107 protein-coding genes and 1 tRNA gene (2 of these 108 cut by a window edge) are annotated in these 111,943 nt (G+C 69.0%); 65 read left to right on the top strand and 43 right to left on the bottom strand.

The features are described from left to right. From AC4GYY_RS00800 to AC4GYY_RS00770, 7 genes are all read left to right on the top strand, one after another. Positions 1 to 720, top strand: the 3' portion of a protein-coding gene (locus AC4GYY_RS00800; RefSeq protein ID WP_491117881.1) for an FkbM family methyltransferase. Its footprint begins 105 nt before the window's first position; only the last 720 of its 825 coding nucleotides appear in the window; its start codon lies off the left edge, out of view; the stop codon is at positions 718 to 720. Positions 721 to 728: 8 nt separating this feature from the next. After that, positions 729 to 2,144 (top strand): right-handed parallel beta-helix repeat-containing protein, encoded by a 1,416-nt coding sequence (locus AC4GYY_RS00795; protein ID WP_491117879.1) that lies wholly within the window; start codon positions 729 to 731, stop codon positions 2,142 to 2,144. 29 nt (positions 2,145 to 2,173) lie between these two features. Continuing rightward, positions 2,174 to 3,538, top strand: a complete 1,365-nt coding sequence (locus AC4GYY_RS00790) for an O-antigen ligase family protein (protein ID WP_491117877.1) — start codon at positions 2,174 to 2,176, stop codon at positions 3,536 to 3,538. Between the two features lie 61 nt (positions 3,539 to 3,599). Further along, entirely contained in the window at positions 3,600 to 4,313 is a 714-nt protein-coding gene (locus tag AC4GYY_RS00785) for a polysaccharide biosynthesis/export family protein (RefSeq protein ID WP_491117875.1), read from the top strand. A 24-nt stretch (positions 4,314 to 4,337) separates the two neighbouring features. Further along, entirely contained in the window at positions 4,338 to 6,545 is a 2,208-nt protein-coding gene (locus tag AC4GYY_RS00780) for a GumC family protein (RefSeq protein WP_491117873.1), read from the top strand. Between the two features lie 14 nt (positions 6,546 to 6,559). After that, complete coding sequence (locus AC4GYY_RS00775; RefSeq protein ID WP_491117871.1) at positions 6,560 to 7,696, top strand: hypothetical protein; 1,137 nt, start codon at positions 6,560 to 6,562, stop codon at positions 7,694 to 7,696. Positions 7,697 to 7,884: 188 nt separating this feature from the next. Continuing rightward, positions 7,885 to 9,231, top strand: coding sequence for an exopolysaccharide biosynthesis polyprenyl glycosylphosphotransferase (locus AC4GYY_RS00770; RefSeq protein WP_491117869.1), 1,347 nt, complete (start codon positions 7,885 to 7,887; stop codon positions 9,229 to 9,231). Positions 9,232 to 9,247: 16 nt separating this feature from the next. Here the strand turns inward: AC4GYY_RS00770 and AC4GYY_RS00765 are convergent, their stop codons facing one another. Next, a complete protein-coding gene (locus AC4GYY_RS00765; protein WP_491117867.1) occupies positions 9,248 to 9,781 on the bottom strand; it encodes a DUF3617 domain-containing protein in 534 nt (177 codons plus the stop codon). A gap of 105 nt (positions 9,782 to 9,886) precedes the next feature. Between AC4GYY_RS00765 and uvrB the strand changes: the two genes are divergently transcribed. Continuing rightward, on the top strand, positions 9,887 to 12,079 hold the full coding sequence (gene uvrB / locus AC4GYY_RS00760) for an excinuclease ABC subunit UvrB (RefSeq protein WP_491117865.1): 2,193 nt from the start codon (positions 9,887 to 9,889) through the stop codon (positions 12,077 to 12,079). Between the two features lie 169 nt (positions 12,080 to 12,248). Next, positions 12,249 to 12,977: an energy transducer TonB gene (locus tag AC4GYY_RS00755; RefSeq protein ID WP_491117863.1), complete on the top strand. Its 729-nt coding sequence runs from the start codon at positions 12,249 to 12,251 to the stop codon at positions 12,975 to 12,977. Between the two features lie 3 nt (positions 12,978 to 12,980). Here the strand turns inward: AC4GYY_RS00755 and AC4GYY_RS00750 are convergent, their stop codons facing one another. The 3 genes from AC4GYY_RS00750 to AC4GYY_RS00740 are packed head-to-tail and all read right to left on the bottom strand — an operon-like array spanning position 12,981 to position 13,964. Further along, a complete protein-coding gene (locus AC4GYY_RS00750; RefSeq protein WP_491117861.1) occupies positions 12,981 to 13,121 on the bottom strand; it encodes a hypothetical protein in 141 nt (46 codons plus the stop codon). Between the two features lie 5 nt (positions 13,122 to 13,126). Then, a complete protein-coding gene (locus AC4GYY_RS00745) occupies positions 13,127 to 13,573 on the bottom strand; it encodes a DUF3597 domain-containing protein (RefSeq protein ID WP_491117859.1) in 447 nt (148 codons plus the stop codon). Between the two features lie 22 nt (positions 13,574 to 13,595). Further along, positions 13,596 to 13,964: a PRC-barrel domain-containing protein gene (locus AC4GYY_RS00740; protein ID WP_491117857.1), complete on the bottom strand. Its 369-nt coding sequence runs from the start codon at positions 13,962 to 13,964 to the stop codon at positions 13,596 to 13,598. 93 nt (positions 13,965 to 14,057) lie between these two features. Between AC4GYY_RS00740 and AC4GYY_RS00735 the strand changes: the two genes are divergently transcribed. Then, entirely contained in the window at positions 14,058 to 14,582 is a 525-nt protein-coding gene (locus AC4GYY_RS00735; RefSeq protein ID WP_491117855.1) for a hypothetical protein, read from the top strand. Between the two features lie 432 nt (positions 14,583 to 15,014). Then, positions 15,015 to 16,148, top strand: coding sequence for a 2OG-Fe(II) oxygenase (locus AC4GYY_RS00730; RefSeq protein ID WP_491117853.1), 1,134 nt, complete (start codon positions 15,015 to 15,017; stop codon positions 16,146 to 16,148). 174 nt (positions 16,149 to 16,322) lie between these two features. Here the strand turns inward: AC4GYY_RS00730 and AC4GYY_RS00725 are convergent, their stop codons facing one another. Both AC4GYY_RS00725 and AC4GYY_RS00720 read right to left on the bottom strand, forming a co-directional pair. Then, positions 16,323 to 17,609, bottom strand: a complete 1,287-nt coding sequence (locus AC4GYY_RS00725) for a homoserine dehydrogenase (RefSeq protein ID WP_491117851.1) — start codon at positions 17,607 to 17,609, stop codon at positions 16,323 to 16,325. Between the two features lie 54 nt (positions 17,610 to 17,663). Then, positions 17,664 to 17,948: a PspC domain-containing protein gene (locus AC4GYY_RS00720; protein WP_491117849.1), complete on the bottom strand. Its 285-nt coding sequence runs from the start codon at positions 17,946 to 17,948 to the stop codon at positions 17,664 to 17,666. 304 nt (positions 17,949 to 18,252) lie between these two features. Between AC4GYY_RS00720 and AC4GYY_RS00715 the strand changes: the two genes are divergently transcribed. After that, positions 18,253 to 20,208 carry an OPT family oligopeptide transporter gene (locus AC4GYY_RS00715; protein ID WP_491117847.1) on the top strand — a complete coding sequence of 652 codons (1,956 nt, stop codon included), beginning with the start codon at positions 18,253 to 18,255 and terminating at the stop codon, positions 20,206 to 20,208. Between the two features lie 8 nt (positions 20,209 to 20,216). Here the strand turns inward: AC4GYY_RS00715 and AC4GYY_RS00710 are convergent, their stop codons facing one another. From AC4GYY_RS00710 to queF, 3 genes are all read right to left on the bottom strand, one after another. After that, the gene (locus AC4GYY_RS00710) at positions 20,217 to 21,491 is read right to left on the bottom strand and encodes a glycoside hydrolase family 130 protein (protein ID WP_491117845.1); all 1,275 of its coding nucleotides are present in this window, start codon (positions 21,489 to 21,491) and stop codon (positions 20,217 to 20,219) included. A gap of 51 nt (positions 21,492 to 21,542) precedes the next feature. Beyond that, positions 21,543 to 23,813: a glycosyltransferase family 4 protein gene (locus AC4GYY_RS00705; RefSeq protein ID WP_491117843.1), complete on the bottom strand. Its 2,271-nt coding sequence runs from the start codon at positions 23,811 to 23,813 to the stop codon at positions 21,543 to 21,545. A 115-nt stretch (positions 23,814 to 23,928) separates the two neighbouring features. Beyond that, the gene (queF, locus tag AC4GYY_RS00700) at positions 23,929 to 24,372 is read right to left on the bottom strand and encodes a preQ(1) synthase (RefSeq protein ID WP_491117841.1); all 444 of its coding nucleotides are present in this window, start codon (positions 24,370 to 24,372) and stop codon (positions 23,929 to 23,931) included. A gap of 101 nt (positions 24,373 to 24,473) precedes the next feature. On the opposite strand from queF, the gene AC4GYY_RS00695 reads away from it, so the two are divergent. The 5 genes from AC4GYY_RS00695 (at position 24,474) to AC4GYY_RS00675 (ending at position 29,629) form a co-directional block, all read left to right on the top strand. Continuing rightward, complete coding sequence (locus tag AC4GYY_RS00695; protein WP_491117839.1) at positions 24,474 to 25,061, top strand: hypothetical protein; 588 nt, start codon at positions 24,474 to 24,476, stop codon at positions 25,059 to 25,061. Next, positions 25,058 to 26,608 carry a cryptochrome/photolyase family protein gene (locus AC4GYY_RS00690; protein WP_491117837.1) on the top strand — a complete coding sequence of 517 codons (1,551 nt, stop codon included), beginning with the start codon at positions 25,058 to 25,060 and terminating at the stop codon, positions 26,606 to 26,608. Before AC4GYY_RS00695 ends, AC4GYY_RS00690 begins: the two co-directional genes overlap by 4 nt. A gap of 9 nt (positions 26,609 to 26,617) precedes the next feature. Beyond that, positions 26,618 to 27,457, top strand: a complete 840-nt coding sequence (locus tag AC4GYY_RS00685) for a sulfurtransferase (protein WP_491117835.1) — start codon at positions 26,618 to 26,620, stop codon at positions 27,455 to 27,457. After that, a complete protein-coding gene (gene metC, locus AC4GYY_RS00680; RefSeq protein WP_491117833.1) occupies positions 27,454 to 28,638 on the top strand; it encodes a cystathionine beta-lyase in 1,185 nt (394 codons plus the stop codon). The genes AC4GYY_RS00685 and metC overlap by 4 nt, the downstream gene beginning before the upstream one ends. A 199-nt stretch (positions 28,639 to 28,837) precedes the next feature. After that, entirely contained in the window at positions 28,838 to 29,629 is a 792-nt protein-coding gene (locus AC4GYY_RS00675) for a TorF family putative porin (protein WP_491117831.1), read from the top strand. Positions 29,630 to 29,719: 90 nt separating this feature from the next. Here the strand turns inward: AC4GYY_RS00675 and AC4GYY_RS00670 are convergent, their stop codons facing one another. The 7 genes from AC4GYY_RS00670 to AC4GYY_RS00640 form a co-directional block, all read right to left on the bottom strand. Continuing rightward, positions 29,720 to 30,127 (bottom strand): DUF3035 domain-containing protein, encoded by a 408-nt coding sequence (locus tag AC4GYY_RS00670; protein WP_491117829.1) that lies wholly within the window; start codon positions 30,125 to 30,127, stop codon positions 29,720 to 29,722. Next, positions 30,120 to 30,632 (bottom strand): signal peptidase II, encoded by a 513-nt coding sequence (lspA, locus tag AC4GYY_RS00665; protein ID WP_491117827.1) that lies wholly within the window; start codon positions 30,630 to 30,632, stop codon positions 30,120 to 30,122. Before lspA ends, AC4GYY_RS00670 begins: the two co-directional genes overlap by 8 nt. Beyond that, positions 30,629 to 33,532, bottom strand: a complete 2,904-nt coding sequence (ileS, locus tag AC4GYY_RS00660; protein WP_491117825.1) for an isoleucine--tRNA ligase — start codon at positions 33,530 to 33,532, stop codon at positions 30,629 to 30,631. Before ileS ends, lspA begins: the two co-directional genes overlap by 4 nt. A gap of 254 nt (positions 33,533 to 33,786) precedes the next feature. Further along, positions 33,787 to 34,716 carry a bifunctional riboflavin kinase/FAD synthetase gene (locus AC4GYY_RS00655; protein WP_491117823.1) on the bottom strand — a complete coding sequence of 310 codons (930 nt, stop codon included), beginning with the start codon at positions 34,714 to 34,716 and terminating at the stop codon, positions 33,787 to 33,789. 39 nt (positions 34,717 to 34,755) lie between these two features. Continuing rightward, complete coding sequence (locus AC4GYY_RS00650) at positions 34,756 to 35,220, bottom strand: dihydrofolate reductase (RefSeq protein ID WP_491117821.1); 465 nt, start codon at positions 35,218 to 35,220, stop codon at positions 34,756 to 34,758. Between the two features lie 119 nt (positions 35,221 to 35,339). After that, entirely contained in the window at positions 35,340 to 35,882 is a 543-nt protein-coding gene (locus AC4GYY_RS00645) for a hemerythrin domain-containing protein (RefSeq protein WP_491117819.1), read from the bottom strand. Between the two features lie 316 nt (positions 35,883 to 36,198). Continuing rightward, positions 36,199 to 36,993 carry a thymidylate synthase gene (locus AC4GYY_RS00640; RefSeq protein ID WP_491117817.1) on the bottom strand — a complete coding sequence of 265 codons (795 nt, stop codon included), beginning with the start codon at positions 36,991 to 36,993 and terminating at the stop codon, positions 36,199 to 36,201. A gap of 62 nt (positions 36,994 to 37,055) precedes the next feature. Between AC4GYY_RS00640 and AC4GYY_RS00635 the strand changes: the two genes are divergently transcribed. From AC4GYY_RS00635 to AC4GYY_RS00615, 5 genes are all read left to right on the top strand, one after another. Further along, entirely contained in the window at positions 37,056 to 39,110 is a 2,055-nt protein-coding gene (locus AC4GYY_RS00635; protein ID WP_491117815.1) for an NAD(+) synthase, read from the top strand. A 121-nt stretch (positions 39,111 to 39,231) separates the two neighbouring features. Beyond that, entirely contained in the window at positions 39,232 to 39,402 is a 171-nt protein-coding gene (locus tag AC4GYY_RS00630; RefSeq protein ID WP_491117813.1) for a hypothetical protein, read from the top strand. Continuing rightward, complete coding sequence (locus tag AC4GYY_RS00625; RefSeq protein ID WP_491117811.1) at positions 39,392 to 39,706, top strand: hypothetical protein; 315 nt, start codon at positions 39,392 to 39,394, stop codon at positions 39,704 to 39,706. Before AC4GYY_RS00630 ends, AC4GYY_RS00625 begins: the two co-directional genes overlap by 11 nt. Beyond that, the gene (locus AC4GYY_RS00620) at positions 39,703 to 39,948 is read left to right on the top strand and encodes a hypothetical protein (RefSeq protein WP_491117810.1); all 246 of its coding nucleotides are present in this window, start codon (positions 39,703 to 39,705) and stop codon (positions 39,946 to 39,948) included. The genes AC4GYY_RS00625 and AC4GYY_RS00620 overlap by 4 nt, the downstream gene beginning before the upstream one ends. A gap of 250 nt (positions 39,949 to 40,198) precedes the next feature. Beyond that, positions 40,199 to 41,824 (top strand): long-chain-fatty-acid--CoA ligase, encoded by a 1,626-nt coding sequence (locus AC4GYY_RS00615; RefSeq protein ID WP_491117808.1) that lies wholly within the window; start codon positions 40,199 to 40,201, stop codon positions 41,822 to 41,824. On the opposite strand, the gene AC4GYY_RS00610 is transcribed toward AC4GYY_RS00615, so the two are convergent. The 4 genes from AC4GYY_RS00610 to AC4GYY_RS00595 all read right to left on the bottom strand — a co-directional run bounded on the left by AC4GYY_RS00610 (position 41,821) and on the right by AC4GYY_RS00595 (position 44,248). Continuing rightward, positions 41,821 to 42,021, bottom strand: a complete 201-nt coding sequence (locus AC4GYY_RS00610) for a hypothetical protein (protein ID WP_491117806.1) — start codon at positions 42,019 to 42,021, stop codon at positions 41,821 to 41,823. The genes AC4GYY_RS00615 and AC4GYY_RS00610 overlap by 4 nt on opposite strands. Beyond that, the gene (locus AC4GYY_RS00605) at positions 42,018 to 42,233 is read right to left on the bottom strand and encodes a hypothetical protein (protein WP_491117804.1); all 216 of its coding nucleotides are present in this window, start codon (positions 42,231 to 42,233) and stop codon (positions 42,018 to 42,020) included. Before AC4GYY_RS00605 ends, AC4GYY_RS00610 begins: the two co-directional genes overlap by 4 nt. Before the next feature lie 41 nt (positions 42,234 to 42,274). Beyond that, entirely contained in the window at positions 42,275 to 43,663 is a 1,389-nt protein-coding gene (fumC, locus tag AC4GYY_RS00600; RefSeq protein WP_491117802.1) for a class II fumarate hydratase, read from the bottom strand. A 99-nt stretch (positions 43,664 to 43,762) separates the two neighbouring features. Further along, positions 43,763 to 44,248, bottom strand: a complete 486-nt coding sequence (locus tag AC4GYY_RS00595; protein WP_491117800.1) for an SspB family protein — start codon at positions 44,246 to 44,248, stop codon at positions 43,763 to 43,765. Between the two features lie 72 nt (positions 44,249 to 44,320). Between AC4GYY_RS00595 and hisB the strand changes: the two genes are divergently transcribed. The 8 genes from hisB to AC4GYY_RS00555 all read left to right on the top strand — a co-directional run bounded on the left by hisB (position 44,321) and on the right by AC4GYY_RS00555 (position 49,982). After that, the gene (gene hisB / locus AC4GYY_RS00590) at positions 44,321 to 44,908 is read left to right on the top strand and encodes an imidazoleglycerol-phosphate dehydratase HisB (RefSeq protein ID WP_491117798.1); all 588 of its coding nucleotides are present in this window, start codon (positions 44,321 to 44,323) and stop codon (positions 44,906 to 44,908) included. Beyond that, positions 44,905 to 45,570 (top strand): imidazole glycerol phosphate synthase subunit HisH, encoded by a 666-nt coding sequence (locus tag AC4GYY_RS00585; protein WP_491117796.1) that lies wholly within the window; start codon positions 44,905 to 44,907, stop codon positions 45,568 to 45,570. The genes hisB and AC4GYY_RS00585 overlap by 4 nt, the downstream gene beginning before the upstream one ends. A 136-nt stretch (positions 45,571 to 45,706) precedes the next feature. Further along, positions 45,707 to 46,441 (top strand): 1-(5-phosphoribosyl)-5-[(5-phosphoribosylamino)methylideneamino]imidazole-4-carboxamide isomerase, encoded by a 735-nt coding sequence (hisA, locus tag AC4GYY_RS00580; RefSeq protein ID WP_491117794.1) that lies wholly within the window; start codon positions 45,707 to 45,709, stop codon positions 46,439 to 46,441. A 145-nt stretch (positions 46,442 to 46,586) separates the two neighbouring features. Next, positions 46,587 to 47,348, top strand: a complete 762-nt coding sequence (gene hisF, locus AC4GYY_RS00575; protein ID WP_491117792.1) for an imidazole glycerol phosphate synthase subunit HisF — start codon at positions 46,587 to 46,589, stop codon at positions 47,346 to 47,348. A gap of 35 nt (positions 47,349 to 47,383) precedes the next feature. Beyond that, positions 47,384 to 47,557, top strand: coding sequence for a hypothetical protein (locus tag AC4GYY_RS00570; protein WP_491117790.1), 174 nt, complete (start codon positions 47,384 to 47,386; stop codon positions 47,555 to 47,557). Positions 47,558 to 47,589: 32 nt separating this feature from the next. Continuing rightward, complete coding sequence (locus tag AC4GYY_RS00565) at positions 47,590 to 47,925, top strand: phosphoribosyl-ATP diphosphatase (protein ID WP_491117788.1); 336 nt, start codon at positions 47,590 to 47,592, stop codon at positions 47,923 to 47,925. A gap of 3 nt (positions 47,926 to 47,928) precedes the next feature. Then, the gene (locus AC4GYY_RS00560; RefSeq protein ID WP_491117786.1) at positions 47,929 to 48,321 is read left to right on the top strand and encodes a histidine triad nucleotide-binding protein; all 393 of its coding nucleotides are present in this window, start codon (positions 47,929 to 47,931) and stop codon (positions 48,319 to 48,321) included. A 116-nt stretch (positions 48,322 to 48,437) separates the two neighbouring features. After that, a complete protein-coding gene (locus AC4GYY_RS00555) occupies positions 48,438 to 49,982 on the top strand; it encodes an amino acid permease (RefSeq protein ID WP_491117784.1) in 1,545 nt (514 codons plus the stop codon). A gap of 89 nt (positions 49,983 to 50,071) precedes the next feature. On the opposite strand, the gene AC4GYY_RS00550 is transcribed toward AC4GYY_RS00555, so the two are convergent. Further along, positions 50,072 to 51,055 carry an adenosine kinase gene (locus AC4GYY_RS00550; RefSeq protein WP_491117782.1) on the bottom strand — a complete coding sequence of 328 codons (984 nt, stop codon included), beginning with the start codon at positions 51,053 to 51,055 and terminating at the stop codon, positions 50,072 to 50,074. An 82-nt stretch (positions 51,056 to 51,137) separates the two neighbouring features. Between AC4GYY_RS00550 and AC4GYY_RS00545 the strand changes: the two genes are divergently transcribed. Both AC4GYY_RS00545 and AC4GYY_RS00540 read left to right on the top strand, forming a co-directional pair. Then, a complete protein-coding gene (locus AC4GYY_RS00545; RefSeq protein WP_491117780.1) occupies positions 51,138 to 51,812 on the top strand; it encodes an EI24 domain-containing protein in 675 nt (224 codons plus the stop codon). Next, entirely contained in the window at positions 51,809 to 52,174 is a 366-nt protein-coding gene (locus tag AC4GYY_RS00540) for a hypothetical protein (RefSeq protein WP_491117778.1), read from the top strand. Before AC4GYY_RS00545 ends, AC4GYY_RS00540 begins: the two co-directional genes overlap by 4 nt. A gap of 109 nt (positions 52,175 to 52,283) precedes the next feature. Here AC4GYY_RS00540 and queG read toward each other — a convergent pair whose 3' ends face one another. Next, on the bottom strand, positions 52,284 to 53,348 hold the full coding sequence (queG, locus tag AC4GYY_RS00535) for a tRNA epoxyqueuosine(34) reductase QueG (protein WP_491119260.1): 1,065 nt from the start codon (positions 53,346 to 53,348) through the stop codon (positions 52,284 to 52,286). 132 nt (positions 53,349 to 53,480) lie between these two features. On the opposite strand from queG, the gene AC4GYY_RS00530 reads away from it, so the two are divergent. Genes AC4GYY_RS00530 through AC4GYY_RS00515 form a run of 4 tightly spaced genes read left to right on the top strand, consistent with a single transcriptional unit; the run spans position 53,481 to position 58,050 of the window. Continuing rightward, the gene (locus tag AC4GYY_RS00530; protein WP_491117776.1) at positions 53,481 to 54,392 is read left to right on the top strand and encodes an ABC transporter ATP-binding protein; all 912 of its coding nucleotides are present in this window, start codon (positions 53,481 to 53,483) and stop codon (positions 54,390 to 54,392) included. Beyond that, positions 54,389 to 55,627 (top strand): ABC transporter permease, encoded by a 1,239-nt coding sequence (locus AC4GYY_RS00525; protein ID WP_491117775.1) that lies wholly within the window; start codon positions 54,389 to 54,391, stop codon positions 55,625 to 55,627. The genes AC4GYY_RS00530 and AC4GYY_RS00525 overlap by 4 nt, the downstream gene beginning before the upstream one ends. A 29-nt stretch (positions 55,628 to 55,656) precedes the next feature. Further along, complete coding sequence (locus AC4GYY_RS00520; protein ID WP_491117773.1) at positions 55,657 to 56,901, top strand: cytochrome P450; 1,245 nt, start codon at positions 55,657 to 55,659, stop codon at positions 56,899 to 56,901. A 45-nt stretch (positions 56,902 to 56,946) separates the two neighbouring features. Continuing rightward, positions 56,947 to 58,050: a DUF3667 domain-containing protein gene (locus tag AC4GYY_RS00515; RefSeq protein WP_491117771.1), complete on the top strand. Its 1,104-nt coding sequence runs from the start codon at positions 56,947 to 56,949 to the stop codon at positions 58,048 to 58,050. 117 nt (positions 58,051 to 58,167) lie between these two features. Here AC4GYY_RS00515 and ppdK read toward each other — a convergent pair whose 3' ends face one another. The 3 genes from ppdK to AC4GYY_RS00500 all read right to left on the bottom strand — a co-directional run bounded on the left by ppdK (position 58,168) and on the right by AC4GYY_RS00500 (position 64,594). Continuing rightward, positions 58,168 to 60,852: a pyruvate, phosphate dikinase gene (gene ppdK, locus AC4GYY_RS00510; RefSeq protein WP_491117769.1), complete on the bottom strand. Its 2,685-nt coding sequence runs from the start codon at positions 60,850 to 60,852 to the stop codon at positions 58,168 to 58,170. Positions 60,853 to 60,984: 132 nt separating this feature from the next. Next, a complete protein-coding gene (gene glyS, locus AC4GYY_RS00505) occupies positions 60,985 to 63,495 on the bottom strand; it encodes a glycine--tRNA ligase subunit beta (protein ID WP_491117767.1) in 2,511 nt (836 codons plus the stop codon). 232 nt (positions 63,496 to 63,727) lie between these two features. After that, entirely contained in the window at positions 63,728 to 64,594 is an 867-nt protein-coding gene (locus tag AC4GYY_RS00500; protein WP_491117765.1) for a glycine--tRNA ligase subunit alpha, read from the bottom strand. A 67-nt stretch (positions 64,595 to 64,661) separates the two neighbouring features. Between AC4GYY_RS00500 and AC4GYY_RS00495 the strand changes: the two genes are divergently transcribed. From AC4GYY_RS00495 to pth, 3 genes are all read left to right on the top strand, one after another. Beyond that, the gene (locus AC4GYY_RS00495) at positions 64,662 to 65,555 is read left to right on the top strand and encodes a TraB/GumN family protein (protein WP_491117763.1); all 894 of its coding nucleotides are present in this window, start codon (positions 64,662 to 64,664) and stop codon (positions 65,553 to 65,555) included. A gap of 113 nt (positions 65,556 to 65,668) precedes the next feature. Beyond that, the gene (locus AC4GYY_RS00490) at positions 65,669 to 66,313 is read left to right on the top strand and encodes a 50S ribosomal protein L25/general stress protein Ctc (protein WP_491117761.1); all 645 of its coding nucleotides are present in this window, start codon (positions 65,669 to 65,671) and stop codon (positions 66,311 to 66,313) included. Between the two features lie 45 nt (positions 66,314 to 66,358). Beyond that, positions 66,359 to 66,931, top strand: a complete 573-nt coding sequence (gene pth / locus AC4GYY_RS00485) for an aminoacyl-tRNA hydrolase (RefSeq protein ID WP_491117759.1) — start codon at positions 66,359 to 66,361, stop codon at positions 66,929 to 66,931. 127 nt (positions 66,932 to 67,058) lie between these two features. On the opposite strand, the gene AC4GYY_RS00480 is transcribed toward pth, so the two are convergent. Beyond that, the gene (locus AC4GYY_RS00480; protein WP_491117757.1) at positions 67,059 to 69,320 is read right to left on the bottom strand and encodes a GH92 family glycosyl hydrolase; all 2,262 of its coding nucleotides are present in this window, start codon (positions 69,318 to 69,320) and stop codon (positions 67,059 to 67,061) included. Between the two features lie 222 nt (positions 69,321 to 69,542). On the opposite strand from AC4GYY_RS00480, the gene AC4GYY_RS00475 reads away from it, so the two are divergent. From AC4GYY_RS00475 to ychF, 3 genes are all read left to right on the top strand, one after another. Beyond that, complete coding sequence (locus tag AC4GYY_RS00475) at positions 69,543 to 70,121, top strand: TIGR02466 family protein (protein WP_491117755.1); 579 nt, start codon at positions 69,543 to 69,545, stop codon at positions 70,119 to 70,121. Positions 70,122 to 70,261: 140 nt separating this feature from the next. Next, positions 70,262 to 71,938: a hypothetical protein gene (locus tag AC4GYY_RS00470; RefSeq protein WP_491117753.1), complete on the top strand. Its 1,677-nt coding sequence runs from the start codon at positions 70,262 to 70,264 to the stop codon at positions 71,936 to 71,938. Between the two features lie 70 nt (positions 71,939 to 72,008). Then, positions 72,009 to 73,106, top strand: coding sequence for a redox-regulated ATPase YchF (gene ychF, locus AC4GYY_RS00465; protein ID WP_491117751.1), 1,098 nt, complete (start codon positions 72,009 to 72,011; stop codon positions 73,104 to 73,106). Positions 73,107 to 73,169: 63 nt separating this feature from the next. On the opposite strand, the gene AC4GYY_RS00460 is transcribed toward ychF, so the two are convergent. Further along, complete coding sequence (locus AC4GYY_RS00460) at positions 73,170 to 75,080, bottom strand: substrate-binding domain-containing protein (protein WP_491117749.1); 1,911 nt, start codon at positions 75,078 to 75,080, stop codon at positions 73,170 to 73,172. Positions 75,081 to 75,490: 410 nt separating this feature from the next. Continuing rightward, on the bottom strand, positions 75,491 to 75,742 hold the full coding sequence (locus AC4GYY_RS00455; RefSeq protein WP_491117747.1) for a hypothetical protein: 252 nt from the start codon (positions 75,740 to 75,742) through the stop codon (positions 75,491 to 75,493). A 72-nt stretch (positions 75,743 to 75,814) separates the two neighbouring features. Between AC4GYY_RS00455 and AC4GYY_RS00450 the strand changes: the two genes are divergently transcribed. Further along, on the top strand, positions 75,815 to 77,125 hold the full coding sequence (locus AC4GYY_RS00450; protein ID WP_491117745.1) for an alkaline phosphatase family protein: 1,311 nt from the start codon (positions 75,815 to 75,817) through the stop codon (positions 77,123 to 77,125). A 9-nt stretch (positions 77,126 to 77,134) separates the two neighbouring features. Continuing rightward, on the top strand, positions 77,135 to 77,584 hold the full coding sequence (locus AC4GYY_RS00445) for a MaoC family dehydratase (RefSeq protein ID WP_491117743.1): 450 nt from the start codon (positions 77,135 to 77,137) through the stop codon (positions 77,582 to 77,584). On the opposite strand, the gene AC4GYY_RS00440 is transcribed toward AC4GYY_RS00445, so the two are convergent. From AC4GYY_RS00440 to petA, 5 genes are all read right to left on the bottom strand, one after another. After that, positions 77,581 to 78,246 (bottom strand): peptidase, encoded by a 666-nt coding sequence (locus AC4GYY_RS00440; protein ID WP_491117741.1) that lies wholly within the window; start codon positions 78,244 to 78,246, stop codon positions 77,581 to 77,583. The genes AC4GYY_RS00445 and AC4GYY_RS00440 overlap by 4 nt on opposite strands. Positions 78,247 to 78,420: 174 nt before the next feature. Continuing rightward, complete coding sequence (locus AC4GYY_RS00435) at positions 78,421 to 78,951, bottom strand: adenine phosphoribosyltransferase (RefSeq protein ID WP_491117739.1); 531 nt, start codon at positions 78,949 to 78,951, stop codon at positions 78,421 to 78,423. A 40-nt stretch (positions 78,952 to 78,991) separates the two neighbouring features. Beyond that, positions 78,992 to 79,855, bottom strand: coding sequence for a cytochrome c1 (locus AC4GYY_RS00430; protein ID WP_491117737.1), 864 nt, complete (start codon positions 79,853 to 79,855; stop codon positions 78,992 to 78,994). A gap of 25 nt (positions 79,856 to 79,880) precedes the next feature. Beyond that, the gene (locus AC4GYY_RS00425; RefSeq protein ID WP_491117735.1) at positions 79,881 to 81,170 is read right to left on the bottom strand and encodes a cytochrome b; all 1,290 of its coding nucleotides are present in this window, start codon (positions 81,168 to 81,170) and stop codon (positions 79,881 to 79,883) included. A 13-nt stretch (positions 81,171 to 81,183) separates the two neighbouring features. Continuing rightward, a complete protein-coding gene (petA, locus tag AC4GYY_RS00420; protein WP_491117733.1) occupies positions 81,184 to 81,768 on the bottom strand; it encodes a ubiquinol-cytochrome c reductase iron-sulfur subunit in 585 nt (194 codons plus the stop codon). A gap of 230 nt (positions 81,769 to 81,998) precedes the next feature. Here petA and AC4GYY_RS00415 point away from each other — a divergent pair, with 230 nt between their 5' ends. Further along, the gene (locus tag AC4GYY_RS00415; protein ID WP_491117731.1) at positions 81,999 to 83,120 is read left to right on the top strand and encodes a CaiB/BaiF CoA transferase family protein; all 1,122 of its coding nucleotides are present in this window, start codon (positions 81,999 to 82,001) and stop codon (positions 83,118 to 83,120) included. A gap of 144 nt (positions 83,121 to 83,264) precedes the next feature. On the opposite strand, the gene AC4GYY_RS00410 is transcribed toward AC4GYY_RS00415, so the two are convergent. Beyond that, on the bottom strand, positions 83,265 to 83,474 hold the full coding sequence (locus AC4GYY_RS00410; protein WP_491117729.1) for a CsbD family protein: 210 nt from the start codon (positions 83,472 to 83,474) through the stop codon (positions 83,265 to 83,267). Positions 83,475 to 83,534: 60 nt separating this feature from the next. After that, the gene (gene thiS / locus AC4GYY_RS00405) at positions 83,535 to 84,542 is read right to left on the bottom strand and encodes a sulfur carrier protein ThiS (protein WP_491117727.1); all 1,008 of its coding nucleotides are present in this window, start codon (positions 84,540 to 84,542) and stop codon (positions 83,535 to 83,537) included. 164 nt (positions 84,543 to 84,706) lie between these two features. Between thiS and aroQ the strand changes: the two genes are divergently transcribed. From aroQ to AC4GYY_RS00350, 11 genes are all read left to right on the top strand, one after another. Beyond that, positions 84,707 to 85,156: a type II 3-dehydroquinate dehydratase gene (aroQ, locus tag AC4GYY_RS00400; protein ID WP_491117724.1), complete on the top strand. Its 450-nt coding sequence runs from the start codon at positions 84,707 to 84,709 to the stop codon at positions 85,154 to 85,156. A gap of 35 nt (positions 85,157 to 85,191) precedes the next feature. Beyond that, positions 85,192 to 85,677 (top strand): acetyl-CoA carboxylase biotin carboxyl carrier protein, encoded by a 486-nt coding sequence (gene accB / locus AC4GYY_RS00395; protein ID WP_491117722.1) that lies wholly within the window; start codon positions 85,192 to 85,194, stop codon positions 85,675 to 85,677. A 2-nt stretch (positions 85,678 to 85,679) separates the two neighbouring features. Further along, positions 85,680 to 87,032: an acetyl-CoA carboxylase biotin carboxylase subunit gene (gene accC, locus AC4GYY_RS00390; protein WP_491117720.1), complete on the top strand. Its 1,353-nt coding sequence runs from the start codon at positions 85,680 to 85,682 to the stop codon at positions 87,030 to 87,032. A 46-nt stretch (positions 87,033 to 87,078) separates the two neighbouring features. Continuing rightward, positions 87,079 to 87,768: a hypothetical protein gene (locus tag AC4GYY_RS00385; RefSeq protein WP_491117718.1), complete on the top strand. Its 690-nt coding sequence runs from the start codon at positions 87,079 to 87,081 to the stop codon at positions 87,766 to 87,768. Between the two features lie 52 nt (positions 87,769 to 87,820). Further along, positions 87,821 to 89,473 carry a calcium-binding protein gene (locus tag AC4GYY_RS00380; RefSeq protein WP_491117716.1) on the top strand — a complete coding sequence of 551 codons (1,653 nt, stop codon included), beginning with the start codon at positions 87,821 to 87,823 and terminating at the stop codon, positions 89,471 to 89,473. Positions 89,474 to 89,587: 114 nt separating this feature from the next. Next, positions 89,588 to 90,565 (top strand): M10 family metallopeptidase C-terminal domain-containing protein, encoded by a 978-nt coding sequence (locus AC4GYY_RS00375; RefSeq protein ID WP_491117714.1) that lies wholly within the window; start codon positions 89,588 to 89,590, stop codon positions 90,563 to 90,565. A 51-nt stretch (positions 90,566 to 90,616) separates the two neighbouring features. Further along, the gene (gene purL, locus AC4GYY_RS00370; protein WP_491117712.1) at positions 90,617 to 92,836 is read left to right on the top strand and encodes a phosphoribosylformylglycinamidine synthase subunit PurL; all 2,220 of its coding nucleotides are present in this window, start codon (positions 90,617 to 90,619) and stop codon (positions 92,834 to 92,836) included. 27 nt (positions 92,837 to 92,863) lie between these two features. Continuing rightward, positions 92,864 to 93,664 (top strand): enoyl-CoA hydratase/isomerase family protein, encoded by an 801-nt coding sequence (locus tag AC4GYY_RS00365; protein WP_491117710.1) that lies wholly within the window; start codon positions 92,864 to 92,866, stop codon positions 93,662 to 93,664. After that, the gene (locus AC4GYY_RS00360) at positions 93,661 to 94,890 is read left to right on the top strand and encodes a DUF418 domain-containing protein (RefSeq protein WP_491117708.1); all 1,230 of its coding nucleotides are present in this window, start codon (positions 93,661 to 93,663) and stop codon (positions 94,888 to 94,890) included. Before AC4GYY_RS00365 ends, AC4GYY_RS00360 begins: the two co-directional genes overlap by 4 nt. A 31-nt stretch (positions 94,891 to 94,921) precedes the next feature. Then, positions 94,922 to 96,286, top strand: a complete 1,365-nt coding sequence (gene der, locus AC4GYY_RS00355) for a ribosome biogenesis GTPase Der (protein WP_491117706.1) — start codon at positions 94,922 to 94,924, stop codon at positions 96,284 to 96,286. A gap of 90 nt (positions 96,287 to 96,376) precedes the next feature. Further along, positions 96,377 to 96,805 (top strand): Hpt domain-containing protein, encoded by a 429-nt coding sequence (locus AC4GYY_RS00350; protein WP_491117704.1) that lies wholly within the window; start codon positions 96,377 to 96,379, stop codon positions 96,803 to 96,805. Between the two features lie 12 nt (positions 96,806 to 96,817). On the opposite strand, the gene AC4GYY_RS00345 is transcribed toward AC4GYY_RS00350, so the two are convergent. Together AC4GYY_RS00345 and AC4GYY_RS00340 are read right to left on the bottom strand one after the other, a co-directional pair. Next, positions 96,818 to 97,264: a cupin domain-containing protein gene (locus tag AC4GYY_RS00345; protein ID WP_491117702.1), complete on the bottom strand. Its 447-nt coding sequence runs from the start codon at positions 97,262 to 97,264 to the stop codon at positions 96,818 to 96,820. A 2-nt stretch (positions 97,265 to 97,266) separates the two neighbouring features. After that, entirely contained in the window at positions 97,267 to 98,757 is a 1,491-nt protein-coding gene (locus AC4GYY_RS00340; protein ID WP_491117700.1) for a replicative DNA helicase, read from the bottom strand. Between the two features lie 106 nt (positions 98,758 to 98,863). Between AC4GYY_RS00340 and AC4GYY_RS00335 the strand changes: the two genes are divergently transcribed. Together AC4GYY_RS00335 and AC4GYY_RS00330 are read left to right on the top strand one after the other, a co-directional pair. Next, complete coding sequence (locus AC4GYY_RS00335) at positions 98,864 to 99,346, top strand: UPF0262 family protein (protein WP_491117698.1); 483 nt, start codon at positions 98,864 to 98,866, stop codon at positions 99,344 to 99,346. 1 nt (position 99,347) lies between these two features. Further along, the gene (locus AC4GYY_RS00330) at positions 99,348 to 99,785 is read left to right on the top strand and encodes a cytidine deaminase (protein ID WP_491117696.1); all 438 of its coding nucleotides are present in this window, start codon (positions 99,348 to 99,350) and stop codon (positions 99,783 to 99,785) included. Here the strand turns inward: AC4GYY_RS00330 and AC4GYY_RS00325 are convergent. From AC4GYY_RS00325 to AC4GYY_RS00315, 3 genes are read right to left on the bottom strand one after another with little or no spacing between them, the layout of a single operon-like run. Then, complete coding sequence (locus AC4GYY_RS00325) at positions 99,782 to 100,519, bottom strand: Crp/Fnr family transcriptional regulator (protein WP_491117694.1); 738 nt, start codon at positions 100,517 to 100,519, stop codon at positions 99,782 to 99,784. The genes AC4GYY_RS00330 and AC4GYY_RS00325 overlap by 4 nt on opposite strands. Then, positions 100,516 to 101,304, bottom strand: coding sequence for an SDR family oxidoreductase (locus tag AC4GYY_RS00320; protein WP_491117692.1), 789 nt, complete (start codon positions 101,302 to 101,304; stop codon positions 100,516 to 100,518). Before AC4GYY_RS00320 ends, AC4GYY_RS00325 begins: the two co-directional genes overlap by 4 nt. A gap of 59 nt (positions 101,305 to 101,363) precedes the next feature. Next, positions 101,364 to 102,905: a hypothetical protein gene (locus AC4GYY_RS00315; protein WP_491117690.1), complete on the bottom strand. Its 1,542-nt coding sequence runs from the start codon at positions 102,903 to 102,905 to the stop codon at positions 101,364 to 101,366. A 109-nt stretch (positions 102,906 to 103,014) separates the two neighbouring features. Here AC4GYY_RS00315 and AC4GYY_RS00310 point away from each other — a divergent pair, with 109 nt between their 5' ends. Beyond that, positions 103,015 to 104,439 (top strand): phospholipase D-like domain-containing protein, encoded by a 1,425-nt coding sequence (locus tag AC4GYY_RS00310; protein ID WP_491117688.1) that lies wholly within the window; start codon positions 103,015 to 103,017, stop codon positions 104,437 to 104,439. Positions 104,440 to 104,443: 4 nt separating this feature from the next. Here AC4GYY_RS00310 and AC4GYY_RS00305 read toward each other — a convergent pair. The 3 genes from AC4GYY_RS00305 to AC4GYY_RS00295 form a co-directional block, all read right to left on the bottom strand. Further along, positions 104,444 to 104,528, bottom strand: a tRNA-Leu gene (locus tag AC4GYY_RS00305). Between the two features lie 13 nt (positions 104,529 to 104,541). After that, positions 104,542 to 105,609 carry an NAD(P)/FAD-dependent oxidoreductase gene (locus AC4GYY_RS00300; protein WP_491117686.1) on the bottom strand — a complete coding sequence of 356 codons (1,068 nt, stop codon included), beginning with the start codon at positions 105,607 to 105,609 and terminating at the stop codon, positions 104,542 to 104,544. Continuing rightward, positions 105,609 to 106,547: an alpha/beta fold hydrolase gene (locus AC4GYY_RS00295; RefSeq protein WP_491117684.1), complete on the bottom strand. Its 939-nt coding sequence runs from the start codon at positions 106,545 to 106,547 to the stop codon at positions 105,609 to 105,611. The genes AC4GYY_RS00300 and AC4GYY_RS00295 overlap by 1 nt, the downstream gene beginning before the upstream one ends. A 52-nt stretch (positions 106,548 to 106,599) precedes the next feature. Here AC4GYY_RS00295 and AC4GYY_RS00290 point away from each other — a divergent pair, with 52 nt between their 5' ends. The 6 genes in view from AC4GYY_RS00290 to AC4GYY_RS00265 are tightly spaced (at most 53 nt apart) and all read left to right on the top strand, a layout consistent with a single transcriptional unit that may run on beyond the window. Beyond that, positions 106,600 to 107,064: an A24 family peptidase gene (locus tag AC4GYY_RS00290; protein WP_491117682.1), complete on the top strand. Its 465-nt coding sequence runs from the start codon at positions 106,600 to 106,602 to the stop codon at positions 107,062 to 107,064. A gap of 53 nt (positions 107,065 to 107,117) precedes the next feature. Further along, entirely contained in the window at positions 107,118 to 108,098 is a 981-nt protein-coding gene (gene cpaB / locus AC4GYY_RS00285) for a Flp pilus assembly protein CpaB (protein WP_491117680.1), read from the top strand. Positions 108,099 to 108,100: 2 nt separating this feature from the next. Beyond that, positions 108,101 to 109,645, top strand: a complete 1,545-nt coding sequence (locus AC4GYY_RS00280; RefSeq protein WP_491117678.1) for a type II and III secretion system protein family protein — start codon at positions 108,101 to 108,103, stop codon at positions 109,643 to 109,645. A 32-nt stretch (positions 109,646 to 109,677) separates the two neighbouring features. Further along, positions 109,678 to 110,328 carry a CpaD family pilus assembly lipoprotein gene (locus tag AC4GYY_RS00275; protein ID WP_491117676.1) on the top strand — a complete coding sequence of 217 codons (651 nt, stop codon included), beginning with the start codon at positions 109,678 to 109,680 and terminating at the stop codon, positions 110,326 to 110,328. 1 nt (position 110,329) lies between these two features. After that, the gene (locus tag AC4GYY_RS00270) at positions 110,330 to 111,619 is read left to right on the top strand and encodes a CpaE/TadZ family protein (protein ID WP_491117674.1); all 1,290 of its coding nucleotides are present in this window, start codon (positions 110,330 to 110,332) and stop codon (positions 111,617 to 111,619) included. Between the two features lie 44 nt (positions 111,620 to 111,663). Beyond that, a protein-coding gene (locus AC4GYY_RS00265; protein ID WP_491117672.1) for a type II secretion system F family protein crosses the window boundary here: on the top strand, positions 111,664 to 111,943 show its 5' portion. It continues 695 nt past the right edge of the window; 280 of the gene's 975 nt are visible here — the first part of the coding sequence; its start codon is at positions 111,664 to 111,666; its stop codon lies beyond the right edge, outside the window.

Raw genomic sequence — 111,943 nt, 5'->3', positions numbered from 1 at the left:
GTCTTCTCGATCGCCGCCTCGGATACCGCGCTCGCCAACGTCCTGCGCCGCAGCATCGCCTGGGGCGAGGACGAGGTGGCGCAGATCCGGTCGGTGACCGACGCCGCGTCGCGCGTCCTGTTCGTGGGCGCGCATGTCGGGACGCTCGTCATCCCGGTCGCCCGCCATGTCGCCCAGGTCACCGCGATCGAGGCGAATCCCGACACCTACCGCTTTCTCGCCGCCAACCTCGCCTTCAACGACAGCCAGAACGTCACCCTCCACCGCTTCGCCGCGGGGGAGTCGGACGGCGAGATCGAGTTCATGCTCAGCACCCGCAACTCGGGCGGGGCGAAGCGTCGGCCGGTCGTCGCCGATCCCCGCTATACCTACGATCGTCCGGCGGTCGTCCGCGTCCCGATGCGTCGCCTGGACGATGCGCTCGACGGCGTGTTCGAGACGATCGTCATGGATATCGAGGGGTCAGAGGCGTTCGCGCTCCGCGGGATGCCGCGCCTGTTGGCCGGCGCGCGGCACCTGTTTGTCGAGTTCCTCCCCCATCACCTACGCAACGTCGCCGGGATCGACGCCGACGCCTTTTGCGACCTGATCCTGCCTCACCTGCCGCACCTGAGCATCGGCGAGGCGCGGTTCACCGGCGGCGCGGCGCGCGCCGAGCTCAACCGGATGTTCGCGACCGACGAGGAGCAGGACCTGATCCGCTTCTCGCGCGCGCTCTGAGGGCCGACGTGGACGATCTCGCCAGCCGCCGCGCCGTTCTGGGGGCGATAGGCCTGACCGGCGCGGCGAGCGCGTTCGTCGCGGGCCGGAGCACCGCTCAGATCGTCCCGCCTCCGGCCGTGCCGCCAGCCGGTACCGTGAATCCGCGCACCTTCGGCGCGAAGGTCGATGGCGAGACCGACGATTCGGCCGCGCTGATCGCGGCCGCAGGATCCGGACGCGCGATCCTGATCGAGGGCGGGCTGAAGATCGACCGGATCGTCGATCTTCCGCCCCAGACCGCCCTGCTCGGTGTCGGTCCCCAACGCTCGGCCATCATCCTGGGCCCCCGCGGCAAGCTCCGCATCGCGGGCGCCTCGTTCGAGCAGCGCGGCGGCGGCGGCACGATCCGCGACCTGACGATCCGTCCGGTCGGCCGCGCCAATCCGGCGCCGGGGCTGGAGCTTCGCCACGTCGAGCACATGGTGTTCGACAACGTCACGTTCGCGCGGATCGGAGTCGTACTCGACGAGCATCATTTCCTGTCGTTTCGCGACTGTCGGTTCACCGGCGACGCGGATCGCACCGCGGTCGAGTCGGTCTGCGATTCGCAGCCGGGCGGCTGGAACGCGATCAGCGAGGTGCCGCGCTTCACCGGCTGCTTCTTCGCCTTCTCCCCGGTGCTGATGCAGGACACGGTCGACGCGCGCTTCACCGACTGCACCTTCCTCAACGGCCCCGTCGGCATCCGCAGCATCCGCCGGCTGTCGCGCGGCAGCGCGGCGCAGCCGTTCTTCATGGGCCCCTCGGTCAGCGGCTGCATCTTCGATTATCTCGACGGTCCGGCGATCGAGATCGAAGGCGGCGGCACTGACTGCCGGATCACCGGCTCCTTCGTCAGCAGCGGCCGGGTCGATCACAAGCCCGGCGTCCAGTTGACGGAGTGTTCGGCGGTGGAACTCGTCGGCAACCGCTTCGAATGGTGCGGCTCGGCCGGACTGGCGCTGGAAAGCTGCGAGCGCATCGGGGTCGTCGGCAACAGCTTCGGCAACCAGGCGGCGGGCGCCGCCATCCTGGCGCGCGGCAGCCGCGAGACGCGGGTGATCGGCAACGCCTTCGAGAACCGGTCGCGCTGGGGCGGCTCGGCCGAGGGCCAGACGACGCTTGCCATCGACGCCGACCCGCGCTGCACCGGTTGGGTGGTGACGGCGAATACCGCCTTCGGGCTGCGCGATCCCCGGGTGTCGACGCTCACCGACGGGCTGATCGAGGCGAACGCCGGCTGGCCGGCCGCGACCGAGCGGGGCTGGCCCGCGGGGCCCAGCTCGGCGCGCCCCCCCGGCGTCGCCGACGGCTATCGCTGGTACGATCAGACGCTCGGACGCTGGCTCCACTGGCACCGCGCGAGCGGGCGGTGGCGCGACGCGGCCGGCGCCGCGGTCTGACGCCGCGTCCTGACCTCTACGGAACCGCCATGGCCCGCCCCACCCTCCCCCGATCGCTCGACCGACCCGGCCTCGCCACCGGGCTGCTGATGGCGCTGGTCGTGCTCGCCGCGCTGACCGGCGGGGCCTCGGCCGCCGACGCGCTCGGCCAGCCGCTCGTCCGCATCGGCGCGGCGGTGCTGGCGGCGACGGCGATCGGCGCGGGCCTGCGTTTCGACGGCACGCGGTACCGCGCGCCCGCGCTGTGGCTTGCCGCCGCCGCGCTGCTGACCGCGGTCCAGCTGGTTCCGCTCCCGCCGGGGCTCTGGCGCAGTCTGCCCGGCCGCGCGCCGTTCGACATCTCGACCCTCGTGCCCGAACTGGCGAGCGCGTGGCGTCCCGCGGCGATCGTGCCCGACGCCGCCTGGAACGCGCTGTTCTCGCTGACCGTCCCGGCGGCGGCGCTGCTCCTGCTCGCGGCCACCCCGCGCGCGCAGCTGCGCTGGACCCCGCCGCTACTGGTCGCGGTGGCGGCGCTCTCCGGGGTGTTCGCAGCGGTCCAGTTCGCCGGCGTCGCCCCCGACGATCCGCTGATCAACGAGCGGCTCGGCTTCGCCAGCGGGCTGTTCGCCAATCGCAATCACCAGGCGCTGTTCCTCGCCATCGGCGTGGCGGCGGCGTGCCAATGGGGCGCGACCCGGCCGCTGGCGCCGGTGCGCGCCGCGGTCGCCGGGGTGTCCGCCGCGTGGTTCCTCCTGATGCTCCTCGCGACCGGATCGCGCGCCGGACTGGTGCTGGGCCTGCTCGCGCTCGCCGGCGGCGCGACCCTCGTCGTCGGCGCGGTCCGGCGCGAGCGGCTCCACCTGCCCCGCCGCCTGCTGACGAGCCTCGGCCTGGGCGGCGCGCTGGCGCTCGCCGGGCTGATCGCGCTCAGCGTCTATGCCGGCCGCTCGGAATCGATCAGCCGCCTGAACGACGCCGCGATCGGCGAGGACATGCGGGTGCGCGCGCTCCCCGTGGTGCTCGATCTGGCGCGGACCTACGGATCGACCGGGGCCGGCCAGGGCGCCTTCGCGACGCTGTTCAAGGCGGCGGAACCCGACGCGCTGCTCAAACCGACCTATTTCAACCACGCGCACGACGACTATCTGGAGTTGGTCATCGACGCGGGCCTGCCCGGCGTGCTGCTGCTCGCCGTCGCGCTCGTCTGGCTCGCGCGGTTGATCTGGCGGGCGTGGCGCGCGCCGCCGTCGGGCGAGGTCCAGCGCGCGCGGCTCGGCGGGATCGTGGTTCTGCTGACGCTGCTCGCCAGCGCCACCGATTATCCCGCGCGCACTCCGCTGGTGATGGTGGTGCTGGTGCTGGCGGTCGGCTGGCTCAGCGTCGATCGGGCCGAGAGCGGCTTTACCGCGTGACGACGCGAACCTATACGCCCCTGCGGCCCGTTCCGAGGGCCAGGAGCGCCGTTTCTTCACAATGCGTAACAGTCTGACGTTGCTGGCGGTGTCCGGCGTTCTTCTTGCCGGCTGCGGCGGCCGGGAGCCGCTGCGCAGCTCCGCCGACCTGACCGTGATGAACGCGCAGCAGGTGATGCCGGCGCCGTCGCGCGCCGATCTCGTCGCCTCCGACCGGCTGAGCCTGATCGGCCCGCTCGACACGATCAACGTCGATGTGTTCGGCATTCCGGAGCTGACGCGCGACGTCCAGGTCGACGCGAGCGGGCGGATTGCGATGCCTCTGGTCGGCACGATCGACGCGGGCGGGAAGACCGCGCAGGAACTGTCCGCCAGCCTCACCGACGCGCTGCGCCGCGCCCACGTCCGCAACCCCGACGTCACCGTCAACATCCGCGAATCGGTCAGCCAGGTCGTCACTGTCGACGGGCAGGTCGCGGCGCCCGGCCTGTACCCGGTCACCAACCAGATGACGCTGATGCGCGCGATCGCCTCCGCAAAGGGGCTGACGGAGTTCGGCAAGCAGGACGACGTCGTCATCCTCCGGACCGTCGGCGGCAAGCGCGTCGCCGGGCTCTACAGTCTGGAAGCGATCCGCCGCGGCAATTACGCCGATCCGGAAATCTACGCCAACGACGTGATCGTCGTCGGCGACAGCCCGGCGCGCCGCCTGTTCAAGGACGTGGTCTCCATCGCGCCGTTGCTTGCCGCGCCGCTCATCGCCATCGTGAACTGACCGATGAACGAAACGTCCCCCACGATGCGAGCCCGTGCGACCGGCCCGCTCACGCCCGTGCGCGGCCCCGGCGTGGACCAGGTCCCCGCGATCCGCCGCTATCTGCGCATCCTTAACCGCCGCAAGTGGGTGATCGCGGGCGCGATCCTGATCTGCCTGATCCTGGGGCTGATCGCCACCCTGCTGGCGACGCCCAAATACACCGCCAAGACCACGATCGAGATTTCGCGCGAATCGAACAACATCGCCCCCGTCCAGGGTGTCGAGCGCGAGACCGGAGCGGCGGACCAGGAGTTCTATCAGACGCAATACGGTCTGCTCCGCTCGCGCGTCCTCGCGGAGCGCGTCGCCGCCGAGCTGCGCCTGATCGACGACCCGAAGTTCTACGAGATGTTCCGCTACAGCAGCGAGCGTCCGGCGTTCCAGCGGACGGGCGGGCGCTATCCGGCGGCGTGGCGCAGCGATCGCCAACGGGTCGCGGGCGAAATCCTGCTGGATCACATCTCGGTCACGCCGACCCGGCTGTCGCGGCTGGTCGACATCGCCTTCGTCAGCCCGGACGCGGGATTCTCGGCGCGCGTGGTCAACACCTGGACCACCAACTTCATCCGCATCTCGCTCGAGCGCCGCTACCAGGCGACGTCCTATGCCCGGAACTTCCTCGAGACGCGGCTCGAACAGCTTCGCCAGCGGCTCGAGTTCTCGGAGCGTCAGCTGGTCCGCTATGCCCAGCAGCAGAAGCTGATCAACCTGCCCGCGGTCCAGTCCGCCGCCGGCAGCCAGACCGCCGAGCGCTCGATCGTCGCGGACGATCTCGCCGCGCTGAACGGCGCGCTGTCCCAGGCGAAGGCGGATCGGATCGGCGCCGAAGCCAAGCTCCAGCAATCGGGCGGCGGCACTGCGGCCGAGAGCCTGCGCAACGATGCGATCAACACGCTGCGCGCGCGTCGTGCCGAGCTCGCCGCCAACTACCAGAAGCTCCTGGTCCAGTTCGATCCCGAATATCCGGCCGCGCGCGCGATCCAGTCGCAGATCGCACAGCTGGATCGCGGCATCTCGCGCGAGGAACAGCGCGTGTCCGGCTCGATCCAAGGCGAGTACCGTCAGGCGACCGAACGCGAGCAGCTGCTGGCCCGCCGGGTCGAAGGGCTGAAGTCCAGCTTCCTCGACCAGCGCCGGCGCGCGATCCAGTACAACATCTATCAGCGCGAGGTCGACACGAACCGCGAACTCTACGACGGCCTGCTCCAGCGCTACAAGGAGATCGGCGTCGCCGGCGGCGTCGGCATCAACAACGTCGCGGTGGTCGACCCCGCCGATCCGCCCATCAAGCCGTCCAGTCCGCGGCTGTTGCTCAACCTGGCGCTGGCGCTGGCCGCCGGCGTGGCGATCGGCGCACTCGCCGCACTGCTGCTCGAACAGGCGGACGAAGCGATCGCCGACCCCAGCGAGATGCAGGAGCTGCTCGGGCTCCCGCTGCTCGGGACGGTCCCCAAGGTCGCCGACCGGGCGCCGCGCGACGCGATCCTCGATCGCAAGTCGGAGCTGGTGGACGCTTATCTGGCGATCCAGGCGAACCTCCAGTTCACCACCGAGCACGGCGTCCCGCGATCGCTCGCGGTGACGAGCACCCGTCCGGCGGAGGGCAAGTCGACCACCGCGCTGGCGCTCGCGACCGTGCTCGCACGCGGGCGGCGGCGGGTGGTGCTGGTCGACGGCGACATGCGCTCGCCCTCGGTCCATCAGCTGATCGGCATCGGTCACGAGCTCGGGCTCAGCAACTATCTGGCGGGCTCGGACGAGATCGAGCCGTTGCTCAACCCGTCCGAGGAGTTCGGCTTCTCGGTCATCACCTCCGGTCCGATCCCGCCCAACGCCGCCGAGTTGCTGACCAGCGGGCGCCTTCAGCGGCTCGTCGCCGAGCTGCTCGAGCGCTTCGATCATGTCGTGGTCGACAGCCCGCCGGTCATGGGCCTCGCCGATGCGCCGCTGATCGCCAGCCGGATGCAGGGTGTGGTCTATGCGGTCGAATCGCACGGCATCCGCGCCAGCCTGGTGGCGACCGGGATCAACCGGCTGGTCAGCGCCAACGCCCACATCATCGGCGGCGTACTGACCAAGTTCGAGCCGCGCCGTTCGATGAGCGGCCATGGCTACGATTACGGCTATAAATACGGGCGCGGCGACGCCGAGGATGGGGCGAAGCGCGGGATCGCCGGACTGGTAGGATGAGCCGGCGCCGCAGGATGCGGCTCGCTCCGGGGCGGATCGCGCTCGCGATCGTCGTCGCGGCGCTCGGGCTGTGGATCGGCGCGCAGGGGTTTGTCGCGCCCACTGCCGACGCCGCGGCACTGGGCGAGCGTTCACGCCAGGCGCTCGGCAGCGGCGATCTCGCCGGCGCATCCGCTCTCGCCCGCCAGGCGCTGCGCCGCGACCCGACCGTCGTCGCGGCGGTTCAGACGCTAGGGCTGGCAGCGCAGGCGAAGAATGATGCCGCTCACGCGGGCCGGCTGCTCGCTTATGCCGATCGCCTGTCGCGCCGCGACCTCCAGACACACCTTTGGGCGATCGAACGCGAGGCGGCGGCCGGCGATCTCGACGGCGCCTTGCGCGACTATGATCTGGCGCTCCGCACCTCGGACGCCGCGCGCGATCTGCTCTTCCCGGTGCTCGCCGGTGCGGTCGCCGATCCCGCGGTGGCGCAGGCGCTGATCCGCCGCTGGCGCACCGAGCCGGCGTGGCGGCCGGACTTCCTGTCCTATCTGGCGGGCGATCCCAAGGTCGATCCGGCGCTCGCCGTGCGCGTCCTGCAATCGGCCACCGCCCTCCGGCCGGCGAAGGGCGACATCGCGACCTTGATCGCGCGCGCGGTGGCGGCCGGGAATTTCGCGACCGCCTGGCGCGCCTACCGTCTGGTCCATCCCCGTGCCGATCCGCGCCAGGTCCGCGATCCGACCTTCGCCAGCCTGCCCGACGGCCCGACGGCGTTCGACTGGTCGCCGTCGACCACCGGCGGGATCGCGGCGCAACCGGTGGGGGAGAACGGCGCCGCCGGCCTCGTGGTCGATGCGGAGCCCGGGACCGCCGGAACCGCGATCGAACAGCTCCAGCTGCTTCCGACCGGTCGCTACCGCCTCACCGTGGCCGCCGGACCGGTCTCCGGCAGCGGCACGTTCGTCTGGTCGCTGACTTGCAGCGGCGGTCCTGAACTCGCACGCATCACCATGTCCAGCGGCGATGCGCGCGGTTATGCATCGCCGATCTTCGCGCTGCCGGCGGGCTGCGCCGTGCAGCGGCTGGCGCTCGCCGTCGATGCGAGCGCCAGCCCCGACGCGCTTCACGCGGAGATCAGGCGGACCGCGGTGACGCCCGGGCCTCGCTGACCAAGGACGAAAGCGGACAAACCGTTCTCGAAACGGGGCCGATTGGCGAGCATGGGAGGCCGTGAGGGGATTGGCCCGCACACCGCTGACCCGCTAGAGTCGTCCCTCGTGGGGGACACTCGAACGTGCTTGCTACGGAGTCGAGGGACACCGAGCTGGGGCAGCTCATCTCGGCGACGGGGCCGGCCGTGAAGCGCCGGCATTGGCGGCCGCGCAACGCGGTGCTGCGCGCGCGCGTGTTCCTGCTGCTCGTCGCGAGCGACACGATCTCCATCGTCGCCGGGTTCGTGGCGGTGGCGGCGCTACGCGGCATGCTCCTCGCCGACGACAATTGGCTGGTTCTGCTGCTGGCGCTCGTTCCGGTCTATCTCGGCATCGCCGTCAGCAGTCACGCTTATGCCTCGGGGAACCTGCAGGACCCGTTCCGCGCGATGGCGAAGGCCGCCCAGTCCTTCGTCATCGCCGTCGGCGGGATCATCCTCGCCGCCTTCTACCTGCAGACCAGCGCCAGCCTGCCGCGGTTGACGATCGCCACCGGATCGCTGCTGTCGATCTCGACGCTGGCGCTCTGCCGATCGGTCATCGTGCGCCACATGCCCCGGCTGGTCGGCGGCAATCCGTTCAGCGTCGTCGTGATCTGCGACGGGGTCCATGTCAGCCCGCGCGGGGCCACGACGGTGATGTTCGCCTCCGATGCGCAGATCGACCCCGACCGGCACGATCCGGCGATGTACGATCGCCTGGCGACCGCACTCCAGGCCGCGGACCGCGTCGTCGTGGCCTGTCAGGCCGATCGCCGCCGCGCCTGGGCGCACCTGCTCAAGGGCGCGAACGTCCAGAGCGAGATCATCGTCCCCGAGCTGGTCGAGTTCGCCCCGCTCGGGATCGGGGTCCATGCCGGCGAGCCGACGCTCGTGGTCGCGAACGGTCCCCTCGGCCTGTTCGATCGGGTGATCAAGCGCCTGTTCGACCTGTCGGTCGCGGCGTTCGGACTGGTCCTGCTCAGCCCGCTGCTGCTGGTGACGGCGATCGCGGTGAAGCTCGACAGCGACGGCCCGATCCTGTTTCGCCAGGTCCGGATCGGGCGTGGCAACCAGCTGTTCGAGATGCTGAAGTTCCGCAGCATGCGCACCGGCGATCAGGCAGGGCACCGATCCACCGCGCGGGACGACGATCGCATCACCCGCGTCGGCCGCATCATCCGCAAGACCAGCGTCGACGAATTGCCCCAGCTGCTGAACGTCCTCGGCGGGTCGATGAGCATCGTCGGCCCCCGCCCGCACGCGCTCGGCAGCCGCGCCGAAGAAAAGCTGTTCTGGGATATCGACCATCGTTACTGGCACCGCCACGCGACCAAACCCGGGCTGACCGGACTGGCGCAGGTGCGCGGCTACCGCGGCGCGACGATGTTCGAGGACGATCTGCGCAACCGGTTGCAGGCCGATCTCGAATATCTCGAGGACTGGTCGATCTGGCGCGACGTCAAGATCATCTTCGCGACCGTCCGGGTCGTCCTCCACCGCAACGCTTACTGAACGAGGGCCGCTCTCCTCACCTCGCCGCGGGACAGTCGCCGATCCGCTTCGCTTCGGTGTGGACCTTCTGCGACATCGCCATCGGTCCGGTCATGCTGACCTCGGCGTCGGTGGTCATGCTGGTCGGCGTGTAGCGGCCGGTGGTCTTGCTGTGCATCTCTCCCGCGCCCCCGCCCGGCATCTTGCACGTCATCTCGGCCGCGATCGTGCCGCCGGCGAAGCTGGAGGTGGTCGCCGTGCAGTCGAGCTTCGCCTGCTTGATGAAGTCGCCCGGCCCCTTCGAGGCCTGCTCCGGGGTGATGCAGGTCTTGCTGGTCATCGCGGGCGGGGCAGAGGGGGCGCCGGCGATCTCCGCCATCTTCAGGTCGCTGATCTGGACCTTGACCTCCCACTCGCCGGGCGTGAGCTTCAGCGGCTGCGCGCCCGCGCCGGTCCCGCTCGTGGTCACTTCCCCCGTCTGCGAATTGGTGGTGATCGTGGTCGAGCCGGTCTTCTGGTTGCACGCGGCCAGCGCGCAGGCAGCGCCGGCGATCAGGATGGCGGAACGCATCGGTCGTGTCTCCCCGGTTGAGGGATGCGGTGTCGCCCGAACCGCGCGCCTTGGCAATGCCGCTCCGCCCTTTGCGCCGTTCTCCTTATGCCCCATATCGGGCGCATGGCGATCCACATCCGCACCACGCTCGACGAGCCGGAGACCGACTCCGCATTCGTCCCTCACCGCCCGAACCGGCCGGAGAAGGCCGAGGGCGGCCGTCGCTTCAACCTCGTCAGCGACTATCGGCCGGCGGGCGACCAGCCGACCGCAATCGCCGAATTGGTCGAGAGCGCGAAGGGCGGCGAGCGCGACCAGGTGCTGCTCGGCGTCACCGGCTCGGGCAAGACCTTCACCATGGCAAGCGTGATCCAGGAGCTCCAGCGCCCCGCGCTGATCCTCGCGCCGAACAAGATCCTCGCCGCCCAGCTCTACGGCGAGATGAAGTCCTTCTTTCCCGAGAACGCGGTCGAGTATTTCGTCAGTTACTACGATTACTACCAGCCCGAGGCCTATGTCCCGCGCTCGGACACGTACATCGAGAAGGAAAGCTCGGTGAATGAATCGATCGACCGGATGCGCCACTCGGCGACCCGGGCACTGCTGGAGCGCGACGACGTCATCATCGTCGCGTCCGTGTCCTGCCTCTACGGCATTGGCTCGGTCGAGACCTATTCGGCGATGATCTTCGACCTCAAGAAGGGCCAGACGGTCGACCAGACCGAGATCGTGCGCAAGCTCGTCGCGCTCCAGTACAAGCGCAACGACATGGGCTTCCAGCGCGGCAACTTCCGGGTCAAGGGCGACACGCTGGAGATCTTCCCGTCGCACTATGAAGACAGCGCCTGGCGCGTCACCTTCTTCGGCGACGAGATCGAGGAGATCGTCGAGTTCGATCCGCTGACCGGGAAGAAGTCGGTCTCGCACAACTCGATCCGCGTCTACGCCAACTCGCACTACGTGACTCCCGGCCCGACGATGAAGCAGGCGGTCGAGGCGATCCGCTTCGAGCTGACCGAGCGGCTCAAGGAGCTGGTGATCGAGGGCAAGTTGCTCGAGGCGCAGCGGCTCGAACAGCGCACCAACTTCGACCTCGAGATGATCGCCGCGACCGGCGCGTGCAACGGCATCGAGAATTACAGCCGCTTCCTCACCGGCCGCATGCCCGGCGAGCCGCCGCCAACGCTGTTCGAATATCTGCCCGAGAACGCGCTCCTGTTCGTCGACGAGAGCCACGTCACGATCGGCCAGATCAACGGCATGTCGCGCGGCGACCACCGCCGCAAGCTGACGCTCGCCGAATACGGCTTCCGCCTGCCCTCGGCGATCGACAACCGACCGCTCCGGTTCAACGAATGGGAGGCAATGCGTCCGCAGACGACCTATGTCTCGGCGACCCCGGGGACGTGGGAGATGGAGCAGACCGGCGGCGTCTTCGCCGAACAGGTGATCCGTCCGACCGGGCTCATCGACCCGCCCGTCGAGATCAAGCCGGTGGAGGAGCAGGTCCAAGACTGCATCGTCGAATGCCGCAAGACCGCGGAGGCCGGTTACCGCACCCTCGTCACCACGCTGACCAAGCGCATGGCCGAGGACCTGACCGAATACATGCACGAGGCCGGGCTCCGCGTCCGCTACATGCACTCCGACGTCGAGACGCTGGAGCGGATCGAGCTGATCCGCGATCTGCGGATGGGCGTCTACGACGTGCTGGTCGGGATCAACCTGCTGCGCGAAGGACTCGACATCCCCGAATGCGGGCTGGTCTGCATCATGGACGCCGACAAGGAGGGTTTCCTCCGCTCCGAAACCTCGTTGATCCAGACGATCGGCCGCGCAGCGCGCAACGTCGACGGTCGCGTGATCCTCTACGCCGACCGCATGACCGGCAGCATGGAGCGCGCGCTCAACGAGACCAACCGCCGCCGCGAGAAGCAGCTCGCCTACAACGCCGAGCACGGCATCACCCCGCAGACGATCCGCCGCAACATCGGCGACATCATCGCCGACGTCTCGAACCGCGACGGCGTGCTGATCGAGATCGAGGAGGGCGGGCCGAAGCACATGGTCGGCCACAACCTGCGCGCCTACATCGAGGACCTGGAGAAGGCGATGCGCAAGGCCGCCGCGGACCTCGAGTTCGAGGAGGCCGGTCGCCTCCGCGACGAGATCCGCAAGCTTGAGCAGGAGGAGCTCGGCCTGCCGGTCGAGGAGCACCGCGCCCCGGTCATGGGCCGCAGCAACGAGGGCAAGCCGGGCACGCGCAAGACGCGGTACGGGAAGCAGCAGCAGGTGAGGATGGGGAAGCGACGGTAAGTTTTATGTTACCGCGTTACCGCTGTTACCGCTCGACAAACAGCAGAGCGAACAAACCGACCACGATCTTGAAGAAGCGCGCGACGCGCTTCGGGACGCGCTGCCGCAGATCGTCCGCCGCGCCGCCTGACCCCGGAACCGCCCCGCCCTCACGCGGGTTCGCGCGGGCGTGACTTCGCGTGAACGGTTCGCAGGCGCCGCCGCTGCGCTCGGCGTGCAGGCGCTGCTCGGGTGGGCGCTGATCTCCGGGCTCACCGTGTCCTGGCGTCGCCTCCCGGAGCAGGCGCTCGCGGTGTTCCGGATCGCGCCGCCGCCTCCTCCGCCGCCACCCGCGGTCGAGCCGCCGCCGCAGCCGCACAGCCTGCGCCCCAAGGACGCCCCCGCTCCGCCGAACCTCACGTCACGCGCCACGCCCGTCGTTGCGCCGCCGCCCGTGCTGCGCCAGCGTGTGCCACCCCCCGTCGTCGCGGCGCTCACACCCGCGACAGGCTTCCAGCCGACCTCGGGCGCGGCACTCGTCGCCGGGCCGGGCACGGGCGCCGGCGGATCGGGCGACGGGTTCGGCGGCGGCGGTAACGGAGAGGGCGACGGCGCCCCGCCGCGCTGGAAGCGCGGTCGCCTCAAAGATCAGGATTACCCGAAGGACGCCGCGCTCGCCGGCACCACGGGCGTCGTCGGCGTCCGCTTCCGCGTCGACACCGACGGCCATGTCGGCGAATGCGTGGTCGCGAAGTCGAGCGGCTCAGCCGAACTCGATGCGACCACCTGCCGCCTGATCCAGCAGCGCTTTCGCTACGATCCCGCGCGCGACGAGCGCGGCCGCAAGGTCCCGGCATGGCTGGTCGAGAACCACGAATGGGTCATCGAGCGGCCACCGCCGCCGGTCACCACACCCTGACGATCAGCGCGCGTCCTTGTCCGGCGCGCTCGGCTCGGCGTCGATCGTCTGCGGCGTGTGGCCGTCATCCTTGTCCGGGGAATCGGGATCCTCGAACAGCTCCTCGACGGCTTCCTCGACATTCGTCTTCTTGCCCTCGGTCATCGCGATCAGCCCTTCGTCTCGTCGAGGCGGTCCATCACCGCCTTGTGCAGCCAGATGTTCATCTCGGCCGATCCGTCCTTGGGGCCGGTATAGCCGAGCTCGGTCGCCAGCTCCTTGCGGTTCTCCAGGCTGGGGTCGAGGTCGAGGAGCTTCATCAGGTCGACAATGGAGGTCTTGTAGTTGAGGTTCGGATTGCCCTTCGACGCGGACAGCGCGCTCAGCCGGGCATCCACATCGACCGGCTGGGCCGCCGCGGGCGCGGCCTGAGCCGCAGCCGCAGCCGGAGCCTGCACCGGCGCGGCCGAGACCGCGGGCGCCGCGGTCGGTGCGGCGGATGGCTGCGGCTGAGGCGCGGGCGCGGCCGGCGCCGCCTCCTTGTGCCCGCTGAACTGGCCGCCCAGCGGCCCATGCTCGCCGAAGATGGCGGACTTGATCTTGCCGAAGATGCTCATCGTCGTCTCTCCTAGTCGGGGGTCAGGCGGCCACGTCTTCGGCGCGTACGCCGTAATAACTGGCGACGCGGTCGGCATAGGCCTGGTCGAACACGGGGGCGTTGTTGGCCCAGCTGGGCCCGCCCTCGAGCACGCGCCGGTCGATCGTCACGACATAGCGGTCGCGGACGGGATCGAAGCTCAGCAGCTCGAACGGCAGCGGATAATAGCTCTTGCCCATCCCCAGGAACCCGCCGAGCGCGAGCACCGCATGGGTCACCCGACCCGTGCCCTTGTGGACCATGAAGGCATGGACCGTGCCCAGCGCATCGCCGTCGCGGCTGTCGAGCTTCATCGAGCCCGAGATCGTCGATTCGATCAGCAGCAGGGTTGGGGCATTCGGTTCGGCCATCGCTCTCTCCACGGCGTCGTTCCGGGGCTGAACCGATGTCGGCGCGCGACGGTTCCGGTTGAGGCGATGCGCGTCCTCCCGCATAGCCCGACGATGCGCCGCTTCCTCTCGCTCGCCCTTCTCGCCACGGTCGCCGGATGCGTCGCTCCGCCGCCGCCCGCGCGCGAGCCGCCGCCCCGCCCGCATCCGCTGCCCGCGCCACCCACGCCGACATCGCTCCCCACGAGCACGGATTGGCGGGATTGGCCGCTGACCTCGGGAAGCTGGACCTATCGGCGTGACGACCGGGGAAGCCGCGCGCTGTTCGGCACGATCGGAATGGATGCGCTGCTGGTCCTGCGGTGCGATCTCGCCGCGCGACGGGTGTTCGTGTCGCGCTCCGGCGCCGCGACGACGCCGCTGACGATCCGCACGACCAGCGCCACCCGCGCGCTCGCGGTCCAGCCGACCGGCGGCACGCCGCCGTACGTCGCGGCCGCGCTCGATCCTGCGGACCCGCTGCTCGACGCGATGGCGTTCAGCCGTGGCAAGGTCGTGGTCGAACAGCCAGGCGTGCCTCGCCTGGTGCTCCCCGCTTGGGCCGAGATCGGTCGCGTGATCGAGGATTGCCGCGGCTGAGGCGCCACGCGGCAAGGGGACGAACACTCGCCGACTCTCCGGTGAAAAACAAGGCTTGTTTCGCCGGAGATCGCCCGCCAAATAGGTGCCGTGGCCACGCTGGCCACGCCGTTATCAACCAGCGAAAGGAGGTGATCCGATGTCTCATGGTTCAGCAATGGGGTCGGTTCAGTTCGTTCGGGGGACGCGCTTCTAAGGAACCGTCGATCCACTCCGGGGGGTATTCTCCCCCAAGCAACGGAGTGGTGAGGTTCGTATAGAGGTCCGCATGGTCTCCCGGGCTGGAGCTCTCCGGCCGCTGACCATGTTTAGGGGTTGTCGGGTGTCCGTTCGCGGACATCCGGCAACCTCTTCTCATATCTGGAACAGGCGCTTTGCGATCGGCGCGGCCCGGCCGATGATCGCGCCGCCGACATATGGCGCGAGGATGCGATGGCACACCCTGTCCTGATCCTGCCGGGCGATCCCGCGCCCATGTTCAACGCCCGCGCGATCGCCAATCCGCGTTACGTCTTCAGCTCGGCGGCTGGACGCTATCTCGTCCTCTGCTTCTACGGCAGCGCCGCCGATCCGCACGGCCGCGCCGCGATCGACGCGGCGCAAGCGCGGGGCGATCTGTTCGACGACGCCCACGCCTCGTTCTTCGGGATCGGCGTCGATCCCGCCGACGAAGCGCAGCAGCGCGTGTCGGACCGCTATCCAGGCTACCGCTATCTCTGGGATTTCGATCTCGCGATTGACAAGCTCTACGGCGTCGTCGCGTCCGATGCGTCGACCGCCGGAGGGCTGCGGATGCGACGAACGTGGGTCATCGTCGATCCGACGCTGCGCGTGCTCTACGTCGAGCCGTTCCGCGAGGATCGAAGCGACATCGCCGCGGTGCTCGGCCGGTTGGCGGAACTCCCCCCGCCCGATCGCTTCGCGGGAGTCGAGCTTCAAGCGCCGATCATCCTGCTCCCCAACGTCTTCGAGCCCGGCTTCTGCCGCAAGCTGATCGATCTGTACCAGTCGCAGGGCGGGCAGGAATCGGGCTTCATGCGCGAGGAGAACGGCCGGACGGTCCTCGTCAACGATCCCGCGCACAAGCGCCGCCGCGACGTCGAGGTCACCGACAAGGGGCTGATCGGCGAGCTTCAGGCGCGCATCCTACGCCGGATCGTCCCCGAGATCGCCAAGGTCCACCAGTTTCAGGTCACGCGGATGGAGCGTTACCTCGTCGCCTGCTATTCGGCGGCCGAGGGCGGCCATTTCCGCGCGCACCGCGACAACACGACGAAGGGCACCGCGCACCGCCGCTTCGCCGTCTCGATCAACTTGAACGAGGAGTTCGAGGGCGGCGAGGTCAGCTTCCCGGAATACGGCCCCCGCGGCTTCAAGCCGCCGCCGGGCGGCGCGGTGGTCTTCTCCTGCTCGCTCCTCCACCAGGTCTCGAAGGTCACCGCGGGCGAACGCTACGCCTTCCTGCCGTTTCTCTACGACGACGCGGCGGCGAAGATCCGGGAGGCGAACATCGGTTACCTCGGTGACGGCACGACGAAATACGTCGCGGAAGCGAAGGCGGGGTGACGCCCAGGTGAAAGAAGGAGGAGTTTCGCGCGAAGGACGCGAAGCGTTTTCCGAGGTTTTCCGCGAAGCGGAGTGCGAGACGAGCGCATGGCGCTTCGCGGCTCGCTGCGAACCACGTCGCCCTCCTTCTTCTTCGCGTCCTTCGCGTGAACCACGTTCTTCTCTTTGCTCAGCTCACCCCAGGATGTGCATCCACATCGGCTGCCCCACCACGCTCTGCGACCCGCGCAGCCGCTCCAGCGCCGCGGCGACGCTCCGCTCCGGCCCTTCGTGGGTCACGATCGCGACCAGCACGCTCCCGTCCGGATTCGCCCCGCGCTGGATCAGGCTTTCGATCGACACCCCGGCGTCGCGCATCGCCGCCGCGATCTCGGCGAGAACGCCGACCCGGTCGGCGACGGTGAAGCGCAGATACGCCCGCCCCCGCCGCGCGCCGCTGTCGGCCGCCGGCGCCGGGTCGAGCAAAGCCACCGGCATCGCATAGGGCGGGCCATATTCGCCCCGCGCGATGTCGATGAGGTCGGCGACGACCGCGCTCGCGGTCGGCCCGTCGCCGGCACCGGCGCCCTGGAACAACAGCCGCCCGACGAAATTGCCCTCGGCGACGACCGCATTGGTCGATCCGGTGACGTGCGCCAGCGGATGGTTCTCCGGCACGAGATGGGCGTGGACCCGCTGGAACAGCCCGTCGCTCCCCGCCTCCGCGACGCCCAGCAGCCGGATGCGGTAGCCGAGCGCCTTCGCCTCCGCGATATCCGCGGCGATGACATGGCGGATGCCGCTCGCCTCGACCCGCGCGAACGCGGGTCGGGTTCCGAAGGCGAGGCTGGCGAGGATCGACAATTTGTGCGCGGCGTCGACGCCGTCGATGTCGAAGGTCGGATCCGCCTCCGCGTAGCCCAGCGCCTGCGCCTCGCCGAGCACCTCGGCGAAGTCGCGGCCTTCCGCCTCCATTTTCGAAAGGATGAAGTTGCAGGTGCCGTTGAGGATGCCCGAGACCCGCGCGATCGCGTTCGCCGCCGCACCCTCGCGCAGCCCCTTGATGACGGGCACCCCGCCCGCGACCGCCGCCTCGAACTTCAGCGGCACGCCGGCCCGTTCGGCCGCTTCGGCGAGTTCCAGGCCATGATGCGCCAGCATCGCCTTGTTCGCGGTGACCAGCCCCTTGCCCGCCGCCAGCGTCCGCCGCGCGAGCGTCAGCGCGGGGCCGTCCGCGCCGCCGATCAATTCGACGACGACATCGGCGTCATGCTCGGCGAGCGCGGCGGTGTCGTCGATCCAGGCGAAGCGCGCGACGTCCACGCCGCGATCCTTGCTCCGGTCACGCGCCGAGACCGCGACCACCTCGATCGGTCTGCCGGCCCGCCGGGCGATCAGCTCGCGGTTGACGTCGAGCACGCGGATCACCCCGCCCCCGACGGTGCCCAATCCCGCCAGCGCCACCCTCAACACGTCCGCCATCGCGATCCCCTTCGTCCGGGCGCGCCTAGCGGCGGGGCCCGGACGAGTCGAGGATCAGGCGGCACGCGCCAGTTCGACCCGCTCTTCCTGCGGCGCGGGCGCGAAGGCGACCACCTCCGCACTCTCCGGCGCCGGGCGCGGCCGCGGAAAGATCAGGCGGGCGGTCAGGATGAACGCGCCCAGCGCGAAGTAGCTGGCGATCACCACCACGGGATCGAAGATGAACGTGCTGGCGAACACCAACCGCAGCCAGAGCGGATTGACGCCGAGGTCCTCGCCCACCGCGTTGCAGATGCCGAAGAGGTTGTCGTTGGCGACGTGGGAAGCGGTGTCGGTCATGCCCTTGAACTCCGTAGGCGGCGGCGTCGTGCCGGTCTGCCCGGAGCTTCGCAGGTTGCGTGCCAAGTGCAGGACCGTGACTTTACAGAGGCTTAAGGTGCGGGGGCATGAAGAGGATGGGCGTGGCGCGCCAGATGGTGGCGTAAAATCCAGATCTTCTCCGCGTACCGAAAGGGGCGAGCGCGGCGAGATGAAGAGGGCTCTCCTCCTTACGTAATTCGAGGAGAGCGCTTCGGTCAGTCCTCGACTGCGCCCGACGGGGGAGGATCGACGACGCGATCCCGATCTGCCACCACGCGCATCCATGGCCACCTCGCCCGCTCCCGCCGAACTCACCATCCGCGGCGTCGTGCTCGGCGCGCTGATCACGCTCGTGTTCACCGCCGCGAACGCTTATCTTGGGCTCAAGGTCGGCCTCACCTTCGCGACCTCGATCCCCGCGGCGGTGATCTCGATGGCGGTGCTGCGGCTGCTGCCGCACTCGAGCATTCTGGAGAACAATATCGTCCAGACGATCGCCTCGGCCGCGGGAACGCTCGCGGCGATCGTCTTCGTGCTGCCGGGGCTGGTGATGATCGGCTGGTGGCACGGCTTTCCCTTCGTCACCACCGCCGCGATCACGATGACCGGCGGCGTGCTCGGCGTGATGTTCTCGGTTCCGCTCCGCCGCGCGCTCGTGGTCGGCGGCGACCTCCCCTATCCCGAAGGCCGCGCCGCCGCCGAAGTGCTGGTCGCGGGCTCGCGCGCCGGCGCGGGGACGGAGAACGCCGCGGGTCTGCGCGTCCTCGTCCTCGGTTCGGTCGTCTCGGCGGTGTTCGCGCTGCTGACCCAGCTGAAGCTCGCCGTCGCCGAGGCCTCGGTCTGGTTCCGCGTCGGCGCTGGGGCGACCGGGGTCGCGGGCGGGCTGTCGTTCGCGCTGTTCGGGATCGGCCACCTCGTCGGGCTGTCGGTCGGCATCGCGCAGCTGGTCGGGCTCGCGACCGGCTGGTTCCTGCTGTTGCCGTACCTGACCGCGCATCAGCCGATGACGGGAGAGGTCGCCGACTGGGCGGCGAGCGTGTTCTCGAAGGAAGTCCGCTTCTTCGGCGCCGGCGTGATCGGGGTCGCCGCGATCTGGACGCTGCTCCGCATCGCCGCCCCCGTCCTCGGCGGCATCCGCTCGGCGCTGGCCGCCAGCCGCGCCCGCGCGGGGGGCGAGACGCTGGCGATCGAGGAGCAGGACATCCCGATCGGCTTCGTCACCATCGGTGCGGCGGCGATGCTGGTGCCAATCGGCTGGCTTCTCTGGAGCACGCTCGCCAGCGGTCCTCTCGCCGCCAGCGCCGCGCTGCTCGTCGCCGGGGCGCTCGTCTTCGTCGCCGTGGTCGGCCTCGCGATCGCCGCCGTGACCGGCTACATGGCGGGGCTGATCGGCGCGTCCAACTCGCCGGTCTCCGGCATCGGCATCTTGGCGGTGCTGGGCGCGTCGCTGATGCTGCTCGGGCTGATCGGCACGCCGCAGGGTGACGCGACCGCGGCGAGCGTGGCGTATGCGCTGATGGTCACCGGCATCGTCTTCGGCATCGCCACGATCGCCAACGACAACCTCCAGGACTTGAAGACCGGCCAGCTGCTCGGCGCGACGCCGTGGAAGCAACAGGTGGCGCTGATCATCGGCGTGGTGTTCGGCTCACTGGTGATTCCACCGGTCCTCGACCTGCTCGACACCGCCTTCGGCTTCGCCGGCGCGCCGGGTGCGGGACCGAACGCGCTCGCCGCGCCGCAGGCGGGGCTGATCTCCGCGCTCGCCAAGGGGATGCTGGGCGGCGGGCTCAACACCGCGATGATCGGCTGGGGCGCGGTCGCGGGCGCGATCTTCGTGCTCCTCGACGAGGCGCTCGGGCGCATGGGCCGCCTCCGCCTGCCCCCGCTCGCGGTCGGGATCGGCATCTACCTGCCGATGTCGGCCATCCTCCCCGTCGTGATCGGCGCGGTGATCGGCCATCTCTACGACCGGCGCGCCGAAAGTCTGCGCGATCCCGAACTCGCCAAACGCCTGGGCGTCCTCGCCGCCACCGGCATGATCGTCGGCGAGAGCCTGTGGCAGGTCGTCTTCGCCGGCATCGTCGCCGCGACCGGCGCCGATAGCCCGCTGGCGATTGTCGGCGACGGCTTCGCCCATGTCGCGCTGATCGGCGGGACGATGCTGTTCGCGGTCCTGCTCGGCTGGCTCTACCGTGCGACCTGGGTGACGGCGAAGCGCGTTTCGCGTCCCGCCTGACCTCCCACTCACCGCATCGCGGCGAGCAATTCACCGATGTCCACGAACGCGAATCCGACCGAGCTGTCGGCGATGCCGTAGGGCATGAACAGCCGGTCGCCGATCCGCATCGCGCCGCAGGTATAGACGACGTTGGGCACATAGCCCTCACGGTCCTGGTCGACCGCGGCCAGGATCGGCTCGGGTGTCCGCCCCAGCACCTTCGACGGGTCGTCCTTGTCGAGCAAAGCCGCCCCGATCGAATATTTGCGCATCGCGCCGACGCCGTGCGTCAGCAGCAGCCAGCCCTCGTCGGTCTCGATCGGCGGGCCGCAATTGCCGATCTGGACGAACTCCCAGGGCGCCTGGGGCTTCAGGATCAGGCCGCCGTCCTCCCAATGGTCCAGCCGGTCGGAGCGGAGCAGATACAGGTTCTCGCCGTCCTGCCGCCCGATCGAGAGATAGTCGCCGCCCACCTTGCGCGGGAACAGCGCGATCCCCTTGTTGCGCGCCGCGCTTCCGGTCATCGGCACGAGGTCGAACGCGCGGAAATCGCGGGTCCGCATCAGCTCGGACTGGATCGTCGCGCCGTTATAGGCGGTATAAGTCCCCAGCCACTCGACCGAACCGTCGTCATGCTCGAACCGGACGAGCCGCAGATCCTCCAGCCCCTTCGATTGCGCCTCGGTGATCGGGAAGATCACCGTTCCCGAGAGGTTCGAATCGCGGTGGCGGTAGACGGTGATCGGGCCTTCGGGCGGCTCCGCCTCGCTGGTCCCGACCGCATCGGTCGCGGTCGCGAACGGCGGCTCGGGCGCGAGCTTGAGCTGGTTCTGCGACGTCACGATTCCCTCGCGGAACGCGACGGAGGAGATATGGCCTTCGCCCACCGAGCGCAGCGACATCAGGATCCGGACCGACCCCTCCGGCATCCCGGTCTGGTCGAAATGCGGCACCACGCTGGGGTTCATCAGCGCCGCGGCGGCATAGCTGTATTCGTGGCAGAAATACGCGCCGATCAGCTGCCGCTTCGTGTCCCCGATCGCATGGCCGTCGAGGGCGTGCGACGCGGCGACCGCGTCGTACCGGGTCATGAACACGCGCCGGGTCTGCCAATGCCGCGCCTCGAAGTCCTTCAGCACGGTCTCGAGCTGCTCCAGCGCCTCGACCTCGTTCATCGCCAGCACTTCGCCGATGATCCGCTCGGACCGCTTCGGGCCGGTCCCGCTCCAGCCGAGGTGGAAAGGCCGCACCACCACGCGCGACGGATCGGCGTGCAGGCGCAGCGGGTGTTCGAAGAGCATCAGGCAGCCTCGTCGCGGTTCGTCGCGTGAATGCGGCGACGCGAGACGAGGCTACGCGGCGGCGCGCGGTCGCCCTGCCACGGCAGCGCCCGCCTTTGAAAGCCCCGAAATGGCGCAGGAGGCGAGTTGCAGCGCCAGGATCGATTCCGCACCTTGATTCCGGTTGAGCCCGGTCGGCATCAGCCCGTCGAAACAGCCGCCGTCGCCCTTGCTCGCCAGCGGCAGATCGAGGTCGTTCATGCCGAGGAACCATCCGTAGGCGCGCTCGCCTTCGGTCACCCAGCGGAGATCGCCGGTCGCGTCGAACGCGGCGCGGCACGCCTCGATCATTCCCTGCGCCTCGAGCGGCTGCTGATCGAACGGCAGCGGATCGGCGTAGGGTCGCCCGAAACTCTCGGACCCGACCGCGCGGAAGAACCCGGCGGGGGCTGTCTGCTTGGCGACGATCCAGTCGAGCGTCACGATGCCGCAGTCGATCAGGTCCTGTCGGCCCAGCAGCTTGCCCGCGCGCAGCAGCGCCTCCGGCAGGCGGGCGTTGTCATAGGCGAGGACGATCTCGAACCATTCCCACTCCGGGCGCCGCGCCTCGCAGAGCAAGGCGTAATGATCGTCCGGGAAACGCTCGAGGATCGAGCGCGCCAGCTGGTGCCCGGCATGGGCCTCCAGCACCGCCGCCGCGCCCAGCATCGCGAACGCCTGCGCGCGCGGCGACTCCAGCTCGAAGGCGAGGCTCGCGGTCGCATCCCACATCGCGATCGCCCATTCACGGTGCGCCCGCGTCCGCGCGTCCCGTGACGCGACGCCGAGCGCCCAGAGCGTACGGCCGTTCGAGTCCTCGGAGCCGACGTCCTCGCACCACGTCCGGTCGTAATTCATGAAGTTGCGGAATCGCCGCCGCTCGGGGTTCCACGCATATTGGACGAACGAGGCGTACGTCGACATCCACTTCTCACGCTTCGCCTCGTCGATCCCCTCGGCCTCGCACATCAGGATCAGGGCGCGGGCGTTGTCGTCGATGCAGTAACCGTGGCGTCGGTCGGGCACCGAATAGATCGCGTGCTGGAGCATCCCGGTCGCGTCGCTCATCCGCTCGACCGCGGTCAGATCGACGTCAAGCGCCTGGATGGGCAGGGGGCTCGAGGGAAGCCGCCGCGGTTGGGCGGCGACGATCCTCGCGATCTCGGTCACCGCACGCTCCGCGAGCTTGGACCAGACCATGGTCCGGCCGCGCGCATACGCCCTCGCCGACAGGGCCTGACGGTTGCGGTCGCTGCCGAGCAGCGCGCCGATCTCGCGCGCGAACGCCGCGCTGTCGCCGAAATTGACCAATACCCCATGCCCCTCACCGAGGATCTCGGTCGCGTGGACGTAAGGTGTCGAGACGACCGGCTTGCCGACCCCGACCGCATAGGACAGCGCGCCGCTCGTGATCTGCGCAGGATTGTTGTACGGAGTCGCATAGACGTCCGCGGCTTGAAGATAGTCGAGCAGATCGTCGTAATCGACGAACGCATCGATGAAGGCGACGTTGTCCGCGATGCCCAGCGACGCGGCGAGCGCCTTCAGCCGGTCGCGATACTTCTCGCCCTCATGCGCGACGAGATTGGGGTGCGTCGCGCCCAAGACGACGTAAACCGCCGTCGGATGCTCGGCGATGATCGCCGGCATCGCCTCGATCATCGTCTCGATACCCTTGTTGGGGGCGAGCAGACCGAAGGTCAGGATGGTCTGGTGTCCGGCCCAGCCGAACCTCGGCTTGAACGCCTCGGGGTCGGCCAGCGCGCGGTCCGGCACACCGTGCGGAATGGTCACCACCGCCTGTGCGGTCGCGCCATAGACGCGGATCAGGATCTCGCGGCCACGCTCGGCCATCACGATCACGCGGGCGGCGCGGCGAAGAAGCTCCTCCATCACCCGCCGCTCGTCCGCGCTCGGCTTCTCGAGAACCGTATGGAGCGTCACGATCAGCGGCAGCGTCGTGCGATCGAGCAACGCCAGGATGTGATCTCCCGCCGCACCGCCGAAGATGCCGTATTCGTGCTGGAGCCAGATCGCCTGCGATCCGCTGTCCTCGATCGTGCGCGCGGCGGCGAGATAGTCGCCGCGGTCGTGCTGGGCGATCGTGCCGGTGACCTGGGGCGGATAAGCGTAGCGGCCGGGATGGTCGTCCATCGCCCAGACATCGACCGCAAGCTCCGGAAACCGGGCCTGGAGCGCGGCGTAGGTGTCGGTCGTGTAGGTGGCGATCCCGCATTTGCGCGGAAGGAAGTTGCCGATCAGCGTGATCCGCTCGATCCCAGCTGGTGTCGACGTGCTCGTCATCCTCGTCTGTGCTCCGGGGCACGTCGGCGCCCGGGCGACGTGCTCGGGGATTAACTCAGATTGGCGCGGTTGGTTGCAGCTATGCTGCGATGCGTCATCCGCGACGCTCCGGCCGTCACCCGCGCCCGCGATAGGTCGGCACCCCCTGATCGGGCAGCCAAACCTCGGCCGGCGGCGCGCCCGTCTGCCAGAACACGTCGATCGGGATGCCTCCCCGGGGATACCAATAGCCGCCGATCCGGAGCCAGCGCGGCTGCATCTCCGCGACGAGCCGTTCTCCGATTCCGACGGTGCAATCCTCGTGAAAGGCCGCATGGTTCCGGAAGCTGCCGAGGAACAGCTTGAGCGACTTCGACTCCACGATCGTCTCGTCGGGCACATAGTCGATCACGAGGTGCGCGAAGTCGGGCTGGCCCGTGACGGGGCAGAGCGAGGTGAACTCGGGCACGGTGAAGCGGATCAGATAGGCACGGCCCGGCCGCGGGTTCGGGACATAGTCAAGCACCGCATCCGACGGCGAGGCGGGGAGCGGCGCGTGCTGGCCGAGTTGAAGCGTCATGCGCGTGCAGATAGGGATAGTGGCGTTGGCACGCCAGCGATGAGGGTCGTCGCGCTGGCGCAAGAGTCAGCGGATCGCTCGCGTCGAGCGCCAGGGGGGCCATGGAGCAGTTCAACTATGCGGTCACCCTTCTCTCGATCATCACCGGTCTGGGCCTGTCGGATTATGCGACCAGTCTTCACCGTCTGCTGAAACACCGGCGGACGGTCCGCTGGGACCCGATGGTTGTCGCGCTGGCGACCTACCTCAGCTTCGCGACGATCCGCTTGTGGTATCAGCAATGGTCGCTCAGGACCATGCCGGTCGCGACCCACCTGCCGGTGGTCACCGCGCTCACCGCCAGCCTGCTCCTGCTGGTGCTCGCACTGGTGGCCGCCCTGCCCGATGAGAATGACTTGAAAGACGGACGCATCGATCTTCGCGCCTATTACGCAGAGCATGAGCATTACATCTGGGTGGTCATGCTGGTCTATGAGATCAGCTGGGTTGCGCTCGGCCTGTTCTTCTTGACCAGATCGTTCACGGACGCGGACCTGCTCCGCCGGGCATGGCCCTGGATCTACTTCGTCCCCCCGCTGGTGCTCATCGCCGTCGCGGCGCACTCGCGGTCTCGGCGCGTGCACGCCGTCGTGCTCGCACTCGTCGCCGCGCACGATCTCGGGACGAATTGGGGGTTCTACCTGCAATGACCGCCGTCCAGCGTTTGGTGCCCGTTCTCGGGGACCAGCTCACTCCCGCCATCTCGTCGCTGCAAGGCGCGGACCCCGCCCACACGCGCATCCTGATGATGGAGGTCGCCGAGGAGACCATTTACGTCCGGCACCACAAGCAGAAGATCGCCTACATCCTCTCCGCGATGCGCCACCACGCCGCCGCGCTTCGCAAGGCGGGGTGGCAAGTCGACTATGTCGCGCTCGACGATCCGGATGGCACCGGCAGCTTCACCGGCGAGGTCGCGCGCGCCGTCGAGCGCCACGCGCCCGACCGCATCGTCGTCACCGAGGCGGGCGAGTTCCGCGTCCAGGCGATGCTGGAGAGCTGGGAGACGCTGTTCGGCCTGCCCGTTGAGATCCGCCCCGACACCCGCTTCCTCGCCGGCCACGCCGAGTTCGACACCTGGGCGAACGCGCGCAAGCAGCTGACGATGGAGTTCTTCTACCGCGACATGCGCCGCAAGACCGGTCTGCTGATGAACGGCAAGGACCCGGTCGGCGATCGGTGGAACTTCGACAAGGAGAACCGCAAGCCCGCGCTGGCCGATCTGCTGATGCCCCGCCCGCTCGCCTTCGCGCCCGACGCGATCACGCAGGAGGTGCTTGCCCTCGTCGTCGCCCGCTTCCCCGATCATCCCGGCAGCCTCGACGGCTTCGACTACGCCGTCACCGCCGAGGACGCCTCCGCCCAGGCCGACGCCTTCTTCGCCCATGCGCTGCCGCAGTTCGGCGATTACGAGGATGCGATGCTCGTCGGCGAGCGCTTCCTATGGCACTCGATCCTGTCGCCCTATCTCAATTCCGGGCTGCTCGACCCGCTCGACCTGTGCCGCCGGGCCGAGGCCGAATATCACGCGGGCCGCGCGCCGCTGAACTCGGTGGAGGGTTACATCCGCCAGATCATCGGCTGGCGCGAATATATGCGCGGCATCTACTGGCGAGAGGGCCCGACCTATGTCGACCGCAACTTCTTCGGTAACGCCCGCCCGCTTCCCGGCTGGTATTGGACCGGTGCGACGGACATGCGCTGCCTCGCCGAGTCGCTCGGCCAGACGCTCGCCACCGCGCACGCGCACCACATCCAGCGGCTGATGGTCACCGGCAATTTCGCGCTGCTGATCGGCGCCGACCCCAAACAGGTCCACCTCTGGTATCTGGAGGTCTATATCGACGCCTATGAATGGGTCGAGCTTCCGAACACCCTCGGCATGAGCCAGTTCGGCGACGGCGGGCTGCTGGGTTCGAAGCCCTATGCCGGCTCGGGCGCATACATCAACCGGATGAGCGATTACTGCCGCCATTGCCGCTACGACGTGACGAAGCGCGTGGGCGAGGACGCCTGCCCGTTCAACGCGCTCTACTGGGACTTTCTGGTCCGCAACCGCGACAAGCTCGGACGCAACCAGCGGCTCGCCATGCCCTATCGCACCTGGGACAAGATGGCGCCCAAGGCGCAAGAGGAGACGCGCGCGCAGGCCGCCACCTTCCTCGCCGGCCTCGACGCGAGCGGACCGCCTTACTAGACCGGGCGCATGGACGCGCTCGTCTCGACCCCATGGCTCGCCGATCAGCTCGGCGCCCGCGATCTCCGCATCGCGGACTGCACCTGGTTCCTCCCCGGCGACGGCCGGGATGCGCACGCCGAGTACGAGGGAGCGCACATCCCCGGCGCGGTCTTCCTCGACCTCGCCGAGATCGTCGACGACGCGAACCCCGCACCGATGATGATGCCGCCGTCGCCGAAGTTCGCCTCGCGGCTGTCGAAGCTGGGCGTTGGCGACGGCTGCCGCATCGTCCTCTACGACGCCTCCCCGCACCACACCGCCGCGCGCGCCTGGGCGATGTTCCGCAGCTTCGGCATCCTCGATGTCGCGATCCTTGACGGCGGCCTCGCCAAGTGGCGTGCCGAGGGTCGCCCGGTCGAGAGCGGCGCGCCGATGCCCAAGACTCGCCACCTGACGCCGCGCGAGCGCGGGGTCGGGATCGCCTCGCTTGCCGAGGTTCGCAAGGCGCTGGACGACGGCATCCAGATCGTCGACGCCCGCTCCCCGTCGCGCTTCGCCGGCGAGGAGCCCGAGCCGCGCCCCGGCGTCGTCCCAGGCCACATGCCCGGCGCGACCAACCTCCACTATGCGCGCCTGATCAACGCGGATGGCACCTACAAGCAGGGCGATGCCCTCCGGGCCGTCCTCGCCGAGGCGGGGATCGACCCCGACCGCCCCGTCATCACCACCTGCGGTTCGGGAGTCACCGCCAGCATCGTCGCCTTCGCGCTACACCTCTTGGGCAAGGACGTCGCCGTGTACGACGGCAGCTGGGCCGAATGGGGCGCCGATCCGACCACACCCAAGATCACGACGGGACGCGCATGAGCGAAGAAAAGCCGGCCACCAAGGTCGTCGCCGCCGGCCGCCGTCCCGAATGGACGCAAGGAATCGTCAATCCTCCGGTCTGGCGCGCCTCGACTCACCTCTATGACACCGTCGCCGATCTGCGCGCCGCCGGGGGGCGCGACACTCACCACCGGCTGTTCTACGGCCGCCGCGGCGGCCCGACGCAGTGGAGCCTGGCCGACGCGCTGACCGAGCTCGAGCCCGGCGCGGAGGCGACCTTCCTCTATCCCTCGGGCGTCGCCGCCATCGCGGCCGCGCTGCTGAGCGTCCTGTCTCCGGGCGACGAGCTGCTGTGCGTCGACTCGGCCTACGATCCGACCCGCTCGCTCGCGACCGGGCTCCTCAAGCGCTTCGGCATCGCCACACGCTTCTATGATCCGCTGATCGGCGCGGGCATCGCCGACCTGTTCGCGCCGAACACCCGCGCCGTCCTCATGGAGAGCCCCGGCAGCCTCACCTTCGAGGTGCAGGACGTGCCCGCGATCTGCGCCGCCGCGAAGGCGCGCGGGATCGTCACGTTGATGGACAACACCTGGGCGACGCCGCTGTTCTTCCCCGCGATCGCCAACGGCGTCGACCTGTCGATCCTCGCCTGCACCAAATACGTCGTCGGCCATTCGGACGTGATGCTCGGCAGCGTCACCGCCGCGCCCGGACGGTTCGCGAAGCTCCGCGACACCAGCTTCCAGCTCGGCCAGGTCGCCAGCCCGGACGACGCCTGGCTCGCCAGCCGCGGGCTGCGCACGATGGCGGTCCGACTGAAGCAGCACGAATCCTCGGCGCTCCAGATCGCCCGCTGGCTCGAGACCCGCCCCGAGGTCGCCCGCGTCCTGCACCCCGCGCTGCCCGGTTGTCCGGGCCACGACGTGTTCGCGCGCGACTTCGCGGGCTCCTCGGGCCTGTTCTCCTTCGTCCTGAACGGCGGCGACGAGCCGAGCAGGGCCGCCCTGATCGACGGGCTGCGTCACTTCGGCATCGGCTATTCCTGGGGCGGGTTCGAGAGCCTCGCGATCCCCGTCGATCCCGCGCGCCACCGTACCGCCACGACCTGCGCCTTCGCGGGTCCTTTGGTCCGTCTCCAGATCGGCCTGGAGGACCCGGCCGACCTCATCGCCGATCTCGCCGCCGGGCTCGATCGCTTCAGCTCCGTTGGAGGATAAGGTCCGAACTGTTGCTGTCGCGCAACGGCGCGTCGCGCAATCGTAAACGAATGTGTCCTGGGTGCTTGTGCGGCGCAGCGGATGGTGCGCAGATGAGGCTCGCCGACAGGCACCCGCGCGCCCGGCAACGGAACAGACGCGGGGCTGGCGGTGTGCAGGCGGGAACATCGACCTTCTTCGAAGATCCGAAAGGGATACGATGCGTTTCTCGACGACCCTCCTCGGCGGCCTGGCGATGATCGCCGTCGCCGCCCCGCTCGCCGCCGCCGCCCAGGATGCTCCCGCCGACGCACCGACCGCGCCGCCGCCCGCCTTTACGGTCACCGGCGGCGCCACGATCGTGTCGGACTACCGCTTCCGCGGCATCTCGCAGACCGACAAGAAGATCGCGGTTCAGGGCACCGCCACCGTCACCCACTCGTCGGGGTTCTACGCCTCGTTCTGGGGGTCTTCGATCGACGAGTACGTCGCCAACGGGTCGGACCAGGAGCTCGATCTGATCGCCGGCTACAGCCACACCTTCGCGAGCGGCGTGAAGCTCGATGGCGGCTTGCTCTATTATTATTACCCGGGCGGCGGCAACGCGAACACCGACTTCTTCGAGCCTTATGCCGACATCTCGGCGACCTACGGCCCGGTGACCGGCAAGGTCACGGTCAATTACGCCTGGAGCCAGAAGGCGCTTTCGCTCGGGCTGCCGGGCCGCGACAAGGAAGACAACGTCTATCTCGCGGGCGATCTCACGGCGGGCATCCCCAAGACCCCGATCAGCCTGACCGGGCACCTCGGCCATACCTTCGGCCAGAGCTACATCTCGGTCGACGACGGCTACACCGATTGGAACCTGGGCGCCGCGGTGACCTGGAACCACATCACCGCCGGCATCAGCTACGTCGACACCGACAAGACCGTGTTCATCACCGACAGCCACGCGAAGACGCGCAACATCACCAGCTCGGGCGTGGTCGCCTCGCTGGGCGTGAGCTTCTGATCGTCCCTTCGTCACTCCGGCCCTGAGCCGGGGTGACGCCTCTTCAAAGCAGGAGCATCACCCCGAGTCCCGCCAAGGGTGACGACCGACTCACTGCGGCGTGGAGGTCTTCGCGTCCTGCCCGTCGCCTTCGGGCGCGGCGACGACGTCGCGGGTGGTCGAGCCCTTGTCGACCACGGTCGTCCCGGGATCGCCCACGCCGCTGCGGATGCCCGGATCGGCCGCGCCGGCCCCGGCCTCGTCCAGCGTCGCCGTTTCAGCCGGGCTGCGCGCGGTGTTGCCGCCGAACAGCGCCTGGAGCGTCTGGTCCTGCCCCGTGTTGGTCTGCACGCGCGCCGCGCCCGGCTGCGGCGGCACCAGCGCGAAGTCGGGCGGAATCGCGAGCGGCGGCTGGCGCGCGACCGCGAACTCGTCGGGGCGGACCCGGTCGAACCCGGTCTGGCGGGCGCAGCCGGCGAACGCGAGCGCCACCCCTGCGATGAGCACGATCTTACGCATTCACATTCTCCGCTTGCGGGTCCGGCGCGTCGCGCGTCAGCAACGCGCGCGCCAGCAGGATCAGGACGCCGACCGTAATCGCCGCGTCCGCCATGTTGAAGACCAGAAATGGCCGCCACTCGCCGAAATGCAGGTCGGCATAGTCGACGACATAGCCCAGCCGGATGCGATCGAGGATGTTGCCGAGCGCGCCGCCCAGCACCAGCCCCAGCGCCGCCTGGTCCCCCTTCGCCGGTTCGCGCCATAGCCACACCAGCACGCCGACCGCGATCGCCCCGGTGACCAGCACCAGCAGCCACCGCCCGAGCGGGCTTCCGGCCGCGAACAGCCCCAGGCTGATCCCGATGTTGGGGACGAAGCGCAGGTCGAAGATCGGCGCGATCGTCCGCACGTCGCCCAGGTTCGCGATCCCGAGCGGCCCGGTGACGAGCCACTTCACCAGCTGATCGAGCGCGAACAGGACGACGGCCACGCTCAGCCCGAGCTTCGGAAGCTGCCGCGTCACGCCGCCATCTCCACCACGCTCGCGCACCGGTCGCACAGCCCGCCGTCGACCACCTCGGGCAGGCAGCGCCAGCAGCGCCCGCATTTGTCGTACTCGGTCCGCGTCACGCTCACCTCGGGCGCCACCTCGACCTTGGCGACGATGAACACCTCGGTCAGATCGTGCGGCGGCAGCGGCGTCTCGGGGACCGTCACCTCCGCCTCCAGGCTGGAGCGCACCGTCTTCTCGCGGCGCAGCGGCTCGATCGCCTCGGTCACACGCTCGCGCAGCTTACGGACTTCGAGCCAGCGCTGTGACACATCCTCCGCGGCTTCATCGGGCAGCTCGGGCCAATCGAGGAAGTGGACCGACGTCTCCTCACCCGGGAACCGATCCTGCCATACCTCCTCGGCAGTGAAGACCAGCACCGGCGCCGCCCAGCGCGTCATCGCGTGGAACAGCAGGTCGAGCATCGTCCGATACGCGCGCCGCTTCGGATCGGTCAGCGCGTCGCAGTAGAGCGAATCCTTGCGGATGTCGAAGAAAAAGGCCGACAGATCCTCGTTGGCGAACTCGGTGAGCATCCGGACGTAGCCATTGAAGTCAAAGGCCTGGATGGCACTCCGCAGGTTTCGGTCAAGGGCATGGGTCAGATGGAGCATGTAGCGCTCCAGCTCGGGCCATTCGGCGACCGGCAGCGCCTCTTCCTCGCCCCAGCCATCAAGAGCACCGAGCAAGTAGCGGAAGGTATTGCGCAATTTCCGATATTGATCGCCAACCCCGGCCAGGATCTCCTTGCCGATCCGGTGGTCCTCGGTGAAGTCGACAGAGAGCGCCCACAGCCGCAGGATGTCCGCACCGTAATCGCGCATCAGGTCGAGCGGGTTGATCGTGTTGCCGAGCGACTTGGACATCTTCATGCCCTTGGCATCCATCGTGAAGCCGTGCGTCAGCACCGCATCGTACGGCGCGCGCCCCCGCGTCCCGCAGCTCTCCAGCAGCGACGACTGGAACCAGCCGCGATGCTGGTCCGATCCTTCGAGGTACAGGTCCGCCGGCCAGGACAGCTCGGGCCAGCGCCCGCTCTCCAGCACGAAGGCGTGGGTGCAGCCCGAGTCGAACCACACGTCGAGGATGTCGGTGACCCGCTCGTAATCCGCCGGATCGCGCTCCGGCCCCAGCATCCCCGCCGCCGCGTCGTCGGTCCAGGCGTCGACCCCGGACTCGCGGAAGGCGGCGACGATCCGGGCGTTGACCTCCGGATCGACCAGCAGCTCCCCGCTCGCGCGGTGGACGAACAATGCGATCGGCACCCCCCAGGCGCGCTGGCGGGAGATGACCCAGTCCGGTCGTCCCTCGACCATCGCGCCGATCCGGTTGCGCCCCTTCTCGGGCACGAACCGCGTCGCGGCGATCGCGGCGAGGGCGCGGTTGCGGAGGGTGTCGCCGGGGGGGTGTCCCTCGACTTCGCTTCGGACGAGCGGAGGGGTTGAAGGGGCCGCCTCCTCCCCGTTCGTGTCGAGCGAAGTCGAGACACCCTCGCCACCCTCGATCGGCTTATCCACCGCAATGAACCACTGCGGCGTACAGCGATAGATCACCTTCGCCTTCGACCGCCACGAATGCGGATACGAATGCTGGAAGTCGTCCGACGCCGCCAGCAGCGCCCCCGCGTCGCGCAGGTCCGAACAGATCGGCCCGTCGGACGCGACGAACTTCTTGTTGATGACCGATCCCTGCCCACCGAGCCACGCCCAATCGTCGCGGTACATCCCCGCGGCATCGACCGCGAACACCGGCTCGATCCCGTTCGCCTTGCACAGCGCGAAATCGTCCTCGCCGTGATCCGGCGCCATGTGGACGAGCCCGGTGCCCGCATCGGTGGTGACGAAGTCGCCGGCGAGGAACGGGCGCGGCTTGGCGAAGAAGCTGCCAAGGTGATGCATCGGATGGCGGGCAACAGCACCGGCGAGTTGCTTGCCAGTAACTCGCCGCTTCTCCGGAGAACCACCGTCCTCCGACAGACCGGTGCGCTTCTCGAACGCAGAGATCAGGTCCTCGGCAACAAGGTAAGGCGGCGAGTTGGTCCCGGCGTCGCAGAACAGCCAGTAGTTGATGTCTGGCCCATATGCCAAAGCCTGGTTCACCGGGATCGTCCACGGCGTCGTCGTCCAGATCACCGCGTGTGCGCCGACCAGCTCGGGCGCATTCGGGGCCTCGACGATCTCGAACGCGACATCGATCTGGGTCGAAACAACGTCCTCGTACTCGACCTCGGCCTCGGCCAGCGCGGTCTTCTCGACCGGCGACCACATCACCGGCTTCGCGCCGCGATAGAGCTGGCCGCTCTCGGCGAACTTCATCAGCTCGGCAACGATCGTCGCCTCCGCCGCGAAGTCCATCGTCAGATACGGCTTGTCCCAGTCGCCGCCGATCCCGAGCCGCTTGAGCTGCGCCCGCTGGGTGTCGACCCAATGCTGCGCATAGGCCCGGCATTCGGCGCGGAACTCGCGGAGCGCGGGCTCGTCCGCCTCGGCTCCGCTCGGCACAGGCTTGTCGCGCTTCTTCTTGCGATACTCCTCCTCGACCTTCCACTCGATGGGAAGGCCGTGGCAGTCCCAGCCGGGCACGTAGGGCGCGTCCTTGCCCAGCAACGTCTGCGTCCGCACCACCATGTCCTTCAGGATATGGTTGAGCGCATGGCCGATGTGCATGTCGCCGTTGGCATAGGGCGGGCCGTCGTGGAGGATGAACTTCTCGCGACCGTTCCGCTGCTCGCGCAGCCGCTGATACACCCCGATCCGCTGCCACCGATCGAGGATCGCGGGCTCCTTCTGCGGCAGGCCGGCCTTCATCGGAAAGTCGGTCTTCGGCAGGAAAACGGTATCGCGCCAGTCGCGCTGCTCGATCGTGTCGGTCATGGGTATGCGGCCTGTAGCGGAGGTGTGCGCATTCGACAAAGGGGTTGGTTGCGCGGGCGAAGAAGGGCGTTTCGCGCGAAGCTCGCGAAGGAAAGAAGAGCGCGAAAAGAAGAGGGAAGAAGATGCGCTTCGGCGTTTGCGCTCGCCACGCCGCGCAGCGGTTGGGACCTGAAATTTGAGCCGCGCGGCGGAAGCGGACCGACGCCTTCGCGTCCTTATTTCCTTCGCGAGCTTCGCGCGAAACGCCCTTCTTCTCAGCCCCCGGAAAGCACCTCACGAGCCCGCTCGCAATCCGCCGCCATCTGCGCCGTAAGCGCCTCCAGCCCGTCGAACCGAGCCTCCGGTCGCAGGAACTCCACCAGCTCCACCGCGATCACCTGCCCGTACAGGTCGCCCGAGAAATCGAAGAAATACGGCTCCAGCAATTCCTTCGGCGGATCGAAGGTCGGCCGCACCCCCAGGTTCGCCGCGCCATCCAGAACGCGCCCGTCGGCCAGCCGCCCCCGCACCGCGTAGATGCCGTACGCGGGCCGCAGATAATGTCCCATGTCGAGGTTCGCGGTCGGATAGCCGATCTCGCGCCCTACCTTGTCGCCGTGCTGCACGACACCCTCGATGACGAACGGCCGCGTCAGCAGCCGCGCCGCCTCGCGCGGATCGCCCGCCTGCAACGCCTCGCGGATGCGGCTCGACGACACCACCTCGCCGTCCAGCGCGACCGGCCCCACGGTGTCGTCCGAAAATCCGAAGCGGCGCCCCAGTCCGGCCATCACCTGGGCATCGCCGCTCTTGGCGCGCCCGAAGGTGAAGTCCTCGCCCGTCACCACGCCACCGACCTTCAGGCAGCCGACCAGCCGCTCGGCGACGAACTCCTCCGCCGAGAGCGAGGCGAGCTCGCGATCGAAACGGAACACCACCATCGCGTCCGCGCCGGCCTGGGCGAACAGCGCCTGGCGCTGGTCGAGCGTGGTCAGCCGGAACGGCGGCGCATCGGGCTTGAAGTAGCGCACCGGATGCGGATCGAAGGTCGCGACCAGCGCCGGCCGGCCCTCCGCCCGCGCCCGCGCGACCGCCCGCCCGACCACCGCCTGGTGGCCGAGGTGAAAGCCATCGAAATTGCCGAGCGCGACGATCCCGCCCGCGAGATGCGCCGGCGCCGCCGCGGCCCCGTCCAGCCGCTCCATCCGCGCGCTATATGCGGCAGCCGCGAAGTGCGCCACCCGTCAGCGGATCAGCGTCACGAAGCTGTAGGCGGGCGCATCCGCCGCCGCTGCGAAATCCTCGCGCGCCGTTTCCTGCCAGCCGACGAAGGCGGGCACGACCGCATCCCCCGCGGGCGACGCATGCACCTCGGTCAGTTCCACCCGCTCGGCACGGTCGAGCAACAGCGCGAACACCTCCGCACCGCCGATCACCGCCGCGTCGGGCCCCGCCGCCGCCAGCGCATCGTCGACCGAATGCGCCGCCTCCGCACCCTCCGCGCGCCACGTCCGGTCGCGCGTCAGCACGACATGCCGCCGACCCGGCAAGGGCGCGGGGAAGCTCTCGAAGGTCTTGCGCCCCATGATCATCGCGCGGCCCATCGTCTGCGTCTTGAAGCGCTTGAGGTCCGCCGGCAGCCGCCACGGCAACGCGCCGTCGCGACCGATCACGCCGTTGTCGGCGCGCGCGAGGTGGAAGGTGATCATGGGGCGGTCTTACCCCATCCGCGCCCCGCCATAACCCCGTTCGTCCCGAGCGAAGTCGAGGGACAGGACGGCACCTGACGGTCTCGACTTCGCTCGACACGAACGGAGATTGGGGCAGCTCACTCCGCCTCCAGCGAGTCCGTCACGAACCTCGACGGATCCTCGACATACCCGTCCGGATCCTTGTCCTTCGGCGTCACGCCGTCGACATGCTTCGCCTCGAACGCCGCGAACTTCACGCCGAGATCGTGCCGCTCCTGAAGCGAGGCGTGCTTGCGGAAGTCGGTCAGCCCCTGCCGTTCCTCCTCCGCCATGTGATCGCTGTTGGCCTTGTTGCACCTGCCCACCGCCTTGAACCATTCCGGCGAGCCGACCTGCTCGCGGTCGACCGCCTCGCCGGTGTCGCGGATGTCGTTATGGTCCTCGATCGCGTCCTCGGTCTCCTCGTCGGCGGAGGGCGCGTCGTTGCCGCCGGTGCCGATTTGCAGCAGCCGCGGATAGAAGAACCGCTCCTCGGCCTCGGCATGCGAGTCGAGAAGACCCTTCAGCCGTGTCCAGATCGCGGCGAGCGCCTCGGTCTCTTCGGGCGCGATCTCGTCGATCTGGGCGAACAAGGCGCGCTGCTGGGCGTGTTCGGCGAGGATGAGCTGGGTGATGTCCATGGCCGGCTCAACCGGACTGGGCGAACGCGGTTCCGCCTGCGAACGGCTCGCGTCCGGTCGGCGCATCGCCGAACGCGGCGGCGCATGGCTTGAAGGCCCGAAGGCGTCAGTTCAGCGCGTGAACCAGCTGGGTCACCGCGAGGGCGATCACACCCCAACCGATCAGGGCGGACCCCACGATGACGCCAAGCTGCAAGCGACCGAGATGTCGAGTCGGCATGGTCTTATCCTCTCCTGGATCGGGTTTGAACCGATCCGGGATAAGGCACAATCACCAAAATGGGTTATATGGCAAGAAAGGATCCGGAACGGCGCGTCATACCGCGACCGCTGCCTTGATGTGCGGCTGCGCAACATAATCGTGAAGCACGAAGTCGCCGTATTCATACCCATCGATTGCCGACGGTTTCCGTAGGATTTCGAGTGTCGGCAAGTGTCCGGGCGAACGGCGCAATTGCTCTTCGGCTTGCTCCAGATGATTCGAGTAGAGATGACAGTCGCCGCCGGTCCAGATGAACTCGCCTGGCTCCAGCTCGCATTGCTGCGCCAGCAAATGGGTGAGCAGCGCATAGCTCGCGATGTTGAACGGCACGCCGAGGAAGATGTCCGCCGATCGCTGGTAGAGCTGGAGCGACAGCCGGCCGTTCGAGACATGGGTCTGGAACAGGCAATGGCATGGGGCCAGCGCCATCGCGTGGAGCTCGCCGGGGTTCCAGGCGGTGACGATCTGCCGACGCGAGGCCGGGTTGGTCCGGATCTCCGCGATCAGCGCCTTGATCTGGTCGATGCGCCGCCCGTCCGCCGCCTCCCAATCGCGCCACTGCTTGCCGTAAACGGGACCGAGTTCGCCCGCCGCGTCCGCCCATTCGTCCCAGATGCTGACCTTCTGCTCCTGCAACCAGCGAACGTTGGTCTCGCCGCGCAGGAACCACAGCAGCTCGATGATGATGGAGCGCAGGTGCAGCTTCTTGGTGGTCAGCACCGGAAAGCCGTTGGCCAGGTCGAACCGCATCTGGTGCCCGAAGACGCTGAGCGTCCCCGTTCCCGTGCGGTCCATCCGCCGGTCGCCCTCGCGCAGCGCACGCCTCATCAGGTCGAGATATTGATCCATGGCACTCCAAGTATCACGCCGGCGCGAGTCGCCAAGCGCTCCTCGCGACGGTATCGACGGGCATGACCCAGGCGACCTTCCGCTCCATCCACACGCACGCCATGCTCAGGGTCGCCGCGGCCACTCCGCGCGCGACGGTCGGCGATCCGGCGACCAATGCCGCGAACATCGTCGCGCTCGCCCGCGAGGCGGACACCAAAGGGGTCGACCTCGTCGTCTATCCCGAGCTGAGCGTCAGCAGCTATGCGGTCGACGACCTCCACCTTCAGGCCGCACTCCAGCAGGCGACGCGCGACGCGCTCGCCGCGATCGTCGCCGCAAGCCGCGATCTCAAGCCCGTCCTCCTCGTCGGTGCCGCGCTGGAGCGGAACGGCCGGCTCTACAACACGGCGGTCGCGATCGCGCGCGGCCGGGTGCTCGGCGTCGTCCCGAAGACCTTCCTCCCGAATTACCGCGAATATTACGAGAAGCGCTGGTTCGCGAGCGGCGTCGGGCTGACCGGCCTGACGATCGAGTTGAACGGCGGCGCCGTCCCGTTCGGGACGGACCTGATCTTCGCTGCCGCCGACCTCCCCCACTTCATCGTCCATGCCGAGATCTGCGAGGACTATTGGGCTCCCATCCCGCCGTCGACCGCCGGCGCGCTGGCCGGGGCGCTCGTCTGCGCCAACCTGTCGGCCTCGAACGTCGTCATCGGCAAGTCGCGCGAGCGGATGATGCTCTCCGCCGCCCAGTCCGCCCGCGCGGTCTGCGCCTACGTCTATTCCGCCAGCGGCCCCGGCGAGAGCACCACCGATCTCGCCTGGGACGGCCAGGGCACGATCCACGAATTGGGCGAGCTGATCGCGGAGAGTACGCGCTTCACCCGCGATCCCGAACTGTGCGTCGCCGACGTCGACTGTGGGCGGCTGACGCAGGAGCGGCTCCGCACCGGCACCTTCAACGACGCCGCGCGCGCCGCGGGCGACCCGGAGACCCGCTTCCGCCGGATCGCCTTCGAACACCGCCCCGACGTCGCCGACGTCGGGCTCCAGCGCGCCATCCGCCGCTTTCCCTTCGTCCCGAACACGCCCGAGACGCTCGACGAGGATTGCTACGAGGCCTTCAACATCCAGGTCGAGGCGCTTGCCAAGCGGCTTGAGGCGTCGCGGTCCGAGCGTCTCGTCATCGGCGTGTCCGGCGGGCTGGATTCCACCCACGCGCTGATCGTCGCCGCCAAGGCGTTCGACCGCATGGGCCGCGCCCGCGATCGGATCCTCGGCGTCACCCTCCCCGGTTTCGCGACCAGCGAGGGCACCAAGGGGAACGCCTGGGCGCTGATGCGCGCGCTGGGGATCGAAGCGGCGGAGATCGACATCCGCCCCGCCGCGCGCCAGATGCTCGCCGACCTCGGCCACCCCTTCGCCGGCGGCGAGCCGATCTACGACGTGACGTTCGAGAACGTGCAGGCGGGGCTGCGCACCGATTACCTCTTCCGGCTCGCCAACCAGCGCGGCGGGCTCGTGCTCGGCACCGGCGATCTGAGCGAGCTCGCGCTCGGCTGGTGCACCTACGGCGTCGGCGACCAGATGAGCCATTACGGTGTCAACGCCGGCGTTCCCAAGACGCTGATCCAGTTCCTGATCCGCTGGTGCATCGAGACCGCCCAGTACGACGCGGCGACCGGCCGTGTGCTGGACGCGATCCTGGCGCAGGAGATCAGCCCCGAACTGGTCCCGGCCGACGCGGACGGCGCGATGCAGAGCACGGAGGCAAAGATCGGCCCCTATCCGCTCAACGACTTCTTCGCGCATTACGTGATCCGGCACGGGCTGCCGCCGTCGAAGATCGCCTTTCTCGCCTGGCACGCCTGGCGCGACGCCGACGCGGGCGCCTGGCCGCGCGGCTATCCGGAGGCGAAGCGTGTCGCCTACGATCTCGCCACCATCCGCCACTGGCTCGAACGCTTCCTCGTCCGCTTCTTCCAGACGAGCCAGTTCAAGCGCTCCGCCCTCCCCAACGGCCCCAAAGTGTCGGCGGGGGGCGCGCTCAGCCCCCGCGGCGACTGGCGCGCGCCGTCGGACGGGACGGCGGCGGCATGGCTGGCGGAACTGGCCGCCAACTGCCCGGAGGCATGAAGCGGGGGGTTATGCTGCAAACGATCTCTCCCTATATGGAGGTCACCGGCGGCATCCCGAACTGTAGGCGCCACCGGCTGAGAGACCGTCCGTGCTCCCGCTTACAGGCCCGGGAGTCCGCATGGCCCTCAACTACCTTCTCCATCGTCACCAGGTGTCGCTGATGCGCGCCGATGCCTCGCCGTCGCGCGCGGCGCGGGCGGCGCATCGCGGGCTCGCGACCGGATATGCCGGGCTGATCCGTGATCTGCGCGCCGACACCGGCGCGGCGGAGACCGTCAATGTCACCTGAGCCAGCCCCCGAGATCGCCCCGGAGACCGCTGCCGTCCCCGCCGCGGCGGAGCGGCCCAAGCGCCCGCAGATGTTCACCCGTCGCGCGGCCAAGATCCCGATGGCCGCCGACGCCGCTGCCCGCCAGGGCCGGATCGCGATGCTCGCCTGGGAGACGTTGGGAGACGGGGAGGCGGTCCGCGCCTTCCTCAACACCCATGACGACGCGCTCGGCGCGCGCCCGATCGACCTTGCGACGCAGAGCGAGGCCGGAATGACGACGGTGGCGGCGACGATCGCCGCGCTCGGTGGGAGGGCCGCATGACCAAGTTCGAGGATTACACCGCCAAGGCCGAGGCGAGCCTCGCCGCCGCCGAGATCGCCAAGACCGATCGCGAACGCGCCTTCCACAAGAACGCCCATTCGATCTGGCGCAAGCTGATCCGCGGCTTGGGCGAGGCGGAGGAGCGGGTCGCGACCCAGCCCGCACCCCCGACCAAGACTCGCGCGAAGAAGGAGCCCGCCAAGCCCGCGGCGATGAAGACGGTGACGCTCAGCGGGCGCTAGTGATGGCGGTGTGAGCCCCGCCCCCCGACCCAGTTTGGACAGGGAGCGAATGGCGGGGAGCGCCTGTCGAAAGCGGCCGACAGTCCAGGCGACACGTCTTCGACAGGCTCAGGAACAGGGATTCTCGGAGCGGTCGCGCCGTCCCTTGCCGACGCGATCTTGTGACATTTCGCGTCAGCCCATCCCGTGCGCTTTACCCCCGGCCTCGCCCGCGGCACACTCGCCGCAACCGGAACCGAGGAGAGCGGCGTTGCGTGGTCTGATGCAGGATGTGCCGCTGACGGTGGATCGGATCCTCGATCACGCCGCAACCTGGCACCCTGAGCGCGAGATCGTCACCCGCAACCTCGCCGGCCAAGTCACCCGCTCGGACTATGCCGCGGTCCACACGCTCGCCAAGCGGATCAGCGCCGCGCTGCTCCGCGACGGCATCGGGGCGGGAGACCGCGTCGCGACGCTCGGCTGGAACGGCGACCGCCACTTCGCCACCTGGTACGGCGCCGCCGGGATCGGCGCGGTGCTCCACACGCTCAACCCGCGGCTGTTCCTCGAGCAGATCGTCTACATCGCCAACCACGCCGGCGACCGCATCCTCCTCGCGGACCCCTGCCGCGCCGATCAGATCGCCGAGCTGCTGCCGCAGGTCCCCTCGATCGAGCGCGTCGTCTTCTTCTGCGCCCCCGCCGATCTGCCGCAGACGCCCTACCCCGCGCTTGCCTTCGACCACTGGCTGGCGGGCGCCGAGGCCGACGTCGCCTGGGGCGGCTTCGACGAGCGTGACGCCTGCGGGCTCTGCTACACCTCGGGCACCACCGGGAATCCCAAGGGTGTGCTCTACTCGCACCGCTCGAACTGGCTGCACGCGATGATGACGCTCCAGACCGACGCGCTCGCGCTCTCCGCGCGCGACACCGTGCTGCTGGTCGTCCCGATGTACCACGCCAACGCCTGGGGCGTGGTCTATTCCGCGCCGATGGTCGGGGCGAAGCTGGTACTGCCAGGGCCGAAGATGGATGGCCAATCGATCTACGAGCTGATCGAGGGCGAAGGCGTCACCTATTCGGCCGCGGTGCCGACCGTCTGGCAGGGCCTGCTCCAGCACGTCCGGCAGATCGGCGGCCGCTTCTCGACGCTCCAGCGCGTTACCATCGGCGGCTCGGCGGTGCCGGAGTCGCTCGTCCGCGGCTTCGCCGAATATGGCGTCGACGTGATCCAGGGATGGGGCATGACGGAGACGAGTCCGCTCGCGACCATTTCGTCGCCGACGGCCGAAGTCGCGGGCATGCCCGCCGACGATCAGGTCGCCTTCAAGACCAAGCAGGGTCGGCTGATGGCCGGGCTCGCGTTCAAGCTCGTCGACGATGCGGGGAACCGTCTTCCCCACGACGGCGCGACGCCCGGCCGGCTGCTCATCAAGGGGCCGACGATCACCTCGGGCTATTTCGGCGGCGAAGGGGGCGACGTGCTCGACGACGAAGGCTTTTTCGACACCGGCGACGTCGCGACGATCGACCGTCGCGGATACATGACGATCACCGATCGCGCCAAGGACGTGGTGAAGTCCGGCGGCGAGTGGATCAGTTCGATCGAGATCGAGAATCACGCGACCGCCCACCCCGCGGTCCACATCGCCGCAGTCATCGGCATCGCTCACCCGAAATGGGACGAGCGCCCGGTGCTGCTCTGCCAGCTCAAGCCCGGCGAGAGCGCGACCCGAGACGAGCTTCGCGCCTTCCTCGACGGCAAGATCGCGCGCTGGTGGATGCCCGACGACGTCCTGTTCGTCGACGAGGTGCCGCTCGGCGCGACCGGCAAGATCGACAAGAAGCTGATCCGCCAGCGCCTCGCCGGCTACGTTCTGCCCGAAACCGCCTAGCGGCCGGCACGCTCCGCCTTGTGGCGGTCGTATGCCTTCTTGGCGACATACGCCCCGCCGAGCACCATGCCGAGCGGACCCATCCGGGTCACCGCCCGCGCGGCGACCGCGCCGAGCAGCGCGCCGCCGACGCCGCGACTCCGCCCGTGGCGGTCGAGTTCGCCGCCGATCAGGGCGCCGATGATGCTCCGGATCACTTCGCTTCTCCTCCCATCACGCGGTCGTTCAGCCGGCCCAGCGCCCGCAACACGGCCCAGCCGGTCGCGTAGGTGATCGCCGCAGGCACGACGACCTTCAGCACGTTGGCGACGATCGCGCCCTTGATCGCGCCGTCGGCCGACGAATCGTCGTCGCCGCTGATGCTGTCGATGAGGCCGCCTACCAGCGCTCCGATGGTCGTTGCACCCACGCGATGTTCTCCTTCGCCCGCGAGAGCGCGCAGGAGCGCCGTCAGTTCCCCAGCATCGCCTCGGGCTTGACCACCCGGTCGAAGGTCGCCTCGTCGACCAGCCCCAGCTCGAGCCCGGCCTCCTTCAGCGTCTGGCCCTTCTGGTGCGCGTACTTCGCGATCTTGGCGGCATTGTCGTAGCCGATCTCGGGCGCGAGCGCGGTCACGAGCATCAGCGAGCGCCCGACGAGGTCGGCGATCTGCGTCTCGTTCGCCTCGATCCCGTCGACGCAGCGCTCGGCGAAGCTGACCATGCCCGTGGCGAGCAGATGGATCGAGCGCAGCACGTTCGCGCCGATCAGCGGCATGAACACGTTGAGCTCGAAATGCCCCTGCATCCCGCCGATCGTCACCGCCTGCCCGTTGCCGATCACCTGCGCCGCCACCATCGTGAGCGACTCGCACTGGGTCGGGTTGACCTTGCCCGGCATGATCGAGCTGCCCGGCTCGTTGGCGGGGAGCGACAGCTCGCCCAGCCCCGAGCGAGGGCCCGAGCCGAGGAAGCGGATGTCGTTGGCGATCTTGGTCAGCGCCACCGCCAGCGTCGTCAACGCCCCGGCGAAGAAGACCAGCCCGTCCTTCGCAGCGAGCTGCTCGAACTTGTTGGGCGATTCCTCGAACTGCGAGCCCGCGATATCGGTGATCGCCGCGACCATGTCGGGCGCCCAGCCCGCGGGGGCGTTGAGCCCGGTCCCGACCGCGGTGCCGCCGATCGCGAGCTTCCTCAGGTTCCCGTTCATCGCGCCGAGGATGCGGTTGTTGCAGCTCACCAGCTGCGCCGCATAGCCGCCGAACTCCTGGCCGAGCGTCAGCGGGGTCGCGTCCTGCGTGTGGGTCCGCCCGATCTTGACGATCCCCTTCCACGCCTCGGCCTTGGCGGCGAGCGACTCGGTCAGCCGGTCGAGCGCGGGCAGCAAGGTCGCCTCGGTCGCCAGCACCGCCGCGACGTGGAGCGCGGTCGGGAAGCTGTCGTTCGACGACTGGCTCATGTTGACGTGATCGTTCGGATGGACCGGCGACTTGCCGCCGCGCGTGCCGGCCAGCTTGTCGTTGGCGTACCCCGCGATCACCTCGTTGACGTTCATGTTCGTCTGAGTGCCGCTACCCGTCTGCCAGATGACGAGCGGGAACTGGTCGTCGAGCTTGCCGGACGTGATCGCGCCCGCCGCATCCTCGATCGCGGCGACGATCTCCGGCTTGAGCCCGTGCTTGGCGTTCACCCGCGCCGCCGCCTGCTTCACGATCGCCTGCGCATGGACGATCCCCAGCGGCATCCGCTCGCGTTCGCCGAAGGGGAAGTTCTCGATCGACCGCTGGGTCTGCGCACCCCAATAAGCGTCGACGGGAACCTCGATCGGGCCGATCGAGTCGGTCTCGGTGCGGGTGGTCATTCTCTCATCCTCCAGCTCGCGAACCCGCACCCGTTCGCTTCGAGCGAAGTCGAGAAGCCTCGTCAGCGTGTCTCGACTTCGCTCGACACGAACGGAGGGCTATTTCTTCCTCTTGAAGTCCACACTGACGACGTTCGACCCGTCCTCGGTCGACGCCACCGGCTGGTCGTTCTCCGCCGGATCGTGTCCGCCGGGGCCGTCCTCGGGACCCTCCTGCGCCTGGAAGCGCAGCTCGAAGTTCACCGCCGGATCGTGGAACCCGGTGATCGCCGAATAGGGAATCACCAGCTTCGACGGCACCTGGTTGAAGCTCAGCCCCACCGAGAACTTCTGCGCGTCGACGGTCAGCTCCCAGAACCGGTTCTGGAGGACGATCGTCATCTCGTCCGGGAAACGCTCGATCAGCCGCCGCGGAATGTCGACGCCGGGCGCCTGCGTCTTGAACGTGATGTAGAAGTGATGCTCGCCCGGCAGCACTCCGCCCGACTCCGCCACCGTCCCCAGCACGCGGCCGACGACGGCGCGCAGCGCCTCCTGCACGATCTCGTCGTACGGAATCAGGCTATCGGGCAGCGCATCACTCATCGCGCCTTGGGTAGCGCGGTGGGAAGCCGGGTCAAGATTGCATGGATGCGACGAGGCGTTAAGGCGGCGGCGATGCGGACCGCCACCCTTCGACGCGACACCAGCGAGACCAACATCGCGGTCACCCTGAACCTCGACGGGTCCGGCATCTACGACGTCGAAACCGGGGTCGGCTTCTTCGACCACATGCTCGAACAGCTCTCGCGCCATTCGCTGATCGACCTCCACGTCCGCACCCAGGGCGATCTCCACATCGACCAGCACCACACCGTCGAGGACACCGGCATCGCGATCGGCCAGGCGCTGGCCCAGGCGCTCGGCGACAAGCGCGGCATCCGCCGCTACGGCGACGCGCTCAGCCCGATGGACGAGACCCTCACCCGCGTCGCGCTCGACATCAGCGGGCGACCGTGGCTCGTTTGGAAGGTCCCCTTCTCGCAGAAGCGCCTGGGCGAGATGGATACCGAGCTGTTCGGCCACTGGTTCCATTCGTTCGCACAGGCCGCCGGGATCACGCTCCACGTCGAGACGCTCCACGGCGAGAACAATCACCACATCGCCGAAAGCGCCTTCAAGGGCCTCGCCCGCGCACTCCGCACCGCGATCGAGATCGACCCGCGCAAGGCGGACGCGATTCCCTCGACCAAGGGGACGCTGTGACCCTCGCGCTGATCGACTATGGCGCGGGCAACCTCCACTCGGTCGAGAATGCCCTGCGCACCGCCGGCTGCGACGACCTCACCGTCACCGCCGATCCTGAGACCGTAGTCAAGGCCGACCGCATCGTCCTCCCCGGCGTCGGAGCGTTTGGGGCCTGCGCATCGGCGCTCCGCGACGTGGACGGCATGGTCGAGGCGCTCGAACGTCGTGTCATCGCAGAAGGAGCGCCGTTCCTCGGCATCTGCGTCGGGATGCAGCTGATGGCGGATGCGGGGGAAGAAGGTCGGGTGAACAGCGCCCCGCGCTGTTCAGGTCATGCCGGGGGCATGACCGACCCGACCTTCGGCGTCCACAAGGGCCTCGGCTGGGTGCGCGGCACGGTCCGCCGGATCGAGCCCGAGACGATGGACGCCAAAATCCCCCACATGGGATGGAACGACGTCGTCCCCGCCACCGCCCACCCGCTGATCGAGCCCGGCGAGGCCTACTTCCTCCACAGCTACGCCTTCGAGGGGAGCGACGTGATCGCCACCACTGACCACGCCGGCCCGGTGACCGCCGCGATCGCCCGCGACAATCTGCTCGGCGTCCAGTTCCATCCGGAGAAGAGCCAGCGATATGGGCTGGCGCTGCTGGAGAGGTTCCTCACGTGGCGGGTGTGACAATATCTCCCTCTCCCCGCTTGCGGGGAGAGGGTTGGGGAGAGGGGCAGTGCGGAGAGCGGAGTGAATCCCACTGCCCCTCTCCCGACCTCGCGTTCGGCTCGGCCACCCTCTCCCCGCCAGCGGGGAGAGGGAAATGAGCTTCATCGTCTTCCCCGCGATCGACCTCAAAGCCGGCCAGGTCGTCCGCCTCGCCGAGGGCGACATGGATCGCGCCACCGTCTACGGCGACGATCCCGCCGCGCAGGCGATGCTCTTCGCGGACCAAGGCGCGCAGCACCTCCACGTCGTCGATCTCGACGGCGCCTTCGCCGGCGAGTCGCGCAACGGCGAGGCGGTCCGCGCGATCGTCGCGCGCTTCCCCGGCTACGTCCAGCTCGGCGGCGGCATCCGCTCGCGCGACGCGGTCGAGGCGTGGTTCGATCTCGGCGTCGCCCGCGTCGTCATCGGCACCGCCGCGCTCAAGGACCCGGAGTTCGTCCGCGACATGGCCGCGGCCTTCCCCGGCGGCATCGTCGTCGCGGTCGATGCGAAGGACGGCTATGTCGCGACTCAGGGCTGGGCCGACGTGTCGGACGTCGAGGTGATCGACATGGCCCGCCGCTTCGAGGACGCCGGCGTCGCCTCGCTCCTCTTCACCGATGTCGGCCGCGACGGTCTGCTCAAGGGCTGCAACGTGCAGGCGACGGTCGACCTTGCCCGGGCCGTCGACCTTCCCGTGATCGCGAGCGGCGGCGTCGCGGGGATCGCCGACATCCACGTCCTCGCCCTCCACGCCCGCGACGGCGTCGAAGGGGTGATTACGGGCCGGGCATTGTACGACGGCCGCCTCGACCTCGCCGCGGCGTTGAGTGTGGCGAGGGCTGCGTGAGCGTGGCTCTTCAAATCCTCCCCGTTCACGGGGAGGTGGCAGCCCGAAGGGCTGACGGAGGGGGCTCTCCACAAGCGACATCCGGGAGGAGAGCCCCCTCCGGCGCTCCGCGCCACCTCCCCGCGAGCGGGGAGGAGCAACCCCAATGACCGTCCGCGCCCGCGTGATCCCCTGCCTCGACGTCGCCGACGGCCGTGTCGTCAAGGGCGTCAACTTCGTCGACCTGATCGACGCGGGCGACCCCGTCGAGCAGGCGCGCGCCTATGACGCCGCCGGCGCCGACGAGCTCTGCTTCCTCGACATCTCCGCCAGCCACGAGGGCCGGGGCACGCTCCTCGACATCCTCCGCCGCACCGCCGCGGTCTGCTTCATGCCACTGACCGTCGGCGGCGGAGTGCGAACGGCGGACGACGCTCGCGCGCTCCTGCTCGCGGGCGCGGACAAGGTCGCGGTCAACTCCGCCGCGGTCGCGCGGCCCGAGGTGGTCGCCGAGATCGCCGAACGCTTCGGCTCGCAATGCTGCGTCGCCAGCATCGACGCCCGCCGGGTCGGGGAGAGCTGGGAAGTCTTCACCCACGGCGGCCGTCGCGCGACCGGGATCGACGCGGTCGCCCACGCGCTCCGCCTCGCCGAACTCGGCGCGGGCGAACTGCTCGTCACCTCGATGGACCGCGACGGGACGAAGAGCGGCTTCGACCTCGACCTCACCCGCACCATCGCCGACCGCACCAGCGTCCCCGTGGTCGCGAGCGGAGGAGTCGGATCGCTCGACCACCTCGTCGCCGGCATCGTCGACGGCCACGCCTCGGCCGTCCTCGCCGCCTCGATCTTTCACTTCGGCGAAGCGAGCATCGCCGACGCCCACGCCGCGCTCGCGGCGGCGGGTGTGCCGGTGCGGGCGCATTGACGCTTCGCTTACGAACTTTCGCCTAGACCCCGCCCGTGCGCCTTCTCCCATTCCTCCTCGCCGCCCCCGCCCTCGCCGACGACGGCCACAGCGGGGTCGCGGGCGTACGCACCGGCCCCGAACTCTCCGACGTCGCGCTGTTCGTCATGGCCGTGGTCGCGGTCTGGCTCGTCCGCCGCTCGTTACGGCGGCGTTTCCGCAAGGATTGACCCGCGCGCCGCCAAGCGCCACCCCGCGCGTTATGGCCGACGACACTCTCGATCGCCTCGAAGCGACCATCCGCGCCCGCAAGGACGCCCCCGCGGTCAAATCCTATACCGCCAGCCTGTTCTTCTCGGGCCGGGGCAAGATCGCACAGAAGCTCGGCGAGGAAGCGGTCGAGACCGTGATCGCCGCCATGTCGGGTGACGAGGCGAGCATCGTTCCCGAGGCGGCGGATCTGGTCTTCCACCTCCTCGTGCTCCTCGCCGACGCCGGCCTCAGCCTCGACGACGTCCGCCGCGAACTCGCCCGCCGCGAGGGACGGTCGGGCCATGACGAAAAGTCCGGCCGCCCCCTCTCCTTTCGTCCGGAGTGACCCGTGCCCGTCGACGCCACCCAGCCCTATGACGATCAGAACATCTTCGCGCGCATCCTTCGCGGCGAAATCCCTGCGAAGCGGGTGTACGAGGACGATCATGCCCTCGCCTTCCACGACATCGCACCCTGGGCGCCGGTGCACATCCTCGTGATCCCGAAAGGCCGCTACGTCTCCTGGGACGACTTCAGCGCGCGCGCGTCCGATGCGGAGATCGCGGGCTTCGTCCGCGCGGTCGGACGGGTGGCGCGCGATCATGGTCTGGTCGCGTCCGGCTATCGCCTGCTCGCCAATACCGGGCTCGACAGCCATGCCGAGGTGCCGCACCTCCACGTCCACATCCTGGCGGGCAGGACGCTCGGCCCGATGCTGGTGCGCAACGACGCCGCGTCGTGACGCAAGACTCTTGCGCCGATGCGATCTCCCGTTAGGTTCGCCCCTCGTTCGGCCGCGGGGGAGCGGCCTGGGAGAGTGATTTGGCGACCCGACCCGCACCCGGACTTCTCGGACGCATGCTCCTCCGCAAGACGGTGGAGCAGGTTCAGCGCGAGACGCAGCATTCGGAGCTGAAGCGAACGCTCGGCCCCTGGAACCTCGTCTTCCTCGGGATCGGCTGCATCATCGGCGCTGGCATCTTCGTTCGTACCGGCAGCGCGGCGTCGCTCCACGCCGGGCCGGCGGTGCTGATCTCGTTCGGGATCGCCGGGGTGATCTGCGCGCTCGCCGGCCTCTGCTACGCCGAACTGTCGTCGACGCTGCCGGTCTCGGGCTCCGCCTATACCTACAGCTACACGACCATCGGCGAGTTCGCGGCCTGGATCATGGGCGCGCTGCTGTTGCTCGAATACGGACTGGCGGCATCGGTCGTCGCGGTCGGCTGGGCGGGATATGTCGTCAGCCTGCTCCGCGATTTCGGCATCGTCATCCCGGTCGCGCTGACCGGGCCGACCGGCCATGCGATCATGCAGACGGTCGGGGATACGATGATTCCGGTCACGGGCGCCGACGGCGCCCCGCTCACCTACCTGTTCAACCTGCCCGCCTTCCTGATCTGCGCGGCGATGACGGCGCTGCTGGTGATCGGCGTGTCGGAGAGCGCGAAGGTGAACAACGTCATCGTCGCGGTGAAGCTGACGGTGATCATCGCCTTCATCCTGATCTGCGGCGGCTACGTCATCGCCCACATCGACACGCTCAAGGCGAACTGGGACCCGTTCATCCCGCCCGCGACCGGCGAGGAGGGCAAGTTCGGCTGGGGCGGGATCCTGCGCGCCGCGTCGATCGTGTTCTTCGCCTACATCGGGTTCGAGGCGGTCTCGACCGCGGGGCAGGAGGCCAAGGACCCCAAGAAGGACATGCCGATCGGGCTGCTCGGCTCGCTGTTCATCTGCACCGCGATCTACATCCTCGTCTCGATCGTGATGACGCTGATCGTCAACTACAAGACGCTCAACGTCCCCGATCCGGTCGCGGTCGCGGTCGACGCGCTCGGGCCGCAATGGGCCTGGTTCGCCAAGCTGGTGAAGGCGGGCGCGATCGTCGGACTGACCTCGGTCGTCCTCGTGCTGATGTACGGCCAGACCCGCATCTTCTACACGATGGCGCGCGACGGCCTGCTGCCGCGCGTGTTCGCGACGATCCACGCCAAGTTCAAGACGCCCTGGGTGAACACGATCCTCGTCGGACTGATCACCGCCGTGGCGGCGGCGTTCTTCGACATCAACACGCTGGGCGACATGACTTCGGTCGGCACGCTCGCCGCCTTCGCGATCGTCTGCCTGTCGGTGATCTGGCTCCGGCGGACCCATCCCGATCTGCCGCGCGGGTTCCGGGTGCCGCTCTACCCGGTGCTGCCGGCGCTCGGCATCCTGTTCTGCATCCTGCTGATCTTCACGGTGGAGACGCGGGTGCTGCAGTTCTTCGGCTGGTACACGCTGATCGCGATCGTGATGTATTTCGTCTACGGCATGCGCAACAGCCGCCTCTACCACGGGCTGGACGAAGAGGGTGGACCCGAGATGGGGGAGTTCCCCGCGCCCGTGGGAACGCAGCACTGAGCTAGGGGCTTCCGCGACGAGGCGGGAGCCCAGAGCCGTTCAGGACGTCGCCTGCTGCTCCGGGCTCCCGCCGTCGCGGGAGCACGGGCTCACCCAGCCAGCGCCTTCAGATCGGCCACCGGCCTCGGGCCGTAATGCCCGATGCACTCCGCCGCGCAGATCGCGCCGAGCCGCAGCGCCTCCGCGGTCGAACGCCCCGCGATCCGCCCATGGAGGAAGCCCGCCGCGAACAGGTCACCCGCGCCGGTCGTATCGACCACCCGCTCCACCGGCTCGGCCGGGACCCGCGTCCGCGTGCCCCCCTCGACCGCCATCGCGCCCTCCGGCCCGAAGGTGACCACCAACGTCTCCACCTTCGCCACCGCCGCGATCGCCGCGTCGAGATCGCTCTCCTCGGTCAACGACTTGAGCTCGTCGTCGTTGGCGAACAGCACGTCGATCAACCCGGCCTCGATCAGCTCGCGGAAAGCGTCCCGGTGGCGGTCGATCACGAACTCCGCCGACAGCGTGAAGGCGACCTTTCGCCCGGCCGCCCGCGCGACGTCGATCGCCGCCCGCATCGCCGCCCGCGGCTCCTCCGGGTCCCAGAGATACCCTTCGAGATAGAGATACTTCGATCCCGCGATCAGCTCGCGGTCCAGCGCCGCCGCCGGCAGAAAGTGCGACGCGCCGAGGAAGGTGTTCATGGTCCGCTGCCCATCGGGCGAGACGAAGATCAGGCATCGTCCCGTCGTCGGCTCGCCGGCACGCGCGGCCACGTCGAAGCGGATGCCGGCAGCGCGGATGTCGTGTGCGAAGATGTCGCCGAGCTGGTCGTCGGCGACCTGGCCGATGAACGCGCAGGACGATCCCAGCGCCGCCATTCCCGCGATGGTGTTCGCCGCCGATCCGCCCGACACCGTCTGCCCCGGCGCCATCTTGGCGTAGAGCGCCTCCGCCTCCTCGGTCGTGAAGACGAGCTGCATCGCCCCCTTGGTCATCCCGTTGTCGGCGATGAAGGCGTCGTCGGCGGGCGAGAGGACGTCGACGATGGCGTTGCCGATCGCGACGATGTCGTAGCTGGTCTGGGTCACGGATGCTCCTGAGAAGGTTGCGCGCGCCGTACGAACCCCGTCCCGCTTGCGCAACCGCGCCGCCGGTCGCATCCCCGTGTGCGTGATCCGCGCCTTCCTCCTCAGCCTCGGCCAACTCGGCGACCGCGCGATCCTCGGCGTGCTGGCGAAGAGTCTCGCGGTGACGCTCGCGCTCTTCGCCCTGCTCGGCGCGAGCGCATGGTGGCTGGCCGATGCGCTGATCGCCCAGGCCGCCGGCGGACACCACGGCGCGCTCGCCGGGGTCGCCGCGACCGTCACCTTCGCGCTTCTCCTCTGGTTCGCCTTCCGCGCGGTCGCCGTTGCCGTGGTGGGCGTCTTCGCCGACGCGGTCGTCGAGGCGGTCGAGCGCCGTCACTATCCGCAGGCGCTGGCCTTGGCGAAGCCGGTCCCGCTCGCGCGTTCGGCGGCGATGGGGGTCGGCTCGGCGGCGCGCTTCGTCGGGGTGAACCTGATCCTCCTCCCCGCCTATCTCGCGCTGCTGGTGACCGGCATCGGCACCGCGGCCTTGTTCTTCGCGGTCAACGCCTGGCTGCTCGGGCGCGACCTGGGGGACATGGTCGCGGCGCGCCACCTCGGGTCCGCGGCGATGCGAGACTGGCGCAAGGCGACCGGCGCGCGCCGCTTCCTCCTCGGGCTTGCCGGGACCGGGCTGTTCGTGGTTCCGGGCCTCAACATCCTCGCGCCCGTCCTCGGCGCGGCGATGGCGACCCACCTGTTCCACGGAGGCCGGAAGTGAAGCGTTTGGCGATGATCGGCATGGCGCTCTCCGTCGCCGGCTGCGGCGGCGATGTCGTCCCACGCGCCCAATCCGCGGGAAGCGTGGCGGTCCCCTACACCAGCGCCGGGCTGGAGCGCGTGATCGGCCAGAACGCCGCCAGCCTCACCGCGCTGTTCGGCCAGCCCGACGCCGATGTCCGCGAAGGCTCGGCACGCAAGCTCCAGTTCGCCAGCGGCATCTGCGTCCTCGACGCCTACCTCTACCCCAAGGGCTCCGCCGAGCCGCGCGTCACCTATGTCGACGCCCGCGAGCCCGACGGCAGCGCGATCGACCGCGCCAGCTGCGTCGCCGCGCTGACGAGGAGAGAGGGCGGTAAGTAGGCGATGGACCTGCCTCCCCTGCAAGGGGAGGTGGCAGCCGAAGGCTGACGGAGGGGTGTCGCCAGTCGTGATGGTGTACTCCCTCACCACGGGTGACACCCCTCCGGCGCTACGCGCCACCTCCCCTTTCAGGGGAGGCAAGTCTTACGACAGCCCACGCCGCCGCCTCCGCCACCACCGGGTCGGGGTCGCGAACCAGCGCCTCCACCGCCCCCAACAACCCGAAATCCCCGCTATTCCCCGCCGCATACAGACAGTTCCGCACGAACCGGTCCCGCCCGATCCGCTTGATCGGCGAGCCCGAGAACACCTGCCGGAACCCGGCGTCGTCGAGCATCAGCAGATCCGCCAGCTCCGGCGCGGCCAGCTCCGCCCGCGGCGCAAAGGCGAGGTTGGCGGCGGCGGAGGCGGCGAACTTGTTCCACGGGCACACCGCCAGGCAATCGTCGCAGCCGTAGATGCGGTTGCCCAGTGCCCCGCGGAACTCGACCGGCACCGGTCCGGCATGCTCGATCGTCAGGTATGAGATGCACCGCCGCGCGTCGAGCCGGAACGGCGCGGGGAAGGCGTCGGTCGGGCACGCCCGCTGACAGGCGTCGCACGAGCCGCAGGTCTCGGGCGCCGCCGCGTCGGGCTGCAGCGCCAGCGTCGTGTAGATCGCCCCCAGGAACAGCCAGCTGCCGTGCTCGCGGCTGACGAGATTGGTGTGCTTGCCCTGCCACCCCAACCCCGCCGCCTCGGCGAGCGGCTTTTCCATGACGGGCGCGGTGTCGACGAAGACCTTGAGGTCGCCCCCCGCCTCCGCCACCAGCCACCGCGCGAGCGCCTTCAGCGCCTTCTTGACGACATCGTGATAGTCGCCGCCCTGGGCATAGACCGACACGCGCCCGACGCCGCTCTCGCTCGCCAGCCGCAGTGGATCGTCCGAAGGGGCGTAGCTCATCCCCAACGCGATCACGCTCCGCGCCTCGGGCCACAGCCCGGCGGGACTCTCGCGGTGGTGCGCGCGCGCTTCCATCCAGATCATGTCGCCGTGCCGCCCTTCGGCGAGCCACTCGCGCAGGCGCGCCGCCGCGCGAGGTGCGGCGTCGGTGCCCGCGACCCCGCACGCCGCAAAGCCGAGCTCGGCAGCCTTCGCCTTCAGGCGCGATTCGAGAGGCGATGAGGCCAGCATATCCGTCATGCCGGACTTGTTCCGGCACCCACCGTAGGGCAAGAGCCCAGCGCGTTCGGCTCTGCCCGACGGTGGACCCCGGAACAAGCATGTGCTGAGCCAAGTCGAAGTATCCGGGGTGACGGAGGCCCCTTGAACGCTCCCCTCGCCCTCACCGCCTCCGGCCTGGTCAAGCGCTTCGGCGACCGGCGCGTCGTCGACGGCGTCGACATCGCCGTGCCGACCGGCAGCATCTACGGCGTGCTCGGCCCGAACGGCGCCGGCAAGACGACGACGTTGCGGATGCTCCTCGGCATCATCGAGCCCGACGGCGGCACCCGCGAGCTGCTCGGCGCGCCCCATCCCCGCGACGCCAGCGACCGCGTCGGCTATCTGCCCGAGGAGCGCGGGCTCTACCCGGCGATGAAGGCGAAGGAGGCGATCGCCTTCATGGGCGCGCTTCGCGGGCTCGACTGGCGGGTCGGCCGTGCCCGCGCGACCGAATTGCTCGAGGCGAACGGCCTCGGCGACGCCGCCGACACCAAGATCCGCAAGCTCTCCAAGGGCATGGCGCAGCTCGTGCAGCTGCTCGGCTCGGTCGTCCACCGCCCCGATTTCATCGTCCTCGACGAGCCCTTCTCGGGCCTCGACCCCGTCAACCAGGAGCGGCTCGAGATGCTGATCCGGGCCGAGCGCGATCGCGGCGCGACCGTGCTCTTCTCCACCCACGTCATGGCGCACGCCCAGCGCCTGTGCGACCGGCTGACGATCATCGCCCGGGGCCGCGCGCGCTTCGAGGGGACCGTGGACGACGCGCGCGGCACGCTGCCCCAGCAGGTCCGTTACGTCCCCCATCATCCGGACGAGGCGCTTGCCGCGCAACTTCCCGCCGATGCCGTGCGCGACGGCGAGGGCTGGCGCTTCGCACTCCCGCTCGGAGGGATCGAGGCGACGCTCGCGCGGCTGATCTCCGCCGGCTACGGTATCTCGGGCCTGTCGATCGAGCGGCCCGGCCTCCACGAAGCCTTCGTCCACATCGTCGGGGAAGCGGAGGCGAAGCCGTGAGCCGCCTCCGCCGCAACCTGCGCCAGACGCTGACGATCGCGCGCCGCGACTTCACCGCGACCGTCTTCACCCCGATCTTCCTCCTCTTCCTGTTCGCGCCGCTGATCATGGGATCGTTCGGCGCGATCGGCGGGATCGGCGCGGCGAGCGTATCCGAGCGCGACCAGGCGCCGGGCCGGATCGTCGCGGCGGTCGCTCCGGATCGCGCGCGCGCGGTCCGCGCCGCCGACGCGCAGCTACGGCGGCTGTTCCGGGCCGAGGAGGCGCCGCCCGAACTGGTGGTCCACCCGCCGGTGGATGATCCCGCCGCGCTGGTGACGGCGCCGACCTCGACCATCGCCGCTGCACTCGCCGGGCCGCTCGATCGCCCGCGGATCGCTTATGGCCGGGGCGGAGAGCGCGCCGCCGATTATCTGGCCGCGGTCGCCGAACGGACCCTCCAGGACGAGCGCGTCGGCAGGCGGTCCCTCAGCACTCCGGTCAAACGCCAGGTCACCCGCTCGGGACCGCCGGCGACCAGCCGCAACCAGTCCGCGTTCCTCGCGGTGTTCGGGGTCTTCTTCCTGACGCTGTTCCTCGCCGGCCAGATGGTCGGCACGATGGCGGAGGAGCGCAACAACAAGGTGATCGAGGTCCTCGCCGCTGCCGTCCCGCTGGAAAGCGTGTTCCTCGGCAAGCTGCTGGGCATGTTCGGCGTGGCGCTGCTGTTCGTCGGCTTCTGGGCGACCGTGCTCAGCCAGATCAGTGCCTTGCTCCCCGCCTCGACGGCATCGGGGCTCGCCGAGTTGCGCCCGGCGATCGGATTGCTTCCGTTCACGGCGCTGTTCGCCGCGTATTTCGCGATGGCGTACCTGCTGCTCGGCTCGGTGTTCCTCGGCGTCGGCGCGCAGGCGTCGTCGATGCGCGAGATCCAGATGCTGTCGTTGCCGATCACCATCCTCCAGGTCGCGATGTTCGCGCTCTCCTCCGCCGCCGCGTCGCACCCCGGCTCGCGGCTGGCGCTGTTCGCCGAAGTCTTCCCGCTGTCCTCTCCCTTCGCGATGGCGGGACATGCCGCGGCCGCGCGCGAGCTATGGCCGCACGTCGCCGCGCTCGCCTGGCAGGCGCTCTGGGTCACCATCTTCATCAGCGTCGGTGCGCGGCTGTTCCGTCGCGGCGTCCTCCAATCGGGCAGCGCTGCCGGACCTTGGCGCAAGCTGTTCCATCGCACCCCTATTGACAGTTCTGTCAGTTAAGGCACTCTCGCAGGCAAAGGAGAGTGGGCATGGCGACTCTGGCGAAAGAGGTTGAGGATTTTCCCGCGGTCGATCCGTTCGACGTGAGCCGCGCCGAGCTGTACCGCGACGACACCTGGCGCGAGCCGTTCCGTCGCTTGCGCGCCGAGTCGCCGATCCACTACGTTCCGGAGTCGGAGTTCGGGCCGTACTGGTCGCTTTCGACCTACAAGCCGATCGTCGAGGTCGAATCGCTCCCCGATCTGTACTCGTCGGAGGTGGACGGTTTCACCATAGCCCGCTTCAATCCCGAGATCGAAGGTCCGCGGATGCCGATGTTCATCGGCCGCGACCGCCCGATCCACACCGCCCAGCGCCGCACCGTCGCGCCCGCCTTCACCCCGTCCGAGATGCAGCGGATGTCGACCGATATCCGCCGACGGACGGGCGAGGTGCTCGACCGGCTGCCCTGGGGCGAGCGGTTCGACTGGGTCGATCAGGTCTCGATCGAGCTGACGACGCAGATGCTCGCCCTGCTGTTCGACTTTCCCTGGGAGGACCGCCGCAAGCTGACCGAATGGTCGGACTGGATGGGCGATATCGAGATCATCAAGAACGATGCGCTGCGCGAACAGCGGCTCGCCAAGGTCCACGAGGCGGGCGCGTACTTCAAACGATTGTGGGACGCCAAGGCCGGCAAGGAGCCGACGCCCGATCTCCTCTCGATCATGCTTCATTCGGACGCGATGGGGTCGATGGACCATCTCGAGTTCATGGGGAATCTGATCCTGCTGATCGTCGGCGGCAACGACACCACCCGCAACACCATGTCGGGGCTCGCCTATGCGCTCGACAAGTTCCCCGATCAGCGCGCCAAGCTCGAAGCGGACCGCGGATTGATCCCCAACGCCGCCAGTGAGATCATCCGCTGGCAGACCCCGCTCGCCCATATGGCCCGTACCCCGACGCAGGATGTCGAGCTCCAGGGCCACCAGATCGCCGCCGGCGACAAGGTCGTGCTCTGGTATCTCTCGGCGAATCGCGACGAGAGCGTGTTCGGCGACAATGGCGAGGAGTTCCAGGTCGATCGCGCCAACGCCCGCCGCCATCTCGCCTTCGGGCACGGCATCCACCGCTGCGTCGGCGCGCGGCTCGCCGAACTCCAGGTCCAGGTGCTGATGGAGGAGATGGCCGAGCGGCGGATGCGGGTGAACGTCGTCGGCGAGCCCGAGCGCGTCGCCGCTTGCTTCGTCCACGGCTATCGCAAGCTGCCGGTCGAACTCTCGCGCTACTGAAGAAGCGCTTGAGCCGAACCGTTCCGGCGCGGTAACGTCCGCGCCATGACGGGGATCGAAGCCGCGGCGGACGCCGTGACCGGGGGATTGTTCGGGCGCGCCGTCGAGCCGGCGGCGGGCGAGGCGCATCATGCGGGCGCGCATCCTGTCCGATGCCTCAACTGCGGCACCGCGCTGATCGGCGAGCATTGCCACGCCTGCGGCCAGTCCGCACACGTCCACCGCACCGCCGGTGCGATCGGGCACGAGATCGCGCACGGCGTCTTCCACTTCGAAGGAAAGATGCCGCGGACCTTGCCGATGTTGGTCTTCCGCCCCGGCGAGCTGACCCGCCGCTACGTCGCCGGCGAGCGCGCGCGCTTCGTCTCGCCGCTCGCGATCTTCCTCTTTTCGGTGTTCCTGCTCTTCGCGATCGTCGCCAACCTCCCCGGCTGGCATCTCGGCGACAGCGATTTCCTCAAGCCCGGGTTCCAGAAGAGCCTCGTCGACACCCGCCTCAAGCTCACCCAACAACTGAAGGAGGCCGATGCCACCGTCGCCGATGCACGGCGCGAGATCGCGGAGGAACGCGCCGACGAGACACCCGACGCCGAGCGGATCGCCAGGCTCGAAAAGCGGATCGCCGCCACCACGGAGGCCCGGAGCGGCGTCGTCACCGCACTTAAGGTGCTGCCGTCGGGCGGTGCCGACGGCGTCGAGCACAAGTCGACCGGCTCCAACTGGTTCGAGCAGAAGTTCGAGCACGCCCGCGAGAATCCGCAACTCGTCCTCTACAAGATGAAGTCGAGCGCATACAAATACAGCTGGGCGCTGATCCCGCTCTCGGTCCCGTTCCTGTGGCTGCTCTTTCCGTTCAGCCGCCGCTTCGGCCTCTACGACCACGCCGTTTTCGCGACGTATTCGCTGAGCTTCATGTCGCTGCTCGCGATCACGCTGGCGGTGCTCGGTGCCGTCGGCGTCCCCTGGCCCTGGCTCGCCGTCGCCGGGACGATCGTCCCGATCGTCCATATCTACAAGCAGATGAAGGGCGCCTATTCGCTCGGCCGCTGGAGCGGACTGATCCGGACCGCGCTGCTGCTGACCTTCATCTTTTGGGTGATCGTCCCCGTGTTTGCGATCCTGCTGGTGTACTTCGGCGTGGCGGATTGACCGAGCGCTCATCCTGAGGAGGTCTTGAGCGCGTGTCGAAACACCGTTTCGAAGGCCCGCAGCGGGGCTCGAGACCGAGCCTTCGCCTACGCTCAGTCCCTCCTCAGCATGATCGGATCACCGCAACGCCGCCTGCGCCGCCGCCAGCCGCGCGATCGGCACGCGGTACGGCGACGCCGAGACGTAATCGAGCCCGACCTCCTCGCAGAAGGCGATCGACGCCGGATCGCCGCCATGCTCGCCGCAGATGCCCAGCTTAATGTCGGGCCGCGTCGCCCGCCCGCGCTCCGCTGCCAGCTTCACCAGCTCGCCGACCCCCTCGACGTCGAGGCTGACGAACGGATCGCGCGCATAGATCCCCTGCTCGACATACGCCCCCAGGAACCGCGCCGCATCGTCGCGCGACACGCCGAGCGTCGTCTGGGTCAGGTCGTTGGTCCCGAACGAGAAGAACTCGCCGACCTCGGCGATCTCGCCGGCGCGCAACGCGGCGCGTGGCAGCTCGATCATCGTGCCGACCAGATACTCCACCTCGCGCCCGCGCTCGGCGAACACGGCGACGGCCGCCCGGTCGACCACCGCCTTCATCAGCTCCAGCTCGCGCTTGGTCGCAACCAGCGGGATCATCACCTCGGGGATCGGCGCCGCGCCGCTCTTCTCCGCCACGTCGATCGCTGCCTCGAAGATCGCGCGCGCCTGCATTTCGTAGATCTCAGGGTAGGTCACCCCCAGCCGGCAGCCGCGATGCCCCAGCATCGGGTTGAACTCGTGAAGCTCCGCCGCGCGCCGCTTGAGCACCTCGACATCGACCCCTGCCGCCGCCGCGACCTCGGCGAACTCGGCCTCCTCGTGCGGCAGGAATTCGTGCAAGGGCGGATCGAGCAGCCGGATCGTTACCGGCAGCCCCGCCATCACCTCGAAGATCGCCGCGAAGTCGCTGCGCTGTTCGGGCAGCAGCTTGTCGAGCGCCGCGCGCCGCCCCTTCTCGTCCGACGCGAGGATCATCTGCCGCACCGCGGTGATCCGCGCCGCATCGAAGAACATATGCTCGGTCCGACACAGCCCGACGCCCTCCGCGCCGAAGTCGCGCGCCGTCCGGCAATCGTTCGGCGTCTCGGCGTTGGCGCGCACCTTCAGCCGCCGCACCGCATCGGCCCAGACCATTAAAGTCCCGAAATCGCCCGCCAACTCGGGGAGGATCGTCGCGACCTCGCCCGCCATCACCTCGCCGGTCGCGCCGTCGATCGTCAGCGTCTCGCCCTCGCGGACCTCCCGCCCGCCCACGCGCATCACCTTGTCCTTCGCCGAGATCGACAGCGATCCGGCCCCCGACACGCACGGCCGCCCCATCCCGCGCGCGACGACCGCGGCGTGCGAGGTCATCCCGCCTCGCGCCGTCAGAATGCCCTTCGCCGCATGCATCCCGTGGATGTCCTCGGGCGAGGTCTCGGTCCGCACCAGGATCACCGCCTTGCCGTCCGCCGCCCAGCGCTCCGCGGTATCCGCGTCGAACACCGCTGCGCCTGACGCCGCCCCCGGCGAGGCCGGCAGCCCCTTGGTCAGCACGTCGCGCTTGGCGTTCGGATCGAGCGTCGGGTGGAGCAATTGATCGAGCGCCGACGGATCGACCCGCGCGATCGCCTCCTCGCGCGTGATCAGCCCCTCCTCCGCCATGTCGACCGCGATCTTGAGCGCCGCCTTGGCGGTGCGCTTGCCGCTGCGGGTCTGGAGCATCCACAATGTGCCGCGCTCGACCGTGAACTCGATGTCCTGCATGTCGCGGTAGTGCGTCTCGAGCCGGTCGAACACCGCCGCCAGCTCGGTATAGACCTCCGGCAGCGCCTCCTCCATCGACGCCGCCTTCGCCCCCGCCGCCTCGCGTGCGGCGAGCGTCAGGTACTGGGGCGTGCGGATGCCCGCGACGACGTCTTCGCCCTGCGCGTTGATCAGGAACTCGCCGTAATACGCCCGGTCGCCCTTCGCCGGATCCCGCGTGAAGGCCACCCCCGTCGCCGAGGTCTCGCCCATGTTGCCGAACACCATCGCCTGGACGTTGACCGCCGTGCCCCAGCTCGCCGGGATGTCGTTGAGCCGGCGATAGACCTTCGCCCGCTCCGACTGCCACGATCCGAACACCGCCCCGATCGCGCCCCACAGCTGATCGTGGACGTCCTGCGGGAAGGGCTTGCCCCACTCCTTCTCGACGATGGACTTGTACTCGGTGACCAAAGCCCGCAGGTGATCCGCCGACAGCTCGGTATCGAGCGTGAAGCCGTTGTCTTCCTTCGCGATCTCCAGCGCTTCCTCGAACGCGCCGTGATCGAGCTCGAGCACCACGTCCGAATACATCTGGATGAAGCGACGATAGCTGTCCCAGGCGAAGCGATCGTCGCCCGAGCCCTTGGCCAGGCCCTCGACCGTCGCGTCGTTGAGCCCGAGGTTGAGGACGGTGTCCATCATCCCCGGCATCGACACCCGCGCGCCAGACCGCACCGACACGAGCTGCGGATCGGCCGCATCGCCGAAGGCCTTCCCCGTCACCGCCTCGATATGCGCGATCCCCGCAGCGACCTCGGCCCTAAGGCTCTCCGGGAAGCGCTCGCCCTCGTCATAGTAACGCGCGCACATCTGGGTCGAGATGGTGAATCCCGGTGGCACCGGCAGCCCGATCGACGCCATCTCGGCCAGGTTCGCGCCCTTGCCGCCGAGCAGGGTCTTGTCCCCCGCGCCCCCGTCCGAGACGCCGCCGCCGAAGCGATAGACGTAGCGAGCCTTGCCCTCGGTCCCGGGTGCGGTCGCCATCGTCAAATCTCCTCGCATACGTATGCTGTTGCGCCGCAACACACCGGCAGGGCGTGGATTGCAAGCCCCTCCCCAGCCCCGTTCGTCCCGAGCGAAGTCGAGGGACTTGGCTCGGGACGAACGGGGATGCGGCTACCCTTCGATCTTGGAGAAGTCGGCGACGCTATGCACCGCATCCCGCACCCGCGCGAGCAACGCGAGCCGCCGCGCGCGCTTGGCCGGATCGGGATCGTTGACCGTCACGGACTCGAAGAACGCATCGATGGGCGCCCGCAGCGTGGCGAGTGCCGCCATCGCGGCTTCGAACTCCTCCCGCGCGACGGCATCGGCGGCCGCCGGCTCGGCAGCATCGAGCGCGGCAAGGAGGGCGGACTCGGCGGGTTCGAACCTCTCGTCACCCAGGCCCGGTGCCGGAGCCTGCGGAGCCGCAGGCGACATCGCTTGAGGATCGGCAGGCCCCGGCACAAGGCCGGGGTTTCGGCTTGCCTCAAACCCCTCCTTCTTCAGGATATTCGCCGCCCGCTTATACCCGCTGAGCAGATTCGCCCCATCCTCGGTCCCGACGAACGACTGCAACGCCCGCACCCGCGCGAGCAGCCGAACGAGATCGTCCTCCCCGCCGAGCGCGAACACCGCATCGATTAGATCGTGCCGGACGCCGGCTTCACGCTGCTGAACCTTGAGCCGGTCGGCGAAGAAGTCGATCAGGGACGCTCGCTGCTCGTTTAGTGAGACGAAGACAGGCCATTGGCCTATATGATCGGCCTCGCTGTAGCGTCGGCCTAGCTCTACATCATCCAATACAAATGCGATCTCGCGATCGTACCAATCAGTCGATTCGGCGGAAATGGGCTGAAAAATATAGTGCTCAACAGCGTATGTCTTGTCGGCCACGGACTCTTGGATGACGCGCCGAGCGTATCCCACCGCTCTCAAGTCAAAGAGCTCGGCAGTCCCTTCGCTCCGAAGCCGATCTTCTCTCGTCGACTCGTGCTGAAACGACTCAGTGATCCCGTACGATACGCAGTGGATTAACCATGCATGGATCGCGGCAGCCAGAGGCAGCCGAACTGCGCTCTCGTTCAGAATGCGGATAGACGAGATTGCAGCACGACGGAGCGCGTAGGGATCGCGCGAACCGCTCGGCTTTTCCAGCGCCGCAAAGAAGCTGAACAACGTATCCAGCTTATCCGCCAGCGACACCGCCACCGTCACCGGCGCGGTCGGCACCTCGTCCCCCTGCCCGACCGGCTTGTAGTGATCGCGGATCGCCGCGGCGACCTCGGGCGCCTCGCCCTGCGCGGCGGCGTAATAGCCGCCCATCAGCCCCTGGAGCTCGGGGAACTCGCCGACCATTCCGGTGACGAGGTCCGCCTTCGCGAGGCGGGTCGCGCGTTCGGCCATGTCCGCCAGCCCGTTCGTGTCGAGCGAAGTCGAGACACCTTGCGATGCGCTCGCCACCTGTCCCTCGACTTCGCTCGGGACGAACGGGGGGGTGGCGCTCCCGGAGGGAGTCGAATCCCTGACGACCCCGCTCTCCACCAGCCACCGCGCGAGCTTGGCGACGCGCTCCACCTTGTCCGCGACCGTGCCGAGCTTCTCGTGAAAAACGATCTTCGAAAGCTTGTCCGCCTGCTCCTCCAGCGGCACCTTCAGGTCCGTCTCGTAGAAGAACCGCGCATCGGAGAGCCGCGCGGCGAGCACCTTCCGGTTCCCCTCGACGATCTTCGCGCCACCGTCGCTCGCCGCGATATTGGCGGTGCAGACGAAGGCATTCGCCAGCCGTTCCTCCGCGTCCCGGCACACGAAATACTTCTGGTTCACCCGCGCGGTCAGCTGGATCACCTCGGGCGGCACGTCGAGGAAGGCTTCGTCGAATCGCCCCAGCAGCGGCACCGGCCATTCGGTCAGCCCCGCATTCTCCGCGACCAGCCCCTCGTCCTCGACCAGCGCCAGCCCGGCCTCCGCCGCCAGCGCCGACGCCCGCGCCCGGACGATCCCCGCCCGCTCGTCCTGATCGACGATGACATGGCACGCGCGCAATTTCTCGACGTAATCCGCCGCCGAGCCGATCGTGATCGCGCCGGGATGGTGGAAGCGATGCCCGACGGTGACGGCCCCGCTCACCACACCGGCGATCTCCACCGGCACGACATCCTCGCCGAACAGCGCGACGATCCCCTGCAACGGCCGCACCCAGCGCAAGCTCTCGGTCGAGGCCGACGCTGTCCCCCAGCGCATCGACTTGGGCCAGGGAAACGCCCGGATCACCGCCGGGATCGCCTCCGCCAGCACCTCGGCGGTGGCGCGGCCCGCGCGTTCGGTCACCGCGAACAGCACCCCGTCCCGCTCGACCAGTTGCTCGCGCGTCAGCCCCGTCTTGCGCAGGAACCCCGCCAGCGCCTGCTCCGGCGCGGAGACCTTAGGCCCCTTCACCTCTTCGGAGACGGCCTCGGTCGCGTCGGGCAACCCCCGCGCGATCAACGCCAGCCGCCGCGGCGTCGCGTACGTCACCGTCTCGGCGGCGGCGAGCCCCGCCTTCGCCAGCTCCCCCGCGAACAGCTTCGCCAGGCTCTCCCGAGCCCCCGCCTGCATCCGCGCGGGAATCTCCTCGGAGCGGAGTTCGAGGAGGAAATCGGTCATGCGCTGCGACTCGAAGAAGGAAGAAGAGGTTTCGCGCGAAGGGCGCGAAGGAAAGAAGAGCGCGATGAAGAAGAGAGATGATGCCTGCGGCGCCTCTCCCTCCCGAGCGCTTCAGCGCTCTCGATCCTCACGACGCGAGGGTTCACCACGCCCGCTCGGAAGGACTTGCTCTTCGCGTCCTTATTTCCTTCGCGATCTTCGCGCGAAACCCCTTCTTCAACCCCGCGAGCCGTCACGCCGCCCACCCGTGCTTGTCCATCCACGCCGCGCACGCGCCCTTCGCCAGGTCGCGGACCCGCCCGATATACGCCTGCCGCTCCGCCACCGAGATCACGCCGCGCGCCTGCAACAGATTGAACGTGTGCGACGCCTTGATCGCCTGCTCGTAGGCCGGGATCGGCAAGCCCCGCGCGAGCGAGTTCTCGCACTCCGCCGCCGCCTTGCGGAACAGGTCGAACAGCGCGTCGGTATCCGCCACCTCGAAGTTCCACGCGCTCATCTCGCGCTCGTTCTCGAGGAACACGTCGCCATAAGAAACGCCCGCGTCGTTGAACGCGAGATCATAAACGTTGTCGACATCCTGGATATACATCGCCAGCCGCTCCAACCCATAGGTCAGCTCGCCCGCGACCGGCTTCATGTCGAAGCCGCCCATCTGCTGGAAATAGGTGAACTGCGTCACCTCCATCCCGTCGCACCAGACTTCCCAGCCCAGCCCCCAGGCGCCCAGCGTCGGCGATTCCCAATCGTCCTCGACGAAGCGGATGTCGTGGACGCTCATGTCGACGCCGATGGCGGCCAAAGAGCCGAGATACAGCTCCTGCAGATCGGGCGGCGAGGGCTTCAGGATCACCTGATACTGGTAATAATGCTGGAGCCGGTTGGGGTTCTCGCCGTAGCGCCCATCCGTGGGCCGGCGGCACGGCTGGACGAAGGCGGCGTTCCACGCATTCGGACCCAGCGCGCGCAAGGTCGTCGCCGGATGAAAGGTCCCCGCCCCCATCTCCATGTCGTACGGCTGGAGGATCACGCACCCGCGCTCCGACCAATAATGATGGAGGCGGAGGATCATCGCCTGGAAGCTGAGAGGCTCGCTCATGGCGACGCCGCTTAGAGGGCGCGCAGCCGGGCTGGCAAGCCGACGCGCGTGGGTCTAGGCGCGGACGATGCTCCGCTATGCCATCGCCCTCGCCGCGCTCGCCCCCCTCCCGGCTTGCGCCCAGCAAGCCGCGCCCGCCCCAAAGACCGCGCAGGACGCCGATCCCGCGCTGTGGGAGATCAAGGACGCGGACACCACCATCTATCTTTTCGGCACGATCCACGTCCTGAAGCCAGGCCTCACCTGGTTCGACGAGGCGGTGAAGACCGCATTCGACACGTCCGACACGTTGGTCACCGAAATCATCGCCCCTGACGCCGCGACGATGCAGGCGCTCGTCGCGCGGGTCGGCGCCGTTCCCGACGGCCCGACGCTGACCGAGCAGCTCCCCGCCGACAAGCGCGCCGCCTATACCGCCGCGCTCGGCGCGCTCCAAATGCCCGCCGCCGCGCTCGACCACATGAAGCCTTGGCTCGCGGCGGTCACGCTCTCGGTCGCGCCGCTCCGCGACATGGGTTTCAGCGACGACAACGGACCCGAGACGATCCTCGCCCAGGCCGCCGCGCAGGAGCACAAGCAGACCGAAGCGCTCGAGACCGCCGAGCAGCAATTCGCCTATTTCAACAGCCTGTCGCAGCCCGCGCAGCTGACCTTCCTCACCTCGACTCTGGACGAGTTGCCCAAGCTGCGCGCGACGATGCAGACGATGGTCGACGATTGGGCGCACGGTGATCCCGACGCGCTCGCCAGGGAGATGAACGACAGCCTCAAGGACTCGCCGGAAGTCGCGCAGAAGCTGCTGTTCCAGCGCAACAAGAACTGGGCGGCTTGGATCTCCGAGCGGATGAAGCGCCCCGGCACGGTGTTCATCGCGGTGGGTGCGGGCCACCTCGCGGGGACCGGCAGCGTCCAAGAACAACTCGCCGCCTACAAGCTGAAGGCGGTCCGGGTGAAGTACTGAACGCCCCAGGATTGATTTTCCCCACCTTCCCCGCTAGGCCACCGCGCTTCCGCGCCATGGTCATCCCTGGAGGCGTGTCGCGGATTGTACACCAACGTTTCGGAGATACCCGCATGAGCGACACCCTGACGCTCGCGGCCGAGACGCGTGAGCAGGTTGGCAAGGGAGCCTCCCGTTCGCTGCGTCGTCAAGGCCGCGTCCCCGCCGTGATCTATGGCCAGAACAAGGATCCCCTCGCGATCCACCTCGAAGAAAAGGCGCTGACCAAGGCGCTGGCCAGCGGCCACTTCTTCACCACCGTCGTGTCGGTCGCGGGCGAGCGGACCGTGCCCAAGGACGTCCATTTCCACCCGGTCAGCGATCGTCCGCTCCACGTCGATTTCCTGCGCGTCGGCGAGCATACCGCGATCACCGTGTCGGTCCCCGTGGTGTTCACCGACGAGGATGAGTCGGCCTATCTGAAGCAGGGCGGCGTCCTCAACGTCGTCCAGCACGAGGTCGAGCTGGTCTGCGACGCGGCGTCGATTCCGTCGGAGATCACGATCTCGCTCAAGGGCCGCGACGTCGGCGATTCGATCCACATCTCCGACGTGACCCTGCCGCAGGGCGCCAAGGCGTCGATCGACGACCGGGACTTCACGATCGCGACGATCGTGCCGCCGACCGTGCCGACCGCCGCCGACGACGCGCTCGAGGCCGAGGTCGCCGAGACCCAGGCCGCCGAGAGCGCGGCCGAGGACGAGCCGAAGGCCGAGTGACGGACATCCCTCTCCTCCGCGCGCGGAGGAGAGGGAGTTCATCCTATGACGCAACTCTGGGTCGGACTCGGCAATCCGGGCGCACAATATGCGCTCCACCGCCACAACGTCGGTTTCATGGCGGTCGACGCGATCGCCGCCGTCCATGGCTTCGCGCCCGCGCAGAAGAAGTTCCAGGGCTGGCTCCAGGAGGGACGGCTCGGGAGCCACAAGATCCTGCTGCTCAAGCCCGCGACCTTCATGAACGACAGCGGCCGCAGCGTCGGCGAGGCAATGCGCTTCTACAAGCTCGAGCCGGCGGCGCTCACCGTCTTCCACGACGAGCTCGATCTCGCGGCGATGAAGGTCAAGGTCCGCGTGGGCGGCGGCCTCGCCGGCCACAACGGCCTGCGCTCGATCGACCAGCATCTCGGCCCCGACTTCCGCCGCGTCCGCATCGGCATCGGTCATCCCGGCCATAAGGACCGCGTCACCGGCCACGTCCTCGGCAACTACGCCAAGGCCGAGATGGACCCGCTCGCCGACCTCCTCGACGCGATCGCGGCGGAGTCCCCGCGGCTGGCCGACGGCGACGACGCGCGCTTCATGAACGAGGTCGCGCTGAGGCTGCAGGACTGAATCAAATCCTCCCCGTTCACGGGGAGGTGGCAGCCGAAGGCTGACGGAGGGGGCTCTCCACGAGCGACACGGAGGAGGAGAGCCCCCTCCGGCGCACCGCGCCACCTCCCCGAAAGCAGGGAGGCTCTCAGCGTCCCATCGAATACGGTCGCGCCCTCTCCCCCGCCCCCCACGCCCTATTCGGCTCGGCCGCCATCACGAACCGCAGCTCGCCCCCGCGCCGCACCTCGTCGTCAGCGATCCACACGCGCTCCAGCGGCCTTCCGTTGAGGAACACCGCCCCGACGAACGGATGCGCATCGTCCAGTCCATCCGCGACGACGGTGAACCGCTTGCCCGCGGCCGGCCGCAGCACCGCCCGCGACACGAAGGGCCGTCCAAACACATATTGGTTGGATCCCGGCGCGACCGGGTAGAAGCCCATCGCCGTGAACACGAGCCACGCCGACATTTGACCGAGATCGTCGTTGCCGGAAAGCCCCTTGGACGTATCGTCATACTGCGACTGGACGATCTGGCTCAGCCGCGCCTGCGTCTTCCACGGCGCGCCGGCGAAGTCGTAGAGATAGGCGACGTGATGCGACGGCTCGTTGCCGTGGATATATTGCCCGATCATCCCCGAGATATCCTCGGCGTGACTGTAGTCGAGCTTGGACGTGTCGAAGTCGAACATCGCGTCGAGCTTCCTCACCGCCGCCGCGTCGCCGCCGAGCAGGCGGAACAGCCCCGCCTGATCCTGCGGCGCGAACCACGAATATTGCCAGGCATTCCCCTCGGTATAGTCCGAGCCGTAGTTGATCGCGGTCGGATCGAACGGGCTCCGGAAGCTTCCATCGGCCTTCCTTGCCCGCACGAACCCTGTCTTGACGTCGAACGTGTTGCGCCAGTTCGCCGCGCGCTTGTCGAACTCGGCGGCGACATCGAGACGCCCCATCGCCCGCGCCATCCGGGCGATCGACCAGTCGTCATACGCATATTCGACCGTCTTCGAGGCCGCCTCCGGCTCGCGGTCGATCGGCACGAAGCCGAGCTTCATGTAATCGCCGAGCCCGCCATAGGGCGCGTAGCGCGCGCTCGCGATCATCGCGTCCAGCGCCGCGTCGGCATCGAATCCGCGGATGCCCTTGAGGTAAGCATCGGCGATCACCGGGGCGGCGTGGTAGCCGATCATCGTCCACGTCTCGCGCCCCTGAAACTGCCACACCGGCAGGATGCCGTTGGGGCTCACCTGCTGCGACGCGACCAGCGACTGCACGATCTCGGAATTGACCTTCGCCGGCTGCACCAAGGTCAGCAGCGGATGCTCCGCCCGGAACGTGTCCCATAGCGACAAGGTCGAGCGGAAGGTGAAGCCATCCGCCTTATGGACCTGATCGTCCGGCCCCCGCCACCGCCCGTCCGCATCCCCCGCCACCGACGGCGCGAGCAGCGCGTGATAGAGCGCGGTCGACACCATCCGCTTCATCCGCGCCGGCGCGTCGATCTCCAGTGCCCCCAGCGCCTCACCCCACGCAGACGCCGTCTTCGCGCGCACCTGATCGAACCCGCCCGGCTCGCTCTCCAGATTTCCGATCGCTCCGGCCTCGTCGACCGACGAGATCGCAACCTTCATCTCCAGCGGCGCGCTCAGCCGCCCGAAATCGAGCCGCGCCACCAGCGCCTTGCCCGCGGCATCGATCCCGCCCGCCGGCCCCTTGAATCCCTTGTACGGCACTTCCCCCTCGGTGCTGACGAAGCCATGCCCCGTCAGCGGCGCGGAAAAGCGCATCGCGAAGAACAGCTTTCTCCCCGGCGCCCATCCCCGCGTCTCGCGCGCGCCGGTCAGCGTACCGTCGGCGCGCAACCGCAGCGACGACCACAGCACTTTCCCCGGATAATTGTAGAGCGACGAGCGCAGGTCGAGCAGCAGATGCGCGGCATCGCCGGGGCGGAAGGTGTAGCGATGCACCCCCACCCGCACCCCCGCGGTCATCTCCGCGCGCACATGCGCATCGTCGAGCGTGACGGCGTAATAGCCCGGCGTTGCCACCTCGCTCGCGTGGGCGAACCGCGAGCGATAGCCCGAAGGCTCCAGCGGCACTTGGTTTCCCGCCAGCGGCATCACGAGGAAGTCGCCGAGATCGCTATGCCCCGCGCCCGAGAAATGCGTGTGGCTGAACCCCTGGATCGTCGGGTCGTCGTACCGATAGCCCGCCGCGTGGCCGTAGCAGGCGCGGATCACGCAGCTCGTGTCGGTGTCGGGCGATAGCTGCACCATCCCGAACGGCGCCACCGCGCCGGGAAAGGTATGTCCCTCGCCGCCCGTACCGATGAACGGATCGACCTCGGTGGGTCCGGCGATCGCAGGGGCGGAGAGGAGGAGCGTGGCGGCGAGAAGGCGGCGGAGCATGGCCGGCACCCTAAGCCGCCCGAACCGGAAAGAAAGCCAAGCGATCGGAGGACATGCCTCCCCTGCAAGAGGAGGTGGCGCAGCGCCGGAGGGGTGTCCCCGCTTGTGACGATACGCTCCCTCACAACCGGTGACACCCCTCCGTCAGCCTTCGACTGCCACCTCCCCTTGCAGGAGAGGCAAGACATTGACGCGGCTTCACCCTTCTCCCACGCCGACCCCATGTCCATCGTGCCGCTCTTCCCCACCCTCTTCTACACCGGCGACCTCGCCGACCCCGCCCTCCTCGCCGAGTGCGCCGACGCCTGCCGAGACATCGCCGCCGAGGACCGCGCCGGCCAGCGCTGGTCGAAGGCGCACGCCTACCGCGGCTACACCTCCTACGCCTCGCTCGACGACCTGCCCCGGCGCGATCCCCGTTTCGCCGATCTCGCCAGGAAGCTCGACCGTCACGCCGCCGCCTTCGCGAATGAGGCCGGGTTCGAAATGGCGAAGAAACCCAAGCTCGACAGCCTGTGGATCAACATCCTCAAACCCGGCGGCGCGCATTCGGGTCACATCCACCCGCACAGCATCATCAGCGGCACGGTCTACCTCGCCGTCCCGCCCGGCTCGGGCGCGCTCCGCCTTGAAGACCCGCGTCTCGGCCTGATGATGGCCGCTCCCGGCCGCGCCGGCACCTTCCACTATGCCGAGCCACGCGAGGGAAGCGTCTTCCTCTGGGAAAGCTGGCTCCGCCACGAAGTCATGCCCAATACGGCCAAGAGCGACCGGATCAGCGTCAGCTTCAACTATCGGTGACGCCCGTTCGACACGAACGGCGGCGGTCCATTGAACCTGCGTTCCGACCCGCGCGTTGCCCGCGCCAAGATGAACGGCCGTCTCAGCACGGGTTCACACGATCTCCGCCACGAGGAACCGAAATGGAGAAGGAACACGCCATGAAGCTCTGGACCCGCCTGGCCTGTGCCAGCGCGCTCGCGCTCGCCGCCGCCGGCTGCAACCGCACTCCCGAGACGACCGGCGGCAACGCGCAGGCGCAGATGGCACTGCCCGCGCTTCCCGCGACCCTCCCGCTAGAGCCGGGCGCCGCGACCGAGATCGCGCCTGCGCCCTCCGCCTCCGACCTGCCCGACGCGCCGCCGCTCAAGCTCGCGCGCGTCGCGGACCAGAGCCAGGCCTACGGTTACGCCGACGCAGCCTACACCTATGACGAGGCGCTCGGCGACGCCCCGCCCGACTATGGTTTCGACTATGGCGGCACCGATCCCTGGGCGTGGCAGGGCTACGACGATTCGCTGATGGTCGCCGAGCCGATCGACGACGGCTATCGCTATTACTACTATCGCCCCGGTGCGGACGAGCCGTATTTCGTCCGCGATCCCTTCTATTCCTACGGCTACGCGGACGGGCTGCTCGCGGTCGTCTACGGCGCCGACGGCGGCATCGTGCCCTATTCGGACTACGGCCCACGGCTGATCTACGCCTCACGCTATTACGCGCGTGGTCGCGATCTGTGGGGCGCGTCGCGGCGCGCGCAGCGCCGCCCGGTGATCGCCGCCAACTGGCTGCGTCAGCGCCCGGTGATCGCCGCCTCGCGCGAGCGCTGGGGGGCGGGCCGCGCGCATCAGCCCGCGTGGCAACGCTATTACGAGAGCAATCGCCCGCGCCAGATCGCGTACTGGAGCGCCGAGCAGGTCCGCCGACAGGCCGATGCGCGCCGCTTCGACGGCTGGCGCCAGCAGGGCTTTCGCTCCCCCCCGCCGCCGCGCGCGATCCCGGTCGCGTGGGAGAAGGCGAAATGGGCGAAGGACGACCGCCGCTACCGCCCCGCCGCCGAGGCGCTCAGGAGCCGCGACGATCGCCCGCAGACCGGCCAGCGCGACCCCCGGCAGGACCGGCAGGACGACCGCCAGCAACAGGCGCAGCGCGACCAGCGTCAGGCCGAACGCGCGCAGGCCCAGCGCCAGGCCCAAGGAGACCGGCTCGCCCGCGATCCGAATCGCGATCAGCGCCGCGAGCAGGCGCAGGCCGACGGCCGCGCCGGACAGCAGAACCCGCAGCGTGAGGTCCGCCAGGCCGAGCGAGTGCAAGCCCAGCAGGCTCGGCAAGGCGGCGACCGGCAGGCCGAGCGGCAACGGCAGCAAGCCCAGCAGCAGCGCGACGCACAGCAGGCTCAGCGTCAGCAACAGCAGCGCGAGGCTCGTCAGGCGCAGCAGCGGACCGCGCAGCAGGTGGACCGGCGCCAGCAGCAACAGGCCGAACGCGCGCAGCGACAGCAGGCCGCACCGGCCCAACGCCGCGACGCCCAGCAGGCCGACCGCCGCGAGCAGCAGCAGGCGGCGCGTCAGCAGCAGGTGGAGGCTCGACAGGCCGAGCAGGCCGAACGTCAGCACGCGCAACAGGCGCAGCGTCAGCAGGCGCAGCAGGCCGCCCGTCAGCAGCAGCAGGCTCAGCGCCAGCAGGAGCAACAGGCACAGCGTCAGCAGACGCAGCAAGCCGAGCGCCAGCAGCAGCAGCAGGCCCGCCAGCGCGAGCAGCAGCAAGCCCAGCGTCAGCAGGCTCAGCAGCAGCGGCAGGAGCGACGCGAGAGCCGCGGCGGCCACGGCCCGAACTGACCGCCGCGGACTGGCGCTCGGAAGCGGGAACCCCTAACGCCTCCCGCTTCCACCTCACCAAGGATCGATCATGGGGTTCCGCTGCGGCATCGTGGGCCTGCCCAACGTCGGCAAGTCCACTCTCTTCAACGCGCTGACCGAGACGGCCGCGGCGCAGGCGGCGAACTATCCGTTCTGTACGATCGAGCCCAACGTCGGCAACGTCGGCGTTCCCGATCCGCGTCTCCAGACGCTCGCCGAGATCGCGAAGTCGCAGAAGATCATCGAGACCCAGCTCGCCTTCGTCGACATCGCCGGCCTCGTCCGCGGCGCATCGAAGGGCGAGGGGCTCGGCAACCAGTTCCTCGGCAACATCCGCGAGGTCGACGCGATCGTTCACGTCCTGCGCTGCTTCGAGGAAGGCGACGTCACCCACGTCGAGGGCCGCGTCGATCCGATCGCCGATGCCGACACGGTCGAGACCGAGCTGATGCTCTCCGATCTCGAAAGCCTCGAGAAGCGCGTCCCCAATCTCGTCAAGAAAGGTCAGCAGGGCGACAAGGAGGCCAAGGCCGCCGCCGCCGTGCTGGGCCGCGCGCTCGACCTGCTCCGCGACGGCAAGCCCGCCCGCCTCACCGAACCCAAGGACGCCGACGAGGCGCGCCATCTCGCCCAGGCGCAGCTCCTCACCGCCAAGCCCGTCCTCTACGTGTGTAACGTCGACGAGGGCGACGCCGCCAGGGGCAATGCCCATTCCGCGCGCGTGTTCGAGAAGGCCAGGGCGGAAGGCGCCGAGGCGGTCGTCGTCTCCGCCGCGATCGAGGCCGAGATCGCGACCATGCCGCCTGCGGACCGCGGCGAGTTCCTGTCCGAACTCGGGCTGGAGGAGACCGGCCTCGCCCGCGTCATCCGCGCCGGCTACGCTTTGCTCCATCTCCTCACCTTCTTCACCGTCGGCCCAAAGGAAGCGCGCGCCTGGACGGTCCACGCCGGCGCCACCGCGCCCGAGGCCGCGGGCGAGATCCACACCGACTTCGAAAAGGGCTTCATCCGCGCCGAGACGATCGCCTACGACGATTTCGTCGCGCTTGGCGGCGAAGCCCGCGCACGCGAGGCCGGCAAGCTGCGCGCCGAGGGCAAGGGCTATGTCGTGCAGGACGGCGACGTCATGCACTTCCTCCACAGCTGAAGTCGAAAAGAAGGCGGCCCCGAATCGCTTCGGGGCCGCGTCCTGATTGGCCGGTCGGGGCGCTCAGGCGCCCTTGCCGGGGGTGCAGTCCGGGTTCGGCTTCGAGTCCGCGATCTTCTTCTTCGGCAGCTTGTCCTGGATCCACAGGTTCCGCGTGCCCAGCGTGGTCGTGTCCTTGACCAGGAAGGTGTTGTTGATCGCGGTCAGCCACGCGGTGGGCATCGGCCCGATGTTGACCTGCGCGAGCAGACCCAACGCCGCGGCCTTGGTTCCCGTGAGCAGACTGGTCGAAACGGGGCTTCCGCTCGCGTCCTTGGTCACGCGGCCGGTGTTGAGCGACAGGAATTCGACCAGGGCCGCGCGCGTCGCGTCGTCGGCGTAGCAGGTGTAGCCGAGGAACTGCGCCGTGCCGGTGATCGGATAGCCGAACTTGGGCAGCGCCAGGTTGTTGGCCGGGTCCGAATAGAGGACGCTGGTCCAGTGCAGCGGGTTGGCGCGGTCGACCGTGACCACGCCCGGCTGCCCGTCGCGGCGCGGCCCCGTCCGCGTGTCGGACGGATCGTACTTGCCGCTCGCGCTGGTCGTCTGCGGCGGCAGCGTCGTCTTGCCGAACGCCAGCAGGCCGTTCGCGGCGGTCGGCCCGGCGTAGGTCTTGCCCGAACCGTTGACCTGCAACGCCGCGCTGAACAGCGTCGAACCCACGGCCGGCTTCACGAAATCGGATCCGATATAGCCGATCTTGCCGTTGAGGACGATCGTCTGATCCGCGGCCGGGTCGGGCTGGTAGTTGATCGCGTCGCGGATCCCCGAATTGCCGTCCGCCACCATGAACAGGCCCGGCTTCTCGGTCCCCTGCGTCGTGTCGATCCGCGCCGGGTTGCTGCCCGATGCGCGGACGAACACCGCGCCGCTCAGCGACTGGACGGTGCCCGCGAAATCGGTCGCCGGACGGCCCGGATAATAGCGGGTGTCGCCGCGGAACGAGCGCAGGTCGATGGTGCTGGTCGGATCGAAGGGCAGCGCCTCCGAGTTCTTGTCGAACTTGTTGACGGCGACGCCCGACTGGCCGTCGCACGCCGCGGCGAGATGGCGGGTGAAGACGTCGGTCGTGCCCGCGCCGTCGAGGCGCCCGACGAGCCGGATCGGCGCGCCGTCGCTGGCCCAGCGGCTGTTCGGGTCCTTGGGGTCCTTGAGCGACTTGTTCTTGCCGGTGTCGGCAAAGACCTTGTCGTTGAAGTTCGTGATGTAGCCGTTGAAGATCTGGCAATAGGTGTTGCGCGACAGATGCAGGCCGCCGGTCGGATTGCCGCTGTCGTCCGTGGTGACGTAGGCCGGATTGACCTGCAGCGTCAGGTCGATCACGCCGTTTTCGCCGTCCCGGTAGCGCGCATAGACCGGGTTATAGGCGATGGCGATCGGCAGCACGTAGAGCGGGAACTGGATCGGCGGTCCCGCGCGGTTCGTCGGGCTGTTCGCGCCGCCGTCATACGCCAGCAGGTCGCTCGCCGCCACCGGTGCGGGCGAGATCGCATAGTCCAGATTGGTCCAGGTCCCGAACGGGTTGATCAGGCCGGGCGAGCCGTCGAGCTGGTTGACGAAGGCGCGCCACCACGTCCGTCCGGTGCCGGCGCCGATGCCGATATACTTGCCCTCGACGTTCGGCTGGATCTCCTGGAGGTTGCAGTCGAAATCCGGCGACTTGTCGGTCGGGTTCGCCTGGACGAACTTGCCCTCGGGCACCGCAGCGACCGTTCCGTTGCCGCTTCCGCCCGGGTTTAGATTGTCGGTGTTGCCGGGCGCGTGGCTGCCGGGATTGCCGTTGCAGTTGAGCGACTGGACCAGGACGGTCTGGATTCCGTTCCCACCCGCGCCGCGGAGTTCCGCCGCGGGATAGGCGAACTGCGCCTGCGCGATCGTCGGAACCGTCCCCGCCACGATCGTCGCGGCGAGCAGCTGAGCCTTCAGCGTCTTCATATCAAGCCTTTCCCTGTATCGTGGAGCTGGGGCGCCGCCTCGGCTCCGGGCCAAAACAGACGGCCCGATCCGCAGGCGGATCGGCGTCTCCGATCTTCAAGAGAGGGCTTGTCTCAGGAGCGCGCGCTCCGCCGCACGCTGGTACAAAAACGCTTCACTCCCCCCGCCCCGCGACCTTCCGGTTCTTCCCCCCCCCCCGAATCCATACTATCTTGAGGGATGTAGATTGCTAGGCCGGGTCTCGCCGCGCATCAACCATAATCTGTGACGCTGGCGGACTCGTCCGCGAGCGCCCGCTCACGTCGCACACCGAGAGCCGTGCCGAAGCAGCCATGATCTGTCGCGATCTGGCCGGGGGAGTACGCCGTCGCGCCAGTGCGCCGCGGCCGGCCGCCAGACCGGAGCCCTCCTCAACGCCCGGTTTCGTTCACCACCGGCTCGTCGAGTACGTTGCCATACGGAGCGCGCTTGGGATCGCCTGACCCATCGCGCGCCGCCATCCAGCTCGGCGTCTTGCCGGGTGCTGGCGTGATCGCCGTCACCGGAGTCCTGGGCACCGGCCCGGTCGGCCTGGGTGCAGGGGCCTGCGCGCCGGTGTCGTTCCCAGACTGGCCACCCGAACAGGCGGCGAGCAGGAGGAGAGCGGGGACGGTGGCGCGCATGGCGTCGGAAAGCGCCAGCGAGGCCGCGGTTCCGCGTGGCGGCGTCCGCCGGGCGGGTGTAGGGCGGGTCGCATGATCCGCGCTCTCGTGCTCGCCGCGCTTACCACTCTCGCCGGCTGCGCCTATCCCTACACCCCGCCTGCACTCCCGGCGGTCACCGCGCCTGCCCCTTGGACCGTCAGCGCGCCAAGCACTGTCGCGGAAACGCGGGCGCCCGTCACGATCCTGGTTTCGATCGACGGCTTCCGTCCCGACTATCTCGACCGCGGCGTCACCCCCAACCTCTCTCGGCTCGCGGCCGCCGGGGTGACGGCGGCGATGCGGCCGTCCTTCCCCAGCGTCACCTTCCCGAATCACTGGACCCTCGTCACCGGTCTGCGCCCCGACCGCAACGGCATCGTCGGCAACCGGATGGAAGACCCCGCTCGGCCGGGCGAGACCTTCACGATGGCGAGCGACGATCCCTTCTGGTGGAGCCAAAGCACGCCCGTGTGGGTGGATGCCGAGAACGCCGGCATCCGCACCGCCACGATGTTCTGGCCCGGCGCGAACGTCGCGGTCGGCGGCGCGCTCGTCCCCAACTCGCACGGCCGCATCGACGGCGGCGTTCGGCCCGAGGATTGGCAACAGTTCAACCAGCAGGTCAGCGGGACGCAGCGGGTGAACACCGTCCTCGACTGGCTTCGTCGCCCCGCGGCCATCCGGCCGAAATTCGTCACCCTCTACTTCGACACGGTGGACGGCGCCGGTCACAACTTCGGCCCCGACGACGCGCGCACCACCGCGGCGGTGTCCGACGTCGACGGGAAGATCGGCGATCTGGTCGCCGGCCTCGCCGCGCTGGGGCAGCCCGCCAACCTGGTCATCGTCGCCGATCACGGCATGGCCGCGACCAGCGGCGACCGCGTCATCGCGCTCGACACGATCGCCGACCCCAAGCTGTTCAAGACCGTCGAGACCGGGCCCTACGCCGCCCTCAACGCCACCCCCGGCAACGCCGCCACGCTCGAGGCGACGCTGCTCGCCCCCCATCCGCACCTCCGATGCTGGCGCAAGGCCGAGATTCCCGCACGGCTGCATTACGGTCGCAACCCGCGCGTCCCGAACTATCTGTGTCTCGCCGACGTCGGCTGGCTGGTGCTCGACACCAGGCCGGGCGAGCCGCGGCTCGGCGGCATGCACGGCTACGACAATGACGCCCCGGAGATGCGCGCCCTCTTCATCGCGCATGGCCCCGCCTTCGCCAGGGGCAAGCGCCTTTCGACCTTCGACAATGTCGACATCGCCCCGTTGCTGCGCGACCTCCTCGGTCTCCCGGCCGCCGCGGGACTCGACGGCGACGACACGCCCTTTCGCCGCGTGATGGCGCGGACCCGACGCTAGGAGAGCCGGATGCAATATTTCGAGGACGTCGAGATCGGTGTCGTCCACCGCTTCGGCCGCTACGAGGTCACTCGCGAGGAGGTGATGGCCTTCGCCGCGAAATACGATCCCCAGCCGTTCCATCTCGACGACGAGGCCGCCGCCGCCACCCATTTCGGTCGGCTCTCGGCCAGCGGCTGGCACACCTGCGCGATGACGATGGCGATGATCGTCGCCAATCTGAAGGAGAATGCGCAGGCGGGGCTCGGCTCGCCCGGCGTGGACGAGTTGCGCTGGCTCCGACCGGTCTACCCCGGGGACGTGCTCCGCTGCGAGAGCGAGACGATCGAGAAGCGGGTGTCGCGCAACCGGCCCGAGATGGGGATCACCAAGGGCCGGCTCACGGTGTTCAACCAGGACGACGTCGCGGTCATGACCATGGTCTCGAACGGCCTGATCGCGACGCGCCCGGCGGGCTAGCCGCCGCGGCCCGGGCGCGGCGCGGGCCGCGAAACCCCGCTCCGCCCGCCGAACGCCCGCTGCGGCGGACGCGCGCCCGGCCCGATGTCGCGACGGTTGCGGCGGTCCAGCTGCCGACCCTCCTGCCGGTAATCCTGCCTCAGGTCCTGGCGCGCGTCCTGGCGGCGATCCTGATATTGCTGCCGGTTGATCTCGCCGCCGCGATAGTCCTGCCGGGCGTCACGCACGTCGCCACGATAGTCCCGCTGATCCTGGCGCACGTCGCGGCGGAAGCCCTGCCAATTGTTCCGGATCTGCCCGCGATCCTGGCGGCAGGTCGGGCCCGAGCAGTTGCGGAGGTAATTGCTGTAGCGTCCCTGCCAATAACGCTGCTGCGCGCCGTTCCAGCGGTGCGGGCGGCGGTACCGGTCATAGACGTAGATCCCGGTGCCGGGATAATAATAGTCCCCGTACCACCCATAGTATGAGCCGTAGCCCGCGCCGTAGAAGCCGTCCCCGTAATAGCCGTCACCATAGCCGTAGCCGTAGCCGTCGTCATAGCCGCCATAATAGCCGTCACTGGCGTAGCCGACGCCGCCATAGCCGTAACCGTCCGTGCAGGCGCCCAGGCCCAGGGCGGAGCCGAGCGCGAGACCGCCCAGCGCGAGTGTCTTCAAAGTCATGGATCGATCTCCCGTACGTCGGGCGCGGCAAAGAACGCGCCGCCGCTCACCGTGAAACGTGCACGGGTGATAGGCGTTCCGGCGTGAACGGGGGATGAGCGGACGGGCGGTGGGGATGTCGCCGGGCGATCGACTGGCGAGCCCATCCAGGACGACGCCCTGCGCCCTCGACCCTCAATGGCCCTCGAAGGCGAACAGCGATGCGACCGCCACGCCGTCCGCCCGCAGCGCCTCGGCACCGCCGAGCTCGGGCAGGTCGACGACGAACTGTGCCTGGATGACCTCGGCCCCCGCCTTGCGGAGCAGCCGCACCGCGGCGCGGGCGGTGCCCCCGGTTGCGATCAGGTCGTCGACCAGCAGCACCCGCGTCCCGGCAGCGCAGGCGTCGGCGTGCATCGCGATCCGGTCGGTCCCGTATTCGAGCGCATAATCCTCGGCGATCGTCGCCCCGGGGAGCTTGCCGTCCTTGCGGATGAGGAGGCACCCTGCGCCGAGCGGGATTGCCAAAGCGGCGGCGAACAGGAAGCCGCGCGCCTCGATCCCGGCGACCAGATCGACCGGGCCGTCCACCGCCGCCGCCATGCGCTCGACGGTGGCGCGCAGACCGTCGGCAGACAGCAGCAGCGTCGTGATGTCTCGAAACTGGATCCCGGCCTTCGGGAAGTCCGGGATGGTCCGGATCAGCGCCTTGAGATCGTCGTTCATGCAAGGCCCCTCCCGCGCCCGGCACGGGAGCGGGACCGGATCAATGCGCCTCGCCGCGCCACACGTTCTTGTACGCGCCCCAGGCGAGAAGGATGAACCCCAGCAGGAACACCACCGCCGCGAACCCGGCCTGGTGACGCGCCTCGAGGTTGGGCTCCGCGGTCCAGGTCAGGAAGGCGGCGACATCGCGCGCCATCTGATCCTTGGTCGCCTTGGTGCCGTCGGCATAGCCGACCTGCCCGTCGCTGGTCAGCGGCGGCGGCATGGCGATGTTGAGGTTCGCGTACACCGGGTTGAAGTAGAGCCCGTCCGGCGTCTTCGCGTCCGGGTGCAGCTTCAGCAGCTCCTCCCCCTTCGCGTTCTTATATCCTTCCTGATCGCGGTAGCCGAGCAGCAGCGCGTGGATATAGTCGGGTCCGCCCTCGCGCGCCTTCGCCATCAGCGACAGGTCGGGCGGCAGCGCGTTGTTGTTGGCGGCGCGCGCAGCGGTCTCGTTCGCGAACGCCCAGGGGAAATGATCGGAGGGCACGTTCTTGCGCGTCGCCGGCTCGCCGGTGTCGGCATTGATCGACGGCTGCTCGATCGACCATTGGTTGGCGATCGCCTTCACCTCGGCGTCCGAATAGCCGATCTTCGTCAGATCGCGGAAGTGGACGTACTTGAGGCTGTGACAGGCCGAGCAGACCTCCTTGTAGACCTGGAAGCCGCGCTGGACCTGCCGGCGATCGAACTTGCCGAACAGCCCCTCGGACGGAAGCCCGGCGCTTTCCGCCTCGACGTGGAACAGGTGCGCCGCGGACTCGGGCGCCGGGTCGGTCACCGCGGTCTTCACCGTGGTGAACAGCGCGAAGGCGAGCGCGGCGACGAACACCGCGCCGACCAGGGATGCAATCAGACGAACCATTGGATGCTTCGAACCCCCGTCCGCGTCAGGCCACGGCCGCGCTGTGCGTGATGCTGGTGCCTTCCTTGCCCTTGAGCACCGCCTCGGTGATCGAGTTGGGCAGCGGCCGCGGCCGCTCCGAACGCGAGACGATCGGCAGGATGATCAGGAAGTGCGCGAAATAATAGGCCGCCGCGATCTGCCCCATGATGACGTTGCGAGCGATCGGCTCCGCCCCGCCGACATAGCCGAGCACGAGGATGTCGAGCAGCAGGATGCCGAGGAAGATGCGGTAGGTCGGACGAAAGTTTGCCGACCGGACCGGCGACGTGTCGAGCCACGGCAGGAAGAACAGCAGCAGGATCGAGCCGAACATCGCCAGCACGCCCCACAGCTTCGCCGGGATCCAGAGGAAGTTGAAGGTGAAGCTCTTCAGGATCGCGTAGAACGGCAGGAAGTACCATTCCGGAACGATGTGCGCCGGGGTCGAGAGCGGGTTGGCCTCGATGTAATTGTCCGGGTGGCCCAGCAGGTTCGGGCTGAAGAAGATCAGCGCGGCGAACAGCAGCATGAACACGCCGACGCCCACCGCGTCCTTGGCGGTGTAATAAGGGTGGAACGGCACCGTGTCCTGCGGCCCCTTCACGTCGACGCCGGTCGGGTTGTTCGAGCCGGGGATGTGGAGCGCCCAGATGTGGAGGACGATCACCCCCGCGATCACGAACGGCAGCAGATAGTGGAGCGAGAAGAAGCGGTTGAGCGCGGCGTCGTCGGGAGCGAAACCGCCCAACAGCCAGATCCGCACCGTGTCGCCGACCACGGGTATCGCCGAGAAGAAGCCGGTGATCACCTGCGCCCCCCAGAAGCTCATCTGCCCCCACGGGAGCACATAGCCCATGAACGCGGTCGCCATCATCAGCAGGAAGATGACGACGCCCAGCAGCCACACCATCTCGCGCGGCGCCTTGTACGATCCGTAATAGAGTCCGCGGCCGATGTGGATGTAGACCACCAGCAGGAACATCGACGCGCCGTTGGCATGGGCGTAGCGCAGGAACCAGCCTGCGTTGACGTCGCGCATGATATGCTCGACCGAACCGAACGCCACCGTCGCGTTCGCCGCGAAGTGCATCGCCAGCGTCACACCGGTCACGATCTGGATCATCAACGCCGCGCCCGCGAGGACGCCGAAGTTCCAGAAGTAATTGAGGTTGCGCGGCACCGGATAGCCCGCGCCGACCGCATTGTAGACGAGCCGCGGCAACGGCAGCTTCTCGTCCACCCAGCGCATCAGCGGCGCCTTCGGCTCGTAATGCTTGGCCCAGGGAAAACTCATGGCGCGTCCGTCCTCAGCCCACCGTCACGGCGGTGTCGGAAGTGAAGGAATATTCGGGAACCGCGAGGTTCTTCGGCGCGGGCCCCTGCCGGATGCGCGCCGCCGTGTCGTACGCCGACCCGTGGCACGGGCAGAAATAGCCGCCGAACGGCCCCTTGTTCTCGCCCTCGCCGGCGCCCAGCGGCACGCAGCCCAGATGGGTGCAGACGCCCAGCGTGATCAGCCAGTTCTTGTGCCCCGCCTTGGTCCGCTCGGTCAGGGTCTGGGGATCGCGCAGCGAGCTCACGTCGACCTTGTCCGCCTCGGCGATCTCGGCCGGGGTCAGGTTGCGGACGAACAGCGGCTGCTTGCGGAACGTGGTCTTGACCGCCTGTCCCGGCGCGATCTTGCTCAGATCCACTTCGGTCGTCGCCTGCGCCAGCACGTCGGCGGACGGGTTCATCTGGTTGATCAGCGGCAGCACGACCACGCCTGCACCGACCCCGGCCCAGGCGACGGCGGCGATGTTCAGGAAGTCGCGGCGGCGGGGATCGTGCGTCTGCTCGTGGAACGGCGCGGGAGTCTCACCCGGCGGAACGGAACTCTCGACAGTCGCCATTCACCTCAACCCTTGCGTGGCCTGCGGAGGAGGTCTGGCGCTCACCACGCCCCTCCCCTGTCTGCGCGGCCGTTCCCCCCGGCCGTGGCGGCCTGATAGACGGCGCTCCCGCGCTTTGCCAACAGCTATTTGCGCGGCGCGGAGAACGGAGGCGGCCGCGGCCATAACTCTTGTCATGGTGCCGGGCTCTCCGTAGCGTTTGCGCAAATCGCATCGAGGAGAGACGACCGGTGAGCACGCCCCCCCTGCACGGCATCCGCGTGATCGAGTTCGCCGGCATCGGCCCCGGCCCGTTCGCCGGAATGATGCTGGCCGATCACGGCGCGGAGGTGATCCGCATCGACCGCGGGGCCAAGGGCGACGGGATCGCGGTGGCAGCCAAGGACCCGCTGCTCCGCGGCCGCAAGTCGGTCGCGCTCGACCTCAAGGACCCGGGCTCGGTCGCCGCCGTCCGCCGGATCGTCAAGGGCGCCGACGCGATCATCGAGGGGTTCCGCCCCGGCGTGATGGAGCGGCTCGGCCTCGGCCCCGACGTGTTGCTCGCCGACAACCCGAGACTGGTCTACGGCCGCATGACCGGCTGGGGCCAGACCGGGCCGATGGCGCCCGAGCCGGGCCACGACATCAACTATATCGCGATCTCGGGCGCACTCCATGCGCTCGGGCGCAAGGGCGAGAAGCCGACCCCGCCGATCAACCTCGTCGGCGACTTCGGCGGCGGGGGCATGCTCCTCGCCTTCGGGATGCTCGCCGCCTTGCTCCATGCCAAGACCACCGGCGAGGGGCAGGTCGTCGACGCGGCGATGACCGAAGGCTCGGCGCTGCTGATGACGATGATGTGGGGTTTTCGCGCGATGGGCCGCTGGTCGGACGAGCGCGGGACCAACCTGCTCGACACCGCCGCCCACTTCTACGACACCTACGAGACCGCCGACGGCAAGTACGTCTCGCTCGGCGCGATCGAGCCGCAATTCTACGCCGAGCTGCGCGCGGTGATGGACCTCTCCGACGATAAATGGGCGGCGCAGATGGATGCGCGCCAGTGGCCCGCGCTCAAGGAGGAGATCGCCGCCCGGTTCAAGCAGCGCACGCGCAGCGAATGGGTGACAGCCTTCAAGGGCCATGACGTCTGCTTCGCCCCGGTCCTCGGCTTCGACGAGGCCTATGAGGACGCGCACAACGTGGCCCGAGGGGCGTTCGCCGACGCCGGCGGAGTCAGGCAACCCGCTCCGGCACCGCGCTATTCGGCCAGCCCGACGGTCGCGCCGGTGATGTCCGGCCCGCGCCGCGACGCCGAGGTGCTCGGCGAGCTTGGATTCACCGCGGAAGAAGTCGCGGCGCTGGGCTTTTGAGCCGGCCCGGCATCCCGCGCACGGGGTAGCCGGAAGCGACGACGGGGTGTCGCCAGTCGCAAGGTCGCAAAACCTCACGTCCGGGACACCCCGCTTCAACCTTACGCGCGGACACCGACCCCTGCCGGGAAGGAGCCGAAGACCTCAGATATCGTCGCCGAGCGCGCCCTTGATCTTGCCGCCGAGCTGCTGGCCCTTGCCCTTCAGCTCCTGACCCGCGCCTTCGGCTTTCAGGTCGGCGTTGCGCTCCGCTTCGGCGCCGGTCTCGGGACGGTCGTGATCCGCGATCGCCTGCTTGGCCTTGCCGATCGCCTCGTTGACGTTGCCTTTGATCTTGTCGGTCAGCTCGCCCATCTTCCGTCTCCTAACAAATGACCCGGGCGAAACGGGCGATTCGCGAGTCGGGTTCCCAACCTAGATCAATCCCGCGAGCGGGCTGGAGGGGTCGGCATAGCGCCGCTGCATCATGCGACCGGCGCGGTAGGACCAACGCCCCGCCTCGACCGCGGCGCGCATCGCCTGCGCCATCATCACCGGGTCCTTCGCCTCGGCGATCGCGGTGTTCATCAGCACGCCGTCGCAGCCCAGCTCCATCGCCACCGCGGCGTCGGACGCGCAGCCGACTCCGGCGTCGACCAGCACCGGCACCTTCGCGCCCTCGACGATCAGCCGGATCGTGACCCGGTTCTGGATGCCCAGCCCCGATCCAATCGGCGCGCCCAGCGGCATGATCGCGACCGCGCCCGCTTCCTCCAGCTGCTTCGCCGCGATCGGATCGTCGACGCAGTAGACCATCGGCTTGAAGCCATCGCGCACCAGGATCTCGGTCGCCTTCAGCGTCTCGCGCATGTCGGGATACAGCGTGCGCGCCTCGCCCAGCACCTCCAGCTTCACGAGGTCCCAACCCCCAGCCTCGCGCGCCAGCCGCAGCGTCCTGACCGCGCTGTCCGCATCGAAGCAGCCCGCGGTGTTGGGCAGATAGGTGAAACGCTTGGGATCGATGAAATCGGTCAGCATCGGCGCCGTGGGATCGCTGACGTTGACCCGCCTGACCGCCACCGTGACGATCTCCGCCCCCGACGCCTCGAGCGCGGCGGCGTTCTGCGCGAAGTCCTTGTACTTGCCCGTCCCCACGATCAGCCGCGACCGGAAGGTCTTCCCGGCGACGGTCCAGCCATCGGTGTCGACCGCGCCCTGGTGATCGCCACCGCCGACGAAATGGACGATCTCGTAGTCGTCACCGTCCTCGACCATCACCTGCGCGAGCGTGGACCGGGGCACGACCTCCATGTTCCGCTCGACCGCCAGCTTGGCGGGGACCAGCCCCAGGCTCTCGGCGAGCGCGGCGATGGTCAGCCCGGCGGGCACGCGCTTGTGCTCGCCGTTGACCGTGATCGAGAGGGTTCCGTCGGAATGGGGCAAACGTCGAACTCCGTTCGTCCCGCGCGAAGTCGAGGGACTTGGCCGGGCATGCGCGAGGCCCCCGTCTCCGCGCCCGTCAGGGCGGTGTCTCGACTTCGCTCGACACGAACGGTTAGGGGATAGACCATCTAGGCGCGCGGGCGCGCCGTCGCAACGAGGCACCCATGCCCAACGTCCCACCCTCTTCGACCGTCTTCGTGCTCAACGGCCCCAACCTCAACCTGCTCGGCACGCGCGAGCCCGAGATCTACGGCCACGACACGCTCGACGACATCGCCGGCCGGCTGGAGGACCGCGCGCGCGAACTGGGCCTTGAGATCGACATGCGCCAGTCCAACCACGAGGGGCATCTCGTCGACTGGCTCCACGAGGCGCAGGCGTATGACGCCAAGGCCGTCCTGCTCAATGCCGGCGCCTTTACCCACACGTCGATCGCGCTCCACGACGCGATCAAGGCGATCGAGACGCCGGTGATCGAGGTCCACCTCTCCAACCCGCATAGCCGCGAGGGCTTCCGCCACCGTTCCTACGTCGGCAAGGCGGCACAGGGAACGATCGCGGGGTTCGGCGCGCTCTCCTACCTCCTCGCGCTTGAAGCCGCGGCGCGCATCTGACAGAGCGCCCGCCCTATTCAGGGGAATGACGCCAGATGGCAGAACACGACACCAGCGGAGCGATGCAGGTCGACGTCGAGCTCGTCCGTCAGCTCGCCGAACTGCTCGACACGACCCAATTGACCGAGATCGAGGTCGAGGACGGACAGCGCAAGATCCGCGTCGCCAGGAAGGCCGCCGCGGTCAACGCGGCCCCGGCGATGCACTATGCGCCGCCGCCTGCCCCCCCGGCCGCCGCGGCCGCACCGCCCCAAGTCGACCAGGCCGGCCCTTCCGCGCCGAACCACGCCGGCGCCGTGCGCTCGCCGATGGTCGGCACGGTCTATCTCGCCGCCGAGCCGGGGGCCGCGCCCTTCGCGCAGATCGGCAAGACGGTCGCCGCCGGCGACACGCTGCTGATCGTCGAGGCGATGAAGGTGATGAACCCGATCGTCGCGCCGTCGGCCGGCACGATCAAGGCCGTGCTCGTCGAGAACGGCCAGCCCGTGGAGTTCGACCAGCCGCTCGTGGTCGTCGAGTAGCCATGCCCGAGATCAAGAAGCTCCTGATCGCCAACCGCGGCGAGATCGCGCTGCGCATCCACCGCGCCTGCCACGAGATGGGGATCAAGACGGTCGCGGTGCATTCGACCGCCGACAGCGACGCGATGCACGTCCGCCTCGCCGACCAGGCGATCTGCATCGGCCCGCCCTCGGCGACCGAGAGCTACCTCAACATCCCCAACATCATCTCCGCCGCCGAGATCAGCGGCGCCGACGCGATCCACCCCGGTTACGGCTTCCTGTCCGAGAATGCGAAGTTCGCCGAGATCGTCGAGCTCCACAACCTCATCTTCGTCGGTCCCAAGCCCGAACACATCCGCACGATGGGCGACAAGGTCGAGGCCAAGCGCACGGCGGGCGCGCTCGGCCTGCCGCTCGTCCCCGGCTCGGACGGCGCGATCACCGACGTCGGCGAGGCGCGGATCATCGCCGAACGCATCGGCTACCCCGTCATCATCAAGGCGGCCTCGGGTGGCGGCGGTCGCGGCATGAAGGTCTGTGAGCGCCCGGACCAGCTCGAGACGCTGATGGCGCAGGCGGGGAGCGAGGCGAAGGCCGCGTTCGGCGACGCCACCGTCTATCTCGAAAAGTACCTCGGCAACCCGCGCCACATCGAGTTCCAGGTGTTCGGCGACGGCAATGGCCAGGCGATTCACCTCGGCGAGCGCGACTGCTCGCTTCAGCGCCGCCACCAGAAGGTGCTGGAGGAGGCCCCCTCCCCCGTCATCACGCCCGAGGAGCGCAACCGCATGGGCGGTGTCGTCGCCAGGGCGATGGCGGACATGGGCTATCGCGGCGCGGGAACGATCGAGTTCCTTTGGGAAAACGGCGCGTTCTACTTCATCGAGATGAACACCCGCCTCCAGGTCGAGCATCCGGTGACCGAGGCGATCACCGGCCTCGACCTCGTCCGCGAGCAGATCCGCATTGCCGAGGGTCATCCGCTCACCCTCCGTCAGGAGGACGTCCAGTTCCGCGGCCACGCGATCGAATGCCGGATCAACGCCGAGGACCCGCGCACCTTCGCGCCCTCCCCCGGGCTGGTGAAGCAGTATCACGCCCCCGGCGGCATGAACGTCCGCGTGGATAGCGGGCTCTACGCCGGCTACCGCGTGCCGCCATATTACGACAGCATGATCGCCAAGCTGATCGTCTACGGCACCACCCGGGCCGGTGCCATCCGCCGCCTGCGCCGCGCGCTCGAGGAGTTCGTGATCGAAGGGCCGACGACCACGATCCCGCTCCACCAGGCGCTGATCGAGGACCCGGAGTTCCAGCAGGGCGCGTACACGATCAAATGGCTTGAGGAGTGGCTGGCGAAGCAGGTCAGTTGACCCGCCCCGCTTCCCCGCGCGCCCGCGATATGCTCCACTACCGCGCGTGTTCATCGGTCACTACGCCCCCGCGCTGATCGCTGCCGCGCATCCGCGTGCGCCGCGGCTCGGCACATTGTTCGTCGCAGCGCAGCTCGTCGACCTCGCCTTCTTCGCCTTCGCGCTCGTCGGCGTCGAGCATTTCCGCCTCGTGCCGCAGATGACGGTGACCAACGCCCTCGATCTCTACGACGTCCCTTTCACCCACAGCCTGATCGGCAGCCTTGCCTTCGCCGCGGGCTGGGTGATCGGCGCGCGGCGGGCGGGGGCGCGCGCCGCTGCCGCGTGGATCGGCGCAGCCGTCGTCGCCTCCCATTGGGTGCTCGACTGGCTCGTCCACGCGCCTGACCTCACGATCCTTGGCTACGGCCCGCGCCACGGTCTCGCGCTCTGGAACTGGCCGATGCTGGAGATGCCGCTCGAACTCGGCCTCGCCGCCGTCGCACTGGTCTTCTACGCCTCGCGGCGCCCCGCCCCGCGCGCCGCGTTCGCGATCCTCTCGGCCGCGCTCCTGGCCTTGCAGCTCGCCAACTGGGTCGCGCCGCAACCACCCGCGATCGTCGATCCGCCGCCGCCTGCAACCGCGCTGACCGCCATCGCCGCCTTCCTGATCCTCGCCGCCCTCGCCGCCTGGGTCGACCGCACGCGAGCGCCCGGCCTGACCCAAATCGGACACGAAACCGACGCCGCAGCGTAACACCACTGCCTTAAACGTCCCGGCGATCCGTTTCTTTCGAGAGGACCGCCCGATGGCCAAGTACCGCGTCGAACCGTACGATACGAACACCTCCGGTTTCTTGTTGTTCGCCGACGACCGACTTCTCGTCGCACACGACGCGGCGATCGTCCGCACCGACGGCCCGGCCGCTCAGATCCTGGGGGCGAACGCCGCCGCGACGATCCTGAACTATGGCGTCATGGAGGTCAGCACCATGGCCAGCCCGGCGATCTCGGGCAGCGTTTCCGGTGACATCAACCTGCGTGTCTTCAACAAGCAGGATGGCGTGATCGAAGGTCAGCTCGGCGCGATCACGCTCGCGTCGGCGGTCGGAACCACCGGCACCGTCAAGATCGAGAACGAGGGGCGCATCGACGGTCACGGCGGCAACGCTTTGGCGATGCGGGATCTCCACGCGACATCGATCCTGATCATCAACGAAGCCGGCGGCTTCATCACCAACGCCGGCAACGCCGACGTCCTCCGTCCGGGCGACGACAGCTCTGCCGACATCACCATCAAGAACTACGGCTACATCCGCGCCGGCACGGTGGACGGCGCCACGAGCGGCGGCGACGGCATCGACCTTCAGTCGAAGGCCGGCGGTCACGCGGCCACCATCGGCAACTTCGGCGAAGCGGTGATCGAAGGCGGCAAGCACGGCATCACCGGCGCCAACGCCGCCGACATCTATAACGAAGGCACGATCACCGGCCGCAACGGCTCCGGGCTCAACTTCGACACCGAGGCGAGCGACAATGACGGAGCGGTCACCGTGACCAACTTCGGCACGATCACCGGCGCGTATGACGGCTACGGCAATGGCGACGGCGACGGGGTGGACGTCGACTATCTGGTCAGCATCCGCAATTTCGGCACGATCCAGGGTGTCGGCGCCGACAATATCGACGATTTCGCCGACGGTGTGGCCGCGGGCGGCGGTCAGATCCTGAACAAGTTCGGCGCGACCATCTACGGCGAGACCAACGGCATCCTGATCGACGACGGCGACCGGAACGGCGCCTATGCGGCCACCCGCATCGTCAACGACGGCTACATCACCGGCAAACTCGGCTACGGCGTCCGCCTGATCGGCGACTTCGCCGACACCGTGACCAACCACGGTACCATCTCCGCGACGAACCACAGCGCGGCGGCGATCGACATGGGCGGCGGCGACGATCGGCTCGTCAACGACGGCGACATCGATGGCGACGTCCTCCTGGGAGACGGCAACGACTTCATGAAGGCGGGGAACGTGTTCGGCACGATCGACGGCGGCGTCGGCGATGACGAGATCCGCGGCGGCGTCCGCGACGACGTGATCCACGGCGGTCTCGGCATCGACCAGCTGGTCGGCGGCCGAGGCAGCGACACGTACGTCTACACCGACATCGCCGAGGCGAACACGAGCGACTCCAACCATCTCGAGACGATCACCTGGGGCACGGGCGACATCCTCGATCTCTCGGCGATCGATGCCGACATCACCCAGGACGGCGACCAGGCCTTCACGTTCAACACGTCAGGTGTTCCCACCGACACCCCCGGCGATCTCATGTTCGTGCATGTTTCGGACGGGGTGTCGGCAGTCGGCGGCGACATCGACGGCGACGGCACCGCCGATTTCCTGATCAAACTGGTGGGCGTCGACGATCCGTCGGTCCTCGCCTTCAATCTCTGATCCGCGGCGGCGGCGGTGGCGGGTCGCTCCGCCGCCGCCGCTCGCAATGCTTCGGTAAGTGCGCTGCGCTAGGTCTCGCCGCTCGGACCTTCCGACGCCACGGGGAGCACGATCATGAGCCGCACGCACCTGCGCGGTGGGGACCACGTCACCACGCCCTTCACTCTGGGGGACGGCGACGCCCTCCGGCTCGATGTCGGCGCCACGCTGGCGACCCGGTATGCCGAACCGGCGGTGATCCTGACCGGCGGGAGCGCGCGGATCCACAATGCCGGCGAGATCGGCACCTCCGGCGAGCATGCCGTCGCCGGCACGCTCACCGGTCCGTTCGACATCCGCATCGTCAACGAAGGGACGTTCGACAGTTCCGGCGCCGCCATCGCGCTGGCCTCCACCGAAGATGCGACGGGAACGCTGCGTATCGTCAATGCCGGGGACCGGCTCGACCCGACGCATTTCGCCCAGATCCACATGGGGATCGACCTGTCGCAGCTCCACGCCGACCGCGTCGTCGTGATCAACCAGGGCGGGATCGGCGGCGGAATGTTCGGCGGAACGGCGTACGCCGGCAGCTTCGGCGCGGACATCGTCGTGAACCGCGGGTCGATGGTAGGCGACATCCGGCTCGGCGCGGGGGACGACTGCTTCCGCAACACCGGGGAGTTCTTCGGGGCCATCTACGGCGGCGACGGCGACGACCGGATCACCGGCGGCGCGGCCAACGACCCGATATGGGGCGGCGCCGGTCGCGACATCATGGCGGGCGGCGCGGGCGGCGACTATTACCTCTTCGCCTCGATCGCCGATTCCGCGCCCGACCGTGCGCACGCCGACGTGATCCGCGGCTTCAACAAGGCCGACGGCGACGTCATCGGGCTGCCTTCCGACGCCGACACGACGGTAGCCGGCGACCAGAACTTCGTCTTCGTCGGCACGGCCGCGTTCTCCGGCACGGCGGGCGAACTTCGCTGTGACATCACGAAGGACGGCGCGGTCCTCTACGCCGATGTCGACGGCGACTCGCGGTCGGACTTCGCGCTGGTGGTGCAGGGCGCGATCACCCAGCCCTCCGACCTCCAGCTCATCCTCTAGCCTCGCGGCGGACAGGTGACGCGCGCCGGGCCAGTCGCTATCTGCCCGCGGATGACCGAGATCACCGCCCAGATCGTCGCCGACCACGGCCTCTCCCCCGAGGAATACGACCGCGTCCTCCACGCGCTCGGCCGCGAGCCCAACCTCGTCGAGCTCGGCATTTTCAGCGTGATGTGGTCCGAGCATTGCAGCTACAAGTCGAGCCGCATCCACCTGAAGAAGCTGCCGACCACCGGCCCCCAGGTGATCTGCGGACCCGGCGAGAATGCCGGCGTCGTCGACATCGGCGACGGCCAGGCCGCGATCTTCAAGATGGAGAGCCACAACCACCCCTCGTACATCGAGCCCTATCAGGGCGCGGCGACCGGGGTCGGCGGCATCCTCCGCGACGTCTTCACCATGGGCGCAAGGCCGGTCGCCAACCTCAACGCCCTCCGCTTCGGCCGGCCGGACCACCCCAAGATGCGCCACCTGATCTCGGGCGTGGTCCACGGCATCGGCGGCTACGGCAATTGCGTCGGCGTCCCGACCGTCGGCGGCGAGGTCAATTTCCACCCGGCCTACGACGGCAACATCCTCGTCAACGCCATGACGGTGGGCGTCGCCGACACCGACAAGATCTTCTACTCGGCGGCGTCGGGCGTCGGCAATCCGATCGTCTACGTCGGCTCCAAGACCGGCCGCGACGGCATCCACGGCGCGACCATGGCCAGCGCCGACTTCGGCGAGGACGCCGAGGAGAAGCGCCCCACCGTCCAGGTCGGCGACCCCTTCACCGAGAAGCTGCTGATCGAGGCCTGTCTCGAACTCATGGCGAGCGACGCGATCGTCGCCATCCAGGACATGGGCGCGGCGGGCCTCACCTCCTCCTCGGTCGAGATGGCGTCGAAGGGCGGCGTCGGGATCGAGCTGGTGATGGACGACGTCCCCCAGCGCGAAACCGGCATGACTCCCTACGAGATGATGCTCAGCGAGAGCCAGGAGCGGATGCTCATGGTCCTCAAACCCGGCCGCGAGGACTTCGCCCGCGCCATCTTCGACAAGTGGGAACTCGACTTCGCCGTCATCGGCCACGTCACCGACACCGGCCGCATGGTGCTCAAGTGGCAGGGCGAGACCGTCGCCGACATCCCCCTCGCCCCCCTCGCCGACGAGGCCCCGCTCTACGACCGCCCCCACGTCCCCACGCCCCCGGCGAAGGCGCTCGTCGACATCCCCGAGAGCCGCGACATCGCCGCCGACCTGCTGACCCTGATAACCTCGCCCGACATCGCCAGCCGCCGCTGGATCTGGGAGCAGTACGACCACATGGTCGGGGCCGACACCGTCCAGCGCCCCGGCGGCGACGCCGCGGTGGTCCGCGTCCACGGCACCGACAAAGCCTTGGCGATGACCACCGACTGCACGCCCCGCTACTGCTTCGCCGACCCGGTCGAGGGCGGCAAGCAGGCGGTGGCCGAGGCGTGGCGCAACCTCACCGCGGTCGGCTCGACCCCGCTCGCCGTCACCAATTGCCTGAACTTCGCCAATCCGCAGCGCCCCGAGATCATGGGCCAGATCACCGGCTGCCTCGAAGGGATGAGCGAGGCCTGCATCGCGCTCGACTTCCCGATCGTCTCGGGCAACGTCAGCCTCTACAACGAGTCCAAGGCCACCGGCGGCGGCTCCGCCATCCTCCCCACCCCGGCGATCGGCGCGATCGGGCTGCTCGCCGACTGGACCAAGTCCGCGACAATCGCCTTCAAGGGCTCGGGCGACATCATCCTCGCAGTCGGCACCCGCCGCGGCGATCTCGGCCAGTCGCTGTGGCTGCGCGAAGTCCACGGCCGCGAGGACGGCCCGCCGCCCCGGGTTGATCTGGCGAAGGAGAAAGCGGCCGGCGACCTCATCCGCGCCGGCGTCCTGGCCGGCCAGCTCACCGCCGTCCATGACGTGTCCGACGGCGGCATCGCGGTGACCATTGCCGAGATGGCGCTTGCCGGGAACGTCGGCGCGATGATCGACCGAAAGCAACCCTTCGACTGCGCCCACAGCTTCTTCGCCGAGGACCAGGGCGTCTATATCGTCACGGCCGACGATGTGGCCATGGTCGACTTCCTCAACGCCGCGCTCGCCGCCGGGGTCGAGGTCGAGCCAATGGGTCGCACCGGCGGCAAGCGCCTGATCTTCGAGCGGCCGAACCGCGACGACGTCGTGACGCTCGACGCGCTCCGCGAAGCGCACGAGGGCTTCTTCCCCAAGCTGATGGGGGTCGATGCCGCGCTGGCGTAAACTCAGGAAAGATGGGGGGGGAATGACATGACCGACCAGACCGAAGACGTGACCTACGCCGTCGCCGACGGCATCGCCACGCTCACCCTCAACCGCCCCGAGCGGATGAACACCATCTCCGGCCCGATGCTCGACCGCTTGACCGAGCTGCTCGTCCAGGCCGAGCAAGACCCCGAGGTCCGCGTCGTCCTCCTGACCGGCACCGGCCGTGCCTTCTGCGCCGGGCTCGATCTCGTCTCCGCCACCAAGGGCGAGGGGATCGGCAGCTCGGGCGCGGCGATGGCGGCGACGATCGACCTCCGCAACACGCCCCCGACCGTCCTCAACGCCATGGACACCCCCGTGGTCTGCGCTCTCAACGGCTCGGCGGCGGGCTACGGCATGGACCTGGCGATCGGCTGCGACATCCGGGTGATGGCCGCGAGCGCCAAGCTCGCCCCTGCCTTCGTCAAGCGCGGGATCGTCCCCGAATCGGGCGGCACCTGGCTCCTCCCCCGCATGCTCGGCTGGGCCAAGGCGGCGGAGATCATCTTCACCGGCCGCACTCTGCTCGCCGACGAGTGCCTGGCGCTTGGCCTCGTCAACCGCGTCGTCGCCGACGAGGAGGTCGCAACCGTCTCGCTCGACCTCGCCCGCGAGATCGCCGCCAACGCCCCGCTCGCGGTCAAGGCGTCGAAGCGGATGATGCGGATGGGGCTGAACGAGACCTTCGACACCCACGTCCAGCACGTCTATCTCCAGCTCCTCCCGTTGTTTGCGACGAACGACTTCCAGGAGGGGATGCGCGCGTTCCTCGAAAAGCGGCCGGCCGAGTTCATCGGCCGTTGACGCCCCGCATCGCCACGCTCGACTTCGTCCGGGGCGTGGCGGTCATGGGCATTCTCGTCGCCAACCTGCCCGCCTTCGGCCTGCCAGAGGCCGCCTACTTTTCCCCGCTCGCCTGGGGCGGGCGGGGCGCGGCCGACGTGACGGTCTGGTTCGCCACCTTCGTCCTCGTCGAAGGAAAGATGCGCGGCCTGTTCAGCCTGCTGTTCGGCGCGTCGATGCTGCTCGTCATCGACGCCGCGCGCGCCGCCGGACGCGATCCGGCGCGGGTCCATTACGCGCGAATGGCGGTGCTGTTCGGCGTCGGCTGCCTCCATCTCTATCTCGTCTGGTGGGGCGACATCCTCGCCCACTACGCGCTGATCGGCGCGGTCGCGTACGTCTTCTCGGGAGTGTCCACCCGGCGGCTGTTGGCGCTCGGGGGCGTCTTCCTCGCATGGGACGTGATCGCCAACGCCGGGGCGGCCGCGACGCTGTTCGCCGCGGTGGCCCGCGACACGCCGGACCGGACCGCGCTCTGGAACGCTTTCGCCGGCACCTTCGGCGTGCCGCCCGCCGCCGATCTCCACGCCGAAGTCGCCGCGTTCGGCGGCTCCTGGCTCGACGGCGTCCGCTGGCGCTGGACCCATGCCAGCGACCCCTTCGCCTTTGCGCTGCTGGTCGGTCCCGAGACGCTTCCGGCGATGCTGTTCGGCATGGCGGCCTACCGCTCGGGGCTGTTGACCGGCACCTGGCCGCGCGCGCGCGTCGAGCGCTGGGCCGCGGTCTGCCTCGGCGTCGCGCTTCCCGCCTACGCATTGCTCGGCCTCAACACGCTGGCGCACGGCTTCGACCAACGCTGGGTATTCTTCGCCTCGGTCGCCGCTTCGCCGCCGTTCCGCCTGCTCGGCGCGGTCGGCTACGCCTGCCTGCTGGCGCTGGCGTTCCGTCCCGGCGGATGGTGGAGCGAGCGGGTGGCGGCCGTCGGCCGCGCGGCCTTCACCAATTATCTCGGCACCTCACTCATCATGCTCGCCGTGTTCACCGGAGCGGGACTGTTCGGGCAGCTTACCCGCGCCCAGCTCTACCTGCTCGCTCCGCCCGTCTGGCTCGCGATGCTGCTCTGGTCGAAGCCCTGGCTCGACCGCTACCGTTACGGCCCGCTCGAATGGCTCTGGCGCAGCCTGGCGCGGGGGCGGCTCCAGCCGATGCGGCGGAACCCCGGCGGCGCCGCGGCACGCGGGGCGTGACGCGCGGCTCGCCCCGCCCTACCTAGCCGCCATGTCCCGTCTCCCCACCGTCGCGATCGTCGGTCGCCCCAACGTCGGCAAGTCGACGCTGTTCAACCGCCTCGTCGGCAAGAAGCTCGCGCTCGTCGACGACACGCCCGGCGTCACCCGCGACCGCCGCGAAGGAGATGCGCACCTCGTCGGGCTCGACTTCCGCGTCATCGACACCGCAGGCTACGAGGATCAGGATGCCGACTCGCTTCCCGGCCGCATGCGCCAGCAGACCGAGGCGGCCGTGGCGCAGGCCGATGTCGCGCTGTTCCTGTTCGACGCCCGCGCCGGGATCGTGCCGCTCGACGAGGAGATCGCCCGCTGGCTCAGGGGGTCGGCGACCCCGATCATCCTCGTCGCCAACAAGGCGGAAGGGCGCGCCGGCGAGCAGGGCGTCCTCGAATCGCTATCGCTCGGCTTCGGCGATCCCGTCCAGCTCTCCGCCGAGCACGGCGAGGGCGTCGCCGACCTGTTCGAGGCGCTGCTCCCCCACATCGACCGCGAGATCGACGACGAGGAGGACGCCGACGCCGACGACGCGGTCCTCAAACTCGCGATCGTCGGTCGCCCCAACGCCGGCAAGTCCACGCTCATCAACCGGATGCTCGGCGAGGAGCGGATGATCACCGGGCCCGAAGCGGGGATCACCCGCGACTCGATCGCGATCGACTGGACGTGGCACGGCGACATCACCGGGCCGCGCGCCGTCCGGCTGATCGACACCGCGGGAATGCGCAAGCGCGCCAAGGTCCAGGACAAGCTCGAGAAGCTCTCGGTCGCCGACGCGCTCCATGCCATCGACTTCGCGGAGGTCGTCGTCCTGCTGCTCGACGCGACGCTGGGGCTGGAATCGCAGGATCTCCGCATCGCCGACCGCGTGCTGGAGGAGGGCCGCGCGCTCATCATCGCGCTCAACAAATGGGATGTCGCCGAGAATCCGTCGGCGCTGTTCAACGGGGTCAAGAAGGCGCTCGAGGACGGGCTCAGCCAGGTCAAAGGGGTTGCCGTCCTCACCGTCTCGGCGGCGACCGGCAAGGGGATCGATCAACTGATCGGCGCGGCGTTCGAGGTCCGCGACGCCTGGTCGAAGCGGGTCGGGACCGGTGAGCTCAATCGCTGGTTCGAGCGCGCGATTACGGCCAACCCGCCCCCCGCCCCCGGCGGCAAGCGGGTCAAGATGCGCTACGTGACACAGGTCAAGACGCGCCCGCCAAGCTTCGTCATTTTCGGCACGAGAGTCGACCAGTTGCCCGCGAGTTACGAGCGCTACCTGGTCAACAGCATGCGGCGTGAGCTCGGTTTCGGCGCGGTGCCGGTCAGGGTGACGATGCGCGCGCCGAAAAATCCGTTCCATTCCGAGAGCTGATTGCTGATTTCAACGCACCGTTTACCCCTTTCAGGCTAGGGACGCTGTGCAGCGGTGAGGGCGGGGGCTTTCACCGGGGGAACCTCTCACGTGTCATTCGAAGGCAGTACGCTGATCGACTGGCCCGCCTACGCGAAGGCGCGGGCGGAGCTGGGAGCCGGCTTCGTCCGCATTCTCGGCTATTTCCGGGAGGATGGCGTCAAGTCGGTGGCCGCGATCGAGGATGCGATGCGGGCCAACAATGCGGCCGGCATGGTGATCCCCGCCCACACGCTCAAGGGCGAAGCGCGGCAGTTCGGCGCCGAGCCGCTCGCCGCCGTGGCCGAGTCGATCGAGATGCGCGCGCGCGACTGCATCGAACGCCGGATCGAGCCCGAGGCGCTCCTTGCCGATGTCGTCGCGCTCGCGCCGCTGTTCGAGCAGACGCTGGCGTTGCTCGAGCGCGAGGCAAACCCGCTCGCCGAGCGGCGCGGCGGCTTCGGGCGACGGCCGACGACGGCGCCCTTCGGCCGCGCCTGAGCCGAACGGCGATCAGTACGGCCTGCCGTCCTTGTGACGGTAGAAGCCGTCCTCAGGAAGCAGCAACAGGTCGACGTCGGGATAATGGCACGGCGTCGCCTCGCGCCGGCCCCAGACGACGAACACGCACCCGCCCGGCCCGCCGATCAGGTGATGTCCGTTGCCGTCGTTCTTCGGAAAGGCCGCGCAGTCGCCCGCCGCGAGCGCCGTTTCGCCCGAATCGTCGACCAGGGTAGCCCGACCCGACAGCATGACCAGGAACTCGTCCTCCCCCTCGTGCCAATGCCGCTGGCTCGACCACGCCCCCTCGGGCAGCTCGACATGGTTGATCTCGAAGTCGGTAATCCCCGCCGGCGCCGAAAGCGGCCGGAACCGTCGATCTCCTGCGGCCAGATCATAGGGCGGCGGGTAACCGCTGCCGGTCGCTGGGGCGATGGCGGCAAGATCGATCTTGGGCATCGTCAATAGCCTGCATAATCGCTGAACTTGGTGATCGTCGGATCGAACTTCAGCGTCACTTTTCCGGTCGCACCGTGGCGCTGCTTGGCAACGATCAGCTCGGCCAGGCCGTACACCCGCTCCATGTCCGTCATCCAGCGCGCGTGATCCTCGAAGATCTTGGCGTCGTCGCCCTCGGTCGGCCGCTTCGGCTCCTTGGCAGCGACATAATAATCCTCGCGGTACACGAACCAGACCATGTCGGCATCCTGTTCGATCGAGCCCGATTCGCGCAGGTCGCTCAGTTGCGGCCGCTTGTCCTCGCGCTGCTCGACCGCTCGGCTGAGCTGGGACAGCGCGAGCACGGGGACGTTCAGGTCCTTGGCCAGGGTCTTCAGCCCGCGGCTGATCTCGGAAATCTCCTGGACGCGGTTGCCGTCGGACTGCTTGCCGCTGCCGGTCAGCAGCTGGAGATAGTCGACCACCACCAGCCCGATCTCGTTGTTGTGCCGTCGCTGGAGCCGCCGGACCCGGGTGTGAAGCGATCCGATGGTGAGCCCGCCCGTGTCGTCGATGAACAGCGGCAGGTTCTCAAGCTCGGCGGCGGCGGCGGCGAGCTGGCCGAACTCGGCGCGGCTGATCTTGCCCATGCGCAGCGATTCGGAACTGATCCCCGACTGCTCGGCCAGGATGCGGGTGGCGAGCTGATCCGCGCTCATCTCGAGCGAGAAGAAGGCGACCTTCGCGCCGACCGATTGCGCCGGCGCCATCCCGTCGGCCATGTCGCGCATCCAGCGCTTGGCGGCGTTGAACGCGATGTTGGTGGCGAGCGAGGTCTTCCCCATGCCCGGACGCCCAGCCAGGATCATCAGATCCGAATGGTGCATGCCGCCGATCTTGGTGTTGATGGTGTCGAACCCGGTCGTGATCCCGGAGACGTTGCCGCCCGAGTTGAGCGCCCGCTCGGCCATCTTCACCGCCATCGTCGTCGCCTGGGCGAAGGTCTTGACGGTCGATTCGGCTCCTCCGTCGGCGGCGACCTTGAATAGCTCCTCCTCCGCCAGCTCGATCTGCGCGCGCGGATTGACCTCCTCCGACGTGTCCATCGCCCGGTCGACGAGCGTACGGCCGACGCTGACGAGCGCGCGCAACATGGCGAGATCGTAGATCTGCTGGGCGAACTGGCGCGCGCCGATCAGCCCTGCGCCCGAGCCGGTCAACGTCGCCAGATAGGCCGGGCCGCCGAGCTCCTTCATGCCCTCGTCCGCATCGAACATCGGGCGCAGGGTGACCGGGGTCGCCAGCATGTCCTGCCCCCGTAGCGTCTTGATCGCCGCGAAGACCCGCCCGTGAACCGGCTCGTAGAAATGGTGAGGTTCCAGCCGGTCGACGATGTCGTCGGCCAGCCGGTTGTCGATCATCATCGCGCCGAGCATCGCCGCCTCCGCCTCGACGTTGCGGGGCAGCTGGACGGGTTCGACGGGAGCGGGGTGCGCGAGCGCGAGCGTGGCCATCCGGCCTCCATGCGCAAGCCAGCCGCCCGCCTCAACCGGGTTGCGACCGGCGTGTCGATGGAAGCTGTGGATGGATTGTTTTGGGGTTCGTCTCTACCGAAACGATGTGGCGGACACCCGGATCATCGACATCGAGCTCGACGAGCGCACGATCCTGTGGCGCTCCGCCGACGTCGAGCAGGAGCGGCGGATAGCGATCTTCGACCTGATCGAGGCCAATCATTTCGCGCCCCTGCGCCAGCACCCGGACGGCTACGCCGGCCCCTACCGGATCGCGCTCTCGGTCGAGGACGGTCGCCTGGCCATCGCGATCAAGCGCGAGGACGGGTCGCCGCTCGAGACGCTCGTCCTCGCGCTCGGCCGGTTCCGGCGACCGATCCGCGACTATTTCGCCATCTGCGACAGCTATTACCAGGCGATCCGCCAGGCGACCGCGCAGCAGATCGAGACCGTCGACATGGCGAGGCGCGCGATCCACAACGAAGCCGCCGAACTGCTCATCGAGCGGCTGAAGGGCAAGATCGAGGTCGACTTCGACACCGCCCGGCGACTGTTCACGCTGGTCTGCGTCCTCCATATCCGGGGCTGAGATGGACGATCTGATCGCCGCCGCGCGCGCCGCCGCGCGTCATGCCCACGCCCCGTACTCGCGCTTCGCGGTCGGGGCGGCGGTGCGGCTCGTCGACGGGACGATTGTCACCGGCGCCAATTTCGAAAACGCCAGCTACGGGCTTTCGCTCTGCGCCGAGACGGTGGCGCTGGCGACAGCCAACGCCCAGGGGCGGTTGCGCGACGTGGTCGAGATCGCGGTGATCGGCGGGGCGATTGCCGCGGACGACGCGATCGTCGGCACCGGGGTCGTCCGCCCGTGCGGACGCTGCCGTCAGGTGCTCGTCGAGGCGGCGCAGCTCGGCGGGCGCGAGATCGTCGTCCATTCGGCGGCCGCGCAGGGCGACGCGGTCGAGACGCGGACGATCGCCCAGCTGTTGCCCGACGCCTTCGGGCCCGCCGACCTCGATGTTCTCTAGGAGCGCATGGGGTCGAGCGTGCGCGCGTCGTCGCCGAACAGATATGCGGCATCGAAGTCGGCGACCCGACGAAGCGCGGGCACGTCGGCGATCTCGACGATCCCGTCACGGAAGGTCATCAGGCCACGCTCGCGCAGGTTGCGCAGCGTGCGGTTCGCATGCACGCCGGTGATCCCGCACGCCTCGGCGAGATCGGGCTGGGTCAGCGGCAGCGCGAACCGGCCACCCTCGGCCAGGCCGACCATCGCGAGCCGCGCCTCAAGCTCGCAGAACAGATGCGCGATCCGCCCGGCCGAATCGAGCCGCCCGATGCGGAAAATCCATTCACGGTGCATCGCGGCGTCCAGGAGGGTGGCGCGCCACAGCAGCCTGGTCAGATTGGGATGATCCTCGTTGATCCGGGCGATCGCCGGATGCGGGACCTCGGCGACTCGCGCAGGCCCCAGAGCGCCGATATCGTGGTCCAGCCGCTTCAGTCCGTAGCCGTGGAGATCGACGAAGTCGCCGGGGACGTGGATCGCGACGAGCTGCCGGTAACCCTCGTGATCGTCCATGTAGCGGCACATGAACCCTTCGATCAGATAGGTGCTGTTGCGGATCAGCTCGCCGGTGCGGACCACAATGGTACGAGCCTGGACGTCGCGAACCTCGGAGACAGCCTCCTCCAGCAGGCGCTCGTCCTCGGGCGTCATCGCCCCGCGGCCGCGGCCGAGCAGGAACTTGCCGGTGATCACGCAACCCCGCCGAGCGCGTCGGCCCCCGCATCTCCCAGGTCGCTGCCGCCGTCGACGTTGAGGATCGCGCCCGTGACGTACTTCGCGGCGTCGCTGGAAAGGTACATCGCCGCCTCGGCGATGTCGTCCTTGGTGCCGTAGTCGCGAAGCGCCAGCCGCCGTTTAATCTCGGCTTCGCGGCCCGGATCGCCGCCGAGCCGCTTCATCCCTTCTGTATCGGCGATCGGCCCCGGCGAGATGCCGTTGACCCGGATCCCGGCGGGGCCCCATTCGAGCGCGAGGCATTTGGTGACCATGTTCACCCCGGCCTTGGCGGCGCAGGCGTGGATCTGGAACGACATGGGCCGCACCGCCTGGCCGGCGGTGATCGCGACCAGCGACGCGCCGGGGCGGCGGAGATGATCGAAGCTCGCGCGGAAGACGTTGAAGGTCCCGAGCAGGTCGATGTCGACGACGGTCTTGAAGGCGTTGGCGCTCATCTTCGCGGCCGGCGCGAGAAAGTTGCCGGCCGCGCCCGAGATCAGCACGTCAATCGGCCCGTAAGCGCCCGCGGCCTGGACGAAGGCGGCCTCCAGGCCGGGGTAATCACGCACGTCGCAGGCGACGCCGATCGCCTCGGCACCCGACCCGCGCAGCTCCGCCGCAGCCGCCTCGATCTTCTCGGCGCTACGGCTCAGCACCGTTAGCCGGGCGCCCTCGCGCGCGAAGGCGCGGGCGATGCCCAAGTTGATCCCGCTCGATGCGCCCGCGACGAACACCGACTTGCCTTCGAACCGTCCAGCCATCTCGATCCCCTTTCCGCCGGACAAAAGGCGCTTCCGGCTTGGCGGTCAAGCGGGGGCGGTCACGCCCCGCGGCGGCAGTGCGCGCCTGGCACGGGCGCGAGCGGGCGGACGAGCCGATAGGCGTCGTAAACGCCGGCGTGCCGCCACCTGGTGTAATGCACCAGCACCTGCGCGAACTCGGGGTCGTGCATGAAGAAGCGGAGCGGATCGGCGGCCGCGGTGGTCGCCGTGCCGGATGGATCTGGGCGGACGAAGACGATCCGCTCCGGCGGCAGGCAGCGAAAGTCGATCACCGTTTGGCGGACCACCTCGCGCCCGAACGCGGCGATCCGGGGATCGCGCCGGCCGACCGCATTCGCATCGATCGCGGGCAGCATCCAGAGCAGCCCGTAGCGACTGGGAAAGCGGAAGCCGCGATCGACGGCCGCCGGCCAGACCGTAAATCCCTCGGTCGAGACGATGGCGACGCTCGACCCCCGCGGCAGCCCTTCGAGCGCCGGAGCGATGTCGATGTCCGGCGTGATCGGCGCCTGGGTCGGCGTCAGGGCCAGTGCGACTGGCAGCAACAAGACCGCAGGGGCGAGCTTACGGACGAGCGGCCCGGCGGCATCCCAACGCGCAGCCAGAATCGCCGCGAAGGCGAGCGCCAGCAACCCGGTGGTCGGGATGCTCTGGTACGGCCAGCCCTTGTGCTGGACCAGCCAGGCGACCGCGAACCCCGCGCCGGCGACGAGGAGCGCAGACGCGAGCGGCGCCCGGTTCAGGCTGCGCGCCTGCGGCAGGATGGCGGCCACCGCGAAGACCCACGTCAGCTGTGCAGGAAGGATCATCCGGCGCAGCGGGACGCCCGCGACGCCGTATGCCAGCCGCAACCGCGGAACCATCTCGGTCACATATTCGGGGGTGGCGATCAGAACCGCCGCGCCATAGGCGAGCCCGACCGCGGCAAGCGACAGCGTCTCGGGACGAATCGGCCGCCACGCCCGACGCCGGCTGGCGAGCAGCCATACCTCCAGCAGGACCGGCGCGATCAGGAAATAGTGCTTGAGCGCGAAGCCGACCGCCGTCCCAGCGCCGATCAGCACGGCGACGCGGAACGGCACCGGGCGACCGGCCCGCCTCGCCGCGGTGAGTGCCGTGTACGGAAGCGCGGCGAACAGAGCGAGTTGCTCGCGCTGTCCGAAGTCCCGCAGCGGCATGACGAGCAGCACCAGCGCGGCGTAGAGCAGGAACAGTCGGCGGCGGCGGACGGGCAGGTCATCCAGCGCCCGCTCGGTCGCGAGAATCGACGCGAGGGCCGCCGCGGCGACGCTGGCGATGAGCAGCCCCTCAGGCGCGATTCCGAGCGCCTCGGCCAAGGCCCGGATCGGAACCGCCATCCAGAACCAGAGGGGCGGATTGATCTCCAGGAAGTCGACGTAGAGCCGCGCCCCTTGGCGGATCTGCTGGGCGATCCACAGCTGGCCGGAGACATCGGGGCTGAGCGGCCGCGGCAGGAAAAGGATCAGCAGGGCGGCGAGCAGGACGACGAGCGCCGTCGGCCACGGGTCCATGCCGCTACGGACGCTCAGGTTCGGATCGGGGACCGGGCTTCGGGGCATCGCATTCCTGCGGCCACCTCTCACCCCCTCATGGTTAAGACGAGCATAAGACGAAAGGGTCGCCACGTTCGCGTTGACTGCCGCGCGCTCGCCCCCCACTCGGCACCGGGTGAGACTGGCGTTCGCTTTCGCAGTGCTGGCGGTCCACCTCGCGGTGATCGCCCGCGCGCTACTCGTCGACGACCGCGAACCGACCGCGCGCGCCGCTTGGCTGCTGCTGCTCCTCGCCGCCCCCGGGATTGGCACAATCCTCTACATCTTGTTCGGCGAGCCGTGGATCTCCGCGCGGTTCCGCCGGACCGCCGCCGACGCACGCGCCGCCCTGTCGATCTTCGCGCCGCCGGGCGGGAAGGCGATCGACGATCCCGCCCTGGCCGGCGCCTTCGCGACCGCAGCCGGTGCCAGCGGCTGGACTTGGACCCACGGCAATACGGCGCGGGTCGTTCCCGCGTCGGATGAGGCGATCGATCTGCTGGTCGCCGACATCGACGCCGCGATTCGCTCGGTCCACCTCTCCTTCTACATCTGGCTGGACGATCATAACGGCCGAAAGGTCGCCGAGGCGGTCGGTCGCGCGGCGCGGCGCGGAGTCGCGTGCCGGATCGTCGCGGATGCGATCGGCTCGAGAGACTTCATCCGCTCGGTCCGCTGGTCGGCGATGCGCAACGCCGGGGCGCAGCTTCGCGCGTCGCTCGATGTCCCCTTCGGCCTGTGGCTGCTCGCCGGCCACCGGGTCGATCTGCGCAACCACCGCAAGATCGCGGTGATCGACGGTCGCATCGCCTACGGTGGCAGCCAGAACCTCGCCGATCCGGCCTTTCTCGTGAAGCGCAGGTTCGCGCCTTGGGTCGACATTCTGATCCGCTACGAAGGGCCGGTCGCGCGCCAGGCCGAACTGATCTTCGCCGCCTTGTGGACGGTCGAGACGGGCGAAGATCTCTGCCCGTCCTTCGCCGCCCATCCCCCACCGGCACCGGCGCCGAACGGGTTCGCCGCCATCGCCGCCGACGCCGGCCCGCTGTCGCCTCGCGGGACGATGACGGACTTGTTCGTCGCCTGCCTCTGGGCGGCGCAGGATCAGGTGACGATCACGACGCCCTATTTCGCGCCCGATCCCAGATTGCTCGGCGCTCTCGTGGCGACGGCGCGGCGGGATGTCGCGGTCACCATCGTCTTCCCGCACCGCAACGACAGTCGCATCGTCGGGACGATCAGCCGCGCTTATTACCCGGTGATCGCCGCGGCCGGGGTCCGGATCTTCGAATACCGCGGCGGCCTGCTCCATGCGAAGACGCTGGTCGTCGACGGCACGCTGGCGCTCGTCGGCTCGGCCAACATGGATCGCCGGAGCCTCGACCTCAACTTCGAGAACAACATCCTCACCCAGTCGCCCGAGCTTGCCGCGGAGATCACAGCCTTGCAGCGCCGATGGCTCGCACAGGCGATCGAGATCGACCGCGTCGGTCTGGCGTCGCGATCGCGACCGCGGCGCGTTGTCGACAATGCGCTCACCATTGTCGGCGCGCTGTTCTGAAGACTGGTGCCCCCGGCCGGACTCGAACCGGCACGCCTCGCGGCAACCGATTTTGAGTCGGTCGCGTCTACCAATTCCACCACGGGGGCTCGGGCTGGGTCCCTAGCCGAAGCGGGTCGCGGCGTACAAGTCCGGGTCGAGGCCCGTCGGGGCCGCCTCGCCCAGCAGCAGCGCGGCGGCGAGCGCAGCGGCCGCGGGCGCGGTCTGGATCCCGAACCCGCCCTGCCCCGCGCACCAGAAGAAGCCGGGCGCTTGGGCGTCGAACCCATAGATCGGCCGGCGATCGGGCGCGAAGCTGCGCAGCCCCGCCCAACTGCGCTCGACCGCGGTCACCCGCCAATCGAGCGCGCCCTCCAGCCGATCGATCGCGATCGCGACATCCAATTCCTCGGGCGCGGCGTCGCAGGGATCGGTCAGCGTCTCGTCATGCGGGCTCAGCCACAGCCGTCCGCCCGGCTCGGGCTTGAAATAGAACGCGCCGGACAGAGCGGCGACATGCGGCATTCCCGCCATGGCCGGGGGATCGGTGCGGAGCTGGACCATGGTCCGGCGGTACGGCCGCACGCCGACCGCGCGGACGCCGCACCGCTCGGCGACCGCATCCGCCCAGGCTCCTGCCGCGTCGACCAGGACGCGGGCGCGAACCTCGCCCGCGCTCGTGTCGATCCGCCACTCCCCGGTCTCGCGAACGGCGCCGCGCAGCGCCGAGCCGAGCCGCACCTCCGCCCCGGCGCGACGGGCGGCAGCGAGCGAATCGGCGTGAAGACGCGCCACGTCGATGTAGGCGCAGGTCGGCTCCGACACGCCGACCGACCATTCCTCGCGCAAACCCGGGATGACGGTGCGCGGATCGACCCGCTCGAGCAGGACTCCGGTCCCGGCGAACTCCGCAAGCAGCGCGTCGGCGGCGGCCGCATGCGTGGGGCGGCCGATGTGGAGCGAGCCGAGCGGCTGAAGGTACGGCGCGAGCGCAGCGCCCGATGCCGTCGTCAGCGGCTGGATCGCGGGTCCGCCATAGGTCTCCGACCAGAAGGCGGCGGACCGGCCGGTCGCATGATAGCCGGCGATGTCCTCTGCCTCCAGGATCGCGACCGTCGCGCTTGCGCCGATCGCGGCGGCGAGACTCGCCCCCGCGATGCCGCCGCCGACGATCGCGACGTCGACTCGCATCAGCGCCGGGGCGCCCGCCGATCGAGGAACGCACGGATGCCCTGGAGCGCGCGGTCTCGCACCGGATCCGCCTCGCGCAGGATCTCGTGCGCGGACTCGCGGCCGAACCGGATCAGCGTCACGTCCGGCAACCGCGTAGCGACATCGATCGAGGCGTCCGCGTCGACCAGTTCGTCGGCGTCGGCGACCAGCATCAGGATCGGCACCGTCAGCTTCGCGATCCGGGTGTCATGGCGCTGGACGCGGGTGGAGGCATAAGCCTGGCTCAGCCAATCCCAGCTCGGCGGCCCGAGCTTGATGTCGGGCTCCTGCTGGTACCACCATTGCTCGTCCTCGTAGCGGGAGCGGTCGGAGGTGAGGATGGTCTGACGGTCCTGCTTGGGTCCCGGGCGGTCGCCCGCTTTCCACGCGGCGCGGGCGGGATCGCCGCGGTTGCGCATGAACCGGACGATCGGCTCCGCCCAGCGAGCGCCGATCGGGCCGCGAAGCCCGGTCATCGGCGCCACCAGCACGGCCGCATCCGGGCGCACCGCGTCCTCGAGCATCGCCTGGAGCAGGAGGTGGCCGCCCATCGAATGCCCCATCGCGACGTAAGGCCCCGGGCGATCCGCCGACCAGTCCGACCAGAACGCCTGGAGATCGCAGACCCAACGTCCGAAATCGTCGACATGGCCGACCCGCGCGTCCGCCGAGAGACGTCCCGAACCGCCCTGCCCCCGCCAGTCGAGCGACGTCACCGACCAACCCTCGGCATGCCAGGACGCGAAGGATTCGAGGTATTTCTCGAACACGTCGGCGCGGCCGCACTGGAACAGGATCGATCCGCGGCCGCCGCCCGGCCAGTCGAACCTGCGCAGCTCCCAGCCGTCGGGCGCGCGCCAGGTCGAAACGGCGGCGTCCGCGGGGATGCGGCGGCGGAAGCTGGTGGGCGCGTTCATCGGTTGGCGTGGTTACGATTTAAGAAGACATGCCGTCTAGAGGAAGAACCCGATGGGGTGGGGACTTCTCTGGATCGCGTTGCTCGGGCTACTGCTGGTGTCGGCGGGCGTCGAGGACGTGCGTCATCGAGAAATCGCGAATTGGAAGAACGCGACGATCGCGATGTTGGCGCCGCTGTGGTGGTGGTCGAACGGTCTCTCTCTATGGCCGGATACCATCCTTCAATTGACGATCGCAACCGCGTTCTTCGGCCTGTTCTGCGTGGCGTTTCATTTCGGACAGATGGGCGGCGGCGACGTCAAGATGATCGGTGCGCTCAGTCTTTGGCTGCCGTTCACCGCGCTTGTCGGAATGCTGCTGATCATGTCGATCATCGGCGGGATCCTGACGCTGATCCTCCTGGTGGAACGCAAGTTCCATCGAAAGACCGAGACGGTGGAGGTACCTTACGGTGTCGCCATCGCCATCGCCGGGCTTCTCGCACTCCGCGAACCGCTCCTTAATCAATTTACCTGAAGATGTGAGGACCGGATCGTCCGGCCGACGTCCAAAAGAAGACGGGTGATACTATGGATACTCGCAAGGTCATACTGCTGGTCGGCGCGCTGCTCGTCGCCGGCGTCACCGCATTCTTCGCGCGGACGCTGATCATGGGCAGCTCCACGCCGGTGGCGACCGCCGCGCCGGTGGTGGTGCAGGAGGGTCCGCAGGTGCTGGTCGCGACCCGCGCGCTGCCGGTCGGCACGATCCTCGATCCGACCGCCCTCAAGTTCCAGCCCTGGCCCAAGGAGCTGATCGAGAACGCCTACTTCCAGAAGGAAGGCACCGATCTCAACGCGATGCTGGGCACGGTGGTGCGCCTGCCGATCCCGGCGGGACAGCCGATCACGCAAGGCGCGGTGGTGAAGCCCGGCGACCGCGGCTTTCTGGCGGCAGCGCTCGGGCCGGGGATGCGCGCGGTCACCGTGCCGGTGTCGCCGACCACCTCGGTGGCGGGCTTCGTCTTTCCCGGAGACCGGATCGACCTGGTGCTGACCTCGAACGTCGCCGGCGGTGGCGACGGTCCGCCCCTGAAGGCGTCGGAGACCATCGTCAACAACCTGCGTGTGCTCGCCACCGATCAGCGTACCGACAAGGACGTGGGCGAGGACGGCAAGACGATCGTGAAGACCTATTCGACCGTCACGGTCGAGGCGACGCCCCGGATCGCCGAGCAGATCGCGGTCGCCCAGACGCTCGGCTCGCTCTCGCTGTCGCTGCGCTCGCTCGCGGACAACGCGGGTCAGCTCGAGGAGGCGATCGCCTCCGGCACGGCGACGGCGCCTACCACCGGCGATCCGAAGGCGGAGAAGGCGATGATGGTCCAGGTCGCGAGCAGCCCTGTGTCGGGCCACTCCACCGTCAGCACCGGCGCCGACGTGTCGCGCTTCCAGCGCCGCACCGTGCCCGGCAAGCCGGTCGCCGTCGACACCACGCCGAAACCCGCCGGCCCGGTCGTCCGGATCGCGCGCGGCAACACTGTCACCGAAGTTCCGGTTGGGGGGAAGTAAGAATGCGCATGCGCTCCAAGCCTTACGGCTGGTCGCTCGCGACCGTCCTGGCGACGGCCACGCTGGGGGCCACCCCCGCCGCGTCGCCCGCCCAGACGGCCGCCGGCCGCTCGGGCACCGTCATCCAGGTCGCGACCAATCGCGGCCGCCTGGTGACCCTGCCCCGGCCGATGTCCGACCTGTTCGTCGCCAGCTCCGAGATCGCGGACGTACAGGTCCGTTCGCCGACGCAGCTCTACATCTTCGGCAAGAAAAATGGCGAGACGACGGTGTCCGCGACCTCGAAGTCGGGTGCGGTCGTCTATTCGGCGACCGTCCGCGTCGGCCAGAACTTCGACTCGATCGGCACCATGCTCCGCCTGGCGCTGCCCGAATCGACGATCACGCCGACCACGCTCAACGGGCTGGTCCTGCTGACCGGCACGATCGCCAGCCCCGACGACGCCGCCGAGGCCGAGCGCCTGGTCCAGGCCTATGTCGGCGACGGCGTGAAGGTGCTCAGCCGCCTCAAGACCGCGACGCCGCTTCAGGTCAATCTTCAGGTCCGGATCGCCGAGGTTAGCCGCAGCTTCGTCAAGAACATCGGCGTCAACCTGCAGACGTTCGACAGCAGCGGCGGGTTCAAGTTCGGCATCTCACAGGGCACGGCCGCGTCGCAATACGCGCCGCTCGGCGGACTGTTCACCGGCGGCACCACCGCGTCCGAAGGCACCTCGCTGATCAAGAGCGGTACGAACAGCGCCGTCGCGCTCGGTGGGCGGCTGTTCGGGCTCGACATCCTCGGTTCGCTCGATCTCGGCGAACAGATCGGGCAGGTGTCGACCCTCGCCAACCCGAACCTGACCGCGCTGTCGGGCGAGACCGCGACGTTCCTGGCAGGCGGGGAGATCCCGATCCCGCTCAGCCAGGGGCTCGGTGCCGTCTCCGTCGAATACAAACAATACGGCATCAGCCTCGCCTATACGCCGACCGTGCTGTCGAACGGGCAGATTTCGCTCCGCGTTCGGCCCGAAGTGTCGCAGCTGACGTCCGACGGCGCCGTGCAGATCAGCGGAACCACGATCCCGGCGCTGACCACGCGGCGCGCCGAGACGACGCTGATCCTCGGGTCCGGCCAGTCGATGATGATCGGCGGGCTGCTTCAGAACAGCCACAACAACACGATCAACAAGACACCCGGACTGGGCGATCTGCCGATCCTGGGCGCGCTGTTCCGATCGAACGGATGGAAGCGCAACGAGAGCGAACTCGTGATCGTGATCACGCCCTATCTGGTGAAGCCGGTCAACGCGAACGACATCAAGCTGCCGACTGATGGCTATAAGGGTCCGACCGATCTCGGCCGGGTCTTCATGGGGGAATTGGGGAAGGGCGACACCGGCGGCGACCGGCCCAAGCCCCGTCTCGTTCCGGCGGCCCCGGCGGGACCGGACGCGCCCGTGATCGGCGCGGTGCAGCCGCGGCCCGCGCCGCTCGATCCGCAGCTGGCCGCCGCATCCCCCAAGAAGCGCAAGGGGCCGGAAGCGACCCCCGGCTTCTCCGACTAACGCCAGCGCTGTCTCCCATGAGGATCTCGCCCATGTTCAAGCGATCCACCCTTCTCCTCGCGGCCGCCGCGCCCGCCGTCATGCTCTCCGCGTGCGGCGGCGGTGCGGGCGGCACCGAGAACCGCGGCCTCGAGTCCGTCCACCAGCCGGTGGTCGAGCGCACCGACTTCGTCCTCGACCTCAACGCCGGACCGAGCGGTCTCGCCCCCGGCGAGGCGGCGCGGCTCGCCGATTGGTTCGCGTCGATGCGGGTCGGCTACGGAGACCGCATCACGGTCGACGATCCCGCCGGCGGCGCGCGGATCCGCAACCAGGTCGCCGCGGCGATCGCGCCCTACGGGCTGCTGCTCTCCGACGAGCCGCCGATGGCCGCTCCACCGGCGGCGCCGGGCGGAGCGCGGGTCGTGATCAGCCGGATGCGCGCCTCGGTCCCCGGCTGCCCCGACTTCACCCGCTACGACGGGGTCGAGTTCGAGAGCAGCACGAACTCGAACCATGGCTGCGCGATCAACGGCAACCTGGCGGCGATGGTGGCGAACCCCGCCGATCTCGTCCGCGGCGAACCCGGGGCGCCCGTCTATGACGCGGCGCAGGGCAGCAAGGCGGTGAACCTTTACCGCAGCGCCGCGCCGACCGGAGCCGGCGGCACCGCGGTCAAGGCCGAAGGCACGGGAGGCAAGTGAGATGAACGCACCCTGGAAACCCGCCGGCGCGGCGTTGCGCGAGCCCTTCGTCGCCTATGTCTGCGACGAGAGCACCGCGCAGACGATCCGCACCGTCGCCAGCGAGTTCGGCTGGGCCGCCGAAAAGGTCAACAAGGGCGGCCTGCGCAACGCCGTCCAGTCGCTGTCGGTCTCGGCAAGTCCGAACATCCTGTTCGTGGACCTGGCCGAGTCCGGCGACCCCTTGAACGACATCAACAGCCTGGCCGAGGTCTGCGAGCCGGGGACGATCGTGATCGCGTCCGGGCAGGTCAACGACGTCCGGCTGTACCGCGATCTGGTCGCCAGCGGCATCCACGACTATCTGCTCAAGCCGCTCAACCCCGACGTGTTGCGGGAGACCTTCACCCAGGCGCAGACGGCGCTGTCGGCGCCGAAAGTCGTCGATGCCGGCACCGAGCGCCCGCACTGCTCGATCGCGGTGATCGGAACCCGCGGCGGCGCGGGGGCCTCGACCGTTGCGACCTCGCTCGCCTGGCTGCTGTCGGACAAGCAGGGACGCACGACCGCGCTGCTCGACCTCGACGTCCATTTCGGCACCGGTGCGCTCAGCCTCGACCTCGAGCCGGGTCGCGGACTGACCGACGCGATCGAGAATCCGTCTCGGATCGACGGATTGTTCATCGAGCGCGCGATGGTGAAAGCGTCCGAACGGCTGGCGGTGCTCAGCGCCGAGGCGCCGATCAACTCGCCAATGATGACCGACGGCGCCGCCTTCTACCAGCTCCAAGAGGAAATGCGCGCGGCGTTCGAATGCACCGTCGTCGATCTGCCGCGCGGCATGCTGGTCCAGCACCCGCACCTGATCAGCGACGTGCAGGTGGCCGTGCTCGTGACCGAGCTGACGCTGGCGGCGGCGCGCGACTCGATCCGGATCCTGTCCTGGCTCAAATCGAACGCGCCGTCGGCGCAGGTCATCGTGCTGGCGAACCGCGTCCCCGCGGGCGCGCAGCTGGAGATCTCGCGCAAGGATTTCGAAAGCTCGATCGAGCGCAGGATCGATCTGCTGGTGCCCGCGGATCAAAAGCTCGCGGCGCAGGCCGCCAAACTCGGCAAGCCGCTCGCCGAGGCGGGCAAGACGTCGAAGACCATCGTCCCGCTGGGCGAACTCGCCGGGCGGGTCTGCACGGTCGCCGACAGCGGAGAGGACGGCGTCGACAAGGGCAAGGGGTCGGCGAAGGCGAAGGGGTCTTTGCTGATGGGCAAGTTCACCGATCTGAAGGGCCTGCTGCCCAAGAAGGACAGGAAGTGACCGGCGTCCGTCCGGCGCACGACCGGACCTGAGAGAGAGTTGCGATGGCGATGCTGCCGATCATCCTGGTGGCGCTGGGCGCGCTGACGACGTTGGGGCTGACCGCCTTCGCGTTCGCCGGCCCGTCCACCCAGCGCGCCGGCGCGAAGCGACTGGCGACGATGCGCGAGCGGCACTCGGCCTCGGCGACCGCGGCGCTCGAGGCTCAGATGCGCCGGATCACCGGGCGCCAGGCGACCCGGACCGACCTCGCCTTCGCGCGCTTCCTTCCGCGACCCGCCGAGCTCAAGAAGCGGCTGGCGATGACGGGCAAGACCTGGACCG

It is taken from the genome of Sphingomonas sp. SP6 (assembly GCF_058313435.1).
This window is presented reverse-complemented; position numbering and strand designations above follow the sequence as displayed.

Bases quoted from the DNA above. Each gene is read 5' to 3' on its own strand.
- AC4GYY_RS00725 (WP_491117851.1), bottom strand. From the start codon at position 17,609: ATGGCGGACGTGTTGAGGGTGGCGCTGGCGGGATTGGGCACCGTCGGG.
- AC4GYY_RS00365 (WP_491117710.1), top strand. From the start codon at position 92,864: ATGACCGACCAGACCGAAGACGTGACCTACGCCGTCGCCGACGGCATC.
- AC4GYY_RS00785 (WP_491117875.1), top strand. From the start codon at position 3,600: ATGCGTAACAGTCTGACGTTGCTGGCGGTGTCCGGCGTTCTTCTTGCC.
- ppdK (WP_491117769.1), bottom strand. From the start codon at position 60,852: ATGGCGACCGCACCCGGGACCGAGGGCAAGGCTCGCTACGTCTATCGC.
- AC4GYY_RS00730 (WP_491117853.1), top strand. From the start codon at position 15,015: ATGGCACACCCTGTCCTGATCCTGCCGGGCGATCCCGCGCCCATGTTC.
- AC4GYY_RS00645 (WP_491117819.1), bottom strand. From the start codon at position 35,882: ATGGACATCACCCAGCTCATCCTCGCCGAACACGCCCAGCAGCGCGCC.
- AC4GYY_RS00710 (WP_491117845.1), bottom strand. From the start codon at position 21,491: ATGCTCTTCGAACACCCGCTGCGCCTGCACGCCGATCCGTCGCGCGTG.
- petA (WP_491117733.1), bottom strand. From the start codon at position 81,768: ATGGCGACTGTCGAGAGTTCCGTTCCGCCGGGTGAGACTCCCGCGCCG.
- AC4GYY_RS00345 (WP_491117702.1), bottom strand. From the start codon at position 97,264: ATGCCCAAGATCGATCTTGCCGCCATCGCCCCAGCGACCGGCAGCGGT.
- accC (WP_491117720.1), top strand. From the start codon at position 85,680: ATGCCCGAGATCAAGAAGCTCCTGATCGCCAACCGCGGCGAGATCGCG.
- AC4GYY_RS00475 (WP_491117755.1), top strand. From the start codon at position 69,543: ATGTCCATCGTGCCGCTCTTCCCCACCCTCTTCTACACCGGCGACCTC.
- AC4GYY_RS00500 (WP_491117765.1), bottom strand. From the start codon at position 64,594: ATGAGCGAGCCTCTCAGCTTCCAGGCGATGATCCTCCGCCTCCATCAT.
- ychF (WP_491117751.1), top strand. From the start codon at position 72,009: ATGGGGTTCCGCTGCGGCATCGTGGGCCTGCCCAACGTCGGCAAGTCC.
- AC4GYY_RS00765 (WP_491117867.1), bottom strand. From the start codon at position 9,781: ATGCGTTCCGCCATCCTGATCGCCGGCGCTGCCTGCGCGCTGGCCGCG.
- uvrB (WP_491117865.1), top strand. From the start codon at position 9,887: ATGGCGATCCACATCCGCACCACGCTCGACGAGCCGGAGACCGACTCC.
- AC4GYY_RS00555 (WP_491117784.1), top strand. From the start codon at position 48,438: ATGCTCCTCCGCAAGACGGTGGAGCAGGTTCAGCGCGAGACGCAGCAT.
- AC4GYY_RS00775 (WP_491117871.1), top strand. From the start codon at position 6,560: ATGCGGCTCGCTCCGGGGCGGATCGCGCTCGCGATCGTCGTCGCGGCG.
- AC4GYY_RS00300 (WP_491117686.1), bottom strand. From the start codon at position 105,609: ATGCGAGTCGACGTCGCGATCGTCGGCGGCGGCATCGCGGGGGCGAGT.
- AC4GYY_RS00675 (WP_491117831.1), top strand. From the start codon at position 28,838: ATGCGTTTCTCGACGACCCTCCTCGGCGGCCTGGCGATGATCGCCGTC.
- AC4GYY_RS00650 (WP_491117821.1), bottom strand. From the start codon at position 35,220: ATGATCACCTTCCACCTCGCGCGCGCCGACAACGGCGTGATCGGTCGC.
- AC4GYY_RS00295 (WP_491117684.1), bottom strand. From the start codon at position 106,547: ATGAACGCGCCCACCAGCTTCCGCCGCCGCATCCCCGCGGACGCCGCC.
- AC4GYY_RS00435 (WP_491117739.1), bottom strand. From the start codon at position 78,951: ATGAACGACGATCTCAAGGCGCTGATCCGGACCATCCCGGACTTCCCG.
- der (WP_491117706.1), top strand. From the start codon at position 94,922: ATGTCCCGTCTCCCCACCGTCGCGATCGTCGGTCGCCCCAACGTCGGC.
- AC4GYY_RS00340 (WP_491117700.1), bottom strand. From the start codon at position 98,757: ATGGCCACGCTCGCGCTCGCGCACCCCGCTCCCGTCGAACCCGTCCAG.
- AC4GYY_RS00635 (WP_491117815.1), top strand. From the start codon at position 37,056: ATGACCCAGGCGACCTTCCGCTCCATCCACACGCACGCCATGCTCAGG.
- AC4GYY_RS00695 (WP_491117839.1), top strand. From the start codon at position 24,474: ATGGAGCAGTTCAACTATGCGGTCACCCTTCTCTCGATCATCACCGGT.
- AC4GYY_RS00735 (WP_491117855.1), top strand. From the start codon at position 14,058: ATGCGCCGCTTCCTCTCGCTCGCCCTTCTCGCCACGGTCGCCGGATGC.
- AC4GYY_RS00620 (WP_491117810.1), top strand. From the start codon at position 39,703: ATGACCAAGTTCGAGGATTACACCGCCAAGGCCGAGGCGAGCCTCGCC.
- AC4GYY_RS00655 (WP_491117823.1), bottom strand. From the start codon at position 34,716: ATGGAGCGGCTGGACGGGGCCGCGGCGGCGCCGGCGCATCTCGCGGGC.
- queG (WP_491119260.1), bottom strand. From the start codon at position 53,348: ATGCTGGCCTCATCGCCTCTCGAATCGCGCCTGAAGGCGAAGGCTGCC.
- AC4GYY_RS00430 (WP_491117737.1), bottom strand. From the start codon at position 79,855: ATGGTTCGTCTGATTGCATCCCTGGTCGGCGCGGTGTTCGTCGCCGCG.
- AC4GYY_RS00720 (WP_491117849.1), bottom strand. From the start codon at position 17,948: ATGACCGACACCGCTTCCCACGTCGCCAACGACAACCTCTTCGGCATC.
- ileS (WP_491117825.1), bottom strand. From the start codon at position 33,532: ATGACCGACACGATCGAGCAGCGCGACTGGCGCGATACCGTTTTCCTG.
- purL (WP_491117712.1), top strand. From the start codon at position 90,617: ATGACCGAGATCACCGCCCAGATCGTCGCCGACCACGGCCTCTCCCCC.
- AC4GYY_RS00375 (WP_491117714.1), top strand. From the start codon at position 89,588: ATGAGCCGCACGCACCTGCGCGGTGGGGACCACGTCACCACGCCCTTC.
- hisA (WP_491117794.1), top strand. From the start codon at position 45,707: ATGAGCTTCATCGTCTTCCCCGCGATCGACCTCAAAGCCGGCCAGGTC.
- AC4GYY_RS00470 (WP_491117753.1), top strand. From the start codon at position 70,262: ATGAAGCTCTGGACCCGCCTGGCCTGTGCCAGCGCGCTCGCGCTCGCC.
- AC4GYY_RS00690 (WP_491117837.1), top strand. From the start codon at position 25,058: ATGACCGCCGTCCAGCGTTTGGTGCCCGTTCTCGGGGACCAGCTCACT.
- AC4GYY_RS00745 (WP_491117859.1), bottom strand. From the start codon at position 13,573: ATGAGCATCTTCGGCAAGATCAAGTCCGCCATCTTCGGCGAGCATGGG.
- AC4GYY_RS00515 (WP_491117771.1), top strand. From the start codon at position 56,947: ATGACGGGGATCGAAGCCGCGGCGGACGCCGTGACCGGGGGATTGTTC.
- AC4GYY_RS00380 (WP_491117716.1), top strand. From the start codon at position 87,821: ATGGCCAAGTACCGCGTCGAACCGTACGATACGAACACCTCCGGTTTC.
- queF (WP_491117841.1), bottom strand. From the start codon at position 24,372: ATGACGCTTCAACTCGGCCAGCACGCGCCGCTCCCCGCCTCGCCGTCG.
- AC4GYY_RS00270 (WP_491117674.1), top strand. From the start codon at position 110,330: ATGAACGCACCCTGGAAACCCGCCGGCGCGGCGTTGCGCGAGCCCTTC.
- AC4GYY_RS00445 (WP_491117743.1), top strand. From the start codon at position 77,135: ATGCAATATTTCGAGGACGTCGAGATCGGTGTCGTCCACCGCTTCGGC.
- AC4GYY_RS00630 (WP_491117813.1), top strand. From the start codon at position 39,232: ATGGCCCTCAACTACCTTCTCCATCGTCACCAGGTGTCGCTGATGCGC.
- AC4GYY_RS00790 (WP_491117877.1), top strand. From the start codon at position 2,174: ATGGCCCGCCCCACCCTCCCCCGATCGCTCGACCGACCCGGCCTCGCC.
- AC4GYY_RS00455 (WP_491117747.1), bottom strand. From the start codon at position 75,742: ATGCGCGCCACCGTCCCCGCTCTCCTCCTGCTCGCCGCCTGTTCGGGT.
- AC4GYY_RS00715 (WP_491117847.1), top strand. From the start codon at position 18,253: ATGGCCACCTCGCCCGCTCCCGCCGAACTCACCATCCGCGGCGTCGTG.
- fumC (WP_491117802.1), bottom strand. From the start codon at position 43,663: ATGACCACCCGCACCGAGACCGACTCGATCGGCCCGATCGAGGTTCCC.
- AC4GYY_RS00320 (WP_491117692.1), bottom strand. From the start codon at position 101,304: ATGGCTGGACGGTTCGAAGGCAAGTCGGTGTTCGTCGCGGGCGCATCG.
- AC4GYY_RS00315 (WP_491117690.1), bottom strand. From the start codon at position 102,905: ATGCCCCGAAGCCCGGTCCCCGATCCGAACCTGAGCGTCCGTAGCGGC.
- AC4GYY_RS00740 (WP_491117857.1), bottom strand. From the start codon at position 13,964: ATGGCCGAACCGAATGCCCCAACCCTGCTGCTGATCGAATCGACGATC.
- AC4GYY_RS00750 (WP_491117861.1), bottom strand. From the start codon at position 13,121: ATGACCGAGGGCAAGAAGACGAATGTCGAGGAAGCCGTCGAGGAGCTG.
- hisB (WP_491117798.1), top strand. From the start codon at position 44,321: ATGCGGACCGCCACCCTTCGACGCGACACCAGCGAGACCAACATCGCG.
- aroQ (WP_491117724.1), top strand. From the start codon at position 84,707: ATGCCCAACGTCCCACCCTCTTCGACCGTCTTCGTGCTCAACGGCCCC.
- AC4GYY_RS00565 (WP_491117788.1), top strand. From the start codon at position 47,590: ATGGCCGACGACACTCTCGATCGCCTCGAAGCGACCATCCGCGCCCGC.
- AC4GYY_RS00670 (WP_491117829.1), bottom strand. From the start codon at position 30,127: ATGCGTAAGATCGTGCTCATCGCAGGGGTGGCGCTCGCGTTCGCCGGC.
- AC4GYY_RS00705 (WP_491117843.1), bottom strand. From the start codon at position 23,813: ATGACGAGCACGTCGACACCAGCTGGGATCGAGCGGATCACGCTGATC.
- cpaB (WP_491117680.1), top strand. From the start codon at position 107,118: ATGGATACTCGCAAGGTCATACTGCTGGTCGGCGCGCTGCTCGTCGCC.
- glyS (WP_491117767.1), bottom strand. From the start codon at position 63,495: ATGACCGATTTCCTCCTCGAACTCCGCTCCGAGGAGATTCCCGCGCGG.
- AC4GYY_RS00440 (WP_491117741.1), bottom strand. From the start codon at position 78,246: ATGACTTTGAAGACACTCGCGCTGGGCGGTCTCGCGCTCGGCTCCGCC.
- AC4GYY_RS00460 (WP_491117749.1), bottom strand. From the start codon at position 75,080: ATGAAGACGCTGAAGGCTCAGCTGCTCGCCGCGACGATCGTGGCGGGG.
- pth (WP_491117759.1), top strand. From the start codon at position 66,359: ATGACGCAACTCTGGGTCGGACTCGGCAATCCGGGCGCACAATATGCG.
- AC4GYY_RS00780 (WP_491117873.1), top strand. From the start codon at position 4,338: ATGCGAGCCCGTGCGACCGGCCCGCTCACGCCCGTGCGCGGCCCCGGC.
- AC4GYY_RS00330 (WP_491117696.1), top strand. From the start codon at position 99,348: ATGGACGATCTGATCGCCGCCGCGCGCGCCGCCGCGCGTCATGCCCAC.
- AC4GYY_RS00640 (WP_491117817.1), bottom strand. From the start codon at position 36,993: ATGGATCAATATCTCGACCTGATGAGGCGTGCGCTGCGCGAGGGCGAC.
- AC4GYY_RS00520 (WP_491117773.1), top strand. From the start codon at position 55,657: ATGGCGACTCTGGCGAAAGAGGTTGAGGATTTTCCCGCGGTCGATCCG.
- AC4GYY_RS00280 (WP_491117678.1), top strand. From the start codon at position 108,101: ATGCGCATGCGCTCCAAGCCTTACGGCTGGTCGCTCGCGACCGTCCTG.
- hisF (WP_491117792.1), top strand. From the start codon at position 46,587: ATGACCGTCCGCGCCCGCGTGATCCCCTGCCTCGACGTCGCCGACGGC.
- AC4GYY_RS00275 (WP_491117676.1), top strand. From the start codon at position 109,678: ATGTTCAAGCGATCCACCCTTCTCCTCGCGGCCGCCGCGCCCGCCGTC.
- AC4GYY_RS00410 (WP_491117729.1), bottom strand. From the start codon at position 83,474: ATGGGCGAGCTGACCGACAAGATCAAAGGCAACGTCAACGAGGCGATC.
- AC4GYY_RS00450 (WP_491117745.1), top strand. From the start codon at position 75,815: ATGATCCGCGCTCTCGTGCTCGCCGCGCTTACCACTCTCGCCGGCTGC.
- metC (WP_491117833.1), top strand. From the start codon at position 27,454: ATGAGCGAAGAAAAGCCGGCCACCAAGGTCGTCGCCGCCGGCCGCCGT.
- AC4GYY_RS00480 (WP_491117757.1), bottom strand. From the start codon at position 69,320: ATGCTCCGCCGCCTTCTCGCCGCCACGCTCCTCCTCTCCGCCCCTGCG.
- AC4GYY_RS00290 (WP_491117682.1), top strand. From the start codon at position 106,600: ATGGGGTGGGGACTTCTCTGGATCGCGTTGCTCGGGCTACTGCTGGTG.
- AC4GYY_RS00685 (WP_491117835.1), top strand. From the start codon at position 26,618: ATGGACGCGCTCGTCTCGACCCCATGGCTCGCCGATCAGCTCGGCGCC.
- AC4GYY_RS00490 (WP_491117761.1), top strand. From the start codon at position 65,669: ATGAGCGACACCCTGACGCTCGCGGCCGAGACGCGTGAGCAGGTTGGC.
- AC4GYY_RS00595 (WP_491117800.1), bottom strand. From the start codon at position 44,248: ATGAGTGATGCGCTGCCCGATAGCCTGATTCCGTACGACGAGATCGTG.
- AC4GYY_RS00625 (WP_491117811.1), top strand. From the start codon at position 39,392: ATGTCACCTGAGCCAGCCCCCGAGATCGCCCCGGAGACCGCTGCCGTC.
- AC4GYY_RS00425 (WP_491117735.1), bottom strand. From the start codon at position 81,170: ATGAGTTTTCCCTGGGCCAAGCATTACGAGCCGAAGGCGCCGCTGATG.
- AC4GYY_RS00495 (WP_491117763.1), top strand. From the start codon at position 64,662: ATGCTCCGCTATGCCATCGCCCTCGCCGCGCTCGCCCCCCTCCCGGCT.
- accB (WP_491117722.1), top strand. From the start codon at position 85,192: ATGGCAGAACACGACACCAGCGGAGCGATGCAGGTCGACGTCGAGCTC.